The following is a 115,343-nucleotide window of genomic DNA, read 5'->3' as shown; positions in this document are numbered from 1 at the left end:
TATGTAACAATTTGTTATCATCTTTAATTAAGTCTAATTTTTTTGGTACAATTCAATAGGGTAAAAAGCACTAGAAATGGAAGTGGATGAATGAAGAAAAAATGGATGATCATCTTCCTATTCCTCATGTTATTAGGTACACAAGCATATGCAAAGGATGATGAACCAGAAATTGTCAGTGAAACGGCAATCGTTATGGAAACAGAAACGGGCGCTATATTGTATGAAAAAAATGCAAACACAAAAATGTATCCAGCAAGTTTAACTAAAATTGCAACCGCTATTTACGCAATTGAAAACGGAAACTTAAATGATGTGGTCACAATTTCTAAAGAAGCAGTAGATGTTGATGGGACAAAAGTATACTTAGAAGAGGGCGAGAAGGTAACTTTAAAAAAGCTCGTTCAAGGAATGCTCATTAACTCAGGTAATGATGCGGCAAAGGCAATTGCCATTCATTTGGAAGGTAATGAAGAGAATTTTTCGAAAAAATTGAATGCTTACATGCGAAATAAAATAAAAGTGACCGAGACTCATTTTACGAACCCCCACGGATTATTTTCCGAAAACCATTATACAACGGCAAAGGATATGGCAATCATCACAAATTATGCTATGAAAAACGAGACCTTCGCTGAAGTTTTCGGTACTGTAGAATTAAAATGGGATGGTGAATCTTGGGATACGACACTCATTAGCCATCATCAACTCCTAACTGGACAAAGACCGTACGAATGGATTACTGGTGGGAAGACTGGATTTGTCAGTGAATCTAAACAAACACTCGCATCTACTGCAGATAATGGGAAATTGGCATTAACAGCGATTGTTATGAAAGCAGATTTTAAACGTGATATTTATAAAGACACCAAAACCATCTTTGATTACAGTTTCTCTCATTATGAAAATAAAGAACTTGTCCCTGAACAAGAATATTTTGTTGGTGAAAAAGTGTTTCAACCGACAGAAAATAGCTACAAGGTATCTTTACCGATTGAAGGATTTACAGAACACTTAAATAATCAAGGTGTATTAGAAATCGTGGATAATAATGACAAAGTGATACAAGAAATAACTTTGGAAAGAGAACAGCCTAAACAAGAGGTAGCGAACCATCATACGATGAATGAAGCTAGTGATGATACTGAGAAGGAAAATCCGACTCTTATTATTTATATTGCTATAGGCTCGGTTGCCATCATTTTGATAGTGGTTTTCTTATTTATACGAAAAATGAGGAAACGTAACCGATATGATATCCATAATAGAAGATGGTAGGAAGGAAGCGCAGTAACTTTACTGTGCTTTTTTGCTTTTATATAGATGTGAGTAAATGTGAGAATATAACTTTAAAAAGAAAGAATTATGTTACTATTATCAATAGAAAAGATTGTTTGGGACTAACAAATGGCGGTGAAATCATGATAGTAGTAAGTGCATGTCTGGCAGGAATGAATGTAAGATATAATGGATCTAATAGTTTAGACGAAAGAATCCAGAAACTTTTATTAGAGAATCAAGCGATGACTGTTTGTCCGGAATTACTCGGAGGTTTTACGACGCCAAGAGAGCCAGCTGAAATCGTGGGCGGAGATGGTGAAGATGTATTAGACGGAAAAGCAAAAGTGATCGAAAAGTCAGGTAAGGATGTTACAAAACAATATATCAACGGTGCATATGCTACATTAAAAAAAGCTCAAGAGTTGGGAGCAGATACAATTATCCTTAAGGAAAATAGTCCATCATGTGGTAGTTCAGTTATTTACAATGGAGAATTCAAAGGGGAACAAATAGTAGGTAATGGTGTCACAACAGCCTTATTAAGAAAAAATGGTTTTAAAGTCATTTCGGAAAATAACTTTAATGAATATTCAATACTTGAAATTAACTAAGGATATATTTATGTATTTTTACGTAGGTGTTTGTTATAGATACAACTTTGAGTGTCCTCAGGTATTCGCGACTTTACATATCCATTTAAAGAAGCTGGTAGCCGTATATGGCTACCAGCTTTCTTACAATTATGCCTGATACATTTTGGCGATTTGCTTTTGTAGCTCCTCGTTTTCAAGGTATTCATCATACGTTACTTGTTTGTCTACGATACCATTTGGTGTGATTTCAATAATTCGGTTAGAAATCGTTTGGATAAATTGATGGTCATGTGATGCAAAAATCATCGAACCTTTAAAGGCAATTAAACCATTATTTAAAGCAGTAATGGATTCTAAGTCTAAATGGTTAGTAGGTTCGTCAAGTAAAAGAACGTTTGAACCACTTAGCATCATTTTTGAGAGCATACAGCGAACTTTTTCTCCACCTGAAAGCACGCTTGCTTTCTTCAATACTTCTTCACCTGAGAAGAGCATACGACCTAAAAAGCCACGAAGGAAGCTTTCACTTTCATCTTCAGGAGAATATTGACGGAGCCATTCGACTAAATTCAACTCACTATTTTCAAAGAAATTTGAGTTATCCTTTGGAAAGTAAGCTTGAGAAGTTGTTACCCCCCATTTAAATGAGCCTTCATCTGGATCCATTTCACCCATCAGAATTTTGAATAAAGTTGTTTTAGCAAGTTCATTCGTCCCAACAAGCGCAATTTTATCGTCTTTATTCATAATAAAGCTTATATTATCAAGCACTTTCACACCGTCAATTGTTTTTGATAGTCCATCTACTCTTAATAAGTCGTTCCCAATTTCACGGTCAGGTGAAAACCCTACATACGGATAACGTCTTGAGGACGGTCTAATGTCATCTAAAGAAATTTTATCAAGTAATTTTTTTCTAGATGTTGCTTGTTTAGATTTTGACGCGTTCGCACTAAAGCGAGCAATAAAGTTTTGTAATTCCTTAATTTTTTCTTCTTTTTTCTTATTTGCATCTTGGGCCATTCTTTGTGCTAATTGACTAGACTCATACCAGAAGTCATAGTTACCGACATAAATTTGAATTTTACCGAAATCTAAGTCAGCAATATGAGTGCAGACTTTATTTAGGAAATGACGGTCATGAGATACAACGATGACTGTGTTTTCGAAGTTAATTAAAAACTCCTCTAGCCATGCAATTGCTTTAATATCCAAGTGGTTCGTCGGTTCATCTAGTAATAAAACATCAGGCTTTCCAAACAATGCTTGAGCAAGCAATACTTTTACTTTGTCTCCACCTGATAAATCAGCCATTTTCTTCATATGCAATTCTTCTGGAATGCCGAGACCTTTAAGTAAAATAGCCGCTTCGGATTCTGCTTCCCAACCATTTAACTCAGCAAACTCACCTTCTAATTCAGCAGCTCTCATACCATCTTCATCTGAGAAATCTGCTTTCATGTAAATAGCATCCTTCTCTTGCATTACTTCATAAAGGCGTGCATGACCCATAATAACCACTTTTAATACTTCATATTCTTCATATTCAAAATGGTCTTGTTTTAAGACTGCAAGCCGTTCCCCTGGTCCTAAGCTAACATTCCCGGACTGTGATTCAATTTCGCCAGATAAAATTTTTAAAAAGGTGGATTTACCCGCACCATTTGCGCCGATTAAACCATAGCAATTGCCAGGTGTAAACTTAATATTAACATCTTCGAATAATTTGCGATCGCCATAGCGGAGACCTACGTTTGTAACAGTTAGCATTAATTATATTCCTCCATGCATCATAATCGATAAAATTATAACATTAACTCAAGTCACAGTGTTAATCTAGATCATATTTATTTGAAAAACATGAAAAAATAGAGGGATTTTACCCCTTTAAAGCGAATATAAATACATATGGTTTGAAATGAAATTGTTGAGGTTTTGTCATAATTCTAAAAGGGTAAGTAATGATAAAATAGACAATGCGATGCGTTGGACAATACATACAAGCAAGTTTCACTTTATCCAACAAAATCATAATCCTTTTATACTTTTTTCACAAAAAAGTTATAAAAGAAGGAAAAAAATAAAGGATTGTTCATAGTTTTTTCATAATTATCCTTTAATATATAAAGTATAAAGGCAGGAAAAAAGGAGTTTTATAAATGGAGAAAACACAGATCGTAGATTTAGTGAACCGTTTAAAAAAAGCTGGTATTAAAGTGAGCCTTACAAAACCAAGATCATTATTAACCATTCAGCCATGTAAAGCAATGCCATCTGCTTCTAACTAAGCATGGTAACTACATAGGATTATTTTAGAGAGGTGAATTTTTCACCTCTCTATTTTTTTAACATTCAATAAGTATATTCAATATCTTTTAATAGAGGATTGTTGTTTGAAAGGAACATCTACACATATAAGGGGTTTTATTATTGATTTGTATCCTGACTTATTAACAAGAGAAGTTCAAAGAAGACATGATTATGCGATTGTATAGAACATGCTACAGAAAACAGGATTTACTGATATACAGACTTTCAAGCTTTGGGAAACAAGAAACACATATACCCTAAAAGAAACATTGCTCGAGGATATCAAAGCAAGGAGCGGCAGAAGTATTCTTCATGAATTAGATGATGTACAATTAGAAAGATTAGTTGAGTATATAGATAAACAGTTAGGTGATAAGAAGATTGTGGAGAGTGATCGTTGGACCATGTGGCTAGCTAAAAAATAAAAAAGTTATTTTATTTTTCTATTGACCTTAACGCAACGTCAACATTTAGTGTAGTGATTAGGAGGTGAAGTGATGTTATATTCAATCAAACAGATGGCTCAAATGTCGGGTGTAAGTACGCGAACATTAAGATATTACGATGAAATAAATTTATTAAAACCAGCAAATGTCAACGAGGCAGGTTATCGCTTCTATTCAACAAGAGAAATCGATAGGCTGCAACAAATTTTATTCTATCGAGAATTAAATTTTAAGCTATCAGATATTCAAAAGATTTTGTCATCATCTGAGGATTCTTCTATTCAAAGTATATTACACACGCATTATGAGGCATTAGTAGAAAAAAGACATCATATTGACAGCCTAATAAAAGCAGTTGAAGATACAATTGCTTATCATAAAGGAGAGATAGAAATGAGTAACGAAGAAAAATTTGCCGCATTCAAAAAGAAGAGAATAGAGGAAAACGAAAACAAGTTCGGAGAGGAAATTCGAGAAAAATATGGAGAGGAAGCAGTAGAAGAGGCAAATCAATCATGGATGGGAATGTCAGAGGAAAGCTATAAAGAGATGCAAGAGATTGAGAGTGAATTGATTGAAAGACTAAAACAATTCAATCAACAAAAAAATCAACAAAAAGAAGATGCGAAGCAAATCGTGATGTTACACAAAAAATGGTTACAATATACATGGTCAACTTATTCTTCTGAGGCACATAAAGGTTTGGCAGACATGTATATCGCTGATGAGAGATTTACACAGTATTACGATGAGAAAGCAGGTGTGGGAGCTGCTCAACTCTTAAGAGACAGTATTTTAGCATATGCGTAAAAAAAGAGTAGCCATTTTTTGGCTACTCTTTTTTTATTCTATATTATTTCATTGAAATCCAGACACTTTTCACTTCAGTATAATTATCAAGAGCATAGGATCCCATTTCACGACCGATACCAGACTGTTTATAGCCACCAAATGGTGAAGCTGCATCAAACGCATTATAACAGTTAACCCAAACGGTACCTGCTCGAAGTTTATTTGCAATATAATGAGCATTTGCTACATCACGTGTCCATACTCCCGCAGCCAAACCATATTCTGAGCGATTAGCCCGATCAATAAGTTCATCCAAATCTTCATATGGCATTGCGGAAATAACTGGACCGAATATCTCTTCCTTAGCAATCGTCATGTCATCTTGCACATTAGCAAAGATTGTTGGTGAAACAAAATAGCCATCATCCTGTGGTTTCGTTCCTCCTACGACTAGTTCTGCACCTTCACTTACACCTTTTTCAATATAACCAAGGACTCGTTTTTGTTGTTCAGTTGACACCAGTGGTCCAATTTCTGTGTCAGCATGTATACCTGCTCCTTGTTTGATATTTTTAGCATGGCTTGCCATATCAGCCACTACATTATCAAATTGTTTCTTCTGAATAAACACACGAGAACCGGCACAGCACACTTGACCTTGGTTAAACATGACACCATTTAGGGCCCCTGGAATCGCTTTTGAAAGGTCAGCATCAGGTAAGATAATATTAGGTGATTTACCGCCAAGCTCTAGCGTTACTCTTTTTAATGTTTTAGAAGCACTTGACATAATCGATTTACCGACTTCAGTAGAGCCAGTAAAAGCAATTTTGTCGACCAATGGATGATCCACTAATGGACTACCTGCCGTTTCACCAAATCCAGGAACAATATTAATGACACCTTTAGGGAATCCAGCTTCCTCGACTAGTTCTGCTAAATAGAGAGCAGATAGAGGAGTTTGTTCAGCTGGCTTTAATACAACCGTACAACCGCTAGCTAGTGCTGCACCGATTTTCCACATAGCCATTAACAATGGGAAGTTCCATGGGATGATTTGTCCTACTACTCCCACAGGTTCATGTCTTGTATAATTAAAGAATGGACCACTTACCGGTATCGTCTGTCCTACGATTTTTGTTGACCAGCCAGCATAATAACGCATATGCTCTACAGCTAGTGGGATATCGGCATTTGTTGTTTCTCTAATAGGCTTTCCGTTATCTAAGGTTTCTAATTGTGCTAATTCTTCACTATTCTCTTCCATTAAGTCGGCAAGTTTATAGAGAAGTCGACTGCGTTGTGCAGCAGAGATCTTTGACCATTTACCATTATCAAATGCCTCGCGAGCTGCTTTGACCGCTAAATCAATGTCTTCCTTGTCAGCTTCATAAACATGGGCGAGTACTTCACCTGTCGCTGGGTTATATGATTCGAATGTTTTGCCTGATTTGCTTTCGACAAACTCCCCATTAATATACAGCTTTTTCTTTCCACTTAAAAATTTCTCCACCTTTTCTTTCACACTTACAGTTAACTGACTCATCGAATTCCTCCTTAAAAATAGTGTCTATGTACTCTCATGGCTGGAATTGTTAAGCATAGAAACCGTTTACATGAATATAGTACCATTTTTTAAAATTATAAATCAACTAAGAAGATTTATAATTTTCCGTCTATATTCGACATAACATTTAATGAATATAAGAAAGAAGCTATTTATCGGACAGCACTAATGTAAAGGTTTAACATCGGAATTGATATCTATATGTATGCGTGGATTAACAGGTATTATATTCATCCTAGAGCCGTGTGAAAATACATTTGTATTCCAACAAGAAATGACTTTTTCAACATACTCATGAGCATATAGGAAAAGGTCTTTAATTCTATTTTTAGATTTTATGTCGAATTTTTTTATTTATTTCTTGTACTTTTAATTAAAATGCGACAAAATTTTATCATTTATTTAATCTCAGTTTTTTCAAAGATCAATAAATGTGCCGTTCCACTTTTGTTCCAAATTTCATAAATTAATTAGAAAGTTAATTTAAATTAAATTCACTTGTATTCTCTATAAAAAGGAAGGTGACAACCTATGCCAGAATTCTTTGATGGAATAATATCTCAAAATGCTTCCTATGCCAATTCTATAAACATTCCAACTTCATCTGCTTACCAAATTTGGGGACAAGTTGGCCTTAATGTTAGTGAAGCAATCCCCACTTCAAACATTCGTGTTCAATTTGACGGTATTATTACTTTAAAATTAAGTCCCACAGCCAGTACTTATACAAATTTTGTAGAATTAAAAATTGTTCGAGGGACTAATCCTAATGCTAATACTATTTTTACAGGTATCAAGACTATTGTTCTTAATGGTTCTGAGGACGGTCCTCAAGAGTACGCATTTTCCGCTTCAGATTACAATGTCCCCAAAGGTTCTGGGTTTTTAATATATACTGCCTATGTTCGTAATATTACTGGTGCAGTTAATTCAGATGTAACACGTGTTGGCCCAGAGAGTTTTAATGCGACAGCTAGTGGAATTACAGGTTTGAGTGGAGTTACAGGAGCCACGGGGGCGACCGGAGTAACCGGTGCCACGGGATCCACAGGAGTTGCAGGTAATACAGGGGCGACCGGAGCAATAGGATTAACCGGAGCGACCGGAACAACAGGAGTAACAGGAATAACGGGTACAACAGGAACGACGGGAGTAACCGGTTCCGCGGGATCCACAGGAATCGCAGGTAACACAGGAATAACCGGATTAACTGGTCCAACAGGATCGACTGGAGTGACAGGATTAACCGGTGCTACGGGAGTCACCGGAATAACAGGTGCCACAGGGTTAACAGGAACAACAGGAATAACTGGAGCCACCGGATTGACCGGGGTCACAGGTAATACAGGTCCAACAGGATTAACTGGAACAGCAGGAGTAACTGGAGCTACAGGAATCGCAGGAGCTACGGGAATAACAGGAGCAACAGGAATCACAGGAGAAACCGGAATAACAGGAGCTACCGGGACGACCGGAGTAATCGGTCCAACAGGAGCAACGGGAACGACTGGAATAACCGGGGTCACAGGAGCAACCGGAGTAACAGGAGTAACAGGAGTAACAGGATCGACCGGATTAACTGGAACAACGGGAGCCACAGGAACGGCTGGAGTAACAGGAGCCACCGGAATAACAGGAATAACCGGAGCACCAGGAATCACAGGAACAACAGGAATCACAGGAGCCACCGGAGTAACGGGAGCCACCGGAATAACAGGAGTAACAGGAACGACTGGATTAACAGGAACAACAGGAATCACAGGAACAACAGGAACAACCGGAGCAACCGGATTAACTGGAACAACGGGAGCCACAGGAACGGCTGGAGTAACAGGAGCCACCGGAATAACAGGAATAACCGGAGCAACAGGAATCACAGGAACAACAGGAGCAACCGGAGTAACAGGAGTAACAGGATCGACCGGATTAACTGGAACAACGGGAGCAACAGGAACAACAGGAATCACAGGAGCCACCGGAGTAACGGGAGCCACCGGAATAACAGGAGTAACAGGAGTAACAGGAACGACTGGATTAACAGGAACAACAGGAATCACAGGAACAACAGGAATCACAGGAACAACAGGAATCACAGGAACAACGGAACAACCGGAGTAACACCGGATTAACAGGAGTAACAGGAGGAATAACCGGAACAACGGGAGCAACCAGGAACAACAGGAATCACAGGAACAACAGGAATCACAGGAGCACACAACAGGAACAACCGGAGCAACCGGAGTAACAGGAACCGGATTAACTGGAACAACGGGAGCAACAGGAACGGCTGGAGTAACAGGAGCCACCGGAATAACAGGAATAACCGGAGCAACAGGAATCACAGGAGCAACCGGAGTAACAGGATCGACTGGATTAACTGGAACAACGGGAGCAACAGGAACAACAGGAATCACAGGAGCAACCGGAGTAACGGGAGCCACCGGAGTAACGGGAGCCACCGGAATAACAGGAGTAACAGGAGTAACAGGAACGACTGGATTAACAGGAACAACAGGAACAACAGGAACAACTGGATTAACAGGAACAACAGGAACAACCGGAGCCACCGGAATAACAGGAGTAACAGGAGCCACCGGAATAACAGGAATAACCGGAGCAACAGGAATCACAGGAACAACAGGAGCAACCGGAGTAACAGGAGTAACAGGATCGACCGGAGTAACAGGAGTAACAGGATCGACCGGATTAACTGGAACAACGGGAGCAACAGGAACAACAGGAATCACAGGAGCCACCGGAGTAACGGGAGCCACCGGAATAACAGGAGTAACAGGAGTAACAGGAACGACTGGATTAACAGGAACAACAGGAATCACAGGAACAACAGGAATCACAGGAACAACAGGAATCACAGGAGCAACCGGAGTAACAGGATCGACCGGATTAACTGGAACAACGGGAGCAACAGGAACAACAGGAGCCACCGGAGTAACGGGAGCCACCGGAATAACAGGAATAACCGGAGCCACCGGAATAACAGGAGCAACAGGAATCACAGGAACAACCGGAGTAACGGGAGCCACCGGAATCACAGGAATAGCCGGAGCAACCGGAGTAACAGGATCGACCGGATTAACTGGAACAACGGGAGCAACAGGAACAACAGGAGCCACCGGAGTAACGGGAGCCACCGGAATAACAGGAATAACCGGAGCAACCGGATCGACCGGATTAACTGGAACAACAGGAGTAACAGGATCGACCGGATTAACTGGAACAACAGGAATAACAGGAACAACAGGAATCACAGGAGCCACCGGAGTAACGGGAGCCACCGGAATCGCAGGAATCACAGGAACAACCGGAGCAACCGGAGTAACAGGAATAACAGGAGCAACCGGAGTAACAGGATCGACCGGATTAACTGGAACAACGGGAGCAACAGGAACAACAGGAATCACAGGAGCCACCGGAATAACAGGAGTAACAGGAATCACAGGAACAACCGGAGTAACCGGAGTAACAGGATCGACCGGATTAACTGGAACAACGGGAGCAACAGGAATAACAGGAGTGTCCGGAATTACTGGAGCAACAGGAATAACGGGCGCAACCGGGACGACCGGAGTAACCGGTCCAACAGGAGCAACGGGAATAACAGGGTCCACCGGAATAACTGGCATAACAGGAACAACAGGAGCCACAGGAACGGCTGGATTAACCGGTCCAACAGGAATAACAGGAGCCACAGGAGTGACAGGAGTCACAAGTGCAACCGGTCCAACAGGAGCGACCGGAGTAACGGGAGCCACAGGAACTGGATCTCAATTATTTTTTACAGAAGTAGCTGGGCCAATTGCGCTAATAACTACTGGAACTGAAACGACAGTGGCTACATTAAATGTACCAACTACAGTTGCTCAAAACATTAAAATTGACTATGCGATATCAGTGGATGTAATTACTACGGCCAATGCTAATTTCACCTTCCCAATAAGGCTATATCTTAATGGGACTTTACTTGATACGCGTTCCGTTCAAAGAAGTGTTAGTTCGGCAGGTACATCAAGATTTCCTGTTGCATCAACCAATGTAAATACTGCTACTGTCACTGGAACTGCAACATATGAAATTAGAATAGCTTATACGGTAGCTTCAAATGTAACCTCTTCAAGTGCTTTAAATGTCGATATTAACGCAATACGCTTTCCGTAACAAAAGTAGATCAATAAAAGTTAAAAGCTATCCTTCAAATGAGGATGTCAACATGGGACTTACGGATAAATATAAGATAATAGAGGTTTGTTATAATGACGTTACAACTTCTTAATTTAAATCCTATGGTAAAAAGAATAGGAAGAAATAAGGTTATCCATATTTTTTACGATACTGTGTTTAATTATATGGGTTCAGGATACGAAACTGTCTTAAAATTGATCGATAAATAAAACGCGAAGCAGCCGTAATGGCTGCTTTATTATTTTTTAATACTTCTGTTTTTAATTTTTTTGAATTTTGTTATGCTACATTGTCAAATTTCCGCAACTTCAGGTTGGAACCATTTACTTTCAACTTGCAAAAAAGTATTCAATAAAGAATAATCTTCTGTATTATATTTTTGGAATTTTCCTCCGAGTTTATCTTTTTATTTCTTCCAGCCTTCAACCTACCTGTGTTCATGTTAATATTCATCAACCAGTCAAATTCTGCAAAAGTCTAATGAAAATGAAATAGAAGTTTTTTGTCATAGGCTTATCTTTTTTTAGCTAAGAAGGTATTCATATTAATCATGTGAACAGTTATTCCACTGCTATTTAAATCGATGACCATTGATTCCAAGTGTGATGGCTTCTATCTATGCAATCATGTTGGACAATAGTACATAAATGCTTGAGAAGTGTATGAAACAGTGAAATTTGAACACAATAGTATTACATGAAGGGAGGATAACAGATTTGAAAGAGTATGAGGATATGCCTTTAAGTGAATCCAAAAATCTTTATGAGAATCTATCCTTGCTAAATGGTGATTTAGAAAATTTAGATGAAAATTGGGATGTTGTTGAAGGTATTGACATCGCGATTCCAAGAAAAAAATCACAGAATTAAGTTAAAGAAGCTGCTTACTGGCAGCTTCTTTAGTTACGCTCATTTTTTGAATTTAAATATTTTGCAGCTAATAATGCTTTCACTTCATTAATATCAGTTCCTGCTACTGTATATCGTTTTTCTTTTGATGACATTTATATTCACCTCTTTTATAGTTTACGTTACTTACGAAAAAATACACAGAATTAAATTCATTAATCCAAGCAAAGTTGTCCATACTAATAGTAGAAGATAAAATTTAGAGGGGGATCACGATGTTTTTTAATAAAAAAGCACAAGAAGAAAAACCTGAAGTAGTGATTTTAAGTACGGATGTATATGCTTGTCTAGATAATACATGTAATGGCTGGATGAGAAAGGATTTTGTATCTGTAGATTTGAAATGCCCTTTATGTGGTAGTGACACAACTTTAGAAGTAAGAGATCTCCCAGAAATCTTAATGTAATTTGACTCCAGTTAAAAATAAAGCAATTAGCATAGTATTTTTGTGATAATCGCTTTATTTTTAGCAAGATTAATACAAAAACCGTGTAGCCTATAGCGACTACACGGTTTTTGTCGTTCTATTCACCTTTTTTTGAAAGACAACGATCACATTCCATTAAGTAGGATTCCGCTTGTTCTTCCATTATTTGACCGCATTCTGGGCATACCTTCTTAGGTAAAGTTTGAAAAAATTCTACTGGACTCATCATTTTCTACCATCTCCTTTTATATAACAATTATTTTATTATTCCTTCTGTTATGATACAGTATACACGATTAAAATAAAAATGTGTACCTATTTTTTTGAATTTTTTAATAAAAAGGAAGAAAAATTTTCATTTTAAGGAAGAAGAATTACTATTAATACATTTATTAAGCAACAACCCTCATTTTGTTAAACTTCTGTTATATAAGTCATTAGATTATTATTGTCCTGTTCTTTTCCTGTAACGAACTTTTGTTATGATTATCACCGTTAGCTAATACAAGCTATACAGGAGGTTATGCGAAATGAAAAAATCAGTATTATCATTTTTAGCTGTAGCAACTATTGCAGGAGGAGCTGCAGCAAGCGTGCAAGCCGAGGAAGTAACTGTCAAAAAAGGAGATACAATATGGAGCATCTCACAAAAATACAATACGACAGTTGAACAGGTTAAAGAGTGGAATAACTTATCTTCAAATACAATTTATATTGAAGATGTGTTAAACGTATATGAGGAAGAAAAATATAAAGTAAATAAAGGCGACACGCTTTGGGGCATTGCAAAAGAACTTGATGTGAAGGTTGATTCGTTAAAAAACTGGAACAATTTAAGTTCAGAAGTGATACACCCTGACCAAGAGCTTGTTGTATATCCCGGTGCACCGAGTAGTATCGTAAAAGAAAGCCCGGTACATACTCCGGTAGAAAATACCGAATCTACACCAACTAAAGAAGAAAAACCAGCGGTGAATGAAGAGACGAACAAAGAACAGGCAAAAGAAGAACCTGCAGAGGCTGTAGATGCACCTAAAGAAGAGAAAAATACAAACAATACCCCTTCAGAAGAAGGAGCAAAAGAAATTACAATGGAAGCAACCGCATATACAGCATCTTGTGAGGGTTGTTCTGGTGTAACTGCAACTGGTATTAACTTAAAAGAGAATCCAGATGCGAAGGTCATTTCAGTTGATCCAAATGTTATTCCACTTGGCACAAAAGTATATGTAGAAGGTTATGGTGAAGCAATCGCAGGAGATACTGGCGGTGCAATTAAAGGAAATAAAATTGATATCTTTATTCCAAATAAAGAGGATGCCATTAATTATGGTAGACAAACAGTAAAAGTGACAATCTTAGATTAATTGTTAAATAGAAAATGGTTAAACTAGTATGATAGTTAGCTGACAAGTCCGAACACAATTCAAACCTATAAAGGTTTATGTGTTCGGATTTTTTTTGCTCTATGGGTCTCTTAGACTGAAAGAAAGAGTTGTGAACTCTGCTATATCGTATTCAAGGTTTCATTATAATTTTTTCTTTGAACGTGACACAACCCATTTTTACCCATCCATCTTGAGCAATATACTTATGCCTTGTTACTTTTTGCTATGATTTTAGGAGTATATATCCTCTATTCATATTCACTACAATTCTATTACTTTAACTACCCCTAAAAATTTATTATAGACCCAGGTTCTGCTTATTGATCTTTGACATACCTGCCTTAAAGTCTGACATAAACAATATCGAGTTGAATGAACTTTTCATTATTAAAAGGGAAAATGAGAAAAAGAAAGGTGATGATTATTATACCGATTTAACTTAACAGTGGAGCTGAAAACAACATTCATCTCACTAGATTCGTTAATTAACTAAGAACACGAAGAAATCTATATCGTGAAATTTCTTGAAAATAAGGATGAGTGCAACGGGCAAATATATGCGCGACCAGGCAATTAAAATAAACCAAAACCGCGCAAGAAAAAATATAAAACCGGTCTTATTTATTTTTGTTTTTCTCCTCATGATGAACAAAAAAACTTTTTACTGGAGAAATGAGTGACTTAAAGTTTTCTGTAAGGTAAGCTGTTCTTTCAAAAATAATCGATTTTAAATGATCGATTTGTCTTGATAATTTCTCATTAAGTGCATCTTGAGATTCGAGTTTTTCCATTACAGATTGATGATAGATATCTTGTGTTTCTATTTTGTCTTTAATAGTAGCTTGATCATCGGTAATGACTGTTAATTCCTCTAGGATTTTTTCAGTCGGCTTCTCAAGGTTATCTAATTTTCGTGAAAGTTCTAAGATAGCTGTTTCTTGAATAGATGATTGTGCTAATAGAGCTTCATATGAAGACTGACTAGTTCTTAGTTGAATTAGTAATTCTTCGTTTTTATTTTCAATTTGTTGAAGATAACCATTCATTTCGAGTTGATTTTGCTCTTGAGCTTGGTAGGCTGATTGAAGAGCAGTCCAGTCCTCATTGTATTGCTGCATATTTTTTTCGTGGCGTATACTCTCATCTTTAGCATAGCTCATTAAATCTTCATACGTCTCCTCTAACTGATGTTGTAAATCGCGATGCTGTTTTGATACTTTATGATTAAGCTGTGATTGTTGTTCTAAAAGGTCAGATAGATAATTTTTTCTAAAAACATCTTGATTACTAGTGATTTTTTCTTTAAGAAACAATGATGGTGTTACTTGCTCTTGTTTAGACAGAATATAAACCTCCCTTCATATCTGTTTTTATAGCATATGAGTGTCGTTGTTAAACTGTGGCAATAATAGGCACTCACCTATTAAACGAAAAATTTTTGAAACTATTTATCAGGCGTTTACGTATGTACTATAGACAGGATGCAAAAGAAAATGAGAGTCAGAAATGAAAGAACTCCATTTTCCATAAGCATAAGAAACCATGCTAATTGAATAGTTTTTTTTCACTTGCTTTTTTAAGTAGAAAAGCGAGGGTATATCAGTTTACGTTTTTCTAATAAACGTTTAAACTAAATGTATACATATTTACAATTTTCAATGAAAAGGGAGAGATGAAAAGTGGCAATTTCATTATCAAAAGGACAAAAAATTGATTTAACCAAAACAAATCCAGGGCTATCTAAAGTCGTTATCGGTCTTGGTTGGGATACAAATAAGTATGATGGCGGCCAAGATTTTGACTTAGATACTAGTGTGTTTTTATTAGATGAATCTGGAAAATGTTCTTCGGATAAAGACTTTATTTTCTACAATCAATTAGAAGGTGGAAATGGGTCAGTTGTACATGCAGGGGATAATCGCACGGGTGTGGGTGATGGTGATGACGAAAGTGTAGAAGTTGACTTATCCAATGTACCTGCTACTATTGCAAAAATTTCGTTTGTAATTACGATTCATGATGCAGAGGGAAGAGGGCAAAATTTCGGACAAGTATCTAATTCTTATGTTCGTATCTTAAATGAAGAAAACAATGAAGAATTGATTCGTTATGATTTGGGAGAAGACTTCTCTATTGAAACAGCTGTAATTGTTGGGGAGTTATACCGTCATAATGGCGAATGGAAATTCTCTGCGATTGGTTCAGGCTATCAAGGTGGTTTGGCAAGAATTGCAACTGATTACGGCTTACAAGTAGGATAATCTTAACGCGATAAAAGGGGGAGTCTCTTTGGCTATTCAATTATCAAAAGGACAAAGAATCGATTTAACGAAAACAAACCCGGGGTTAACGAGGGCAGTGATCGGTCTCGGTTGGGATACAAATAAGTATAATGGCGGGGAATCCTTTGACCTAGATGCTTCTGCATTTTTAGCAGATCATCAAAACCGTTGCCAGCAAGATCAAGATTTTATTTTCTACAATCAGTTGGAACATCCATCAGGTTCGGTCATTCATACAGGAGACAATCGTACTGGTGAAGGAGATGGAGATGATGAACAATTAATTGTCGAATTTTCAAAAATCCCTTCAACTGTTGATCGTATCGGAATTGCTGTTACCATTCATGATGCAGAGTTAAGAAAGCAAAATTTCGGACAAGTTTCCAATGCGTTTGTCCGTTTAGTAAATGAAGAAACAAATGAAGAACTTCTACGTTATGATTTAGGAGAAGATTTTTCCATTGAAACAGCTGTTGTTGTATGTGAGCTTTATCGCCACAATAACGAATGGAAATTCAATGCCATTGGTAGTGGCTTCTCAGGTGGACTAGCAGCATTATGTAAAAACTATGGCTTAGAAGTATAAGGAAGAGAGGCTCAATCATTTTTAAAAATGATTGAGCCTCTTTCATTTATCTCTGGTTCATTCATGATTGGAGAGAGTCATTCTTTACGACAAGGACGTTCTAAAATAAGTAACTAAATATAAAAAATCCTAATATTGAAAGCCGATTAGAAAAGTATACATGAATCAGTCTTATTTTAAAGGAAGCTAGGTGAAATTAGTGGCTTTGATGTATACAGAATACGGTGATAAGGGTGCTTCTTTAATTGTATTTTTACATGGTGGCGGCGTAAGTGGTTGGATGTGGGATAAACAAATTCAACATTTTTCGATCGAACTATTATTGTATTGTTCCAGATTTACCTGAGCATGGTTTGCACAGTGATGATAATAAATTTACTATAAAAGGTAGTGCAGAATTAGTTATAAACTTACTCGAACAAAAAGCAAACGGTAAGAAAATAATATTAATCGGCTTTCCATTAGGTGCGCAAGTGATTATACAAATATTAAGCATGAAACCATATTTAATAGATTTCGCCATCATCAATCGTGCGTTGGTCAGGCCCTATCCATACACAGAAAAATTGATAAAAACCACAGTTAAATGGTCATTTCCTTTAATCAAACATAAATACTTCTCCAAGATCCAAGCTAAAATATTGTATGTGAACGAAGCCTACATTGACAAATATTATGAAGAAAGTGCTCGAATGAAGATTGAAACTCTCATGAGAATATTAAAAAAGACCATGTCGTTTCGAATACCTAAAGAATGTAAAATGGCAAAAACTAAAATATTGGTTACTGTCGGTGAGAAAGAAAAAGCAGTCATGAAAAAATCTGCAACAGACATTGTAGCTTCACATTTAAATGGCCAAGGCGTGACTTAACTAAAAATTGGCCATGGATTTCCTATGGCAAAACCTGACTTATTTACTTCTATCGTTGAAACGTGGTTACTAAAAGGTGATTTACCAAAGGAATGTAGCGAGATTAGATCATTTTGTACTGAGGATGGTGCTGAAGGCTAATTACCTTTTTTATTGCAAGCAAAGTCTACTTGTTTGTAAATATGGTATAGTAAATATTTATGAATGAAAACAAAGGAAGTATGAGCAAATGGTATCAACAAAAGTTTATATAAAAGAGTGGCAAAAAGCGATTGCAGCAGAAATCAGTCATTTAAAACAATATGGTAGTAAGAGTTTTCATATTTTTGCTGGAAGAAAATTAGATGCAAAAGAGGGCTATAGCTATTACTTTGAAGTCCATTTTCCTTTATCGATTCCAATTGGTTCAACCATTACCGTTCTTTGGGGAGAAAGAAGGTCAAAGGGCCGTATGGTATCTGTAGAAGGAAAAAATATTATTGTAACGATAGAAGATTATTTCGGTGAAGAGATTCATGAAGCCCATTTGCAGCATGACCCGTGGGAGTTATTAGATCAACTCTATCAAAGGCTAGCGGAAATAAAGGATCAAAAGAAAAAAAGAGTAAGAATAAAGCATCTAATGAATCCCTCAACTGAGGTAAAACATCCGCAAGATAAAATTAAATCATCATTACATGAGTTAGTACTACGATCGAAGTATAATCCAATGACTTATATTTGGGGACCTCCTGGAACCGGTAAAACCTATACGTTAGCAAGAGTAGCTGCAAATCAATATTTAAAAAAGAAGCGGATATTAATTGTCGCACATAGTAATCAAGCAGTGGATGTACTTATGGCAGAAGTTTATCAGTTTCTTTTGAAAAAGGATAAATATAATCTTGGTGATCTATTAAGGTATGGCAGACAGTCAGATGAATTCATGAAGCAGTTTGCTTCAATTACAGCGACTGGCTTATTGAACATGAGCGATGGTGATTTAATAGAAGAGAAAAATCAATTAATGGAGGAAAGAGCAGGATTAAAATTAGATCTATCCTCTTCCTTTAGCCAACGTGATAGTAGGCAATTAGTTGAAATAGAAAAAAAGCTTCATACATTACAGGAAAAACTAAAGAAAAAAGAAAATACACTAGTAAAGCAATCAAGAATCATTGGCACAACTTTGGCGAAAATGGCTACTGATACCCTAATCTATGAAGATGAATTCGACTATATCATTTTAGATGAAGCAAGTATGGCATACATCCCTCAAATTGCCCTGGCGACTTCTCTAGGAAAACGGACAATTATTTGTGGAGATTTTAAACAGCTACCGCCAATAGCTTCAGCAAAGCATCCTTTAGTAAAAAAATGGTTGCAAGAAGATATTTTCCATCATGCCGGTGTCGTAAGTCAAGAGAAGAAAGGGAAACTTCATCCGCAGTTGTTCTTATTAAATGAACAAAGAAGAATGCACCCAGATATATCGAAATTCACGAATGAATATATTTATCAATCCCTCGTTATCGATCATCCATCTGTCTATCAAACGAGAGAGAACATTGTAGAAAGTCATCCATTTCCTCAACGTGCTTCTATATTGTTAGATACATCAAGTACAGGTGCCTATTGCATAAAGGAAAAATCAACGCATTCACGCGTGAATCTCTGGCAATTATTGCTCTCTTTTCAACTCATTCATGAAGCTTATAAGGCGGGTAATCGCTCAATAGGCTATGTCACCCCTTATAGGGCACAAGCAATATTAATGACACAGTTCTTAGATGAAGTCTATGAGAAAGAGAAAATGGCTGCGCAAATTGTTTCAGCGACTGTCCATCGCTTTCAAGGGAGTGAGCAGGATATGATGATATTTGATACAGTCGATGGGGATCCGGAAACAAGACCAGGTATGTTATTAACCGGTCAAAATAGTGAACGATTATTGAATGTTGCTCTCACACGTACAAAAGGAAAGTTTATCCATATAGCAAATGGTACGTTTATAAGGCTGCATGTATCAAGTAAGAAAATATGGAAAAAATTATGGCAACATCAAACGAGCGAAGGACATGTGATTGGTCCCGCTGAAATAGGGCAATGGATGAATCATTCTCATCCGAAATTGTCTTGGCATTATGCTAAAAAGCGTGAACGCCTCCTATATGATCTACATCATGCTAAGAAGCAAGTAATCGTTGGATTGCCGAAAATATTTAGTGTTGGATCCCCTTATATAGAGGTATTTCAATCACTTATGAAAAGGAATTTACTTACGATTTGTAGTGAGTCTCATTTATCTGAGCTTCCTTCGGCTAATCATATGAAAGGTCATCCGTGCTTTGCTTTTATTTTGATTGATGATGATATTTTATGGCTTGGAGCTCCTTTTGAAGCAATGACTAATCTATTACCCCCTTATGTCAGTGCGAGAATCATATCAAATACATTAGTCAACTGGGTTAAATCTAATGGTTGGTAGAAGAATAATATAAAAGTGAAACTTATTTTCATTTATTACGTTCTATTTAATAGAGGAGAGGAAATAAAAACTTTTCACTATTGCATTTATATGAAGGAGTAAAACAATGAAAGCTCAACTAAAAGCCAGATTAAAAACTTTATGGCAATGGATAAAGAAGTTTTGGAAAAAATATCATTTAACGCAAATCGGATTATTATTAGGATTGACTTTTATTTTACTTGCGATTCTATTTTTTGCTTTTCTTGCCGTAAATGCCAATGTTTCTACATTACAAGAAGGATTAAAGCAATCTACTATCATATATGATAAGGATGGGGATGAAGCGTCAAGCTTTGCCACAAATCGTAGCGAAGGAGTAACATTTGAAGATCTACCGGAACATTTACCAAATGCGATTGTTGCCATAGAGGATGAACGCTTTTATCAACATAATGGCTTTGATTTAAAAGGAATGACAAGGGCGTTTGTAAGCAATCTATTTGCTGGTAGAATCACAGGTGGAGGTAGTACAGTCACACAGCAATTAGCTAAGAATGCATTACTAACATCCGAACAGACATACCGCCGAAAAATAGAAGAACTATTCCTTGCAGTTGAAATTGAAAAAGAATATGAAAAAGAAGATATACTGCAGATGTACTTAAATCAAGTTTACTTTGGTAGTGGTGCCTGGGGAATTGACAGTGCCGCCAACCAATATTTTAGTAAAAATGTTGGCGAGTTAACAATAAGTGAATCAGCCATGCTTGCAGGTTTATTGCAATCACCTTCTTATCTGGACCCTTATAAAAACTATGAAGGCGCAATGAAAAGAAGAAATATTGTATTAGCTAAAATGCAGGAACTGCACATGATTACTACTGCTGAGTACGAAAAAGCAGTTGCCGAAGAGATTGTCTTAAAAGAAGGGGAAAAAAATACATTCGAGAGACAATACCCTTACTATGTAGATGCGGTATTAGATGAAGCAATCAACCGTTATGGTTTAACTCAAGAGGAAATTTTTACAAGAGGATATAAAATATACACACAAATGGACCAAAACATCCAATCAAATTTAGAAGTGACTTATCATAATGACTCTCTATTCCCGAATGGTAATGGAAGTACTCTTGTTCAAAGTGGAGCTGTTCTACTCGATCCGCAAACTGGTGGCGTCCGTGCAGTGGTTGGTGGACGAGGCGAACATGTTTTTAGAGGATTTAACCGTGCCACACATATAAAGGCACAACCAGGGTCAACCTTAAAGCCACTTGCTGCCTACACCCCTGCGCTTGAAGAAGGTTATGAGCCAGATTCAATGTTACAAGATGAAAAAGTCACTTATGGGGACTACACACCAACAAATGTGAACGATCAATACCTTGGTGAAGTAGAGATGACAAAAGCTGTTGCTGAATCTATCAATGCACCCGCTGTCTGGTTACTAGATCAAATTGGATTAACAAAAGGCTTAGATTCCTTGCAGCGATTTGGCATTCCTTATGAAAAGGAAGATGAGTATTTAGGTATTGCTTTAGGTGGTATGCATAAAGGGATTTCTCCTTTAACACTAGCAGAAGCTTATTCTACTTTCCCAAATGAAGGGAAGCGGTATGATGCTCATTTTATTACGAAAATTGTTGGTCCAACAGGTAATGAGATTGTTGCCCATGATGATAAAGCTAAAAAGGTCACATCAAAATCAGTCGCAAAAAAAATGGATACAATGCTTGAAGACGTCATTGAAAATGGAACCGGTGCAGGTGCCAAAATAGAAGGTGTGTCACTTGCTGGGAAAACAGGTTCGACTCAATTGCCATATGCTGATTTAAATGGAACAAAAGATCAATGGTTTGTTGGTTATACAGATGAAATCGTTGGCGCAGTGTGGTTGGGGTATGATAAAACGGACCGAGAACATTACTTATCAGGAAGCACCTCGACAAATGTTGTACCGATTTTTAAAGCGGTAATGGAAGGCGCTATTGAACCTAAAGAAGTGAACAACAGCACGGGCGAAACTTTTAACAAAGCAAAAGAGAAAATGGAAACAACCATTAAAGAACAATCTGACAAACTAGGGGAAAAACTAAAAGAAGAACTACCCGTTTGGAAAGAATTTATGAAAGAAAGCATTGAAGACGGAAAAGATTTCGCGAGATACTTGCTCGATAAATGGAATGAATATGTAAATTAAGAAGGAAGTAGCTGGGACATATGTATTCAAGCTAAGGATTGATCCGAGTGATTAGGAATATACACAACTATGATATGCTCCCCTATAGGTAGACAGATAAAAAAATAAAATCTGGCTACTAAAAGGGGAGTATATTTATGTCTAAAAGAGCTCATCCACTCGAAGTTAGGATAGAAGTAATAAATACATTAAAAGATGGTATTTTATCTGTAGCGGAGATAATGAGAAAGTATAAAGTTAGTAGAAGTGCCATTCGAATTTGGAAGTATAAATTTGATATGTATGGATTTGAAGGTCTTAAAGAATCGACCTCCTGGAAAACGTACCCGAAGCATTTAAAAATATTAGCCATGAAGGACTATCTGTCCGGCCACTATTCTTTAGAGGAAATTGCCAAAAGATATAAAATATCAGATGAGTCTGTCCTCAGGTTATGGTTGAAGAAGTATAATAGTCATAGTGAAATAAAGGATACGTCAAAAGAAAGGACGAGCTCTATGACTAAAGGAAGAAAAACAACTTGGAAGGAACGAATTCAAGTGGTACTTGATTGCTTGGGGAACGGAAAAGATTATCAGAAGACAGCTGACACTTTTGAAGTGTCTTACCAACAAGTTTATACATGGGTTAAAAAATATGAAGAGAGTGGAGAGGAAGGTCTTCAAGACAAACGAGGGAGGAATAAAACAGAAATAGAGTTAACACCAGAAGATAAAATAAAACTCGAAATGAAAAAACTAGCACAAGAAAATGAACGATTACGTGCAGAGAACTTATTCTTAAAAAAGTTGGAGGAACTCGAAAGGAGGCGGAAATAAGCAGGATTCGATTTAAAGATAAGTATGTCGCCATACAGGAACTACATGAGAAAGAGAATCTAAGCATAGTTCTTCTGTGTGATATCGCGGGCGTCACTCGGAGCGCTTATTATAAATGGCTAAGACGTCAACCGACTTCCCAAGAGATTCTGAATGAAGCTATTATGAAAGAGATGAAAATCCTACATATTCAAATGAAGGGGATCTTCGGCTATCGCCAAATGACTCTTCATTTGAATAGAAAATTTAATGAGGCACTGAATCATAAGAGAATCTATCGATTAATGAAAGTGGCTCAATTACGCTCGGTGATTCGAGTGAAGAAAAAACGATATAAACGTTCTATCCCCCAATATGTCACGGAAAACATATTAAATCGTGAGTTTACAGCTAAAAAGCCAAATGAAAAATGGGTCACGGATGTCACAGAATTTAAATATGGTTCCTCCCAAAAAGCTTATTTAAGTGCCATTCGTGATCTCTATGATGGTTCTATTATTAGTTATGTTCTCGGGCATTCTAATAACAACGAACTGGTGTTTGATACACTTGACCAGGCGACAAAGCATTTAAAGGGAAAGAAGCCTCTCATTCATAGCGACCGTGGTTATCAATACACCTCCTATGGATTTAAATGTAGGATGAAAAAGTTAAAAATGGCTCATAGTATGTCTCGCGTTGGGCGATGTATCGATAATGGACCTATGGAATCCTTTTGGGGAACACTGAAATGTGAGAAATATTATTTACATAAATTTATGACCTATGAGGAACTTTCCAATGCCATAACGGAGTATATTCACTTCTATAATCATAATCGATACCAAAAACGACTAAACGGCTATAGCCCTATGGAATATAGAGCTATAGCCGCTTAGGTAACTTTTTATTATTTCCACTGTCTACTTGACAGGGGGCTGTTCACTAATCATTCGGTTTTTTTGTGTGTTTTTATCCTTATATAAAAAGAATAGTGCAATGGAACAGGTTTTTTTGCAACTGATTTTTATAGATCATCATTGGTGATTGTTCGTTTTTAAGGTTAGGTCATTTAGTTTTGTCTCAGTCTCTTTCTTACGATTAGTCAAGGATGTTTTATTTATGAGGTGGTAGAGACATTGCTCACAAACATTTTTGTTAGATAATCAAACAAAACACTAGCAATTTTAAGAGAAAATAAGTAAAATGTATAGTTAAAATATCAATTTCCACATAATATGCCCTAACACTTTCGACAATAATAATGTATATGATAACTTTATAAGCCAACGTTTGTTTAGAGGGGCATAAATATGGTAAAGGATAAAAAGAGGAGGTTATTTTTTATGAGAGATGTTACATTAACAAATATTTTTGATCATCATATTGCCAAAAAATATGTCACAAGATCAGGTCTTGCCCATGCTGTAGCGGTTGCTTATCACGCAGTGAAATTATCAAAGATCGAAAATGTGGATGTCGACTTAGCTGCAAAAGCAGGGTTTTTACACGATATCGGTCATTACACTTGGTATAATCAAAATGGTAAATGGGACTATGAATTATATCGTAAAAACGATATTCATGCGATCAAAGGAGCGGAAAGAGCCCATAAATTACTGATTCGCTTAGGTGAAAATCCGATTAGAGCCAAACAAGTCTCACTTGCAATATTATTTCATACTGATTCTTTTTTACCAGGTGGAGAAGTGGATCGTACGGCCTTACAATCCATTGTTAAAAGAGCAGATGAAAAGGATGAAGAACCAGGAGGAGCCCATCATTATCGGACCATTACTGCTGACAGAGCAAGGCAAAGTCTACAAAAGTTAGACAGTATCATTGATCGTCATTTAACTCAACAACTTCAGCAAAGACAAGCTGAATAAATGGCACTTCATACAAACGAAGGGCTATTTATTTTGCTTAAAGTTGGAGGATTTTGTCATATGAATAACGAATATTATTAACATCTACATAAGGATGGTGATGATATGCAAAAACGGACGAAAAGACAAACCTTTAACACTGAAGAAATAAAATTCAACCTCACTACTTTTTTTCTCCATGTCTCATTTTATGCATCGATCATATTTCTTTTATTACTATTCTTAAGCTTATTTGGTACATAATAAATGCTTCATTTAAATTAACTAACCTTCAGATTTTATTCTTACATAAAAAAATGTTATGATAGAAAAGATTTTGAAATATAAAGGAGTGTTATACATGTCTGAAAAAGGATACATACAGCTACAAAATGGAGAAAAACTTGAATTTGAATTATACCCAAATGAAGCACCAGGTACAGTAGAAAACTTCAAAAAGTTGATTAACGAGGGCTTTTATAACGGGTTAACTTTCCACCGTGTGATTCCTGGATTCGTTTCTCAAGGTGGGTGCCCTTCAGGAACAGGTACAGGCGGCCCCGGTTATACAATTAAGTGTGAAACAGAAGGCAATCCTCACAAACACGAAGAAGGATCACTTTCTATGGCGCATGCTGGTAAAGACACTGGTGGAAGTCAGTTCTTCATCGTACACGAGCCACAACCTCACCTAAATGGTGTACACACTGTTTTCGGAAAAGTAACATCTGGCATGCCAGCTGTGAAAGCAATGAAAAATGGTGACGTAATGGAAAAAGTTGTCGTTGAAGACTAATTCCACTTTCATCAACTAGAGCAAGGTGGTTTGTTTTAGGTGAAATGTAACCCGGACATGAGTCCGGGTTTTTTGTCGTGTGTGAATCGTTCTATCCATATATGTGATTATGCCTGTGTTATTAATAATCAAGAGTGTGTAGAAGGTTATTTACATACAATCAGAACGATATGAGTGAGATTACAGAATGTTGTGGATTGGTAAGGTTTTTGAGTTGAAGGAAATGGAATAATTGCTTCGCAAAGAGGCTTATCAAGTGACTCAGGAGGAAAAATAGAAATGAGCGCTTCGCAGAGTGGCTTATCAAGTGACTCAGGAGGAAAAATAGAAATGAGCGCTTCGCAAAGTGGATTAGCAAGTCACTCAGGAGGAAAAGAAGAAAAGAGCGCTTCGCAAAGTGGATTAGCAAGTCACTCAGGAGGAAAAAAAGAAAAGAGCGCTTCGCAAAACGGATTAGCAAGTCACTCAGGAGGAAAAAAAGAAAAGAGCGCTTCGCAAAACGGATTAGCAAGTCACTCAAGAGGAAAAATAGAAATAAGCGCTTCGCAAAGTGGATTAGCAAGTCACTCAGGAGGAAAAATAGAAAAGAGCGCTTCGCAAAACGGATTAGCAAGTCACTCAGGAGGAAAAGAAGAAAAGAGCGCTTCGCAAAGTGGATTAGCAAGTGACTCAGGAGGAAAAGAAGAAAAGAGCGCTTCGCAAAGTGGCTTAGCAAGTGACTCAGGAGGGAAAATAGAAAAGAGCGCTTCGCAAAGTGGCTTAGCAAGTGACTCAGGAGGAAAAGAAGAAAAGAGCGCTTCGCAAAGTGGCTTAGCAAGTCACTCAGAAAGAATAGAAGAAATGAATCCTTCGCAAAATGGATAGCCAATCACTCACAAGGAAAAATCGAAAGGATGCTTAGTAAAAGTATTTCACTTCCATCAAAAGGGAAACCGCTCATAAAGACTAGCAAAAATCGTTTTCTCACAAACCCATTACGTATGAATAGCTAGAACAAAAATACATCACTCACTCATAATCTTTGCATAAAGAATAAGAAAACCCTCGTATTTTAACGTAAAAGTTATCTTCCAAAAAAAGAGACATAACCCTCAAATCATTACAATATTGGTTAAAAACATATAAACGTGGTGAAAATTGATAAAAATAGGGGTAGTAAAGGCGATGGGTGGGCATCTGCTAACCGATAATTGTCTATCGAAATTTTTGAGTGGCATTTAGAATCGTCCAAATCTACATTAAATGAGAGAAAGTAGAAAGGCGCTTTATATGAAAACGCCTTTAATTATTTACTATTTGTTTCTCTTTCCAATAATTCGATAATACGATCTAATTTTTGTTCTACATCAGGATTTGTTTTAACAACCCTCTTTTTTAACAAGCTTTTTACAGCGGTAGAAATTATTAATAAGACGGCTAAAAGGAAGAGGAACATAATAATTTGAAACACCATATCCCCAGTCATTTCTTATATCACCTCATTTGAGACGGTTTTACCTTAGTATACATGATATAGAAATATTAGGGTGCCGTTTTACTGTTTTTCAGCATCCTCAATAATATCTTCGCCAATAATTTCCTTCCATTTATCATACACTGGCTGTAAATGCTCTTTAAAAGCTTCTATCTCTTCATCAGTCAGTTCATTTATTTCTATATCGCTCTCATTTTGTATTTTTACATAAGCTTCATCATTGAGCTTTTCAGCAGAATCTCTAGCAATCTCTGTACCTGCGTCGATTCCAGCTTGCACAATACGCTTGCTCTCATCATTTAATCCATCCCAAAAAGTTGTGTTTGTTAGTAATGCATAGTCAACACGGTTCATACCGATAATGGTTAAGTACTCTTGTACTTCAGCAAACTTTTTCGATTCGATGTTGCTATACGGGTTATCTTGACCATCGACCGTTCCTTGTTGCAAGGCAGTATATAGCTCTCCGAAAGGGATCGAACTTGAGCCGGCCCCTAATGATTTATATAGTTCTTCTAATAGTTGCCCTCCAGTTGTCCGCACTTTCAATCCAGCAAAATCACTTGGAGAGGATATAGTACGGTTATTATTTGTCACATGCTTGGCTCCGTTTGGCCACATGGTTAACCCTAATACTTTATCTTTCTGTAAACGCGCTAATACTTCTTTCCCCTTTGGTCCATCCCAAAAATTTTCAGCAGCTTCATCATTTTCAAATAGAAAAGGCATACCTGGAATATTAAAACCGACTTCAGAACCAACTAATTTTGTCATTTCCGGCATGATGAATTGAACATTATTGGCAATTAAGTTTTGATACTCATCTTTATCACCGAACAAGGAGCTATTAGGAAAAATCTCAACTCGGATCTTCCCATTGGATTGTTCTTCAATCACTTCTTTCATTTTTAATGCCCCTTTATGCTTGGGGGTATTTTCTGCAACTACGTGGGATATCTTAATAGTCATTGCTTGAACGCCGTTTACTTGGGTAGCATCTGCATGTGTAGGGTGACTTTGACAACCAGACAGAAGTGTTCCAACGATAATCAAAAGGCAAAGGACAAAAATCGATTTTACTCTTAACATGGAAAAACCCCCCTAAGTTACAAAAGAAATCGCTTACAAAATAGTATATTGGATACAATATCTAGAATTATAACAAAATAAATGAAAATTGTGAATAAATAAAAATAAATAAATATTCTGTTTATTATTCATTTGTTTTATAGTAAAGTATAAATATTGGATACAATCTACAAAAGGGAGTTGATAATCGTCATGCTTAAGAAACTATCAAGCTTAGAAGAGGGAATGGCTGGTTTGTTATTTATTGCTGGTGTGTTTGTAAGTCTGTATGGGGTATTTACACGGTATATCCTCAATATGCCGCAAGCTTGGGTGACAGAGATTTTTGAATTTTTGATTGTTTGGTCCATCTTTTTGGGTTTTGGTATCGCTTTAAAAGAAAATCGTCATATCAGTGTAGAAATCCTATTTGATCGTTTATCTTACAAAGCAAAAATGATTATTAACTGTATTAGCAATTGTATCGGTGCGGGTTTTGCCTTTTTTTTAATGTTTACAAGCATTAAATTGGTAACGCTTACAAGAGTGCAAGGTACTGAAACTGTTGACGTAGGTATTCCGATTTGGATTACTTTACTTGTATTACCTATCAGTATGGGACTACTAGGGCTTTACTTCATTAGAAAAGCTTATAGATCTGCTAAAGGAGACAAGAAAGAGTTAACAGGTGAAGTAGAAGAATTATATGAAGAAATTGAACAACAAAATAGAGAAAATCATAACAAGGGGGTTAGTTTATGAGTGCGATTATTGTCCTCTTTGTTGTATTTACGATTCTTTGTTTATTAAGAGTTCCAATCGCAGTCAGCCTTGGCCTATCTAGTATCGTTGCTTTATTTATGGTAGATTTTACGCTTTATACGGTTGGTTTGAAGATGTTTAATGCTTTAAACTCAGCAACTTTAATGGCGATTCCCGGATTCGTTTTTGCAGGGGTGATTATGTCCAAAGGTGGCATATCCTTTCACTTAATTGAAGCACTAAAATCATGGGTCGGTCATTTTCGCGGTGGATTAGCTGTTGTCACTATCCTTGCCTGCATGATTTTTGCTGCCATCTCAGGCTCAAGCCCAGCCACAGCTGCAGCAATTGGTGGGATTATGATTCCTGCGATGGTAAAGGCAGGTTACAGTAAAAGATATTCGATGGGTTTAGTGGCAGCTGCTGGAACGCTAGGTATATTAATCCCACCGTCCATTCCGTTAATTATTTATGCAACAGTTGCAGAAGCCTCAGTAGGTAAATTATTTGCTGCAGGAATAATCCCTGGTTTGCTACTAACAAGTTTACTTTTGTGTTCAGCTATATTTCATGCAAGGAGACATAATTATGGTAGATTAGAAAAAGTTCCCTTTCAATTGAGATGGAAAAAGACATATAAGGCAATCTGGGGCTTTTTACTACCCGTTTTTATTTTAGGTGGCATTTATAGTGGGGCTGTCACGCCAACTGAAGCAGCTTTTGTTTCTTGTTTATACGGTTTAATTGTGTCGATATTTATTTACAAAGAGATGACTTTTAATAAATTTCGAGAAGTATTAAAAGAGTCTATTAATATAACTGCGATGATTTTCTTAGTAATTGCTTCAGCCATGGTTTTTGGGATGTTCTTAACAACGGAACAAGTACCACAGATTTTTGCTCAATGGATTGAAGCTAGTGCAGCAAATAAGTGGATATTTATAATTGGTGTCAACTTGATGTTTTTCTTATTGGGGATGTTTCTGGAGGCAACAGCGATTATTTTAATCACTTTGCCAATCTTACTACCTGTATTAGTATTGTTTGATATCAATATCATACATTTTGCCATTATTATGACGATTAATATGGAGTTAGCGATGATTACTCCTCCGGTAGGGCTAAATCTATTCGTAGTTAGTGGAATTACAAAAGAAAAAATTGGTGAAGTGATTAGAGGTGTGGTTCCCTTTTATTTGCTTATGGTGGTTGCACTGATTCTTGTTATCATATTCCCTGAAATCTCTTTGCTGTTAGCAGAGTAAATCATTGAGTAATAGAGCCGTCCAAAGCAATGTCTTTGGCGGTCTTTTTGTGTTGTTATAAATCAACAAATATAAGAAATATGTAAAACCCTTTAAGCGGTTGTAAATGATATTTAAGGTTTTGTAAATGTTTGTGAGATTCTCTGACAGGATGATATACATGTGATATTCTTGCTTATATAATAAAAAACAACATAAAACAAAATAAAACAAAGTAAAACAACAAAAGAATTTTGATTAAGGGAGCAAACATGGATGTCTCTACTAGCCGAAGAAAGAAAGAAGAAGATTATGAGTTTAATCCAAGAGTTTGGACAAGTGAAGGTTAATCAATTGGCGAAAGAATTTCATGTATCAACGGAAACCATTCGTAGATACTTAGAAGAATTATCAAATGAATATAAAATAAAAAAAGTTCATGGTGGTGCAGTCAAAGTTGAGCCTGTAAATAATGAATTGTCGATGTTTGAAAGAGAAATTCTTCATATCGACGAAAAGAAATTGATTGGTAAGAAAGCAGCTTCACTTGTTGAAGATGGTGATGTACTTTTCATTGATGAAGGAAGTACAACGATGCAGATGGCTGATGGTTTATTAATGAAAGAAGGCATTACAGTGATAACGAATTCCTTTCCCATCGCGATTAAATTAATGGAAAGAGAGGAGTTAAGAAGTTTCACAGGTGAACTTATCTTCTTAGGTGGACATGTTCGTAATGATCACTTCCGTACAACCGGATCTTTGGCAGAAAAAATGGCAAAAGAATTTTATGTCGATAAAGCATTTATTGCCATCGACGGTGTGGCTAATCAAGCTGGATTTACAAGTTATGACTTAGATAAATGTCTTCTGTCACAAGTTTTTATCTCGCAATCAAAAAAATCTTATGTGCTAAGTGATGATTCTAAGGTGGATAAGGTAGCCAATTATAAAATCGCCTCATTAGAAGAAGTGAATTACTTTATTACGAATATCGATTATTCGGACACAGTTGACCTTACTAAAGAACAATGGATACAGAGCTAAAAGGAGAGGGATGCAGTTTAGGTAGCTGATTGCTGCCCTCCTTAGTTCAGAGGGGAATGGAAAAATGATTATTCCAATGCCGGTTGCCGCACTATTGTATCGTGGTTAGGATTTCTAGATGCTGATTTAATTATGAAAAACGGTTTTTAAAGTAAAGAGACTTACTTCAGCAGCGATAATATTTTTTGTAGGCGGTAAAAGGGTCTATAACATGGTTAATTTTTATCATTGTGACACTTTTTATCATTCCTCTTGGTAAATATTTGGAGATTAAAAGAGGGGAATGCTCAGTTTTAAATACTGAATTTTCTAACTATTGGAGGATTTAAATATGCTCAAACTTGAGAATGTATCTAAAAAATATCATAACAAATCAGTATTAGAAAATATTGATTTAGAAATACAACCAGGAGAAATCGTGTCACTTCTTGGTCAAAGTGGAAGTGGAAAAACAACGTTATTAAACATCATTTTAGGATTGACAAAAATGGATAGTGGAAAAATTTATTATGAGAATGAAGATTTAACGAATGTAAAGATGAAGGATAGGGGCTTTAATATTGTTTTTCAAGATTATGCATTATTTCCCCATCTAAACGCCTATGAAAATATTGTATATGGCTTGAAGAATAATCTATGGACTCAAAGAATGAATTACACGAATATATTGATTTCCTTGAGCTCGGTCCACATTTGGACAAGAAAATCAGTCAACTATCTGGCGGGCAAAAACAAAGAGTCGCGCTTGCGAGAACGTTAGTGATGAAACCAAGAATTCTTCTATTAGATGAACCGTTAAGTGCATTAGATGGGGTGATAAAAGAGTCCATTAAAGAAAGAATCAAGTCGATTGCTAAGCAATTTCAATTGACAACCATTATTGTTACGCATGATCCGGAAGAGGCGTTAACTTTGTCAGATAAAATTTTAATTATTAATCAAGGTCATGTGTCACAATTTGGTACCCCACATGAAATCATTCATGAACCGAATAATGAATTTGTGAAAGATTTTATACTCAAACAACTCCACATTAAAAGGCAAAATATTTTTCATTTGTTTGGTGAGCAATATGCCTAATATCAAGTTGGAAATGAAAGTCATCTATATGGCTATCATCCTATTATTCTCGGTATTTCTAGTATCGCCAATGCTGGCATTATTCTACCGCTCCTTCCAAACAACCAATGGCCTTGAATTAACTAATTATATAAATGTACTAGCGAATGGCGAACTAATAACAGCGTTCATGAACAGTATAAAAGTTTCAGGATTAACAGCCGTAATTTCAACTGTGTTAGCGTTTATGATTGCTTACGCATTACATTGTACGAATATTGAAAAACGTTATAAAAGTATCATTAAAGTTGGGATACTTATTCCTATGTTGTTACCTACGATTACATACGGTTTTGCGATTATGTATTCTTTTGGTAATCAAGGATTAATCACGCAGCTCATGGGACAACCCTTATTTAATATCTATGGATTTAATGGCTTGTTGTTAGGCTATACAATTTACACTTTACCGGCTGCCTTTCTTATTATAAATAACTCATTTATGTATATAGATAAGAGATTCATGGTTGTTTCAAAGTTGATGTTAGACGGTACTTGGAGAAGTTTTTTTCATACGATCTTACGTCCATTAACTGGAGCTATAGGTGGAGCCTTTGTACTCTCATTTATTCTAAGTTTTACTGATTATGGGATACCAGCTTCAATTGGCGGAACATACTCGGTTGTTTCTACTCAGCTTTATCAAGTGATGCTTGGTTCAATCCCGAATTTCAGCCATGGGGCAGTCATCGCTATATTAATGCTCTTACCAGCCTTATTCGGTGTTTTTTTACTGCAATATTTAGAACGATTCAATTTCCATTATGACAAATTCACTGAGATTGAAATGGTTGAACATAAAGGCAGAGATATGAGTTTTGCGTTATTATCTTCCATTGTCATCATTGGTATGTTATCTGTCTTTCTGGTGATGTTCATTGCACCGTTTTTAACAAGTTTTCCTTACGATTCAACTTTTACATGGAATCATCTCATCAATGTATTTCAATCAAATGACCTCATTGGTGTGTATAAGAATTCTCTAATCGTTGCTCTTTTTACGACATTCTTTGGGATATTGATAGCCTACAGTTCAGCGATTATTAATGCGAGAACAAAGATAAAAGGAAAAGGCGCGTTTGATATTGTTTCAATGATTACAAATACCTTGCCTGGTATGGTACTTGGTCTATCGTATCTATTACTTTTCAATAATAGTAGTCTAAAAGGCACGTTTATCATTATTATTGTATGCAATATTGTCCACTACTACACAACGCCTTACTTAATGGCGAAAAATTCTCTATCTAAGATGAACCCGACATGGGAAACAACGGGAGGATTACTCGGAGATAGTTGGTTTAAAACGATTTACCGAGTGATTCTGCCAAACTCTTGGGGCACAGTGATAGAAATGTTTAGTTATTATTTTATCAATGCGATGGTCACGATTAGCGGAATTATTTTTCTCGTATCTGCTCAAACATCGCTTGTTTCAAGTAAGATCAAAGAACTACAGCACTTTGCTAAATTTAATGACATTTTTGTACTATCTTTACTGATCTTCTTCACTAATCTCATTATCAAACTACTCTGTGATTATTTACAAAAAAGAAGATCATTAAAAAATATATAAAAGTGAGGGATGTAATATGAGAAAAAATAAAAAATGGTTCACACTCTTGTCAGTTGCTATCGTCATGATTCTAGCTGGATGTGGAGGGGAGGCAGCAAGTGGTGACAGTAATCAAGTCGTGATCTTATCAAATGGTGATGAAGAAGCAGTAAACGTGATGGAAGAAACATTAAACGATGCTGGCTTTGAAGGAGACTATTTAATTCAATCATTAGGAACATCAGAATTAGGAGGAAAATTATTAGCAGAAGGGAAAATTATTGAAGCAGATATCGTCACAATGAGCTCTTACTTTTTAGAAAGTGCTGAAAAGCAACATGACATGTTTAAAGATTTAAGTTTCGATACAAGTAGTTTAGTAGAATATCCTAACTTTTATACTCCTTTATTAGCTAATACTGGTTCGTTATTTTATAACACTTCTCTTTTAGAGCAAAAAGGGCTAGAAGTCCCGACCTCAATAAAAGAGTTGGCAGAACCACAATACGAAGGCTTAGTGTCAATTCCTAATATTATGGATTCTTCCACAGGATGGATGCTTATTCAGGCAATTATTAGTGAGTATGGAGAAGAAACTGGTAAGAAGGTTATGGCTGGGATTATAAAAAATGCAGGGCCCCATTTAGAAAGTTCAGGTTCTGGTTCTATTAAAAAGGTGCAAGCAGGGGAAGTCGCGGTTGGATTTGGATTGCGTCATCAAGCGGTTGCTGCAAAAACGGGAGGCGCACCAATTGATTTTATCGATCCAACAGAAGGGAACTTCTCAACTACAGAATCGATTGCCGTCATTGATAAAGGTGAAGGGCAAAAAGAATTAGCGGAAGAAATGGCTGAAGTTCTGGTAAAAGAAGCGAGAGAAGGTTTAATCGACTATTATCCAGTTGCTTTGTACGATGGCGAGACGGTTGCAGATGAAAACATTGCTAGCAATCAAAAAATATTCTCAGAACCAATGACAGTAGAGTTATTAGAGAAACATCAAGCATTCTTTAATTCAGCTAAATAAAGGAGAGTTTACGAATGAAACAATATAAATTATTAACACCAGGTCCATTAACAACGACAGAGGCGGTTAAAAGAGAAATGTTGTTTGATCGTTGTACTTGGGATGATGATTATAAGCAAATTACGCAAAAAATCCGCACAGATTTATTAAAACTTGCTCATGCAGAAAATGATGACTATACCGTTGTCTTGATGCAAGGAAGCGGCACTTTTACAGTGGAATCAGTTATGACTTCTGCTTTTAGTAAAGAGGATAAAGCATTGATTATTACGAACGGTGCCTATGGTGAGAGGATGGTCAAAATCGCTAACTATATTGGTATCAAGCATACGCATTACGCTGTTGCCTATAATGAATATCCGAAAGAAGCAGAGATTAGAAATTTATTGTCTTTAGATAACGAAATTACACATATCGTCATGGTCCATTGTGAAACAACGACAGGTATTCTTAATCCAATTGAGATGATCGCCAACGTTGCTAAAGAAACAAATAAAACATTAATTATTGATGCAATGTCAAGCTTTGGCGGAATGGAAATTGATATACCTGCACTTGGGATTGACTTCTTAATAAGCAGTGCGAACAAATGTATTCAAGGAGTGCCAGGGTTCGGATTTGTGATTGCTAAAAGAGAGAAAATCATCTCTTGTAAAGGTAATGCACGAAGCCTTTCACTCGATTTATATGATCAATGGGTAGTGATGGACAAAGATGGCAAATGGCGCTATACTTCACCAACTCATGTCGTTGCTGCTTTCGGGAAGAGCTTGGATGAACTGGATACAGAAGGAGGGGTTCCTGCTCGTGAACAACGATACCGAAATAATAATCAGTTATTAAGGAAGAGAATGAAAGCCATTGGATTTGATACATATATTAGTGAGGACAAACAATCACCAATTATTACTTCCTTTATTTATCCGAACGATCAATTTAGTTTTCAAGCTTTCTATGATTATATGAAAGAACATGGGTTTGTTATTTATCCAGGAAAACTAACTGATGAAGATACTTTTAGAATGGGCAATATTGGCGAAATTTACGAAGAAGATATTAACCGTTTATGTGATATTATCGAAAACTATTTGGGAGTGAAAGCATAATGAAAAAAATAGAAGCAGTGATATTTGATTGGGCGGGTACGACAGTAGATTTTGGTTGTTTTGCACCTGTAAACGTCTTTATTGATATTTTTAAAGATGCGGGTATTGAGGTGACGATGGCAGAGGCGAGAGAACCAATGGGCATGCTAAAGATCGATCATATTCGCGCCATCCTGTCGATGCCCCGGATTGCATGTCTTTGGGAAGAAGAAAATGGCAAGCCATTCACTGAAACAGATGTAGAAAGGTTGTATAGCAAATTCGAACCGGCTTTATTGCAGTCATTAGCTCATTTTACTGATCCGATAGCTGGTGTGGTCGAAACGGTTACAGAGTTAAGAGCAAATGGTTTGAAAATAGGGTCAACGACAGGCTATACGAGCACAATGATGGATATTGTTGTACCCTTAGCAAAGGAAAAAGGCTATACACCTGATTGTTACTTTACGGCTGATGATACCGATTCGTACGGTCGACCGTATCCGTTTATGATCTTTAAAAACTTGCAGGCATTAAAAGTATCGAGTGTGAAAAACGTCGTGAAGGTTGGAGACACGATTTCAGATATTAAAGAAGGTGCGCAAGCCGGCGTATGGACGGTTGGGGTGATAGTTGGTAGTTCTGAAATGGGCTTATCAGCCAATGAATTTAACAAATTATCTGGAGAGGAACAACAGAGAGAAATGGCACGAACAAAAGAAGCCTTTATAAGCGCAGGGGCTGATTTTACAATTGAGACAATGACAGAATTACCTTCACTGATAGAAACAATTAATCTTCAAGGATCCGGGAAGGAAAGGGAAGCTATTGAAGAATAAAGAAGCACTTCACCGTGAAGGAGACGTGAATAATAGCCCTTCACGGATGAGGTGGAATCATTCACTTGATCAGGTAAGTCGAGAAACACTTTGGCGCGACGAAGCGGTCTTTATAAGGCAATCGATGTCGACTCCTTGTCTACAAACCATTGTTGACGCAGACGGTTGCTACTTAATCGATCGAGAGGGAAAACGTTATTTAGACTTCCATGGCAATAGCTTGCATCAAGTCGGCTATAAAAATCCGTATGTGATTGAAGCTATCACGAAACAAATGAGTACTTTGCCTTTTATTCCGCGGAGATTTACTGCTGACATTGCGATGGAGGCAGGAGAAAGGTTAGTAGAGAAGACGATCTCAAAAGATTTCAAAGTATTATTCGTTCCATCAGGCAGTGCAGCAGTGGGACTTGCTATGAAAATTGCTAGAAAAGTGACTGGCAATCATAAAGTGATTTCCATGTGGGAGTCATTTCATGGGGCTGGCTTAGATGCAATCTCTGCGGGAGGAGAGTCTGTATTTAAAAACGGTATTGGTCCGATGTTACCTGGGATGATTAAAGTAATGTCCTACCAGTCCTACCGGAATGTCTTTGGTGCAAGCTCACCAGAAGATATCGCTGAAAAGTCGTTAAATTATCTGGAGTATGTCATTTTGAATGAAGGCGATATTAGTTGCATCTTACTAGAGCCAATTAGAGCAACAGATACGCATATTCCTCCACGCTCTTATTTTAAAAGGTTAAGAAAAATATGTGATGAACATGGGATCCTACTCATTTTTGATGAGATTCCAACCGCCTTTTACCGAAGCGGTGAATGTTATGTGCATCAATTATATGATATTGAGCCAGATATCCTTGTATTGGGAAAAGGATTAGGCGGAGGCATCGTGCCACAAGCTGCTGTTTTAGTGAAAAAAGTGCTTGATACGGCGGCAGAAGTTTCACTCGGTCATTATACACATGAAAAGCCAGCAATAGGCAGTGCGGCTATCGTTGCCATGCTTAACTATATTGACGATTACAGGTTAAAAGAAAATAGTTTGAGCCAATCTCAATTCATGGCGGCTAAGTTAAAGAAACTAGCGGAGCAGTATACTTGCATTGGGGATTTACGAATCTGCGGATTGTTAATAACGATCGAGCTTGTTAAAAGCCGAGACACAAAAGAAAAAGATGAGCAGTTGACCGAGTTTCTTCTCTACTACTGTTTGCAGCATGGTCTATCGTTTAAAGTAGCAGCTGGCAATTGCATCACATGGCATCCACCCCTCATCATCAAAGAAAAAGAAGCAAGCTTAGCTATTGAGTTACTGGAGAATGGCTTGAGAGCATATCATGCATAAAAACCTCTCATTTTTAGAGAGGTTTTTTTGTCTTCTGCATGCATAGTGCAACATCATAAAAATTAGGAATCGTCTAAACAGCACTTAAAATGATGAAAATGATTGTCGGGATAATCACTGTCCATTTTTAAGATTGTAAACGTCTTTTTTTCTAGAACATTCATACAAGCAATTGATCATTTTTTCCTTCTACTATAAATAAATTGTAGATTGTATCAATGCAAAAATATTCATTTACATGCTATGGTTATTGTATGAAAAAATAAAGGAGTAAAGATAAATGAAACCGATAGATGATCATCTCAAAAAGGATTTAAAAGTCATATTTATTGGGTTTAACCCGAGTGTAAAGTCTGCAGAAACTGGATTTCATTATGCCAACCGTCATAACCGGTTTTGGAAAATCCTCTATCAATCTGGGCTGACTGAACGGGTTTACTTACCAGAAGAAAATCATCAATTACTTCAATTAGGATATGGTTTAACAAATATTGTCTCAAGACCAACTAAAGCGGCTAGCGATATTACGAAGGAAGAATATCAAGCAGGTAGATTAGAACTATTAGAAAAATTAAAAAAATATCAACCTGAAGTGGCCTGTTATGTAGGGAAAGGTGTATATCAAGAATTTAGTGAGAAAAAGAAGGTATCTTGGGGATTTCAGAGCGAATCGGTTGTACCAGGTGTAATTGATTTTGTTGCACCTTCATCAAGCGGGCTTGTAAGAATGAAAATAGATGAAATTGTCGATATCTATAAACAATTGAGGGAAAAGTTACGGAAGTAAAAAACAGGAAAAAAGACCGAGAGAAAAAAAGGTCTAATTTCTTTCAGAATATTTAATCTTTTGTTATAATAATGATACAACTTGTATCGCTTCAAAATTCTCTTGTCTATGCGTTGAAGGGACCAAATGGTTTTCACGATTATGTTAGGGAGGGATAAAGGATGAAGCAATTAGTTAGAGTAATGCCTTACACAGTCAATGATCAAGTGACAGATGTCAATGAAACGCCGCAAGGAATACAATTGATTCAGGCACCTGAGATTTGGAAAGAGACGAAAGGAAAAGGCATGAAGGTGGCAATATTAGATACAGGTTGTGACATAGACCACCCAGATTTAAAAGCGAGAATTATAGGTGGTAGAAACTTTACAGACGATGATGGGAGTTCACCAGATATCTTAGATGACCATAATGGTCACGGCACACATGTTGCTGGTACAATTGCTGCTACTGCTAATGAATCAGGAGTAATTGGTGTAGCCCCGGAAGCAGATTTGTTAATTGTAAAAGTATTGAACAAAGATGGATCTGGTCAATATGATTGGATTATAAATGGAATATTGTATGCGGTTGAACAGAAAGTAGATATTATATCGATGTCACTAGGTGGCCCTGAAGATGTTCCAGAACTACATGAAGCGATACAAAAAGCCGTCGGAGAAAATATTCTCGTTGTTTGTGCAGCTGGAAATGAAGGTGACGGGGATGATAATACCGATGAGCTTGCTTATCCAGGTTCATATAATGAAGTCATTAGTGTTGGTGCTGTTAATTTAAACCGCGAATCATCACCTTTCAGCAATTCTCATACCGAAATTGATTTGGTCGCTCCTGGTGAAGAAATATTATCTACTTTTTTAAATGGTAAATATGCAAAACTAAGCGGTACATCAATGGCCGCACCACACGTCGCAGGGGCTTTGGCGTTAATAAAAGATTTTTCTCAAGTTACATTTGAAAGAGATTTCTCAGAGCCTGAGTCATATGCGCAATTGATTAGAAGAACTGTTCCGCTGGGCTATTCGCCAAAATTAGAAGGAAACGGTCTCCTTTATTTAACTGTACCAGAGCATTTAAACCGTGTATTAACTGAAGTAGTAAAAAATAGATTAGTAAAAAGTTAATATATTGATTGGATTAAAAACAAGAACAAATTCTGTTTCATTGAATTTGTTCTTGTTATTTTTTGTCTAATAAGTTTCTCTAGGCATGGTTTTTTTATTTTATTGATTACATGTATTTTATGATGAATGAATTGAGACTATGTTATGATCCTTTAGTTTATTATACTAGTAACAAAACGAGCGCGTTTGGAGGAAAGGATATGCAGCCATTTACAGCAACAGTGATTAAAATAATTAAAGAAATCCCTAAAGGAAGAGTAATGAGCTATGGACAAATCGCAACATATGCTGGTAGCCCCCGTGGTGCAAGGCAAGTTGTTCGCATTCTCCATTCAATGAGTCATAAATATGGTTTGCCCTGGCATAGAGTGGTCAATAAAGTAGGTGAAATTAGACTAAATGATAGCCACCAAGCCGATATGCAAAAAGAGTTACTTGAACAAGAAGGTGTTTTCTTTATACAGGCTCATCAAGTGGATATGAGTCGCTCACAGTATGACCGCGCCAAGTGAAGCACTAACACACAGTCAAGGTTTGTTCTCTATCTTTCCTCTTTTTTTCCCCTAAGTATGCCTAGTTTTGCTGAAAGAAATGATTGACTAGTCATTGCTACCTATTTAGGACAGAAGGAAAAACACATCCATTCACTTAAAGGAGAAAAATGAAGAAAAAGCGAAGTTCAATACATATAGATGTAGTTTTTTGTCAATCTATGTAGGAGAAATGTAGACAGGAAGAATATAGGAGGGGATGAGGGAAAATGAAAAAAGCTTTAGTGAGTTTGTTGACGGTTGTACTACTATTTTCAATTGCCTATACACCGTTTCAATCAGCAGTGGAACCTAAAGTTTCGGCTAATGAAGAAGGTGATGAGTTAGTTCAGAAGCTTAATCAACTTATTAACAATGATCCACTGTTAGCGGGAGCTCTTGCTGGTGTTAGCGTGAGGAGCGCAGAAGAAGGGAAGATTGTTTATGAACATATAGCTGATACTAGATTACGACCAGCTTCTAATATGAAACTATTAACAGCAGCAGCAGCACTGTCAGTATTAGGTGAAGATTATCGCTTTAAAACAGAATTATTATCGATAGGCCAGCAACGGGGCTCTGTCCACCATGGGGATATTTATTTAAAGGGGTATGGCGACCAAACTTTATTGAAAGAAGATTTTACTAACATGGCTAAAGCATTAAAAAAACAAGGTATTAAAATGATTAAGGGTCAACTTATTGCAGATGATAGTTGGTATGATGATGAACGTTTGTCAGAAGATATCATCTGGAAAGATGAGAGTTATTATTATGGTGCGCAAATATCAGCATTGACTGTAAGTCCGAATGAAGATTATGATGCTGGAAGTGTAATTGTCGAGGTAAAACCAGGTAAACAAGAGGGGAAAAAGCCAGAAATAACTCTGCAGCCGAACAATAGATATGTCAAAATCAACAATAACGCTAAAACCGTTGGTGCATCAGATAAGAAAGAAATTGATATTGTAAGAGAACATGGTACAAATGAGATAACCATCACTGGGACGATTCCTATAGAAGCTACATCTAGTAGAGAGTGGATTGCCGTATGGGAGCCAACACAGTATGCTTTAGAGTTATTAAAGGATTCTTTAGCAGATGAGGGTATTAAAATCCATGGTGGCGTTAAGGTAGGAGTCGCACCTAATCAAACAGAAGTGTTGTATGAACAACAATCCATGCCGTTAGAGGAATTGCTCATTCCCTTTATGAAGTTGAGTAATAATACACATGCCGAAATTTTAATCAAAGAAATGGGGAAAGTAGTTAAAAATGAAGGCAGTTGGGATGCAGGATTAGAAGTTTTAGCAGATGAATTGAATGCTTGGGGAATCAATCAAGATACCATGCTTTTAAGAGACGGATCAGGCATCTCTCATGTCACTTTATTACCAGCTAATGAGCTTTCCAAACTCTTATACGAAGTACAGAAGGAATCTTGGTTTGATGTGTATTTTCATTCATTACCAGTAGCTGGTCATGCGGACAGAATGGTAGGGGGTACATTAAGAAATCGACTGAAAAACTCTCCAGCTGAGGGTCATGTTTATGCAAAAACAGGATCGATTTCAACTGTTAGCTCGCTTTCAGGCTATGTGGATAACAAGTCAGGAGAAAGATATGTATTTTCTATTATATTGAATAATATGGTAGATGGGTCAAAGGGGAAAATCATTGAAGATAAAATTGCTACCATTTTAGCTGAACAATAAACTATGCTCTATCATTACAAAAACGCTTGGATGCTGGACACCAAGCGTTTTTGTAATCGTCTTTATTTCTAAATAAGATTCAGATAAAAATTACTCACCCTTGCTAGCCTGAACATCTAAACTAATTTTGATTTTGTCTCCGACAAGAACGCCACCCGTTTCTAATGTAGAGTTCCATGTTAATCCATAATCATTTCTGCTGATTGATCCAGTTACGTTAAATCCAGCTTTTGTATTTCCCCATGGATCAATTCCCGTTCCTTCAAATTCGACTGCAAGCGTTTCTTGTTTTGTTGTATCTTTAATCGTCAGATCACCTGTCACGCTATATTCATCTTCCCCATTTTTTACAATATTCGTTGCTTTAAAATTAATTTTTGGATAGGTTTCAACATCGAAGAAATCTTGTGATTTTAAATGATTATCACGATCTTCGTTTTTGGTATCAATACTAGCTGAGTCGATTGTTAATGAAATATCCGCTGTTGTTAAATCTTTAGGATCAGCTTCAATAACAGCATCAAACGCTGTAAATGATCCCTTTACATTAGCAATCATCATATGTTTAACAGAAAAATCAACACTACTATGTGCTGGGTCTAACGTCCACTTTGTTTTAGCCATTTTATTTTCCTCCTATATATCTTTGATTAATAAATCTCAAATTAAAAATAATTGATTTCGAAATAATTATAATCTCGTCATCCGTGTTTGTCAATTTTATTTTTAAATTTTCTAATAATTTTTTCGCGGAAGTGCGATATGTTATGGTAGTGAAGTGACAAGAGTTCGTATACAATAGGAATAATATGTATTTGTTAGAGGAGTTAAAGGAATGAAGCAATTAGAGGATATCCATCGTCAAGCGATTGAATATACAAAAATGAAAATTTATGAAGATATAGATTATTATTTAGGTGCAAATGAACAAATGTTAAGTTTTTCACAATATATCAAAGATCGAGCTCCGTTTTTAGCACAAGTTTGGCAAAATGTGTGGAGTAATAAAGCGACAAACAAACTCTCTCGTTTTCATAAGAAGGAATATTTAAAGAAAAAAAACTATGTTATTGAAGATATGAATAAGAAAACGTTAAATCAAGCATTTAGGAAAGAAGTCATTGAGTTCCGTCCATTAAATGTAAATAGTTTGCTACATTCGATTTTTGCAGATCAACCTGAAAAGTGGGCCAAACGTTATGTTTATGCAAGAGAAAGATATCTTCAAGAAGAAAAAGAACGCCAGATCAAACAAGAAAGATACGCCTATCAAGAATTTCTATGTGAAGAAGCAGAACAATGGTTGTCAAAAAACAGTGAAAATCTCTTTTTAGCTTTAAGACATAAATTGGCTTTAAAGCTTGAAACGGATTTAGCAAATAGAGTGAAGTATCATGAGACGGAATCACGTTACTTAGAAGAACCTTTAGTGGAAGTGGGGCCATTTAACGTTGATGATTACCCCCGTGTAGAAGATTTCTTTGAAGAGTTTACAGGTAATCTCCACAAAGTGATGATAAAAAATAAATGGTATTTTGAGTATGAAACATACTATTTTGAATACGAACAAATGGTAGGAGAAACTTTACATACGCTTATACAACAAGCGCTTCTATTACATCTTGGTCAAGGTCATATTGATAAGTATCAATCTTTGTTCCAGCATAGTTTGACTGGAGAGAAGTTGTTAGATCTAATTGATTGGGAAGATTTAATTCCAAATGCACTAGGCCGAATCATGGAAGATTATGTGAAAGATTTATTGAAGATAGCAAATGAGAATTTTGATTTAGAAGAGCAGCGAAGCTTATATGAAATACAAGTGAAAGAAAGAAAAATGAAGCGCAAACAAGAAGAACTGGAACGGAGACAAAAAGAAGAACAACAACAAAAAATGTTGAATGATATTTTTGGCTCTGCTTATGAGAGCCGAAAGAATATTTATCAGAAATTTGTTCTTCATATTGGTGAAACAAATACAGGGAAAACGTTCCAAGCACTAGAGAAAATGAAAGCAGCCCCATCCGGGTTATATTTAGCCCCATTACGTTTGTTGGCGCTTGAAGTCTATGAAAAGCTAAACAATGAAGGAACACCCTGTTCTTTAAAAACTGGAGAAGAAGAACGAGAAACCTCAGGTGCGACACATTTAGCTTGTACGGTTGAAATGTTTTATGAGAAAGATGATTATGATGTCATTGTTATAGATGAATCACAAATGATTAGTGATAAGGACCGTGGCTATGCTTGGTTTAAGGCAATCACAAAGGCAAATGCGAGAGAAGTGCATATTATTGCGAGTAAAAATGCCGAAGCTATGCTGTTGCAATTAATTGGAGATAGCAATGTTGAAATACATAGATATAAACGAGAAGCCCCTTTGGAAGTAGACAGTGAAGAGTTCACTCTAAAAAACGTAAAAGAGGGTGACGCGCTGATTTGTTTCTCACGTAAAAGGGTACTCGAAACAGCGTCTATGTTACAAAGAAAAGGTCATCAAGTGAGTATGATATATGGCAGTATGCCACCTGAAACGAGGAAGAAACAGGTTAATCGCTTTACAGCTGGTCAATCTGATGTCATTGTCTCAACAGACGCAATCGGAATGGGATTAAATTTACCGATACGACGGATTGTTTTTTTGGAAACGGAGAAATTTGATGGTACGAAACGTCGCACACTGACATCTCAAGAAGTGAAACAGATTGCTGGGAGAGCGGGGAGAAAAGGTATTTACCCTGTAGGTAGAGTGGCCTTTTTTGACCGGATTAAGTTAATGAGCAGTTTATTATCACAAGTAGATGCTCCGATTGAAAGTTTTGCTATTGCACCTACTTCAGCCATTTTTGATCGCTTTCTTTCGTATTATCGTGATTTAGGGAAGTTTTTTGAACTCTGGGATTTATTTGAGAGTCCAAAGGGAACTAAGAAAGCAACATTAAGTGAAGAAAGGGAGCTTTATGAACTGGTTAGAGGGACAGAGATTGAGGCGAGAATGCCTTTAAAAGATTTGTACAGTTTCTTACATCTACCTTTTTCAAAAAAAGAAGCGGACTTGATTCGGCAATGGGAGCAGGCGATGTACAGTATCATTGATCATGAAGAGCTGCCTGAACCAAGGTTAAGAAACCGTAATCTTGAAGACCTTGAGTATTCATATAAAGCAATAGGTCTTCATTTACTATTTCTCTATAAATTAGGTCAACATACTGAAGCCATCTATTGGGAAAGAGTGAGGGACGATATATCTAATCATGTGTTTGAACGATTAGATGATGATATTGCAAATATGAAAAAAACATGTAAGCGTTGTGGAAAATCTTTAGCTTGGGATCATGCCTTTAACATTTGTGATGATTGCCATAAGAATCAACCGAGTAGAAGAAGACGTTACTATAAGAGGTAAACAGGAGGGGTAATGTGAAGCTGAGTATTTTAGATCAATCACCAATTGCAAAAGGCAAGACAGCAAAAGAAGCACTTGAGGCATCACTGCAGTTAGCAAAAACAGCGGATGAATTAGGCTATTACCGCTATTGGATTGCAGAGCATCATGACTTGCCTGGGCTCGCTAGTTCCTCTCCTGAAATTATGATGACTTATATTGCATCACAAACGTCAACTATAAGGATTGGCTCGGGTGCGTTGTTACTACCGAATTATAAACCTTTTAAAGTGGCAGAGAACTTTCATTTGTTAAGCACACTTTTTCCAGGACGTATAGACCTCGGCATAGGAAGAGCACCAGGTGCATCTGCTGAAGCAAGTATTGCACTAGCAGGGAATTATTTGCAAGCTGTCAAAGAGTGGCCCCAGTCTATTGATACACTACTTGCTTTTTTAAATGACCATCATCCAGAAGACCATCTTTTTCGTAAAGTAAAGGCAAGTCCCATCCCCCCAATTAAGCCTGAAGTGTGGATGTTAGGAACAAGCCATAAAAGTGCTAGTTTAGCAGCTGAAAAGGGGTTACATTACTGTTTTGGACAATTTATGAGTGATGCTAATGGAAAAGAAGCGATTGATCTTTTTAAAGAGAAGCGCAAGAGCGAACAACAAAATATGATGTTAACCGTCTCTGTTATTTGTGCTGAAACAGATGAAAAGGCTGAAGAAATAGCTACCTCAGTATTATTATGGCATCTCCAATCAGATGATGGAGAGAAGCAAGAAGTACCTTCAGTAGAGGAAGCAATTAAGCATCCCTATTTCATTGCAAAACAAGAAAAAGTCGCTAAGATGAAAGAAAGAATGATTATTGGTAATCCGGAAAAGGTCAAGAGAGACTTGTTAAGTCTTACAAACCAATACGGCATAGATGAAGTCATGATCGTGACAATAACACATGATTATGAAGATCGTCTAAAGTCATATAAATTATTGGCTGATATGATTAACAAACCAGTTTTTTAGAGATATAAAGGGAATGTGAAGCAACCTACTCATTATTTCTTCAATATTTATAGGGGGAAGCTCTTATCTTTTTTTGTCATGGTCAAACGAAAGCTGGTTGCTATTCCTCTATAAATAAATATTTATTGCTCATGTCTAGAAGAATTTATTCTCTTTTTTTCCGCTCTTTAAAAGGGCAAACATGAGAGGTATATGGGTTGTATTAAATTGAAGCAATGTCAATTTTAAGCAAGCAGCTTTTACCTCTAAAGTTTCTAATTTGTTTTCGTTTACGATGCGTTAATCATAAATTCGATAGCATGTTTCCCTTACTGCTTGAATAGAAATAAGGCAGTAGCATCTAAGACGAGAATGAAGGAGAGAGGTATAATGGCAAGCTTTCATCATGAGAAAAAGGTAAATGTATCAATTGACCACCTATGGCAGTTTGTTAGTGATATGAATCATTGGGCACCACTTGTTCCTGGATATATAAGGCATGAAATATTAAATGAAAAAAGCTCCATCTGGGTGTTTAAAGTAGATGTCGGTTTAATGAAAAAAAAGATAGAGCTACAGGTCGATATCACTAGATGGCAGGCGCCTAATAAAGTGACATTTAACTTAACAGGTATCAATGAGAAATTTAAGGGCAATGGTTTTTTCTCGAGTGTAAATTCTTCTAAAAAAGAAGTAGTGATGACGGGCTTTTTAGAGATTGTAGCTGAGGGAATGATGGCAAAAATGGCGAATGCTATTTTAGAAACCTCTCTTCCCGAAATTACAACTGAGTTAACGAATGCAGTCGCAGAGAAAGCAGAACAGCAGTATTCACTGCATCAGTAATTTATTTTGTGAATTTATTTGCATAACTAGAGGCGACATATGCCTCTGGTTTTATTTTGGCTTCCACACCAATGGATTCCATTCTTGCGACCATTTCAGCTACATATTCCTTCGTTTTATTACGAGAGCCGGCACCAATATCTAAATGGCCTTCCATCGTAAAACTTGCACCTTGGTAAATAAATGGTAAGACAATATCAATCATCTTGTTTTTCTTCTCTTCATCAAATAATGCAACAATCTCTTCAGTTAAAGAAGTTTCAAAAGAAATTCTTTCATGTAGATGAAGCATCTTTCGTGGGACGGAACATTTTCTAATACAAGCCCACGCTCCTTTTCCTGCATTTTGAATCACTATACCAGTGATAAATAAAGTATGGGCAGGATGTACTTGAGAGTCTGTTCCAACAATCAGTTTATAATTTCCTCTCGGTTGGATGTACATGAAGTGAAGAATGCGCTCAAAGACATCTTCAAATGTTAAGTTTTTCTCTTTTAAATTTTGAAAAGGAAGTATTTGCAAAGTCATCACCACATTTTTAATTTATAGTTTATGCATTCACGAACCTTCATGAATCAATTGCAGCCTATTTTATACATATGAAAGAAGTAAAGATTTTAAGATAAATTTTATGACCATCCTGCAAGCTAAACGGATTGAAAGGCTAAGATGGCCTTTATTGGGTCCATTGATAGTGGATGTTCGTCTATATTGATTTTCCATTGTTGAAAGCATGATAGAGAGTTGTGTAGAATGTAAAGGAGAAAAACTTGCAATGAAAGACAAAGAGGTGCGAATAATGTTTAAAGAACAGTTAGTCGAAAGAATCAAACAAGCAAAAGATAATGGGGAATTACTATTTATTGAAGAATTAAACTACGCTAAAAAGCAGGAGATAATAGATGAAAAAGAGGTAAATGTCCTCGACCCTAAAAAGCGCTTTTTTGATAGTTATATTGAAAGAGGCGATAAAGAAACAGAAAACTTTCTTGGGACAGAATCGGCCAGTGAATTTTTTGAGCAGCCGATCACTTATTTTAAGCAACATATCAATGAATTCGTCTATATTGAATCCGTATGGTTCGATCAACTAAATGTTGAATCACTTTCTTTTGAAGTAGATGATTTATTCCGTACTTATGATTGCTTGATTGGTTTAAAGCAGCCTAAGAAAAAGGAAAAAGAAATTAAAGCCTATTTTATGTCAATCTTCACAAGTGATGAAGCACGACTGAGCCCTATGTTTAATCAAAAAGATGGCTTATGGGAAATTAACTTTACGTTAGATTATATTGAAGGATTTTCCGAAGATATGAAGATAGGCGAAGCTTTTTCACTTATATATAAAGTTTTATTTGACCTAATAATTGAGCTTGAAGGCTGATATTAGTAGTTGGTCTTAATGGATACATGACATTTATCATGGTTGCGTGATGACACCTATGTCTTCACAGTATTTTCAGACGTCTTTATTATTAAATTATATTGAAGGAAAGGAACTTACAATATGACTAAAGAACGTTTGAAAACATTGAGAAAACAAATGCTGCCATTTGAAAAGGCGAATCGTAACAAAAGTATATATCAATTAATCAATACGCTTGTACCATTTTTTGGTTTATGGACACTTGCTTATTTTTCACTTTCCATTCATTATTTATTGACATTAGCTTTATCTGTTTTAGCGGCGGGCTTTTTAATACGTATATTTATCATCTTTCATGATTGCTGTCACAATTCATTCTTTAAAAGCCGCAAAGCGAATAAAATTGTGGGAACGATTGCTGGGATTATTACGATTTTTCCATATAGCGCTTGGGCACATGATCATTCCGTTCATCATGCAACAAGCAGTAACTTGGACAAGCGTGGGACAGGAGATATATGGTTATTGACTGTTAAAGAATATATGGATGCCTCTTTTTTAACGAAGGTTGGTTATCGACTTTACCGTAATCCAATCATTATGTTTGGATTAGGTCCGATTTACACATTTTTATTTAAAAATCGTTTTAATCGAAAGGGTGCTCGTTTACCGGAGAGATTAAATACGTATTTAACCAATGTAGGAATTGTTGCTTTATATGCTTTCATGTGTTATCTCATCGGCTGGGAAGCATTCCTACTTGTGCAAACCCCGATTTTCCTGATTTCTGGTGCAGCTGGTATTTGGTTATTCTATGTCCAGCATACATTTGAAGATTCTTATTTTGAGCCAGATAAAGAGTGGGAATATGTGAGTGCAGCAATTGAAGGCAGTTCATTTTACAAATTGCCAAAACCACTGCAATGGATGACAGGAAATATTGGTTACCATCATGTACACCACCTAGCTCCAAGAGTCCCAAATTACGAATTAGAGAAAGCACATACTAACAGTGAGCAATTACAAAATGTACCGACCATTTCACTAGCAACAAGCCTAGAATCTCTTCGCTTTAAGCTTTGGGATGAAGAGAAGAAAATATTTGTCGGCTACCGTGCAGTAAAACAATACCGAAAAGTACCGGTATCTTAATAATAATCTGCTATAATACTGTTAAGAAACTCCTTTGTATGAAAGAAACAAAGGAGTTTTCTATTTCTACATTGAAGCGGAGGTTTATAATGTCATATCCACTTTTATATAAATTAAAAAGCTCTGGGATGACACCATACATATGGATTATCCTGACGATTCTCCCTTTTTATTTTATCTTTCAATCTTCAACGACTTGGGAGATTATTGTTGGTATCATATTAACGGTCGTCTTTTTTATCACTTTTCGTTTTGCCTTCATATCTAATAAATGGCCAGTTTATATATGGTCTCTTTTATTGATTGCAGTTTCAATGACCATGTTAATTATTTATCAGTATGTGTATTTTGCTTTTTTCATCGCTTATTATAATGGATATATAAGAAATAGAGTGGCGTTTTTTATTGTTTATATCATTCACATTGTTTCAACGACTGTAGCCATTAATTACAATATCGTTGTTAAAAGTGACATGTTTTTAAGTCAAATTCCATTTGTGATTATTATTTTAGTGAGTATGATATTGTTGCCTTTTAATATCTATAATAAAAGAAAACAAGAGAGGCTAGAGAAACAATTAGAATACGCGAACCAAAGAATTGCCGACCTTGTTAAACAAGAAGAACGTCAAAGAATTGCGCGTGACTTACATGATACACTTGGTCAAAAACTCTCACTAATAGGATTAAAGAGTGACCTGGCGAGAAAGTTAATTCAAAAAGATCCAGAACAAGCAAAAGTTGAATTAAAAGATGTTCAGCAAACAGCCCGTACAGCATTGAATGAAGTACGGAAAATGGTATCGCAAATGAGAGGAATACGATTGCAGGAAGAAGTCGTTCGTATAAAGGAAATTTTACAAGCAGCGCAAATGGATATGGAAATCAATGAACCATTAAAAGAAGCTTACACTTCCATTTTTATAGAAAATATTATTAGTATGTGCTTAAAAGAAGCGGTTACAAATGTAGTCAAACATAGTCGAGCGACAAAATGTTCGGTAGCAATAGAAGAACGAAATAAAGAATTAGTCGTTACAGTAAAGGATAATGGAATAGGCATTACGAATAGTGAGAAAAAAAGCTATGGTAATGGGATTAATGGCATGAAAGAAAGATTAGAATTTGTAAATGGCCATTTGGACATCAGTTGTGACGAGGGTACGACAATTTCAATTATTGTTCCACTTGTCGTTAAACAAGTTGAAGGAGGAGATTTGGCATGATTCGAATTGTCATTGCAGAAGACCAAAGAATGATGTTAGGCGCACTCGGTTCGTTACTGAACCTTGAGGATGATATGCAAGTCGTTGGTCAAGCCTCCAATGGAGAAGAGGCCGTTACATTAGTGCAAGAACTAAGTCCCGATATTTGTATTATGGACATTGAAATGCCTTTAAAAACAGGGTTAGAAGCAGCTGAAGCAATTAAAAACAGTGGCATAAAGGTCATTATTTTAACCACTTTTGCAAGATCTGGATATTTTCAACGAGCGATAAAAGCAGGGGTACGGGGCTATTTATTAAAAGATAGCCCGAGTGAAGAGTTAGCTGATTCGATTCGTAATGTCATGGCAGGCAAAAGAATTTTTGCCCCGGAACTGATGGATGATGTCTACCGAGAAGAAAATCCCTTAACAGAACGTGAGAAAGCGGTACTTGAATTAATGGCAGAGGGAAAAAGCACTAAAGAAATTGCCTCTATATTAACGATTAAAGTTGGTACAGTTCGTAATTATATATCAGCTATATTGGAGAAGTTAGAAGTAACAAACAGAATCGAAGCCATCACAGAGTCAAAAAACAAAGGCTGGTTTCATTAATGAATACTCGTGACGAGCAGGAAGTCACGAGTATTTTTTGTATTTCTTGACTAATTATCTAAAAAACCAAACCTTTTTTTGCATAATATTTCATGCAAATCATTTCAATAAAAAGCTAGTAAAATCCTGTATTTATAGGGAAATTATAAATTTGTAAGAATAATAGAAAAGTTTCAGAAACTGTGTTGACAATACCAAAAATAGGGTTCATAATATTTTAAACAATCAATGTACTTTATTAAGGAAATGTTATATTGATTTTATGTATTAAAGTAATAAATTCTTAATATCGTATAAATTGCGAAGGAGTAGTTTAATCATCAAAGTATTTCGTTTACAATGGTGCATAATACCACAAGAAAAAGAGTAAAGATGTTTAACGGCACTTTAAATTGATCTTAGACAGGGAGTAGAGTAGAAATGAATGATTATCAGTTTGAAATCCAAAGACGTGCAACCAAAAAAGAAAAACCGGCATTTGATCAGTTGATTTTCGGTAGGAATTTTACAGATCATATGTTTGTAATGGACTATCATGCAGACAAGGGGTGGCATGATGGACGTATTGTCCCTTATGAGCCATTACAAATTGACCCGTCTGCAATGGTATTTCATTATGGCCAAAGTGTTTTCGAAGGATTAAAGGCATATTTATCTGAAGATCAGGAAGTGCTCATGTTCAGACCATATAAAAATATGGAGAGACTGAACAAATCGAACAACAGACTCTGTATTCCGCCAATTGACGAAGAACTTGCTGTTCAAGCATTAAGACAATTAATTGCAGTTGATCGTGATTGGGTTCCAAATGTAGAAGGAACATCGCTATATATTCGTCCATTTATTATTTCTACAGAACCTTATTTAGGCGTTGCTCCATCACATCAATACAAATTTATTATTATCATGTCACCAGTCGGTGCCTATTATAAAGAAGGAATTAACCCAGTGAAAATCGCTGTCCAAAGCGAATATGTTCGTGCAGTCAAAGGTGGAACGGGTAATGCCAAAACAGGAGGAAACTATGCTGCTAGCCTAAAAGCACAAGAAGTAGCAGAACAGGAAGGATATTCACAAGTACTTTGGTTAGATGGCAAGGAAAATAAATATGTTGAAGAAGTAGGAAGCATGAATATTTTCTTTAAAATTAACGGTGAAGTCGTTACACCTGAATTGAACGGAAGCATTTTAGAAGGCGTTACAAGAAACTCTGTTATTGAACTCATTAAAGACTGGGGTATTCCTTTATCTGAGCGTCGTATCTCAATCGATGAGATCTATGAAGCGCAAAAAAATGGCACGCTAGAAGAAGCATTCGGAACGGGTACTGCAGCGGTCATTTCACCAGTCGGAGAACTATTCTGGAATAACGAAAAACTTACCATTGGTGGCGGACAAACAGGTGAAATCGCCGGCAAACTTTACGAAACGCTAACAGGAATCCAAAAAGGAAAAGTAGAAGATAAATTTGGTTGGATTGTGAAAGTAGACGAAGAAAAAGCTGTTACGACAGCAATTTAATAGAAGAAAAAAACCACTTGCCATTGATGGTAAGTGGTTTTTTAAAGGGTTAGGCTAGAAATGTGGTTCTGTAAAATGGACAAAAACTAAAAAGAATAAAACCGAAGTGATGGATTTAGTGAGAAAATGGAATGACTGTATATATTATTATCGTTTGATTTTGCTACTTCAGCCCTACAATCACAAAAGGATTTTACGCTTTTTAACAAGCAAGGTTGTCCTTTCCGAGAGAAGTTAAATAAATTGGTATTTTTTTCATGCGGAAAATTCGTTATAATAGAGTAAAAAGAAAGGATGAAGTAATTTGCCAGACCTAAAACCGCTCAATCCCTCTTACCAACTCCGATTATTACGCGTGCTCCATCTTAGATCAAAATTGTCCCCTGAGAATGAAAAATATCTCAAAATGTTAGAAAAAGGATATGAAGGAGAAAGTAAATGGCGAGATGATTTGCAACAACTTTCACCAAAATTCCCCATCCTCTATGATATATTGCTAGAAATAAATCATACATCCTTTCAAATTGATGCACTCTGTGTAACTCCCCACAAACTCATTGCTTTCGAAGTGAAAAATTATAGTGGTGATTTTATGGTTCAGGAAACTAAATGGTATTCACCAACAAATAAGGAAATTAAAAATCCCCTCCTACAAATCGAAAGAAATGAAACCCTCCTACACCAATTCCTTACTAAGCACGAATTAAACATTGCATTTGATTATCTACTTGTTTTTGTTCATCCCGAGTTTATGTTATATGATCGTACAAAGAAACAAAATGTTATTCTTCCACCGCAAATTCCACGATTATTAAGAGAACTAAATCAAATAGACATTCAACACTCTCCATTTTATACAAAAATTGTTCATGCTTTTTTGAGTCATCATAAAGAAGAAAAGAATTACGCTAGAAAAATCGAATATTGTACGGAGGATTTGGTAAAAGGAGTGGTTTGTCGTGAGTGCGGTGGGCAGATGAAGCGAGCGAGTTTGCGCAAATTTCATTGCTCAAAATGTAGGAGGAACATTTCATCTTGTGATGCATTAAGTGAAGCAATCAATGACTTTATTATTCTTTTTCCATCAGAAAAAGTAACAAAGACGGCGATTTATGATTGGTGTGGTGGAGCAATAAGTAGTTCCGCAATACAACGATTCTTACAAGAGAAATATACACTTAATGGTGGTGGAAATTATTTTTATTATCATTAATGGGTTTTAAAACCGAAGAAACAGTTGAATTATTTAGTAATGAAGAGAAGTGACAGTATCTTATAGATTGAAATGTATTCTGATGGGTTCAATCTACTAGTAAGCAGTTATAAGTTGAACAAAGGACTTTGTGCACAAAAAATCTATATGACATCACAAAAAAAGGGGATAGTAAGTCACTCAGTAGGAGAATCAGAGATGAGCGCCTCGCAAAAGGGATTAGCAAGTCACTCGGAAGGGGAATCAGAGAAGAGCGCCCCGCAAAAGGGGTTAGCAAGTCACTCGGAAGGGGAATCAGAGAAGAGCGCCCCACAAAAGGGGTTAGCAAGTCACTCGGAAGGGGAATCAGAGAAGAGCGCCCCGCAAAAGGGTTTAGCAAGTCACTCGGAAGGGGAATCAGAGAAGAGCGCCCCGCAAAAGGGATTAGCGTGTCCCTCAGAAAGAAAACCAGAGATGAGCGCCTCGCAAAAGGGATAAGTAAGTCACTCGGAAGGGGAATCAGAGAAGAGCGCCCCGCAAAAGGGGTTAGCAAGTCCCTCAGAAAGAAAACCAGAGATGAGCGCCTCGCAAAAGGGATTAGCAAGTCCCTCGGAGAGAAACTAGAGATGAGCGCCTCGCAAAAGGGGTTAGCAAGTCACTCGGAAGGGGAATTAGAGATGAGCGCCCCGCAAAAGGGTTTAGCGAGTCACTCAGAAAGAAAACCAGAGATGAGCGCCCCGCAAAAGGGATTAGCAAGTCACTCAGAAAGAAAACCAGAGATGAGTGCCCCGCAAAAGGGTTCAGCGAGTCACTCAGAAAGAAAACCAGAGATGAGCGCCCCGCAAAAGGGATTAGCAAGTCCCTCAAAAGGAGATTCAGAGATGAGTCCCCTGCAAAAAAGTTTAGCAAATCCCTCAGAAAGAAAACCAGAAATGAGCGCCCCGCAAAAGGGTTTAGCAAGTCACTCAGAAAGAAAACCAGAGATAACCGCCTCACAAAAAGGGAGTTATTCAGCAATTTATTTAGAACCAAACACAAATGAAAGCCGAGCAAGGGAGTGCCCGGCTTTCATAAATTCGTTTAGGATAATGCGAATTACTTAGATAGTAAAAGAAATATTCTAATGAACTATATCCATAATCATCACAAGCTTTATCCTATCCCACTAACAATCAATTCAGCAGCTTCTTCAGCTGTTTTCCCGTCAACATTGATTTTTAGATGATATGGTTGATAATGAGCTTGTCTTTCTTTGTAGAGATGATACATTTCGTCAGTAGAAAGACCATTCAATTTCGGTCTTGTATCTTTAATCAATGGGTATCGATCGAGCCAATTTTCCCATGAGAGCTCGATAAGGACAACGGTACTGTTTTGTAAACAAATTTCGCGGTTCTTACTGTTTAAAAAGGCGCCGCCGCCTAATGAAAGAATCTGTTTTTCTTCGGCAGATAGTTGTTCAATCAATTCGCTTTCAGCTTTTCGAAAAACTTCTTCACCATGATCAAGGAAAATTTTTGAAGTTGACATCCCAAACTGTTGTTCAATGCGTTCATCCGTGTCGATTAAACCCCACTGTAATTTCTTAGCTAATTCCGTGCCTATGGATGTCTTTCCGACCCCCATAAACCCAATAAGTACAATACTCTTATCTTCCATAGACTGTCCTCCCGAATGTTATATAAAATATCATATCATAACGTTTTATGTCGCAACATCGTTTCTATCCAATGTTTTTTATTTTCATTTCTATCATTTCATGTTATATTGACATCATATATTATAAGTTTTCACTGGGGGTGCCTTCACATAGAGGCTGAGATTGAATGCCGTTCAAAACCCTTTGAACCTGATCTGGTTTGTACCAGTGGAGGGAAGTGTGTCGATGTAGTCGTCCTCGCTTCCTTTTGGAAGTAGAGGATTTTTTTTATATATGAATAAATGCTAGGGGTGCCAAATACTTGGCTGAGATGAACCCTTTGAACCTGATCTAGTTAATACTAGCGTAGGGAAGCGAGTGACGTCATACATATCATGATGACCAAAGCCGCTTATTCAAAATAGCGGCTTTTTTATTTTTATCGAAAGGAGGAAAGGTCTATGAATAAAATCCAAAAAATGACGATGACGGCAACGATTGCAGCCATCACTACTGTGTCGAGTAGTCTCATTTTTATTCCGATTGGAATAGCGAAAATTTTTCCGATTCAGCACTTGGCGAATGTATTATCTGCTGTACTTCTTGGACCATGGTATGCCGTTAGTCAAGCGTTTCTTTCATCTACATTGAGAAATATGATGGGGACTGGAAGTGTTTTTGCCTACCCCGGGAGTATGATTGGCGCATTACTTGCAGGGTTCCTTTATCAAAAAACGAAAAAAATTGGCTTCTCAGCACTAGGTGAAGTCGTTGGAACAGGAATGATAGGGGCAGTAGCGACTTATCCGATTAGTACATTACTTTTAGGACAAGAAGCAACCCTTTTCGGATTCCTACCAGCATTTATGGTGAGCTCGTTTACTGGAGCAATTTTAGGATATGGTTTATTAAGAGTATTAATTAAGAATAAAGCTATTGGAGGTTACATCAATGAAAACAGCATTAACGATCGCAGGTTCTGATTCAGGAGGAGGAGCTGGGATTCAAGCAGATCTTAAAACTTTTTCCGCCAATGGTGTGTTTGGCATGTCCGTCATTACGGCGATTACCGCTCAAAATACAGTAGAGGTACGTTCGGTACAGGATATAGAAATCAATATTATAAAAGACCAAATAGAAGCTGTGTTTGATGATATCCAAGTTGATGCTGTCAAAATCGGGATGTTGTCATCTAGTGAGACTGTAAAAATCGTCGCAGACCGTTTAAATCATTATAGTCCAAAAGTGATTGTGTTAGATCCTGTTATGGTTTCAAAAGGTGGACATCATCTTTTAAAGGAACAAGCTATTGAAGCATTAAAAGCGAAAATGTTACCACTTGCGACTGTAATTACGCCAAACATTCCTGAAGCTGAAGTACTTTCGGGTATGACAATTCGCACGGTTGATGATATGGAGCAAGCTTGTAAAAAATTATATGAATTAGGGCCAAAAGCCGTCTTATTAAAAGGTGGACATTTAGAAGGAGAACCGAATGACTTATTATGGGATGGACAAAGTTTCAACTGGTTTAATGGTCGAAGAGTAGAGACAAAAAACACCCATGGTACAGGTTGTACTCTATCATCTGCCATTGCTGCTGGGTTAGCAAAAGGGGAAGAACTTATTGAGGCCATACAGTCTGCGAAAAATTATATTTCCATAGCGATTGAGCATAGCCTAGCACTCGGTAATGGGCATGGTCCGACAAATCATTTTTATGAGTTATACAACAAAGCAAAGATGGAGGAAAGATAATGGCGATTTCAAGTGAAGCAGTTGAGAGAGTCTTTCAGCAGTTACAAGAACATACCCCACTCATTCATCATTTAACAAATACAGTAACTATTAATGATTGTGCAAATGTGACCCTAGCAATGGGCGGTTCACCTGTTATGGCCACCCAACTCTTAGAAGTAGAAGAAATGGCTATGATGGCAGATGGGCTCGTAATTAATTTTGGTACTATTAATGATGCGATGTTTGCGGCAATGATTAAAGCTGGACAAACTGCCAATCAAAAAGGGGCCCCAGTAATATTTGATCCAGTTGGTGTTGGTGCAACCACTTATCGCACAAATAAGGCAAAAGAGCTAATTAGCACAATAAAAGTGTCCATTATTCGCGGCAATGCTTCTGAAGTTTCTGCTCTTATTGGTAAGAATACAAAAACGCGTGGTGTTGATGCAGGGGCAATTGAAATAGCACCTGAAGCACTTGCAAAGGAGGCAGCTGAAGTCCTAAACTGTCTCATTGTTATTAGTGGAAAAGAAGATGTCATTACAGATGGGAAGCAATTAGTTGTGATTGATAATGGAGATTATCTTTTGACGAAGGTAACAGGAACTGGCTGCATGACAGCTTCATTAGTAGCAACTGCTGCTGCTGTTTCAGAAAATTGGTTTGACGGGGCTGTTATTGGTATGGCTACTATGAGTCTAGCAGGGGAAATCGCAGCTAAGAGCTTACATGCCGGTGAAGGGTTAGGTTCATTTCGAGTGAAGCTAATGGATACGATTAGTACAATGAATGCAGCCATATGGCTAGATGGAGTGAGGCAAAACTAATGGATTACCGTTTATATTTAGTCACAGATGATAAAATAGCAAACAATGAATTATATGATATTGTTCGAAGTGGTGTAAAAGGTGGTGTGACCATCGTTCAATTAAGAGAGAAGACAGCGGATGGTCAACTCTTTTATGAAAAGGCGAAAATATTACAATCTATATTAAAACCATTGGATATTCCACTGATTATTAATGATAGAGTAGACATCGCTTTAGCGGTAGGTGCAGCAGGTGTGCATGTTGGACAAGATGATCTGCCATGTGCCGTCGTTAGAAAGATTGTTCCTGATGATATGGTAGTTGGTATCTCTGTATCCAATGTGGAAGAAGCGAAACTTGCTCAAGAACAAGGAGCAAATTATGTTGGAATAGGTTCGGTGTTTCCGACAATTTCTAAATCAGATGCTGATTTATTAGCACCAGGTATGCTCGAGGAAATCATTGCAGCGATTGATATTCCTGCTGTCGCTATTGGTGGTATTCAACTAGAAAACATAAAAATGCTTAAAAATCGAGGGTTAGCAGGTGTTTCTGTTGTCTCAGCAATTAGTAAATCTAAAAATCCAGAAAAGTCAGCTCGAGATTTACTTCAATTATTCCTTTAGACCTAAAAAATATCATAAGTGTAGTTAAAGAGAACTTATTCCATTGACAAGATACTATTAATATACTAAAATTACTTTTGGTTCGAGATATTTCATTTTAGTGTATTTCGAATAAATTATTACGACATTCGGAGGTCTTCACATAATGGCAAAAGTTCTATTTGTAAACGCAAGTGATCGTCCAGTTGAAGCTGGAATTTCTGTAAAAATGTATCATGCATTTTTACAATCATATAAAGAATCAAATCCATCAGATGATATTACGGAATTGAATCTTTTTGAAGAAAACATGCCTTACTATGGTAATGATGCAATCAATGGTACTTTTAAAAAGAACCAAGGGTTGGAATTAACTGCTGCAGAAGAAAAGGGTGCGGCGCTAGTTGAGAAGTATTTAAATCAGTTCTTTGATGCTGATAAAATCGTTTTCGCATTCCCACTTTGGAATTCAACTGTACCAGCTCCATTGATCAGCTATGTTTCTTACTTAGCTCAAGCAGGTAAAATGTTTAAATATACTGCTGAAGGTCCAGTAGGATTTGCTGGCGACAAGAAAGTGATGCTTTTAAATGCTAGAGGTTCTGATTATTCACTAGAAGGTATGGCTGCTGGCGAAATGGCAGTTAACTTAGTAAAAACAATTATCAGCCTTTGGGGCATTACTTCTCCGTCAGAAGTAGTGATTGAAGGACATAACCAATACCCAGATCGTACACAAGATATTATTGAAGAAGGATTACAAAACGTAGCTAAAGCTGCTGCTCAATTCTAATTCGATACGAAAGCATCTCTATATTTTTGTAGAGGTGCTTTTTTTGTCTAAAGGACGTCCTAAAACTTGTATATAGGAAATCACGGTCGCTCATTCTTTGTGTAAACCTTGAATAAACTTGACCAGTATCACACAACTCGATGATGTGTAAAGAGATTAGGGTTCAAAAAAGGAAGACATTTTAAACAAGCTAGTAAGATAAAAACGTATACGCAATTAAATATGTTTTTTAACTACAAGCATGAATGATTGCTGAGGAACTATTTGTCGAATCAGTACCCAAACTGTTACGAGATTACTTGCTTATCTTAAAGTAGAACAAAACAGAGTGAGGAATGGCCTCACTCTGTTTGCTATTGTTTTTCAATTTTTGAAGGATTGTTTATTTTATAAGGTACTGTTTCTTCTACTTTATGCTCTTCATCGACATCGTCTTGGGTTTTTGGTAATTTCTTTTTGACGATTTTGCCATTAAAGGAAAGTTTGTCTCCGATAGCTAATTCTTGTTTTTTTAATGTTTTAGAGTGACTGCACCAAGCTAGTCCAATTGGTAAAGGGTCGTCTTGATGAATGACAACCTCATCGAGCACAATGACTTCATCATGGTCCTCAGTGAAATGGTTATAGCTTAGCGCAAATTGCTTCACAATTGCTGAAAAAGCCACCTTATCTTCAGGAAGTTGGATTTTTTTAGCTGCTTCTTTTTTCTTTGTTTTCGTTTTTGTAGCTGTGATTTTCGGCGGTGTTGGCGCTTGCTCTTTTGTTTTTTCGTCGGCCTGTTTTTCTTCTATTTGTGCGGTGTTTGGTTGTCCAGCAGTATCAAAAGCTTCTTTACCAAAGTTGCCTGCTTGCATTTCTTTTAAATAAGCCGGATGAATGCAACTTAGTTTTCCATCTTGGAACTTGATTACAATGGTGTAATGATCATCTTCTTCACCGTATGCTTGATAGCCGACAATTTCTACTTTGCGTTGATGGGTTTTTTGTTTAAACCAAAACGTTTTCCTGGCAGGCAGCTTCCATTCTTTTAACTTAGTTTCGTATTCTTCTTCAGATTCAAACGGTTGAATCTCACCTTGAGGTGGGAGATAATTAGTTTGATTCGCATCCTCGATATGAGGTAATGTAATAGCCATGATTGGATCTCCTTTCCTTTTTCCATTATTAATTACTATAAAAAGGTTTAAGAATGGCGAAATAGAATATATTTAGTTAATATAACGCATATGAGCAAAAAAATGAACTATTTAAGGAGTGTTAAAAATTATGACGACCTATTCTAGTCGAAAAGAGATTCCCGTAGAAGAAACTTGGAATATCACTGATATTTATAGTGAGGAGTCTGAGTGGCAAAAGGATTATGAATCCATTCAGTCGTTAGCGCAGGAGTTAGCTGGGTTCGAGGGGGAAATAAGCGATGGGCAAAGTTTATTTCAATTTCTGAAGAAGCAGGAAGATTTATCTTATTTGTTTGGTAAAGTATATGCTTATGCGATGTTACAATCTGATGTTGATACAAGGGATAGTCGTGCTCAAAGTTTATTAGATCAATCGAAACAACTAAGTGTAAAAGTAAGTAGTGCAACTTCTTTCTTTATGCCGTTTTTACTTAGCTTAGATGAAGCGACATTAAAAGCTTATATTAAAGAAGAAGAAGGGCTGCAATATTTTGAAGAAGACTTACTCGAATCGTTTCGTTATAAAGCGCATGTGCTTTCAACTGAGCAAGAAAGTTTATTATCACAACTCGGTGAATCACTTTCTGCACCATCAAATACATATAATATGATTAATAATGCTGATATTGAGTTTGGTCTCGTAACAAATGATAATGGTGAAAAAGTAGAACTTACACGAGGAATGTATGCGAAATTAATTGAAAGTGATGATCGACAAAAGCGGAAAGAAGCGTATAAAGCGTATTATAAGCCTTATGTACAACTTAAAAATACAATCGGCTCGACTTTATCAGCAGCGATCAAGAATAATGTTACAACCACAAGAATAAGGCAGTATCCTTCTGCATTAGAAAAAGCATTATTTGGTGATAATGTTCCGAAAGAGGTTTATCATAATCTTATTCAGTCCACAAGAGACCATTTGCAAACGATGCACAAATATACAGCATTAAGAAAAGAGTTATTGCAGTTAGATGAATTAAGACAATACGATTTAAGTGCCCAGCTTGTGAAAGATGTCGATATGCAGATTCCATATGAAGAGGCATTTGCCACGATGTGTAAAGCGTTAGCGCCACTAGGGGAAGAGTATATTTCTACATTGCAATCGTTTAAAGAACATCGTTATATTGATGTAAGAGAAACGAAAGGAAAGCGCTCTGGTGCTTATAATATGGGGGTATATGGTGTACACCCTTATATACTTTTAAATCATCGTGATGATCTTGATAGTATGTTTACACTTGCGCATGAATGTGGCCACGGTGTTCATAGTAAATGGAGTGCCCAGCATCAGCCGCAAATTACGGCAGGCTACAGTATTTTTGTCGCTGAAGTTGCATCAACTGTAAATGAGGTACTTTTAATAAAATATTTACTTGATCACGAAAACAATGAAGACATTAAACGACATTTACTTAATCATTTTATTGATCAGTTTAAAGGCACATTCTTTACACAAGTCATGTTCAGTGAATTTGAATGGAAAACGCATCAATTAGCAGAAGAAGGTAAAACGTTAAATACAGAAGTGTTTAATGGTATTTATGAACAACTATTTAAAGATTATCATGGGGAAAGCCTTGTATTAGATGAAGAGGTAAAATATGGTTGGTCAAGAATTCCGCATTTTTATCGACCATTTTACGTATATAAATATGCGACAGGTTATGCTTCAGCCATTCAATTAGCAACGAAGATTTATAATGGCGATGAGGAAACATTAAAGACTTATCTTGAGTTTCTAAAAAGCGGAAGTTCAGAATTTCCATTAGACTTATTAAAAAATACGGGCGTGGATTTAACGACGTCAAAACCGATTGACGAAGCGTTACAAACGTTTGAAGAGCTTGTGGAAGAGTTCGCAAGATTAAGCTAGAAAGAAAAAAGACGGAAAGCATATTGCCTTTCGTCTTTTATCCATGATGGAGGAAAAAAATATGCAACAAATGATAGTGATTGGAGCAGGCATACTAGGTGCATCTACGGCTTACCATTTAGCGAAAGCTGGTTTTAAGGTGACAGTAATCGATCGGCAAGATGCAGGGCAAGCGACAGAAGCAGCTGCGGGTATCGTCTGCCCATGGTTGTCACAACGTCGAAACAAAGCGTGGTATCAGCTTGCTAAAGGGGGAGCGAAGTATTATCAACAATTAATTCCAGCACTTGAAGCGGAAACTGATCAAGACACCGGTTATAAAAAAGTAGGTGCGATTAGTTTACATCACGACGAAACAAAACTTGAAAAGATGATAGATAGGGCGATAAAAAGGCGAGAAGATGCACCAGAAATCGGTGAAATCAAAAATTATAATCAAGAAGAAACGAGAGACGCCTTTCCACCACTGTCGCAAGATTTTCAATCAGTATATGTGAGTGGAGCGGCTAGAGTAGATGGGCGTAAACTTAGGAAGGCACTGCTAAAAGCCGCCGAACTATATGGCGCAGATATCATTCATGGTGAAGCTTTTTTAGTAAGTGAAAATGGTCAACTAGAAGGGGTAAAGGTGAATGGAGAGCCTTTTACTGCAGATAAAATCATCGTAACCGCCGGCGTTTGGGCAAGGGAATTATTAGAGCCAATAGGGCTCAACTTTCAAGTTAGCGCTCAAAAAGCACAAATTGCCCATCTTCACGTACCTGATGCAGACACATCTGAATGGTCTGTGGTTCAGCCTCCAACAAATCATTATTTACTCTCTTTTGAAGATGGTAAAGTCGTTGTTGGTGCGACACATGAGGATGAACATCCGTTTAATACGAATGTGACAGCGGGGGGCGTGCTTGAAGTATTATCTAAAGCGTTGACTGTGGCACCTGGTTTACAAGCAGCAACTCTTGTTGAGACAAAAGTGGGATTTAGACCGTATACACCTGGTTTTTTACCCGTTATAGGTCAAGTTCCTGGGTACGAGAAACTATATGCTGCCAATGGTTTAGGAGCATCTGGATTAACATCTGGTCCGTATTTAGGTGCGCAATTAGCAAAGCTTGTAAGTGGCGAGGAATTAGATATTGATATAGCCCTATATAATATTAAAGACGCCTTTAGATAATAAAAAAAGAGGGAGGTGCAAATATAAGAATATTATAGCACTTACCTCTTTATCCTATTGATGAAAGAATATTAGCGAACATTCATATCCGATGGATCTGGTCCTTTTCTTTCATTGCGATTAAGTTTATTAATGGTTTCCATTTGTGCTTGCGAAAGCTCAAAATCAAAGACATCGAAGTTTTCTTTAATTCTAGAAGGAGTAACTGACTTAGGAATAACAATTGTATCGTTCTGCAAATGCCAACGCAGAACTACTTGGGCAGGTGTTTTTCCTACTGAGTTGGCTATTTCTTTAATTGAATCAAGTTGTAATACTTCCCCGCCTTGTTGTAAGGGGCTCCATGCCTCAACATAGATATCATGTTTCTTACAAAATTCCTTTAATTCGTTTTGTGATAAATAGGGGTGACATTCTACTTGATTTAAGACAGGTTTGACTGAACACTCATTTAATATACGTTCTAAATGTTCAATATGAAAGTTGCAGACGCCGATCGCTTTTACACGACCATCTTTATATAATTTCTCTAGTGCTTTATATGTATCTACATAAGTATCGAATTGTGGTGTTGGCCAATGAACCAAGTACAAATCAACATAATCTAATCCTAACTTTTCTAGACTTTCGTCAAACGCTTTTAGTGTCTGTTCATATCCTTGATCAGTATTCCAAACTTTTGTCGTAATGAATAGATCTTCTCTAGCAATACCAGCATTTTTAATGGCTTTGCCGACACCTTCTTCATTTTGATAAATCATCGCTGTATCAATGGAACGATACCCAACTTCAATGGCTGTTTGCACAGCAGCGGTTGCTTCCTCATTTTGCACTTGCCAAACACCAAAGCCAAGTTGGGGCATTTCTACTCCATTGTTTAAAGTAATTGTATTCATGTAGTACCTCCTTTAATGTTATGGTCATATTATGGCATATGATGTAATTTTTGCAAAAAGAAAAGCTTCGTGACTAGAAAAAAACAATAAATGCACAATAATTCAAACTTTTTGTTTTTATCTGTACCCGTTTCCATGTATCATAGAATGAAAGGAAAAAATATAGAAGGATGGTTTAAAGATGGGAAAGACTGCGCTGATAGCAGGTGCAACAGGCCTAGTTGGGCAAGAATTATTAAAATTATTACTACAAGATTCGTATGAGAAAGTGATTGCTATTGTTAGAACACCGCTTCATATGAAACATGAAAAATTGATTGAATTAGTCATTGACTTTGATTATTTAGAAGAATATGCCGAACATTTTTGTGTTGATCACGTTTATTGCTGTTTAGGAACGACCATTAAAAAAGCAAAAACAAAAGAGAAAATGATTAAAGTAGATGTAGATTATCCTTATACGATGGCAAAATTAGCGAAAAGTCATGAGGTTGAACATTTTGTCATTATAAGTTCTATCAATGCAAATGCTCGTTCTAAATTGTTCTATCCAAGGATTAAGGGCTTACTAGAAGATAAACTAAAAACATTGTCATTACCTGCATTATCGATTGTAAGGCCTTCATTGTTAATGGGAGAACGATTAGAAAAGCGTAGAGGGGAACTTGCGGGTAAAAAGCTGTATCAACTTTTGTCGCCATTATTGAATGACGAGAAAAAAATGAAATATGCCATTGAAGCCAAGCATGTTGCTCAAGCAATGAAATGTATCACTGATATGGAGAAACAAGGGGTTTGTATTTATTCTTCAGAGCAACTAATGAAGATTGTTCAGTCTCAACAAAACATATTGTCAAAATAGGGGAGGAGTTGACGTCTGTTTTGGAAAAAATGAAAACTATTTCAAATGAACTACAAGATTGGATTATTGATACATTAAAACAAGGAGTAAGTCCATTAGCTATTACGAATGGTCTGATTAAAAAAGGATTTGATGCCAGGTTTGCCTATGAGACAATGTTTGAAATTGCGTTTGCCAGTTCAGATATTAAAGGTGCCTCAACTTATCAATATGAACCTGTCTATTTAAATGAACAACCTCATTCCATTGTGGTAGATAATCAAATGGTGTTTGTTCGCTCTAACTTTATAAAACCAACGATTATCCAATTAGACCATGTATTATCAGATGAGGAATGTGATTTTCTCATTGAACGGGCGAAAAGCCGCCTTCAGCCTTCTAAAGTCATAGATGCGAATTCTGGAGCAGAAAAAGCCGCTGCTGGTAGAACGAGCAAAGGGATGTATTTTAAGCTTCAAGAAGATGATTTTATTGCTCGAATTGAAAAACGAATCAGTTTGTTGACCTCTTATCCAATTGAAAATGGGGAAGGTTTGCAAGTATTGCATTATGAAGTCGGTGATGAATATAAGTCTCACTTTGATTTTTTTCCGGAAAACCGTGTAGACAATCGTAAAGGCGGCCAAAGAATAGCGACGATGCTAATCTATTTGAATGATGTCGAATCAGGCGGTGAAACGATATTTCCGAAGATTAATGCTTCATTTACCCCTAAGAAAGGATCTGCTGTCTTTTTTCACTATAGTAATTCTCTAGGTGAAGTCGATCGCAAATCATTACATTCAAGTTTACCGGTACAAAGAGGAGAAAAGTGGGTGGCAACCAAATGGATTAGACAAAAAGCGATTGATTAAAAGCGTGGTGATGATAAAAATATGGGTGCTGTTTTTTATCATTGTTTTTTTATTTAGTATAGCTTTTTGGATTGATAGAAAAAGGAGGCATCATCCATATTCGCCTCCTACTAATGTAAATATGAGAGAAGATAAAATGATGATGATGGGTGATAACAAGTATTTAAATGGTGGAGAATGACGATGAAACTATGTTGCGGGTGCAACAATTTCGACCTTCATCCGGTCTGGATCTTCAAAATAAACAGCGTAATGCCCTGTACCACCAGCGAAGGGGTGCTTATCTTCATAGAGAATTGTGACATGATTTTCTCTTAATTTTTCTGTGATCACATCAACCTGCTCTCGTGACTGTGCATGAAAAGCTAAATGATTAAGGCCAACGCGACAACGATGATAGGGGATGTCTAAATATTTTTCTTCTGCTTGTACAATGACTAAATAACTGTTCTCTATTTTCCAACTTTGTCCGTACTTCCATGTTTGAAAACGACTGTAACCCAGCTCTGTTAGTAATATATCCCAAAAAGCTACACTACGTGAAAGTTCTGACACATACAATTCTATATGATGAATCATTCCTTTAGACATTGGTAATGCCTCCTTAGCTTGCCTCATTAATCACTTGATTCCACAGAGAATGCTCATCTTCATCCACCTTTTTAGTTAACTTATACGGTATCAATAGCAACATCATCTTGTAGAAAAGTTACGGTGTTACTGCATAATAACCGATTATACCGTTATGTATTTGAACTTCTTCTAATTGCGAGCTTTCTATATCCGTTATAAGGGTAACTAAATTTAATGAGCAGGTTTCGATTAATACCCCTATTTTTTGTCTTTGTTAGAAATCCAATCGGAAGGGCAACAAGTGGTTTTTTTCTACTATCCTTTATACAACCACAAAGTTTCTCTTTATAAGATTGCTGTCACAGATATCAAATCAGCGTTCTGTTGACACTCTGTTAAATAGAATGTGAAGGGGAAAATGTGAAAATAAGATTATTTTTTAGTGCAAGTCATGTGTTCATCAACTCAGGAAACATCCCCCAAATTAATTGGGGGAAGCCTTCATTATCACTTAATGGACCCGGCTGCAAATCAACAGGCCGTTTCTCACCTATAGTCAACGTATTATTTCTCAAGCTCAGCTTTTAAACGATTAAGCCTTTGTAGTTCTTCTTCAATTTCTTTCATTCGTAATTCTTGTTTCTCAACTGAACGTCCAAATGACTCTAACTTTTCGATATCATCTTGTAAGCGCATATAGTCCATTTTTAACTCTGCTAATTGGTTTTCAATTTCCTTTAATGTCATTTATTCTCCCCACCTATGTATATAATCCTTTTTAGTTTAACGTATATCTTCACTGGTTACTAGTATATGGAGACATAATGAAGACGCTTCTGCATATAGATGGAGTAAGGGAAACGTAAGTCTTTACTTCTTAGAAGAAACGGAGGAATGAACTTCACCATTTATGGAGGAGGATGATTCCGATCGAAGCCGATGTCTTGATTCAATTACTCGTGTTAATTGTCATGATAATCGATCTCGCCAAAGAAGAGAAGTAAAGCAGTGAATAATAAAAAGCGAGACGCTATAGTCTCGCTTTTTATTATTGCTCATCTTCTTCGTTCTCTACATATGGTTCTTCTTCATAAGCTTTTAAATCACCGAAAGTGGTCATAATGCCTTCTTCATCAAGTGCTTCTTCATAAGCACGTAACTGTTTAGTGTCAAAAATTTGAATGTTTTTGCCATCGATATCCGTTCCCACACTATTTTCGAACTCTTCTGTATAGCCAACATTTTCACCGGAATTAAGATACATTTTTTCATAATCTGTAGGGGCATCGTATAAATCTGACGGTCCATCTGAATTCCCCCATTTTGCAACAGATTGCCAGCTATCTTCTTCATCAAAACCGTTATTATCATCATGTGGTACCTCGACATCGGCATTAATGACTTCTTCTTCTATTGGTCTGTACTCATTTAAGTTCTGCTGTTGACTATGTTCAATGCAAGTTGTTGCTGTTGGCAATGCCTCAAGGCGGCTTAAGGGAATCTCTTTTTGACAAACTTGACACACTCCATAAGTTCCTTTTTCTATAGCAGTAAGAGCTGTGCGAATTTCATCAACTTCATCTCTATAATGATCGTCTATGGCTAGGTCCTTTTCTCTTTCATATAATTCAGTCGCAGAATCAGCTGGATGATTATCGTAATTAGATAATTCTCCTGAAAAACCAACATTATTTTGATCTTCATGTAGTCCGAAATGATGATTTTGCTCTATTTGTTGTTCATTTTCCTTCAAAGATTGTGTTAACAATTTTTTAAAATGATGTAGTTGTTCAGCAGATAACATAATGAAGTCCTCCTATCTTTGTTGCTTATATTGTCAGCGGTTTGTCTCTTTATTATGTAAGGTTTATTCAAAGTGATTTGTGTTTGCATGTGTTTGTTTTTTTAGGAATAAAATAGTAGGCAATCTGTGATAGGAGGAATGATTATTTTGTCTTTTTAAATAATTCTCAGTAATTAAAAGAAACAGAAATATACCTTGAGCTCGCCAAACTTATGCAGATTCATTTATGAGATAGCCGAAGAGTGTTATAGTAGAGTGAAGTTATACCAAAGGATGATGAACAATGACAGACTTGACTATGAAGTTTAAAGAGAAAATTCATTTTCAAGAGAAGATTACATTTAATAATTTGGACGAAGTTCTAAGAAAAACAACAAATATCTTCCCGTTTGAAAACACGAGTATTATGGCGAGAAGTACAACACCTATTACGAAAGAATTAATTGAAGAAACTTGTTTAAACAATGGATTTGGTGGTGTTTGCTATCATTTGAACCCTTTGCTTTTTTATGTATTAAAAGATGAAGGATTAGATGTAAAATTAGTAAAAGGGAATGTCTATGATCACACTAATCAAACATGGTCAAGTACTGGGGACACGCATGTATTTATCATTCTCACTAAAGAAAATAAACCTTTCTTAGTAGATACAGGTTTTGGCAATAATTTACCTTTAAAAGCTGTACCGTTAGACGGTGAAGAAGTCAAATCAGCGAACGGTTTTTTTAGAATCACATACAATAACGATGAATATATTTTAAATATGAAAAAAAACGGTGTACATGATTGGAAAACAGGGTATAAATTCTCTTTGGCAAACACTATACAATCAGAAGATGAATTAACGACCATACAAGACACCATTATTCATAGTGAATCATCACCTTTTAATAAGGGTTATCTATTCACATCTATTAGAGAATATGAAACGGTTACGTTGACAGAAAGTTCCTATACCCTAAATGTAGGGGGAAATATAACGAAAAGAAAAGTAGCAACAGCTGAATTTTTACAATTAGCTAAAGATCTATTTGGGATTACATTAAAAAATAAATAAAAAACTGGAGCCTTTATTAGGCTCCAGTGTGAATGAATTATGCGAACAATGCCAGTTCCTCTTCTATTTTAATGCGTATATTTTCAATGCATTCCGGCAAGTCTTTTCCAAATATCCTTTGTCCGTTTACAAGCGCATATGGTCTCATTTTGCAAAGACCACATAAGTTTTGACAATCATAGCTCATAACAGCTACTTCGGGATATTTTTCTAATAGTGCTTGCAACGCTTCTTCTGACAAGAGGTTCATGTCGCAAATTTCTAGTAATATTAAACCCATGGTTATCACACTTTCTTTCGTCTCACAAAGTACTAGATAAATACATGATTTCATGTTATTTTATTTTTATACCTTTCAGTATAAAAATGCATTGACTTTTTGTAAAGCATAACAGATTGGAGTAAAAAAATGAACATCAAAGAAACATTACGTCAGCTATTAACGAATAGTGATATCTATCATCAAGAGCCGATGTCAAAACATACATATATACAGGTTGGTGGCGAGGCGGAAATTTACGTACAGCCAAGAAATACTGAAGACGCACAAAAGGTCGTAAAATTTGCCTTCGATAAAAAGATTCCTCTAACTTTACTTGGAAAAGGAGCAAATGTCATTATTAGTGATCATGGTTTACCTGGAATTGTGTTAAACCTGAATCATTTTAATGATATTTCTGTTAATGAAAAACAAATATCAGCAGGTAGTGGCGCTGAAATTATTCATGTTTCTCGTACTGCATATGAACACGGGCTAGATGGGTTAGCGTTCGCATGCGGGATACCAGGAAGTGTAGGCGGTGCGGTATTTATGAATGCAGGGGCATACGGTGGTGAAATCTCGAATGTATTAACAAAGGTCATTGCTTTAAATACGGAAGGTGAGTTATTAACGCTAACACCAGAAGACTTCGATTTTGCTTACCGTACAAGTGCATTTGCTAAGAAAAAGCTAATTGTACTAGAAGCGACATTCACGCTACAAAAAGGAAATAAAGCAGACATAAAAGCAAAGATGGATGAATTTACCTTTGCGAGAGAATCGAAACAACCACTAGAGTATCCTTCTTGTGGTAGTGTCTTTAAACGACCTCCTGGATACTTCGCTGGGAAGTTGATTCAAGATAGCGGCTTACAGGGCTTAACGGTTGGGGGCGCGCAAGTGTCGACGAAACATGCAGGTTTTATGGTGAATATGAATGAAGCGACTGCTAGTGATTATATTCAGCTCATTCATCTTGTACAAGAAAAGGTCTTTGCCAATTTTGGTGTGAAGCTAGAAAGAGAAGTACAAATTTTAGGGGATTATGAGGAGAATGAAAGGGGAAAGAATCATGAGTAAAACAGATTTATTTAAAGAAGTCATGGGTAATTACCCTACAGGTGTCACTGTTGTCACAATGATGGACGAAGAAGGCACACCTATCGGTTTAACGGTGAATTCATTCGCTTCTGTTTCATTAGATCCAATGTTATTATTGTGGTCAATAGATAAAAGAGTATCTTCTTATGAGAAGTTCACGCAAACGAAAAAATTCGCTGTCCATGTATTAGCTCATGATCAAGCAGAAGTTTGTTCATTATTTGCTTCAAAAGGTCTTGATCGTTTTAAAAATACTGATTGGTCTGAATCAGCCAATGGATTGCCAATTATTGCTGATTGTGCTGGTGTATTTCAATGTGAGATGCATGACACAATTGAAGCTGGCGACCACAGTATTTTAGTGGGAAAAGTAATTGATATAGAAAACAATAAAAAAGAACCTTTATTATATCATAAGCGTAAATTCGCAGGTATCCCTGACAGTTTTTATGAGTGAAATGAATAATTTACATAAACAGGACGGACAAAAGCCAAAAGCACCGTTCTGTTTTTTTATTATATAGTTTAGTTTTTAGGGAGGGTAAAGATGGATACAGTGCTTCAAATAGAAAATGTCTACTGGTCAAGAAATCAGGAGCTCATCCTACAAAATATGAATTGGCATGTAAATAATGGGGATCATTGGGCAGTGCTTTGTTTAAATGGATCACCACATTATTAAATATGGTTATGGGCTATATTTGGCCAACTAGTGGACAAATATCAGTATTGGGACATACATACGGAAAAGTAGATTTACAGCAAGTAAGGCAATCCATTGGATGGGTATCCTCTTCTTTTCAAGAGAAGATTCGTCCATATGAGCGAGTACAAGATATTATAGTAAGTGGGAAATACGCATCTATCGGACTTTATGAAGAACCTTCAACGGATGATATTGAAGAAGCAAATGAATGGTTAGAGCAATTCCATTTAACCCAATTACAGAATGAAACTTATCAAACTTGCTCTCAAGGTGAGAAACAAAAAATATTAATCGCTCGTGCCCTAATGGCCCATCCAAAATTGCTCATTCTTGATGAACCAACAACGGGACTAGATTTTGTTGCTCGTGAACAGCTGCTGGATTCAATTGCTCGTATCTCAAAACAAAAAGAAGCGCCGACCATTATTTTCGTTACCCATCATATTGAAGAAATCATTCCTATTTTCAATAAATCTCTATTAATCAAAGACGGTACGGTATTTAAAAGTGGAAATACATCTGAGTTACTTACGAGTGAAACATTAACTGATTTTTTTGGCATAACAGTTGAAGTAGACAGGTATTCAAAAAGAATGTCTTTGAAAAAAACATATTGACACAAATATGAAAATAGTGGTAATATTCAAAAGACGCTATTTACAAATGAGAGGAGGTAAGGACGATGAAAGCAAGAGTGAAGGCATTCATGAATACAAATTCATATTCGTCCCTACCTTTTTTTCGATAATGCTTTATTCTTTTAATGAATAGAGGTATGGCAACACGTTCATACCTTAGAAGAGAAATGCGGCCTCTTTATGGGGGCCGCATTTTCTTTTTTTTGGAGAAGTAAATAGGGGAGATAAACAGAGACTTGCCATGTAAATTTCGGTGCAAGTCGAGTTTTTCTAATAGATAGTTGAATAAAGATAAGGGGATGTTAAAGATGAACAGAAAACAAAGAATATTACTATTAAAAAAGCAGCGTATAGGTTGTGGGTAGAGGAATCAGACAGCAAGAGAGGAAAGGTTGTGAAATAAATGTTTGATGTGTTAAAGAAACTCGGTTGGTTTTTCAAAAAATACAAAAAGCAATACGGTATCGCCGTTCTATTATTGATGTTAGCTACTGTATTAGAAATTATTCCACCGTACTTAATTGGGGTCATTATTGATTACATTACAGAAGGTGAAATGACGCGTGATTTACTCATTCAGTATGTAGCGGTCTTCTTAGGTATTATTATTTTTAGCTATATGTTAAATTTCTTTTGGCAATACGGTCTATTCGAAGGATCCGTCAACTTGCAACGATTAATGCGGCGAAAATTAATGAGCCAATTCTTGCGTATGACACCGACTTTTTATGAAAAAAATCGCACCGGAGATCTTATGGCCAGGGCGACCAATGATTTGAATGCTGTCTCGTTAACCGCAGGATTTGGGATTATGACGTTGATTGACTCTACTTTCTTTCTCGGTGGTATTATCTTAGCGATGGGCTTCATGATCTCGTGGGAACTTACTTTTTTCGCCATGTTACCTGTCCCAGTTATGGCCATATTAATTCAATATTATGGCAAACTTGTCCATGAAAGGTATATGAGAGCACAAGATGCTTTTGGCGAGATGAATGATAGTGTTTTAGAATCCGTCTCTGGTGTTAGAGTTATTCGCGCCTATGTGCAAGAGAAGGCAGATGAACAACGTTTTGCTGATATGAGTGAAGATGTTTTTGAGAAAAATATGCATACCGCCAAGATAAATGCTTTATTCAATCCAATCACAACAATTGGAACCGGCATTAGTTATATTGTCGCACTAGGTTATGGATCAGTATTAGTGGCTAATGGAGACTTATCTGTTGGGCAATTAGTTACCTTTAATGTTTATTTAGGATTAGCGGTTTGGCCAATCTTTGCTATTGGTGAGTTAATCAATGTGATGCAACAAGGGAACGCTTCTTTAGACAGGGTGCAAGAGACATTAAATTATGAAGCGGATATCATGCCGCCAACAAAACCTTTAGCAGTCGATAAGCCCCATACTTTACAATTCCAAGAGTTAACCTTTCAATACCCTACGAGTAAAGTCGTTAACCTCTCAAATATTAATTTAAGCTTAAGAAGTGGTGAAACGTTAGGAATTGTGGGTAAAACAGGCGCAGGGAAAACGACCTTTATTCGCCAATTGTTGAGGGAGTATCCTTTAGGAGAAGGAGGAATATCTATTGATGATATCGACCTTTCCCAACAGACGAAAGAACAAGTATTAGATTGGATTGGTTATGTACCGCAAAGTCACGTGCTTTTTTCTCGAACAATTAAAGAAAATATATTATTCGGTAAAGAAGATGCCACAGACGAAGAAATAGAAAAAGCGATTGATTTGGCTGCTTTTACAAAAGATTTAGCTTATCTTCCGCTCGGGTTAAATACGTTAGTAGGTGAAAAAGGTGTTTCCTTATCAGGGGGACAAAAGCAGCGGGTATCGATTGCTCGCGCATTAATTAAAGATCCTGATATTTTAATATTAGATGATTCCTTATCTGCTGTAGATGCAAAAACAGAGTCTGCAATTATCAGCAATATTCAACGCGAAAGAGCGGGAAAAACGACAATTATTACAACACATCGTTTATCAGGTATTCAACACGCAGATCAAATTATTGTTTTAGATAATGGTGTGATTACACAAGTAGGTACACATGATGATTTAATTAATGAAGACGGTTGGTATAAAGAACAGTATGTACGCCAACAGCTAGAGGGGGCCAATTCATGAGCACAGGCAAACAATTATTATCGTATGCGCTAAGGTTTAAAGGCACCATTTTACTCGGGTTGTTATTTCTATCCATTGCAGTGTTCACTGACCTAGCGGGCCCCTTTATTGCTAAACACATCATTGATAATCATATGACAGTCGGCCAATTTGACTTTACACCAATTCTATACTTACTCATTCTATATTTCTCGTTATCAATTTGTACGGCTATTTTCCGTTATTTTATGTATTTACAATTACAAAAGGGTTCAAATAGAATTATTCAAGCATTAAGAAAAGATGTATTCAAGCATATTCAAACATTACCAATTGGTTTTTTTGATCAATTACCATCTGGTAAAATTGTTGCAAGAGTGACAAATGATACAGAGGCAATAAGAAACTTATTTGTGCAAGTACTTTCGAGTTTTGCTACGAGTGCCATTTCTATAACTGGTGTCTATATTGCCCTATTCATTTTGAACTGGAAAATGGCTTTAATCGCACTCGTTATGATACCAATCGTTTATATTTGGATGATTCTATATAGAAAGTATGCTTCACAGTATAATGACGTGATCCGAACAAAAATTGCTGATATTAATGCAATGATCAATGAATCCATTCAAGGGATGACTATTATTCAAGCTTTCCGTCGAGAAAAACAAATGACGAAAGAGTTTGATGAAATGAATGAAGAACATTATCAATATGAGAGAAAGCTAATTATTCTTGATTCTGCGACTTCTCATAACCTTGTAAATACGTTAAGGCTACTGTTATTTACATGTTTTATCATTTATTTTGGGACACAATCATTTAGTGGTACACAAATAGTGACAGCTGGAACACTATATGCTTTTGTTGACTATTTAACAAGACTTTTTAATCCGATTACAAATATTGTGAATCAATTTTCGCAAATGGAGCGTTCACTCGTAGCCGGTAATCGTGTATTTGAAGTCTTAGCACTAAAAGGTGAGAAGGTATCTAATGAAAAGATACCAAAATATAAAGGGCATGTGGTGTTTGATCAAGTATCCTTCGCATATAAAGAACCTGATTTTGTTTTAAAGGATATTTCATTCCAAGCAAAAAAGGGAGAAACGATTGCGCTCGTGGGTCATACAGGTTCAGGAAAAAGCTCGATTATGAACTTATTATTTCGCTTTTATGATCCAACAATCGGTAAAATTTATATTGATGGAGTGGATATTACGACGATACCACGACAAACGATTCGTGAACATATGGGGATAGTTTTACAAGACCCGTATCTTTTTACCGGGACTATTGCTTCGAATGTAAGTTTAAATCAACCTAATATTACAAGAGAAAGAGTGGAGCATGCGATTCAGTCAGTTGGTGCTGATCGAGTGCTATCACATTTAGAAAAAGGGATAGATGAACCGGTAATTGAAAAAGGAAGTACTTTGTCTTCCGGTCAAAGACAATTAATCTCGTTTGCACGGGCGCTCGCTTTCGATCCAGCGATCCTAATCCTCGATGAAGCAACATCAAATATCGATACAGAAACGGAAGAGATTATTCAAAACGCAATGAATGTTCTAAAACAAGGAAGAACCACTTTTATCATCGCTCATAGACTGTCTACAATTAAAAATGCTGACCGCATTTTGGTGCTTGATAAAGGTGAAATCAAAGAACAAGGCAGTCATGAAGAGCTCATTGCAGCAGGTGGTATATACGAACAAATGTACGAGATGCAAGCGAAATCTTTACAAGCATAAGAAAAAAACCAATCTGAGTATAAATCTTAGATTGGTTTTTTTATTTAACTAATAAATTAAACGAACTATGTTCCAAATATTCAATAGGAAGAAAATTAATAAATACACAATTAAGAGTAAAAAAAATCTTGAGGGAAAAGTTAATAATAGAGGTGATTAAGATGAAAAAAATGTTGATCTTACTTTTTTTCGCACTATTATTATCATTTGTTTCAACAGTTTCAGCACAAGGACTTCCGCAAGTGGAATTGTTTGATGTGGAAGTCAACGACGTTGTAAAAAAACGCCCCCCTAATGAACAAATACAACAAGAAGCAACATCCATTCTTCAATCAATCAATGGGATATATGTGAAGATTAATCCTATGCCTAAAGACGGCTATATGGTTCGTATTCCGTTGGCACCATCATTGACCGTAAAAAACAAATGGTTTAATGATTTTATCAACGAAATGGTATTAATTATTCCTGAAGAAGAAGAACCTTATATTATGTTATTAGATGACGAAAATCATCCCCACTTCCTCATAGCACAACGAGATTTCTACCAAATAGTGACACTTATAATTGGCGAATCAAACAGCTTAAGATGAAGATGACAAGATTAAAAGCTACCAAAGAAGAAGCAATTGTGAACATTATCGTGGATTGCTTCTTCATATCGTTGTTGTATACTCGGAAAAATGTTGGTTTTTTAATATAGGAACGGTTTGGTAAATATTTAAACGGCTACAATGCTTCACATCTTTTTCAAACCCTCTTTCTCTTAATTCTACTCCACTCGTACATTCCCATATTAATCTACTAAGTGTTGATTTTGAATACTGAAAAGCGCCAATACACACTTGCACCTCAGCTGATCGCTTTCCTTCTATCCTAGAAAGGATGGCCCCAGCCCCCAAGTAGTCTTCCATTGCAGGACGAAGGGAGTCTTCAAATTCTTTCAGGCCATTCCATAATTCTCCACAAGGAACAACAGTAATATTAGCGTTTAATGAAGCGGATAATTGATTTGCAGCTGATGCTACTGCAGAAGCGTTTAATAAAGAGCCAATGAATAAAGCTGGTATATGGGAGGCAATCCAAGTACAAAAGGCACCATTTAAGGAACTCAAAACATATTTTTGCCTATCATGTGAGTGGTTAAATGTAACAGGTGATAAAGTGGGTGCACCTAATCTCGCTGCCTCAGCTCTCCCAAGAATATATTGCGCTCCCAATGATTGCGCGTATGCTTTGCCATTTAAATGAGGGGGATAAGGATATATGATTGCTCCATAATTTAAACCCGTTACAACTGTAGAAGAAAAACTGAGGACATCAACAATAATCACAATATCTCCTCGATTTGCTGCTTCTCTCACACCACGTTTTCCCCATTCTATCTGACATTCAGGTAAGTATGAAATGATTATTCTCCTCTTTTCTAAATGACTTTATTTTGCTGCATTCGCGGTTAAATAGTTTAAGATAACATTTTTCATTGTTACTAGTTGATGCTGCGCAGGTAATTCCGGTTCGATTATATTAGTTTTGCTTTGTACAGCAAGTTTAAATGTGAAAACAGTGAAATTGTTAATAATGGTTGGAATTACTTCTCTGGCATTAATATCTGAGCGAATTGTTCCATCATTAGCGCCAGCATCAATCATGTCGAAAAAAAGGCTAAACAATTGATCTCGGACATTTAAATAACATCGATTTTCTTCAAAGGAAAAATTGTTGACAGCAATGTAATTGACGATATAGTCTAAAATTTTCGGTAATGCGCCTGATTCTTTGTTTGAATGAAAAATGAAGAAATCCAAAAGGTAGGTGATTTTTTCAAGGTACGAGATATCTTCTTTTTTACTCAATTCTTCCATAAAAGAAAGCAATATTTTCAATTTCTCAGCAGCAACCTCATCGACAATCATATCTTTTTTTGGAAAATGTCTAAATATCGTTGCAACACCCATTTCTGCTTTGACTGCTATGTCATTCATTGTTGTTTTTTCAATACCATTTTCAACAAATAGAATTTCTGCACTTTGTAAAATCTTTTCTCTCTTTTTCTTTTTCGTATTCTCTCTCATAATACCGGCTTAACTCCTCATATTTTTTGCGAATGCATAAGCATAACTATATTTCATTTATATTATCATAACTATTTCATGAATTTCTCTTTTCTAAGGGTACGAACAGAAAAATAAAATAAATGATAGCATTAAAAAATAATTTACAATTGTAAAAAAACTTATTTACTAACAAACGGCCGCATGATAAAATACCCATGATAGTTAAACTATTATTTTTAAAAAATTCAATTTAATCGTTGGGATAAGGGGGAAAAGAGATGTCTGCAAAGAAACCAGAGAAATGGGATTATGAAACCGATGTCGTTGTCATGGGAACAGGGGGAGCAGCATTAGTTGCAGCCATTACGGCACACGACCAAGGAGCTAAAGTTGTTGTTTTAGAAAAGACTCATCAAATCGGTGGAACAACAGCTTTTTCAGGTGGTGTACCATGGATACCGTTAAACAGATATATGAAAGAAGTAGGATTAGAGGATACAAGAGAAGATGCACTTGCCTATATTAATCGTGTAACTGGTGGCAAAGTACCAGATCCGAAATTGCTTGAGGTATACGTTGATAACGCTTACAAAGCGATTGATTATTTATATGAGCATACTCCGGTAAGATTCGCTGTACCGGGAAGTTATCCAGAATATTATAGTTATTTTGAGGGTTCTAGAAAGGGACGTTCATTAGATCCCCTTCCATACGATTTAAATGAAATTGGTGAATGGGGAGCACTCATTCGTCACAATCCAACTTTCCCACCTTTAACACTTGAAGAAGGTGGAGCAATTGGTGGAATTGACTTCGTAAAGGTCGCAGAGCGAATGGAAAATAATATTGTGACAATGGGACGATCACTAATCGCTGGATTGGTTAAAGGTTGTTTAGATCGAGGTATCGATATTGTGATGGAAACATCAGGTAAAGAGCTTGTGTTAAATGACGAAGGTGAAGTCATTGGCCTCATTGCTGAAAATAAAGACAATCAAATTTATTACCGTACCGAAAAAGGAGTGATGTTAGGTTCAGGTGGTTTTGAATGGAACAAGGAATTAATTAAAACCTTTTTAAAAGGTGAGATTACTCATCCACTTACACCTTGGGGGAATGAAGGCGATGGCTTAATTATGGCCATGGAAGCTGGAGCAGCATTAGGGAATATGAGTGAGGCTTGGTGGTATCCGACAATGCAAGATCCCACGTTTGAATATGAGGATCGTGTGATGAACCAATTAGCTTCAGGCGGTCGTACGGGTCCTAATAGTATTATTGTAAATGGTAAAGGGAAACGTTTCGTCCATGAAGGAACGACCTACAATGATTTACCAAAGTCATTTTATGAATTTGATCCAGTGAATGTAGAATGGCCAAACGAAAAAAATAACTGGATGATTTTTGATCAACAAGTAAAAGACGCTTCCATGATTGTTACTGTTATGCCAGGTGAAGATGCACCAGAATGGATGACGAGAGCAGATAGCATAAAAGAATTGGCTAGTAAGATTGATATCAATCCAGATGCCCTAGAAGAAACTGTCAATCGTTGGAACAGCCAAGTTGAAGCAGGGGAAGATAAAGATTTCCACCGTGGAACAACTTTCTTTGAAGGTTTAGCACTTGGCGGAGGTAATAAGGAACTAAACCTTGGAAAGATTGAAAAAGGTCCTTTCTACGCTGTACAAGTTCACTTTGGGAGCTTAGGCACAAATGGGGGACCAAAAATAGATGAAAACGGACAAGTAATCAGTTTACGTGGTAATAAGATTAAAGGTTTATATGCAGCAGGAAATGCAGCGATGGGCATCTTCGGCCAAGGATATGTTAGCGCTGGTGGAACAATTGGGCCTGCACTTACATTTGGTTACTTAGCAGGATTGGCTATAAGTCAAGAAAATGAATGATGAAGTTAAATACAAAAAGTGAGGGAGTGCATATATATGCCAGCAGGAACACATACCATTACGTTACCAGTGGGAATTGAAGAAATCTGGTCTTTTGTAAGCGATATGAACAAATGGGCCCCATTAGTCCCTGGTTACATCGAACATGAAATTCTCAATGAAAATGAATCGACTTGGGCTTTTAAAGGTGATTTAGGGTTTATGAAAAAAACAGTTAAGCTAAAAATAAATATTATAGAATGGAAAGAACCAACAACAGTTACCTTCGATTTAAAGGGGATTTCGGATAACTTTAAAGGAGGCGGTTATTTTAATGCTGTTGTTGTTAATGATCGAACCACGGAAATGACGGGTAATCTGGACATCACGGCCGGTGGTGCTATGGGTCCAATGATTAATCAAATCCTAAAATCATTTGTACCAAAAACAACTGAAGAATTAACTGAAGCTGTTGGTGGGAAGATTTATGAAGTTGTAAATGCATAAACAATCATGATAAAACATTCGCTTATTTCTTGGCGAATGTTTTTGTTTCCTATTATCAACGAATGTAAAAACAAAGTAAATTTTTTATTAGCACATGTTTTTATCTTGTCAAAGGTAGATGAGCATTATATAATTTAAAGAACTATAACGTTGCACTTTATCTTTTGGTTAATTACCTAAAGAAATGTTAGACAATTGTAACGTTTCACTTTCAAAAAGGGAGTAATGGAAATGATTAATTGTTTAGTAAAATGCGTTACTGATTGAAAGCTTATAATTTTAAGGTTAAAAGAAGGATAAATAATTTTAAAAAATAATTATGTAAAAACATTTTTTACCATTATTTCTATCATATACTATTATAGGTTAGTACGATCACAAACATAGTTATTAAACAATATATAAGAAGGTATAGGTGACATAGCTAGAATGCTTAAAAAATATGCTCTAAAAATGGGTATAGGAATGAAGAAAATTCATTTATCTACTAATGAAAAAGAATATAAAGAAGGCCATATTATTGAAGGTGGCATAAAATTTTTTGGTGGTCTTATCCCACAGAAGATTAGAAGATATGATATTGATTTGATTGCTTGCAACCAAAAAAATGATAAAGAAGAAATTGTGAGATCTCACTCTGTATTTTGTTCGATTCCTGTCCAACCGAATGAGCAAAAAGAAACAGTATTTACATTGGAAATTCCATCAGCAAATGAGATGAATGCTCAAGATAATGATTATTATATTCAAGCGAACTTTATGCTCGATCATAAATTAGAGCAATCAGTAAGAGTTGCAGTGAAAATTAGCCCCTTAGCAACTATGTAAATTAAATAATCAAAGGATAGAGCGATCATACAAAATGATGGCTCTTTTTTATAAAGGAGTAAAAAACACTTGCAAATCGTAATGATTACGTTTTATACTATGAGTTGAAAGTATCTGATTGTTTTTAGTTTTTATGAATAGGAAACGGAAAGGAGATAAAAAATTGAGAGTTAAAATCACACTAGCCTGCACAGAGACGGGTGATAGAAATTACATTACTTCAAAGAATAAAAGAAATCATCCAGATAGAATTGAACTGATGAAATATTGTCCACGGTTAAAGAGAAAAACTTTGCATAGAGAAACAAAGTAGAGAATTTAGAATATAGAAAAGGAATGGTGAAAGTTGGCTAAGAAATCTAAAATAGCAAAAGAAAAGAAACGGCAAGAATTAGTGAAAAAATATGCAGAAATTCGGAAGGAGCTGAAAGAAAAAGGTGACATCCAAGGTATTAGAAAACTACCGAGAGATTCGTCCCCGACAAGGTTAAAAAACAGATGCGAATTAACCGGAAGACCTAGAGGTTATCTTAGAAAATTTAAGATGTCTCGTATAGCTTTTCGCGAATATGCACATAAAGGTCAAATACCAGGCGTTAAAAAATCGAGTTGGTAATCCACAATCCTTATTAGATGGGAGTATATAAACGAAGATAAGAAGAGTATATTTTTAATTATTAAATCGTAATCATTTTGATTTATAGGGGTGTTTAACAATGAAAAAAATTCCAGTGACCGTTCTTAGTGGTTATCTAGGTTCCGGTAAGACAACATTATTAAATCATATATTAAATAATAGAAACGGTTTAAAAGTAGCAGTCATTGTAAATGACATGAGTGAAGTAAACATCGATAGTGAACTTGTTCGAAAACAAGGAAACTTTTCTCGAACGGAGGAAAAATTGGTGGAGATTTCAAATGGATGTATATGCTGCACTCTTCGAGAAGACTTACTTATAGAAGTTGAACGATTAGCTAAACAAGGTGAAGTAGATTACATACTGATTGAATCTTCAGGTATTAGCGAACCTGTCCCTGTAGCACAAACCTTTTCTTATATCGATGAAGAAATGAATATAGATTTAACTCGGTTTTGTAAATTAGATACGATGGTAACGGTTGTTGATGCGAATCGATTTTGGCATGATTTTGAATCAGGAGACACATTATTAGAACGTAGGGAGGCAGTTGGGGAAGAAGATGATAGAAATATCGCTGATTTACTCATTGACCAGATTGAATTTTGCGATGTGCTTATATTAAATAAGTGTGATTTAGTAAATGATATAGCCCTTGATAAATTAGAAAAAGTGATTAGAACACTGCAGCCACAAGCGAAGATTATTCGTACGGTAAATAGTGAAGTAAATCCGAATGAAATATTAAATACTGGGCTTTTCGATTTTGATGAAGCCAGTCAATCTGCAGGTTGGTTACAAGAGCTCTCGATCGGTCCTTCTGATCATACGCCTGAAACAGAAGAGTATGGCATTTCATCTTTTGTCTATTACCGAAAATACCCTTTCCATACTGAACGTTTTAATACTTGGTGTCAAAAAATGCCATCACAAATAGTTAGATCAAAAGGGATTGTTTGGTGCGCGAGCAGAAATAACTTAGCTATATTAATGTCACAAGCTGGTCCTTCTGTAATGATGCAGCCCATATCCTATTGGGTAGCATCACTACCAGAGAAGGAAAAAGATGAGACCTTAAAGGAAAACCCTAGTTTGTTAGATGATTGGGATGTGGAATTTGGTGATCGTCATACTAAACTTGTGTTTATTGGAATGGATATTGATGTAGATTTAATAACAAAAGAATTAGATGACTGCTTGTTATCACCAAGTGAGTATGATGCCAAGTGGGATGAACTGCTAGATCCATTTAGCTGGACAATCAATAGTTAGATAAATCGGTCCAGTTATAAAACATGTTGATGTTGTCGAGGAAAGAAAAATTATTTTCTTTCCTCGTTTTTATTTTTAATAGGAGTTTTCATAAGATACTGTTATGCATTTTAGCCTTTGATATTAGAAGTTAACTAATCATTACAAATGCATGAGTACATGATATAAGAATGGACACATTAATAAAATACAATTTCAATACTGGTGGTGTCTTATGGATCTGATTACAATATTAAATTTACTACTACTGGCCTTCTTGATCTTTGCGACCGGTTTTTTTGTGGCAGCTGAATTTGCTGTTGTCAAACTAAGAATGTCACGGATTGATCAGCTTATTGATGAGGGGAATAAAAAAGCAATTACTGTCAAGAGGGTAGCAGATAACTTAGATTATAATTTATCAGCTTGCCAACTGGGGATTACCGTAACAGCTTTAGGACTTGGTTCCCTTGGTAAGCCAACCGTTGAGAAGATATTATATCCTGTTTTTGATTGGTTAAATATTTCACAATCATTATCATCAGTTCTTTCATATGCCATTGCCTTTATTTTAGTAACCATTCTACATGTAGTTGTCGGTGAAATGGCACCTAAGACCTTAGCGATTCAATTTGCCGAAAGAATGAGCTTATTATTAGCGCCCCCTCTTTACTGGTTCGGAAAAATCACGTTTCCTTTCATTTGGTTACTTAATGGAACATCAAGAGTAATATTACGTATGTTTGGCGTGCCGGCAAAAGCAAAAGAAGATTCCTATACGGAAGAAGAATTGAAAATTGTCATGACGCAAAGTTATCAAGGCGGTGAAATTAACCAAACCGAACTCGAGTATATGGAAAATGTTTTCTCCTTTGATGAAAGGGTGGCCAAAGATATCATGGTTCCGAGAATTAATATGGCTGTGTTCGAGCAAAACATGGCGAAGGAAGAAATTGAGCAAACCATGATAGAACATAATTTTACAAGATATCCTGTTATAGATGAAACTAAGGATCGAGTGATCGGCATCGTTAATGTTAAAAAAATGTTGGCAAAGATGGCAGGCAAAAGGGATTATCACTTGTCTGATTTTATTCAATCTATTCCGTTTATTTTAGAAACAACAAAAATATACGACGCATTCATCAAAATGCAAAAAACCGGTGTTCACATGGTGATAGTTGTGGATGAATACGGTGGTACCTCTGGTTTACTGACGATAGAAGATATTTTAGAAGAAATTGTTGGTGAAATTCGCGATGAATTTGACGAAGAGGAAGTCGAAGAAATTGAGTATCGTGCACCTAACAAATACTGTATCTCTGGACGCGTTTTATTGGATGATTTAGAAGAAAAATTCGGGATGACATTCGCAAATAGTGATCAAATTGATACATTAGGCGGTTGGATTCATCAAAAATTAGCGGGCATGGCAAAAAAGGGAGATGTCATAGAAGAAAACGGTCTCACTTGGACAGTAATGAAAGTAAAACAACTACAAATCCAAAGAGTACAATTAGAAGGACTTCATATTGGAGGTGAACCCAAAGGGGATTGAGAATGGACGGTATGATTATTTTAAATCTATTTCTTGTTGTTGTGTTTATTATTTTAACCGCATTTTTTGTTGGTGCAGAGTTCGCTATTCTTAAGGTGCGAATGTCACGAATTGACCAACTGATTGAAGAAGGAAATAAAAAGGCTAAAATATCGAAAAAAGTGGTTGTGGGGCTCGATTATCATTTATCGGCATGCCAATTAGGAATTACTGTTACCGCCCTCGTACTCGGTGCATTGGGTGAGCCAACAGTAGAAAAAATTTTACATCCTGTTTTTGAACGATTCGAAGTATCTAAAGCAACAGCCACTTTATTGTCGTATTTCATTGCTTTAGCGATTGTCACGTTTTTCCACGTTGTCTTTGGAGAATTAGCTCCAAAAACATTGGCGATCCAATATTCAGAGAAGATGACATTGTTACTTGCTCCACCATTATATTGGTTTGGGAAAATAACAAAACCGTTTATCAAATTCTTAAATGGAGCTTCGCAAAGTCTTCTAAGCTTGTTTGGTGTCGAACCGTCGAAACATGAAACAGCGCATACAGAAGAAGAAATAAAGTTGATTGCCACACAAAGCTTTGAAAGTGGTGAGATTAACCAAGCAGAACTTACTTATTTAGAAAATATTTTTAGTTTTGATGAACGAAAACTAAAAGATATCATGATTCCTAAATCAAGTATCATTACACTTGAAAAAAACATGAGCCTTGCCGTATTATTAGATATTTTAGAAAAACACGCTTTTACTCGTTATCCTGTTAAAGACAAGATAGATGGAAGGATTAAAGGTTATATAAATGCAAAGGAATTATTAACGAAAAGTCTAGTGGATCAAGATGTATCTATCAGTGATCTTATTCATGAAATTCCAAACTTTCTAGAGACTTCTCCAATTAAGGAAGCTTTACTAACGATGCAAAAAACAAGAAAGCATATGGCACTTATTCATAATGAAGAAAATCAAGCCGTTGGTATTGTCACAATGGAGGATGTTCTAGAGGAAATTGTTGGTGAAATTGGTGAAGAAGGCTATAGCGTAACCTAACAACTATATGATTTACCTAATGCGTGAGAGTTTAAGACCGACCGTAGGCCTCGTATGGTATCGTAATTAGGATTATCATCTTTCATATTTTTGATATGAATGATACTAAACAATAGAAGTGGTATGATCTTGTGCAAAATATATGCAATATCATAGCAGAAAAATCCCTCGCTCAACTATAAGGTAGTAGGTGAGGTGAGCGAGATGTATCAATCAATTCTACGAAACAACCGGGCATTCAGATTTTATTTACTAAGTAAGAGTTTCACAAGTTTAGGTAATATGATGATAAATATGGCTTTATTGTTTTTTGCTTTCTCATTAACTGGTTCATCTAGCTATGTAACTGCTATGGTGGCCGCACAGGTGTTGCCATATTTGCTATTTGGATTAATAGGAGGCGTATTAGCGGATTGGATTCCTATTAAGAAATGGCTTATTCGGATGGAAATCATTAAAATACCGATAATCATGATAGTGATTGTTCTATTTTATACTCAGCAATTACAATATTGGCAACTTATTTTTCTCTGTTTATCTATACATACAATAGGTTGCTTATATGATCCTGCGAGTAGAGCGTTATTGATGAAAGTGACGGTTGAAGAAGAGAGAACAACGGCCAACAGTTTAGTTGACTCTATTACAAGAGGTGTTGTTATAGTAGGCCCAGTTGGAAACCTCATCATTTTAGCTACGATCGGTAAAATACATTTATTTACAGTTTCGATAGTTAGCTATCTTGTTAGTGCCATATTCCTTTCATTTGTGAAGGTATACATTCATAGTGACATCAAAACGAAAAAATTAAAAATTTACAGGTCCTTAAAGGAATTTTTTCACTGGTTAATACAGCACCATATTCTTAGGAATGTCATTTTCATCACTGTTGTGATTGTATTTTTCCATACTTGGGTCTGGCAAGTAGGATTATTTTTGTTAGTAGGGCAAATGGTTACAAAGGGAGAAGAATGGTACAGTATTTTAACCAGTTGGTACGGCCTATTTGTCATTGTTGTTAATGTAATCATTCCTTTATTTATCAAAAGATTCACTATGATGCAATATGTAATTGGTTCATTTATATGGGGAGCTGGCATTAGTATCGTCGGTTTAGTTAATGGGCTCCCATTTTTGTTTATTGGTGTGTCCCTCGCAGCGATTGGTCTACCGATTTCAGGGTTAGCTAGAGTTTATTTGTTACAAAAACACCTACCAGATGAGATGTTAGGCCGAGGATTTAGTTTTAGCGCATTTACTTTATATTGTGCGAACGCCTTTTCCTTATTATTATTTGGTTTATTCTCACATATTGTACCAATAAGATTCCTCTTTGCACTATGTGGCCTTTTTATATGTATCTTCACTCTTTATTACTTTGTGAAGTTGTTACGAAATGTTCGAGGTGAAATGCCATATACTCTTTTAAAAAGGCGATTATAGACAGCAATGGATGAAAAACCTGCGTTCAGAGCCGTATCGAGAATAGTCGTATCATTCTGTTTCAATGAAAACAAACTTCTTTGCAGACGATAGATTTGTAACCACGAATAGGGCGAAACCCCGACGATTTCCTTAAAATAATGAGAGAAATAATAGACATCCCAATCAATAATTGTTGCCATGTCCTTGAGGGTCCATGGTGATTGATAGGCTTCTTTTAATGAGGACGTAACTTTGTAAATAGCAGGTGCTACGGTTTGATAATGCTCTGTTGGTAGCTGATGGTTATTCGCATGTATCGTGTGTTTTAATAGAAGGATCGCTAGCTGTGTGTAGCTGTTCTCAAGGAATAAGCGAAACATCGGCTGTTGATCGTCTTCTTCTAGTGTCATCATTTCAATTACCAGCTCAATCCATTTCGTGATCATTGGATTGAGCTGAATAACCGCTGCAAATGCAATATCAATAGGTTCAACACCAAAAGATTCATTCACATCTTTTAAAAAAGAAGGGTTGATTTCAATAAGAAATTTTTGCTTTTCAACAAATAATTGCTGATGAGGTGTAAATGGATCAACCATAATAAATTGATTAACCTTAAGTTTTTCCACCCTTTGTGATAGATGGTAATGAATGGGTCCGTTTAAAGCATATATCAATTTATACGAAGCATCTGAACGTAATAAGCTTTCTTGTTGAAAGGTGTTTTTATAGAGAAACAGTCCCTTTTTTGAAGGAATTAATACATTTCCATGTTGCATAAGAGCTCTCCTATCTTAATCATAGTTTTCCTCATGATTACCTTCTTTGAAAATAGTGGCAGCGTCTTGTTTTGTCCATTCCGGAATACTCATTTTCGGATTTTTCTCAATGTAATTTTTCACCATACGGTAGCCCTCAGAATAGCCATACAATGGTGGCAGTGGATCAAATCCGCCATAAAGAATCTCATTAGAGTGCTCGAGTGTTCCTTTTTCGAAATGAGGTGAAGCATAATCCCATGCCTCTTGATCATAAATCTCATTTGTATTGATCATTTGTTGATTAGGGTAAATGATCTCTTGAAACATCACTGCCTTTCCTTCAAAAACCATATTATCTAGGACAGTCCATTTCTCAGATGGCCCTCTATATGCAGCTTGCCAGGCACTATGATGATATTCATGAGCGAGTGTAACCTTAAAACGATCGATGGAAAGGTACTCGTCAAACAAAATGAGAATCTTATCTGATCCTACTGCCATTCCAAAACCAGGGTAGGAAACAGGAAGTAAGCATACATTGATTTCCTTTTCTATCGGTAAGGCAGCAGCAGAAAGCTCTAATGCTTCTGACAAGTTATCTTTTACCTCCTTACTATTCATCCGTTCGATGGCTCTTTGTAGTTTGTCGAAATTCTCCGGGTTATGTGACAATACATCTTCAGCGATATGAAGAAATTCGCCGTCAAGAAAGCAATCATTATAAATAGGATCAATGACCGCTTCTTTATAATCTGCGAATATAGCATCTTCTTCATCATGATCTTTTATGTACTTTTCCATTAAATGTTGGATTTCTACAATATTAAATGATTGTCCGGTTTCAGTTTGGAAAGACCAGTTCGTTTCTAATTTTTCATTCCTACTCATTTCAGAACACCCGCATAATAAAAACAACACTGTTAAGCTAAGACAAAAATAAGTAAGACGACGCATAGATACCTCCGATTAAAATTTCCGCCCAATGTAGCTAGCAGAGACAGGGTGTAAATTCATTTCTCTCGCCCAAATAGACAACTGGCCGATATGATGAATTTCATGGGCAATTATATGATGAAGAATCGCAGTCACATTTTGGTGACTAGAGTCCCAAGGAATAAATACTTGTTTATCTATAGGTACATCATGAGGAAAGGTAGCGCTTATTTCAGTTCTTAGTTGATTTGATAGATAATGAATACGATCAAGTGTCTGATAGTCACTATAATCAAATAGTACATCTTCTTTTCCATTGATACATCGTAGCCAGCTATACTCCACATCAATGATATGGAAGAAGGTATAAAGAATACTCTTGACACCACCGACCCTCTCCTTTAATAGTTCATCAGGAGGGATGTCTTTCAACAGTGTCAACCATTCATCTCTCACTTGCCAATTATATTGAAAGAACTGGAACAAAATCACTTCACTCCTCTTACAAAATTACATTTTTTCCAAAATATGATACTATTAATTATAGCAAAAAAAGTAATAGGAAGTTGAATAATTGCAAGAAAAAATAGGAAATACAGAAAATAAAATAGGCTACAATATATAAATTGACCAGATAATCATCTGTATCAAATTTCCACCTGTTTTTTATTGTAATCGAAATGTAAAGTAAAGCATGGAGAAAAAGAACGTGCTCTTTTTATTTTCAAATGGATAACTGAAATCTCGAGAGAAAGACATTCATGCCAAGCAATATCAAAATAATAGTAATCGGCTATTTCGTTTTACAAAAAAGGCATTGTTTCTTGCCAATCTTGTTCTATAGAATGGGATGTGAGGCCGTTTAGCAAAGTGTGTTGGTTCTATATCCATAGAAACTGGACTTCTCGTTTGTTTATTTAATGCCTTTTATCTTTAATCATTAAGACTTTCATATTGAAAGGAGTGATTGCCATGTTCACAATGAATCTAACAATAATTGCATGTAGGTGTTTAGGGGATTCTTTTACTTAAGGAGAGAGTAAATGGAAATAAGAGCTTATAGACCAGAGGATGAAATAGGTTGGGTGAGATGTAGAGTACTTGCCTTTTTGGATTCAGCTTATTATGACAATGTTTTAACTGCAAAAGAGCATTACGAAAATCAAGCGATTGAACTCACAGCTATCATGGACAAAACAGTTGTCGGCTTGATCGATGTAGAATATGAAAATGAAGAAAGAAGTATTTGTTACCATGGGAGTGGACTCGGTGGCATGATTTGGCATATCGCTGTCCATCCCGATTACCGAAGACAAGGGATTGCCCGGGCATTACTGACAGAAGCTGAGCGAATAGCTCGTAAAAAAAACATCAATCGGTTAGAAGCGTGGACGAGAGACGATAATGGAGTCAACAGTTGGTACCAGCAAAACGGATTTACTAGTGATTACTCCTATCTTCATCTTTATATCAATGAAGAAGAGGGTAGTGATGTCATTTATAGCAAAGAAAAAAATATCCTACCAATGACAATCTTCGCGCATTATGTCGGTGATAACAAAGAAGAAGTGAAGTCACAGTATAAGCGAGCATATGAATGTTTTTGTTATGAGAAGTTTCTGTAAAACCAAATCTATTATAAGTATGATAAAGATTAAATAGAATAAAGAAAAGGCATGTTGGATGTTTCACACCATGCCTTTCGCAAATTTATAGTTCCCCATTTTTAACCTTCTCAACTCAACTACTGTAAATAAAGAGGTATAGATATCTCGTACTTCATTTTTTTGGTCCTTCTTATCCTCAATTGGATAAGTAAAATAGCAAAGCAGGGTTAATCGCACTTACTTATGAGGTGTTGCTTCCATATGGTGCTCGATTATTTGCAGGCTTTTCTTTTCCCTAGGTCAAGATAAACATGAGGGTGGAGCAGAATAAAGAATGTCATTTTGCTCGATTCTTAGCGTAAAAAGAAGAGTAAAGATTGTATAAAGAATTTTATATATTTGGATTTACGTTAACTATAAGACTCGAAATTATCGGAATTTTTTTTCGAGTCTTATAGAGAATGATAGGGGGAAATCTATGGTAACGACAATATATATGGTTAGACATGCAGAATCGCCGTTTATATTTGGTGAGGAGAAAACGAGAGGTTTATCGCCAAGGGGAAGAGAAGCAGCAATTAAGGTCACTGAGATTTTAAAGGATAAAAAGATTGATAGAGTCATCTCTAGTCCATATACACGCGCAATCGAGACTGTTCGAGAGGTTGCAGAAAATAGGCAACTACAAATCAAAACATATGAAAATCTAAGAGAAAGACCAATTAAGGGGCTCGATTACCATGCAGAAGAAAAGGAATTATTATCCGCCATTGAGCAGTCATTTAAAGACGAAAATTACTGTTTAGTTGGAGGAGAATCCACAGTTGCCGCACAAGAACGTTCTATTCCAGTCATAAAAGAGATTTTAAACAATTATAAGGGAGAATCTATTGTTATTGGGACACATGGAAATATCATGACGATTATAATGAATTACTTTCAAAAACAGTTTGATTTTCAATTTTTTCAACAAACAACAAAACCTGATATTTATGAGATGGCTTTTGCTGAAGAAAAACTGTTAACGGTTAATCGCCTATGGGGGAACAGTCATCATGAAGAAAAACAATAAAATACAAGCCGTTTTCTTAGATAGAGATGGCACAATTGGTGGCGATGACACCATCCATTATCCTGGGGAATTTAGACTCTTTCCCGGTGTAAAAGAAAATATAAGCAAGTTACAGGAAAAGGGAATAAAGGTTTTTGCTTTCACGAACCAACCTGGAATTGCGAAAGGATTAACGACAAAAACGGCATTTATTCACGAATTACTTTCTTTCGGATTCGATCAAGTGTATATTTGCCCTCATGCCCCTGAAGCGGAATGTAAATGTCGCAAACCAAATACTGAAATGCTCCAGCAAGCAGCAGAAGATTATAAGCTTTCCCTAGCTCGAACCGTCGTAATTGGCGACCGCTGGAGTGATATGGTTGCCGCTTCAAAAGTAGGTGCAATGAAAATCTTAGTCAAAACTGGGGCAGGAGAGCAAACATTAAAAGAGCACCAGGAGAGACTCAAAGACATTGAGTTGGATAAGGTTGTTGAAGGGATAGACGAGGCCATGAACGTTATTCATCGAGAGTATATATAAATGTTCGATATGTACGGAACGCTATTTCAAACAGATAAGATATTATGATACTTGAAAAATATCTTAAATGAATGTTGAAATTTATCTAGAGGTAAAGGTAAATAGAACAAAGTTTAAGTGGAGAGTTAAAAAACTACTTAACCTCTGAATATAAATACTCTAAATAAAAGTATCTATAAGATAAATTAAGGGTGGAGATAGTATCCCCACCCTAACAAGACATAGAACCAGAACCTTATGAAGCTTGGTTTTATGATGTTGTACCATTTACTGCTGTTCTTTCAAAGTGATTTTTTCTTTTTGGTTTTGTTTCATCACTTTTTTTACTATGATTGCTATCACAAATAGGGCCAATAAGATTAAAGTGATAGTGGCACCCGGAGGCGTACCATACTCATAAGATGTAAATAAACCACTTAACATACCAGTCAACGCAATAGGTATCCCTAATAGAATTGTGCTTGCAAAGCTACGGCTCAATCGCATAGAAATGGCTGCAGGAAGAATTAAAATGGCGGATACGAGCAGGGAGCCAACTATAGGCATAATAATAGCAATCGTTACTCCGGTTAATACATTAAAGGCAATCGACATCGTTTTGATTGGTAATCCAGCAGTAAACGCTGTTTCTTCATCAAATATTAAAACGTACATCGCCTTACGGAAAATGATATATAGTATGACGATGATTCCCGCTAAGAGATAGAGCATCCATACTTGTTGTGTGCTAATTGTTACGATAGAACCGAATAAAAACTGATTGATATTAAGTGTAGTTCCACCTTGGTTCAAACTCATTAAAAACAATGCTAAGGCCATCCCGCCAGACATTAAAATAGCAATTGAAACTTCTGAATAGGTGCGATATAACATACGTAAGTATTCCAGTAAGATCGCAATGATCACCACCATGATAATGTTCGTACAAGTCGGATTGATACTAACTAATAATCCGAGTGCTACACCAGCTAAAGAAACATGAGCTAGAGTATCTGCCATCAGAGACTGTCTCCGTAGTATGAGAAACAAGCCTAGCATAGGGGCAATTAAAGAGATGAGAATCGAGGCTTGGAAAGCTCTCTGCATGAATTCATAGAGAAACATCTCCAAGGCAATTCCTCCTTTCGAACAAGTTCAATATGTTTATTACAATAATTTCGTAATTCGTCGTGGTCGTGCGACACCATCAGAATTGCTTTTTCGTGTATTTCACTTTGATGTCGCAATAATTGGTAGAATTCCTCCCGTGATTTTTTATCCATTCCTGTAGTAGGTTCATCTAGAACAAATAAGTCCGGATCTGTAGCAAATACACGTGCGATCGATATTCGTTGTTTTTGGCCTCCTGATAATTCACCAATTTTTTTATGACGCATCTCCCATAATCCTACAGATTCAAGGGATCGTTTCACTTGATCTTTATCCGCTTCAGTCAACTTTTTAAACCACTTGCCCCTTTGATAGAGTCCTGATTGAACTAATTCTAAGACTGTACTAGGAAAACCAATATTAAATGAAGATACTTGTTGGGGAACATATCCAACCACTAACTTCTCACCATATCGATTCGTAGGAGACTGCGTAACTTCCCCCATAGTAGGCTTAAGCAATCCTAAGATATTACGTAACAAAGTTGTTTTTGCGGCGCCATTTTCACCGGTTAACATGACAAAATCACCCGGGTTTAGCTCAAATGAAATATTTGTTAAGACGGGTTCTTTTTCGTAGTGGAAAGAGAGATCATCTACTTTTATATAGAACACTTTTTCATCTACCTTTCTTCATTTTCCAAAAATAAGGTGGAAGGATTGCAGGATCGTCTATCTGATTCTTTATCTAATAGATAGAAGTTAAATTAACCAGATGGGCTAACTAGAATGATGCAAACCCAAACCTTGGTTAGTTAGCCTTTTTTAAATAACCGCCTTCACCAATTGATTCTAATGTACACTAAGTTGCAATGCTTTAAGGTTATGACGCATAGCTTCAATATAACCTAAGTCATTTTCTAATAATTCTTCAGAAAGTACCTCTAAATCATACAATACAGCTGTGTCTGTTCCTGTCTCTGATGCAACGGTTTGAGCAATGGAGGAGCTCGCTCCTTGTTGATAATAAATCACAGGTACGTTATTCTCTTCGACTAAATGACCGATTTCAGCAATACGTGAAGGACTGGGCTCAACTTCTGTAGATAATCCCCCAATCGCAATTTGTTCTAGGTTGTAACGTTTCGCTAGATGGCCAAATGCCTGGTGTTGCACGACAAAAACACGATTTTTCGCATCTTTTAAAGTAGTTTGATATTCCTCATCTAGATCCTTAAGTTCATTCATAAAGGATTCAGCATTCTTCTCATATATTTCTTCTCCACCTGGATCTGCCTCAATTAAGGCATCACGAATCGCTTTGATTTGATTTTGTGCTAAAACTGGATCAAGCCATATGTGAGGATCTTGTTCTTCGTGATCATCAATTAACACAGATACAGGGTTAGATTCTGCCTGAATATGATGTTTATCATCATAAAGAACAGCTTTCAATTCAAAGCTTTTTCCTGTGGTTTTGTACTCAAAATGATCGGTTACTTGTTTTGGTACTGCTTTCCATTCTTGGTTAGCATCTTCTCTCATCATCCAATGCCAATGATTATGATTGAATGAATCAGTCGGCACAGCTTCTAATGTAACAACATCACCTGTATGATAATGATCTGCTAACCCTTTAATGTTTATTTCCGCTTCCTTCTTGGAATGGTTATGTTCAGTGTCTACCTGGTTATCATGGTTATCAATATTAATTTCTACTGGCTCTGATTCTGCATATTTATTATGATTATCATCATAAATAACAGCACGAATATTTAAACTTTTATCTGGAGCAACCATTGTCAACTTTTTAGTACTTTGCTCAGAAATAGCTTCCCATTCTTCACTCGCATCTAACTGCTGATACCAATGCCAGTGATCATAATCGGCATTTCCTATTAATTCAGCTGAAAGTTGAATTTCATCACCCGTATGGTAATGATCTGCTACCCCATTGATCTTCACTTGTTCTGTTCCAGTTGAGTCGTGTTCATCATGCACATTTTCATGGTTTGATTCATCGAGACCGTCTGCAGCACGTGCTATAACGAGATTGTTGTTCTCTACCGTATTAAGTAGGCTCTTTACCCAATACTCCATTTCTTCACTACTGTAGACAAACACATCTGCTTGACTGACAGCAGCTACATCTTGGGCACTAGGCTCGTAGTGATGGGTATCTTGACCTTCTGAAACCATAAGTTGAACATTTGCTCGATCACCAGCTACTTGTTTGGTGAATTCATACATCGGTAAGAAGGAAGCGACAACAGTTATTTCAGATTCATTCTTATTTCCAGCTTCTTTTGAATTTTGAGACTGACAACCAAAAAGAAATGCTATCACGGTAAAACATATGAATATAGTTTGGTGTTTTTTCATTTTATCTATGAATCTCCTTGTTAGAATGTGTTGCAAAAGTAGAGAGAAGAGAGGACCAATCCATCTCTTCTCCAAAGTATTAATGGGCTAATTGATCACGGACAATATCATCGCCGTCTAAGTTAGATGGATAATAAGTCGGCCAGTGAGTTACTTCTTCCAATAATTTCTCGCGATCATCTCCCCAATAAAGATGAAAATGACTAGATTTCTGAGGGGATATAATATGGTCACTAAATTGAATGTATTGAGGCATCTCATTAGATTTTTCTGCAAGTTTATAGATAAAACGAACACCGCGATTTCCTTTTTCATAAGTCAGAATTTCATAGCCATCATATTCGTAGTCTCCAGAAAACTCTTCTCCGTCCTTGTAAAACGTTACATTACCATGATCAATAACAATACGCTCGACGTCTGTTACATAACCTTCTGTATAATAGTCTTTGTATTCTTCCGCAGTCATGTCACCTTCTTCAGCTTTATGTGCAAAGACTTCATCTAAATCACCATTTAAAAGGTAAGGGTAGACAGACTGCCAATCGCCTTCCCAGTCTGTTAATTCACGATCTGCTACTTGATCATCATCAAAATACCCTTGATAAATTTGTTTGCTTTCTTCATCATGCCCATGATGATCATCAATAACAATAGTTACCGGTTCTGATTCAGCAAATACCTCATGATTATCGTTGTAAAGAGCTGCTTTAATTTCTAAACCATCGACGCTTGCTTCGCCTGAGAAGGTGTCACCTTCTTGACCAGATGCAACCTCCCATTCTGATTGGCCACTTTCTCTTGTATACCAATGCCAGTGATCATAATCAGCATCTTCACTTAATACAGCAGCCAATTCAATGGTATCCCCAGTGTGATAATGATCACCTAAGCCATCGATCGCAATATCTGCTGTTTCAGCTGAAGTTGCATTATCATTTGTAGATTCCCCTTCTTCTGCAGAAGTACTGTTAGTAGTTGCTGTTTTTTCTGAATCTTGACAAGCTACTAATGCTAAACTTAAAGCCAATACACTTAAATATAAATACGGTCTTTTCAAAATAAACATCCTTTCGCGTTGGATTTAATCGTAACGATTACGTTTTAAAGAATATACTTTTAGAAGGCTGATCAATATGTATAGAGTATGATTTCCTCAGATGCATGTCTTTTTTGTTTAATCGTAACGATTACGTTTTAAAGAGTATAATGTTTTTAGTGGTTTGTCAATATGAATATATAATTTTTAAAAGAAGATTGATATTTCATTAGCTGAAAAGAGAGCAAAATAATTTGTTTGGTTCACTTTCAAAAAAGAAAGCTATTAATAAATGAGGAAAATTAGTTTATGAAAAATGCGATCAGATTTAATAGCAAGAAGAGTAGTGCTGAATAAGTAAAAATGACTAAGAATTATTCCTCTAGAAGATAAATCTGAAGATGCAGAGTCACAGTTCGTTTTAGGTAGGTGAGGATAATAAGAGAGTAAGATTTTAGTAATAAAATCAGAGTACTATTTTGTGTGTTTGCTATTTATTAAGTGTACAAAAAATAGCATACCTGATAAAAACGTTAGGTATGCTGATTTTTGTAAATTAATTGGGGCTTTGTTTAAATACATTTTTTTTAGTTGTATTTTTGTGATTCTTTGCTTTTTGAGTAGGCATAAAACATGCTAAAATTAGTGCCGCAAAAGATAAAACTAACATAAATATATAGGCACTACTTGAGCCAAAGATAGATGCCAATTTAGCAAGTTGAACGGCAGAAATATGCCCATTTTCAAGGGATAATTCTTGAGCATAAGATGTTGATTGAATGGTGTAAATCGTGATAACTACTGCAGTACCAATCGCACCTGCTAATTGACGAATAGTATTGTTTACTGCCGAACCATGGGAACCTAACTCTCTTGGTAACGCGTTTAAACCCGCTGTATTTATAGGCATCGTAATAAAGCTTAAGCCAATTCGTAAAATACATGTTCGTAACAATAAATAAAAATAGGTAGTTGATGCTGATAAATCAATCATCACGCCCCAAATCGCAATAATAATAAACACTAGACCTGTTATAAAAAGTGGCTTGGCGCCGTATTTATCATACATCCTACCTGTGACCGGTGATAAGAAAGCATTAATTATCGCACCAGGTAATAAAAGTAAACCTGCTTCAAAAGCTGTAAAACTTCGACCATCCTGTAAGTAGATGGGTAGTAGGATTAAATCAGCATACATAATCATAGTAATTAGTACATTGATTAGTGATGTGAGTGTAAATATTTTATACTTAAATATAGATAGATTTAACAATGGATCTTTGGAAGTCAATTGACGTGAACAAAATAAAGTCGTAACAATTAATCCAGTAATAATGGTCGTAATAACAACAGGGTCATCCCAGCCTTTGCTTCCTGCACTACTAAATCCAAATAAAATAGAACCAAAACCAAATGTTGATAAAATGACACTTAGAATATCTAACTTTGCTTTTGATGTTTCTGCCACATTCATTAAATATTTAAAGGCAAGTATAATAACGATTAATATAAAAGGAGTTATTCCAATAAATAGCCATCTCCATGATGAAAATTCCATAATAAAACCGGATAATGTAGGAGCAATAGCTGGTGCAAAAATCATCGCAAAGCCAATAGTACCCATAAAACTTCCACGCTTTTCAATCGGATATAAATACAAAACAACTGTCATTAATAAAGGTATGATAATGCCAGCACCAATGGCTTGAATCATTCTTCCTGTTAATAACATGCCGAAATTGATTGAACAAGCACATAGGACTGAACCAAACAATAAAAAGAACATCGAGCTAATAAACAGCTGTCTAGTTGTAAATCGTTTCATTAAAAATGCTGTTATCGGTACTAAAACCCCGTTTACTAACATAAATCCCGTTGATAACCATTGTACAGTTGCAGCGGATACTTCAAAAATGTCCATAAAACCACTCAAAGCCACATTTAATAAAGTCTGATTCAATGTTGATAAAAAGCAGCCAGCAATTAATACAACCATTAAAATATTTTTACTTCTTTTGGTTATTTCCTTTTCCATATATATACTCCTTACTCCAATTTGCATTATCAACATGACGTCGATAAAATTTATAGTAACAAATATATAATTTGGTGACCATGAACAGTTTTATTTGCGAGTGTATACTAATCGACATATTGATCAGTAGTTGTCGTTGAAGTCAAATGAAAATATACGAAGGAGTTATAAATGTCTAATTCTAAAAAAGAGGATCCACGTACCATACGTACAAAAGAAATGTTTAAAAAATCTGTACTCTCTCTCATAGGAGAGGAAGGCTACACCATTTCGAATTTGACAGTTCAGAAAGTAGCTGGAAAAGCAGGCTTAAATCGAACCACATTTTACTTGCATTATTTAGATATAGAAGACTTATTAACGCAAGTGACACAAGAGCTAGTAAATGATCTTTCTTCTAGAATCTTTTCATTAATTCAAGTAAAAGATTTAACAGAGAAGCAGCAACTAACACAGTTATTAGATTTCTTGTATATCCATAGAAACTATTTACAAACTTTATTCAATTTAAATCAGTTTGAGGATCAATTATTTCTACAGATAAGAAAATTAATAGAAGTACGAAGAGAGAATACAGAGAAAGATTTACCTGATGATTATGTTTCCATTGAAATTAAAACTGCCTCTTTAGTAGGCATCATTATGTGGTGGATACGAAAGGGGATTCACTATAGTTCAGAGTATATTTCAGATCAGATATATTTAATGTACAAAGTGTAGTGTTGCTAAATGACTCTAACTTGTATATGGTATCTGTTTACCAAACGGTGTTGATATGAGTTCAACTATCCATATCTATAATTTAAGGTAATGTATGTTAAAAATGTTAAAAATGTCGCAATGGTTAGATAAACATATGAAACATAAATCACATAAGTGTAACTTAGTTGTACTAACAGTTTTTATAGTTCATTCTTTTATTTAAAGCTTTAACAAATAGAAGTGTGAATAGTGAAAGTCATTTACAAATCCTAATAGTTTAAAATAATGTATAATTATTACATCTTGTATTTTTGACTACTGCTATTATGCTTATTTAGTATGATTTTATAATTGGTTACCAAGTTTATATAGGGAATTCTAGGGTTAGATCTAACCCTAGAATTCCCTGGTTTGTGCTTAGAAAATCAATATCTTAGCGAGCATTTTATCATTTTATCCTTTCCAAACGACGTTTTCCTGTTCTTTTTCATTGACAGTTAGTTGAAAGATATCAGGTCTTGCATAATGGCCAACTACATCAAAGTCAAATTTGCTTTCTGCTATTTGGTCGAGATTAATATCGGCATAAATAATCTTTTCTTCTCCGTATACAGGCTCGGCTATAAATTCTCCAAGTGGATTGACAATGCAGCTACCACCACTCGTTAGTTCATTATCTAATGATTGAAATTCAGGTCTAGATGATATTTCTTCAGGGTACATTTCTTTGGTTGAATATTGATTACAAGAGAGAACAAAACATCTACCCTCAACGGCAATATGTCTCATCGTAGATATCCAAGTATCTCTCGCATCGGCTGTTGGAGCAATATATATTTGAATTCCTTTTGCGTACATAGAAGCTCTTGCAAGTGGCATATAATTTTCCCAACAAATAAGGGAGCCGATTTTTCCAAAGGGTGTGTCAAAAACAGGCATTGTACTCCCATCACCTTCACCCCAAATCAGTCTTTCTGAGCCAGTTGGCTTCAATTTACGGTGTTTGCCGAGCAGTTGCCCATCAGGACCAAAGAATAACGCTGTGCAATAAAGTGTTCCTTTACTTGTTGTATCTTTCTCGATGACGCCAATAATGACATATGCTGAAATTTCCTTAATCACTTTACTTAACGTTTCAATCTCGGGTCCTGGGACTTCTATCGATTGATTTAAGTAATTTCTAAAATCTTCCCTTCCTTGTGCAGAGCGGCTGCCCACGACTGTACCAAATGACATGCCTCTAGGGTATGCCGGAATAAACGCTTCAGGAAAAACAATGATTTTAGCTTGTTTTTCCTTAGCTTCTCTTAATAATCGAATGACTTTTTCAATACCTTGCTCTTTATTCATCACGACTGAACCAGCTTGTACTACAGCAACTTTAAAATCTTTTATTTGATCCATAAATAAATTAATCCCTCACTATTATATAATTTGTTCTTTCTTTGAAGTTTCTTTTGCTAGATCTGGATAATATACTTTTTCGATTTCTTTATGAAAAGTTACTTTAATTTCTTCATCATTATCGCATGTAAATAAACTTACAATAATGAATGTGAAGCTTGCTAAGATGAGACCGCTTGTACCAGGACCCATTGGGAGTGGTGATCCGAATAAATAAACAAGCGTTAATGTCAATTCACCAACAATGATGGAAGAGATTGCTCCAGCTAATGTTCCTTTTCTCCAGAAAAGGGGTCCTAACGCACTTGGCACTAGTTGCATAACAATACTGTAGCCTAAAGCGGCGACAGGAACTAGAAAGCCTTGAGCAGTAGGCAAAAATGATAAAATAACAATAAAGAGGGTCATTAACAAAATTGTCCATTTCCCTATGGAAGTAATTTCAGCAGAAGAAGCGTTCTTTTTTATAAATCGGGCATAAATATCATTAACTAATAAACTAGCAGATGATAATAACGCACTATTAATAGTCGAGATTCCCGCTGCAATTACAGCTGCTACTACAATCGCCCCAAATATCGGTGCATAAGAAGAGAAAAATAACGGAATAATCCGATCACTTGTTTCAACTGTTAAGCCTGGTACTAAACCGGGGGTATGAGCGAACATCCCGATAAATAATGCACCTAACGCCATCAACCAGGAGTTCCAAAATGGTGTGATAATAGATGTCTTTGCTAAAATGAGTGGAGATTTAGCTGAGTAAAATTTCTGCCACATATGAGGCATGATCCAATAACCAAGTCCCAATCCAAGCGCGGTTTCAAAAATTCCCCAGAAGTCTCCTTTGTTAACTAGAATTTCAGGTGCCACCATTTGCAACGCATTGAATGCATTAAAGCCACCAGATTTTATAACAAAGATGACGGTAATAAAAATTAAGACACATCCAAAAAAGAAGCCCATAAATGTATCCGACCAAGCTGCCCCTCTTCCTCCACTTAACGTTACGATTATGCCAACGAATACGCCCATAATAAGGACACCGACCCAATATGGTATCGCTTCATTTGTCAAACTACTAAGAGCAAAAGCTCCACCGGTAATCTGAATGAGCATATAAGGAACAAGACCTATGATGCCAACGATTGAAAAAAATAACCTTAATTTACTGCTTTTAAAATATTTCTCCATCATATCTCCGGGCGTAACAAAATTATGCTTCCTCCCTGTATACCATATGCGTGAGCCAAACAACCATATGAATAATGCATGCACAACCGCCCAAGCGGCAAATGCTGAGAACCATACACCGTCACGATAGTGATTCCCAATTGCGCCGAGTAATGTCCAAGTACTGAAGTAACTAGCGCCTGTTGTCATTGTCATAACAATTGTCCCTAAACCTCGGTTAGCTAAAAAGAAATCATTCGGTGTGGCTACATTCGATTTTGATGCCTTGTTACTAATAAAAAGAAGGATTGCCAAGAATAAAATCAAAACAATAATTGTTATTGTTGTTTGGTTCATATTGTTATTCCTCCTTATCTATTTCATCCATTACTCTTTTAGCAAAAGGCTTGAAAAAGTAGAAGTAAATGATGAAAATGATTCCAGTATTAATTGCATTTAGAAATAGGACCCAAGCAAGAGGCTGGGGCAAAAATAGAACAAAATCTAGTTCGTTGAAAAATCCAAAATTAGGTAAGAACGTAGCAAAATAAACTAGAAAAAAGATAGTGATAAGCAATCCGTGAATTTTCCTCAATACATTTAACCTCCCGTTCCATGTGAGAAATAGTATCATAAATAAATATTAAATCTTCTGAACTTTAATGTAAAATATATAATTAGGATATAAACTATGCCTAATTAGAATAAAAGGAGGAGCCGTTATGAATATACAGCCAAAGGATATCGAGATTTTTATCCATATTGCAGATGATAAGAGCTTTACTAGAGTTTCTGAAAAGCTATATATTGCTCAACCCGCTCTAAGTAAAACCATTCAAAAGATGGAAAAAGAGTTAAATATGCAACTACTCGATCGCTCTAGAAGAGACATTCGCTTAACTGATGCCGGAAAGGTAGTGTATGAGAAGGGAAAAGAGATTATTGCAAAATATAGTAGTATGCAAAATGAATTAAACCATTTATCTGACTTAGTAACCGGTGAAATCAAAGTCGGTTTACCACAAATAATAGGAACTTGTTTTTTTCCTAAAATTATTAAAGCATTCAAAAAGATCTACCCAGGGGTAACATTTGAAATGATTGAAGAAGGAGGAGTAATTGTAGAACGTTTAGTTGAGAGAGGAGACTTAGATATAGGTTTTGTTGTATTACCTGTCCAAAGTAAAGGTGTAGCTTTTACTGAGATTTATAGGGATCAATTCGTGTTGTGTGTAGATAAAGATCATCCTCTTTCGAGAAGGAAACAAGTGTCCTTAAACGATGTAAAAAACGAGTCATTCATTATGTTCGCAAAGTCATTTACCTTACATAATTTAATTTTGGATACCTGCAGACAAAGTGGATTTGATCCTTTGGTGGCATATGAGAGTTCTCAATGGGATTTAATGATTGAGCTTGTATCAGAGCAACAAGGAGTTGCGTTAATACCAAGGTTATTAGCAAACAAACTTAACGGTGTCAATATCCTTTCTTTATCAGTGAAGGATATCAACACAGCCTGGCGTATAGGGATGATAACAGGAAAAGGGGGCTACCAATCCTTGGCATTAAAGGAATTTGTTAAGGTGGTAGAAGACTTATACCTATAGGAGTGTCTCTATTGGGAACAACTTAAAAATTTCATCCACTGTAATTTGGTAAGAGATCACATGCTCTTTGTCGCTCATTCTAAAATTTCTAATATAGAAATATTGAGTTCAATAGACAAGCCGAAAAGGTTGATTATATGATTATATTTATATATTTAGTTTCTAAAATTGATAATTATCGAAAATTAGGAAGGCAAGCAATATTCATTTTAGAAGTTAGCTAAGTGTTTAAGGCTTTACAATGCAATCTTGGAAGATTTTATGAGTTTAATTCAAGTGATTTAAAGAACTATCCGATTTTGATTCCGTTAAGACGAAATATTATACTAGAAAACAAATATTAGATTATAATGATATGCTCCCTTTTAGATAGAATAAAAGTATGAAAATTCCATCTTTTATAGAGGGGTATTTCTTTTATCCAAAACCTTATTCTACATTATATAAAAGGATACTTTTATGAGCTGTATTTTTTCACAAGAACGTAAAGAGATTCTAACAAAATCCCATCTTATTTAAGAATATTTTTTTGAATTAAAAACGCTACAGCATGTGTTCGATTTAATGTATTGGTTTTTGCCATGACACTTTTGATATATTGTTTAATCGTCGTTTCACTAATCTCTAATATATGGGCAATTTGTTTCGTACTATAACCGCTTGCAGTACATTTCATTACTTCGTATTCACGTTTCGATAGTTTTATTTCTGCCTCCTCGATAAAATTAAATTGATTGAATAAAATTTCTCCAATGTCCTTGCTAAATAAAGTTGCTTCTATTAATAGTTTAAGGTCAAAGGGCTTCTTAAATTGGGATCCTAGAAAATAGCCAATGACAACTTGGTTAAATATGATAGGAACAACCAATAGAGCATCTTGGTTATCTGCGATAATATATTTTTTTGATATATTTAAATGGAAGTTATTTCCTTCGTAATATTGTGGTGTTCTCGTTTTAATAGCTTTGAATATGGCCGGAATAGAAGTGATATCATCCCTTATAGAGGAAATATGTTTGAACTCTGACTTAGTAGCAGAAAGTATCCCCTCCGCTAAGTGGTCTATCGGAGAATATCGAAATAACATCGCTTCATTTAATGAAAAATCAGTAAGAAAGCTTTCCAATATTATTTTAATTTTATGCTCTTGATTGATAGCTGCCTTTATTTTATCTACGTTACTTTCCCATTTATCTAATTTAACCAATAAATACACTCTCCTTTTTTAATTTAGTCTTATATATTCATTACCTTATGGCATAGTTTATTTGTAATTTGACTTAAAGTATGTACTGTTTTATCAAAAAGTAAGAATAGTTGTTAGAATATTTAGATTATACAATATCATTGTAAGCGATTACAATTTTCTGAGTAAAAAGGAGGAAATCATTTGGCAAGTTTATCTGAAAGAGCAAAATTGTATTTGGAGAGCTTTTATTCTGGTCCGAAAATCGAATCATTTGATCCAATTGAATTAAAGGAAATTCAGAAAAATGCCCCAATACCTGAACAAAATATTCTACCTCATATTCATCGCAGAGAAGAGCGCTTAATTAAAGTAAATGATGGAGCAGAAATACGATTATGTATTTATTCACCGGAAGGAGAAGGGCCTTTTCCAGCACTAGTTTATTATCATGGAGGCGGTTGGGTCATTGGTTCTGTTGAAATGTTTGAAGCGGCCAATCGATTAGTAGCGACAGAGGCTAAAACGGTAGTTATCTCTGTGGATTATCGTCTTGCTCCGGAAAATCAATTTCCCATTCCAATGAATGATTGCTATACAGCACTAGAATGGGTAGCTAATCATGCAGAAGAGCTTAATGTAGATTTAACTAAAGTTTCTGTTGGTGGAGATAGTGCTGGTGGGAACTTATCCACGGTTATTGCCAAGAGAGCTTTAAACAATGGGCCATCCATTCAATCACAAGTTCTTATATACCCAGTCACAAACTTGGCATTCAATACCAATTCTTATAATGAATTTGCTGAGGGATATGGTCTCGATCGAGATCTTATGAAATGGTTTGGTTTCCATTATGTAGGTGATGAAAAAATGTATAGTCATCCCGATGTATCACCATTAAAATACGATACTGTTCAAGGGCTACCCCCAACTATTATTATCGCAGCGGAAAATGATGTTCTAAAAGATGAGGGAATTGCTTATGCAGAAAAGTTAAGACGAGACGGTGTACCTGTTCAATATGAAGTGATATCAGGGGCAGTCCATGGTTATTACAGTAATATGGATTTCTTTGAAGAAGAAACAAAAGAGTCTGTTCAACATATTGTGAAATTTTTAAATAATGTCCACCAAGGGGGAGAGAAAGCAGTAAATAAGTAGCTAAGCATCATATGTTCTAAAAATCATCTATTACACTACAAAGGGGGATAAGGAATGACTCAATATGTTGACGCTGTAGTGATTGGTGCTGGCTTTTCTGGAATCTATATGACGTATAAATTACACGAAAACGGTTTTTCCGTAAAGACATTTGAAAAGGCAGCTGGAGTTGGTGGCGTGTGGAATGTCGCTAGGTATCCTGGTGCCCGATGTGATTCAGATAGTTTTTATTATAATTTTATGTTCTCAGAGGATTTATATAAAAAGTGGTCTTGGTCTAAAAGGTTTGCTGGTCAAGATGAAATTTTAAGCAATTTGAATTTCGTAGCTGATGAATTAGATGTTAGGCAATATATGCAATTTAATACGGAAGTCAAATCGGCCGTTTGGAATGAAGAACATTCAATGTGGCACATTACAACGGGAAAAGGTGATGAGTTTGCAGCAACTTACTTAATTTCAGGCGTCGGCTGCCTATCCACCTCAAGTATTCCCAACTTTAAAGGGATTGCAGATTTTCAAGGTCAAAGCTACCATACCGGTGAATGGCCACATACTGACGTTAATTTTAAAGGCAAGCGTGTGGGAGTGATTGGCACAGGCTCTAGTGGTGTACAATCGATTCCTGTTATTGCAGAAACTGCGAAAGAAGTCTATGTATTTCAACGAACACCGCAATATTCTGTACCAACTAGAAATCGTTCATTTACGCACGAGGAAGTTGAACAATTTAAAGATGAGTTTCATTCAGCACGAAGAATCATGTTAACCTCACCTTCAGGATTACCCATTCCTAAAGCAACCAAATCCATAGTAGAAACGCCAGAAGAGGAACGTAATACAATCTTAGAAAATGCTTGGGACAAAGGGGGGATGATTTTAAACAATGCATTTAATGATATAACGATTAATGAGAAATCAAATGAGTTAGTATCAGAATTTCTTAGAAATAAAATTCGTGCAAAAATTAACAATCCTGAAGTTGCTGAAGATCTCCTTCCATATTATTACTACGCAACAAAACGCCCAATCTTAGATACAAACTATCATGATACGTATAACCAAGAACATGTCACATTAGTAAATTTACAACAGCAACCAATTGAGTGTATAACAAAAAACGGAATTAAAACAACGGAAAAAGAATATCCACTAGATCTGATTGTTTTTGCAACTGGTTATGATGCCATGACAGGGACGCTATTGAAACTAGATATAAAAGGACGTAAAGGGCTATCCCTTAGAGACAAGTGGCAAAATGGGAAAAAAGTTGAGACGTATTTAGGACTTGGCTTAGCAGGATTCCCAAATTTTTTTACGATTACTGGGCCACAAAGTCCTTCTGTTTTAACCAATGTACCGTCAGCCATTGAACAACATGTTGAATGGATATCAGATTGCCTAAAGTACATGCGTCAACATCATCTGAAAACGATTGAGCCAACTGAGGATGCACAAAGGCAATGGAGTAAGGATTGTACAGAGCTTGCCCATAATACGCTATTTACAAAAACAGCGTCCTGGTATACAGGATCTAATATTGATGGAAAGTCACCAGATTTCTTAATTTATTTAGGCGGTTTAGACAATTATCGCCAAATATGTAACGAGGTCTCTCAACAGGGTTACAAAGGATATGTTTTAGGAGTTAATAAAATTCAAGTCTGATTAGGAGGAATGAACATGGCCAATACTACGTTAGAAATTAATCCGATCGTTCAAGCGTTTTTAAGTGGAACAAAGGAAATGTTCTTAAATGGCAAATGGGTTCCGGCAATTAAGGGGAAAGTGTATGAATCTATTAACCCAACAACGAATGAAATTCTGGCGAAAATCTATGAAGGGGATGAGGAAGATCTCGATGTAGCAGTAAAGGCTGCCAGACGAGCTTTTGAAGGTAGCTGGAAAAATACAGCTCCAAGAGAGAGAGCTAGATTATTAAATAAGCTAGCGGATTTATTAGAAGAAAATTTAGAAGTTATTACGCAACTGGATGCCCTTGATTATGGTGGAACACTTGCAGTTGCAGGTGGCTTTGCAGAGAATGCAGTACATCATGTTCGTTACTATGCTGGTTGGGCAACAAAGCTTTATGGCAATACTCTCGAACTAACTAGTGGTGGAAATATCCATGCATTTACTAAACGTGAACCCCTTGGTGTTTGTGGTCAGATCACCTCATGGAACTTCCCAGCTTTAGTTGCATGTTGGAAGATTGCTGCTCCAATAGCAGCCGGGAATACTGTTGTGATAAAACCTTCACAACAAACATCTTTATCTACTTTATATATTGGTAAATTAATAGAAGAAGCTGGTTTTCCCCCTGGGGTGGTTAATATTGTTACAGGTGCAGGAGGTAAGCTCGGGGAAGCGATTACATCACACCCTGATATCGATAAAATCGGTTTCACAGGCTCAACTAGTGTGGGAAGACGGATTATGGAAAAAGCCTCGAAATCTTTAAAGAAAATCACGCTCGAACTAGGGGGCAAATCGCCAAACATAATCTTTGCAGATGCGGATTTAAACAAAGCGATTCCTGGCGCTATAAAAGCGATCCTCATGAATACAGGGCAAGTGTGTGCGGCAGGCTCACGACTATATATTGAACGTTCTGTTTACGATACGGTCAAGGAGAAGCTTGTTGAAATAGCAGAAAGCTTTGTTTTAGGTGATCCTCTTGATCCAAATGCTCAAATGGGGCCACTCATTTCGAAAAACCAAATAACCACTGTAGAAAAATATGTTGAACTTGCCAAAAAAGATGAAGCTACCATTCTCACCGGGGGGAAACGACCTGATAGTCCAGATCTTCAACAAGGAAACTTCTATTTACCAACAATTATCGAAGGACTTGATGAAAAATGTCAGTCTGTCTATGAGGAGATTTTTGGTCCTGTCCTTTGCATTATGCCTTTTGATTCAATCGAGGAAGTCGTTGAGAGAGCGAATGCTACAGAATATGGACTAGCTTCAGGTGTGTGGACGACAAATATAGAGACAACCCATAAAATGGTTGATTCATTAAATGCTGGTTCTGTTTGGGTCAACGAATATTATTTAACTGATGACAATATCCCATTAACTGGATTTAAGCAAAGTGGAATAGGGTCGGAATTAGGATTAGCAGGTATAGAAGCTTATACAAAAGTAAAAAGTGTTGCCATTAACCATGGATAGGGAGCTGATGTTATGAAGGCATTAGTAATTGAAGGAATAAAAAATGCAATTGTTCAAGAGGTCGCTGACCCTACAATTGATGAGAATGGGGTGATTGTAAAGGTAAAGGCAAATGGCGTTTGCCGTAGTGATTGGCATTACTGGGCAGGAGATATACCGATTACCCAAAAAATATTAGGTCATGAATTTACTGGTGTTGTCGAAGAAGTAGGTAAAAATGTGAAAAACTATAAAAAAGGAGACCGCGTTATCGTTCCTTTCTCTGGTAGTGATGGTACATGTCCTTATTGCCTACAAGGCCACTCTAACCTCTGTCACTCTTCCTTTATTCCGGGTTCGACTTACAATGGGGGGTATGCGGAGTATGTAGGAGTTCCATTGGGTGACCGCAATATTATTCCTTTAGCAGATGAAATTAGTTTTCTAGATGGTGCTGCATTAGGTTGTCGTTTAATGACAGCTTTTCATGGAGTAGTCGATCGAGCAAAAGTGGAACCAGGTGAGTGGGTAGTGGTCTATGGATGTGGAGGAGTTGGCTTAAATGCCATTAATATTGCTGCTTCCATTGGTGCAACCGTCATTGGTGTCGATATTAATCCAAAGAATCTAGAGTTGGCTAAGCAAATGGGAGCACATGTAGTGATTAATAGTAAAGAAGTAGATCCGGTTCATGCAGTGAAGGAAATCACTGGTGGTGGGGCGAATGTATCTATTGATGCCCTTGGTATTGCAGATACATGTTTAAATGGGATTAATAGTTTAGCTAAACGTGGTCGTCACTTGCAAGTTGGCGTGACAACAAAAGTTGAAGGCGGAAAGATTGCCTTACCTATTGATCAAATGGTTATGCAAGAAATCCAATTTATCGGAACTTTAGGGATGCCGAATCACCGTTTTGATTCATTACTTCCTTTAGTATTGCAAGGGAAAATAACACCAGGTAAGATGGTAACAGCAGAAATCAGTTTATCAGAAGTAACAAAAATCTTTGAAGAAATGAGCAATTTTAATACATCAGGAACTTACATTGTAACAGAATTCGATAAAAGCACTGTAACAGCATAAAGTAATGGAGCGTCCTAATTTTTAGGATGCTCTTTCCAATTTTTTTAGAAAAATTTTAAATCTTGCAACATGCTAGAATAGTTAATTATAAATGCACATCGAGTGAATGTGGCTATTGCTAGGTGGAAAGAACTGAAAGGAAAGGACTAAAAGAATAATACACAATGGTATGTATATATCGCTTTTTTTAAAATACGAAAATAATTTGCAGGGTTTCACTACTCAATAGTCGAATGTATGTTCTTAAGAGGTGAAAGTATGAATAATGAAACGTTAGTACAAAACAAAAAAAGTTGGGATAAAGCCGCAGAGCGTTTTTTTGCTAGAAACCCGCTACCTGAATATGGTCCGTTCGCACCTACAGAAGCAGATTTACAGTTATTCGGTGAGGTGAAAGGAAAGAGGATATTGGAATTAGGATGTGGGAGTGGTCATTCAATCAAATATTTAGATGGAAAATCTCCTAGTGAGTTATGGGGGCTTGATTTATCTCATGTGCAAATTCAAACAGCTAAGCACTTATTAGCAGAAAGTAATACATCGATTCAATTATTTGAGTCTCCAATGGAAGAGAATCCTGGTATTCCAAGTGCGTATTTTGATATTGTCTTTTCAATATACGCGATCGGATGGTCGACGGATTTAAGAAAGACATTGGCCAATGTCTTTCAATATTTAAATGATGGTGGTTTATTTATCTTTAGTTGGGAGCACCCACTATATAATAGAATGAGCCACGAAAATGGACAACTCGTTATGACTAAAAGCTATCATGAGGAAGGTGCTTATGATCATCATGCATGGCAGGAACCAGCAACAATGCAACAATATAAATTAAGTACATATATCAATTTACTTACTGCTTCTGGCTTTCATATTGAGCAAATGATCGAAGAGGTCTGTATAACAGAAGAAGATAAAGATAGACATAGTAATGGCTGGTATTCACCTGATAAAGCCAGTCTATTACCGACTAGCTTTATTATTAAATGTCGTAAGCCAAACATATAGGGCAAACAAACAAAAAAAGACTTTCAAACTAGAAATGGAAGTCTTTTTTTATCATGCACATTCAATTATTTTATAGCATTTTTTAATTACGAATAATAATATAAACCAAATAAATAATGTACGCGACAGCGAGAATGAACCCTTCTCTTTTACCGATTTTAAAACTGGTCCGCGAGAATATAAATAGAACAATCGTTAAGATTATCATAAGAATGACATCAATAAAGACTTTATCATTTACGGCTAATGGTGAGATGGTTGCCGAGGCACCAAGTACAAATAAAATATTAAAAATATTACTACCTACAATATTACCCAAAGCGATTTCGCTCTCTTTTTTTAACGCTGCAGTAATTGAAGTTACTAGCTCCGGTAGAGAGGTCCCTATTGCAACAATTGTTAACCCTACTAATGTTTCACTCATACCGAGGGAGTACGCAATTTCTGTCCCATTGTTAACGACCAAATTCCCACCAAAAATAATGGCCGCCAGACCTAAAATCGAAATGAATATATTTTTACCCCACGTAATGTCTTTAGGAGTAGTTATATTTTCTTTATTCTGCCTACTTTTTAGACCAATTTCAATGACATAGTACAGAAATATAGATAAAAATAATAAAAAGACAAGACCATCACTACGAGTAAGTAAATTACTATCAAAACCCTGTAATGCCACATCACTCATAAGAATGAGCAAAGTAACACTTGCAAGTAATGTGAAAGGGATTTCTTTTTTTATGGTTTCACTTTGTACTTTCAATGGATATAAAAAGGCTGTAACACCGACCACAAGTGTGATATTAAAGATATTGCTTCCAAGTACATTCCCTAGTGAAACATCTGCACTTCCTTCAAGTGCCGCAATAATACTAACAGTAGCCTCAGGTGAACTTGTACCAAATGCCACAATCGTTAACCCAATTAAAATGGGCGGGACTCTTAACAACCTAGCAATGTTGGAAGAACCGTCAACAAAAAGATCAGCCCCTTTAATCAATAATGCGAATCCAACAAGTAATAAAATATAAGTCATCATAAGTACTCCTTCATTTTCTTTTATGTATAGTTTATTTCTTATTCTTTTCTCCCCACTCCTATTCATACCCTCTTTCGGAGGGGATTAAAATATAGCATTGGGTAATTAATATAAAAAATATCCTTCTGATGAAAAAAATAATCAAATTGGGCACGTCAAAAAATTGTATAATATCTTTAAAAATATGATCTCTGTTTGCTTTTGTAATTGCATTTGCTACCCTGTAGAAGGAGGAAAACATGATTATGCCCATTTTAAAATCCGAGCGCCAAGAGTATAATGCAATTGTTTTCTTGAGCAAGACGAATGCAAAAATTTGTCTATTACGCTAGCTTGAGGCTTTTTATAATTGAAACATAATGTTCTTTTAAAGACTAAAATAACCATCAAAAAACCCCATCCAAATGAAGTTTGGATGGGGAGGAACATTAAATCTTAATATCAACTTTCCCTTTTTCTTTCAAGTCATCAACATGTTGAGCAAGTACTTCTTGTTGTTTTTGCTGTTGGATAGATGCTTTAATTTGTTCTTCTACATCTTCAAGTTTTGGCACTTCTTGATCGGCACCTTCACTTTGTGTTTTTACTTCTTCATACGCTTTTTTGATTTCATCTTCTGATACTTCGCCAGTAGGTACTTCTTTTTCAACGTATTGGTTGAATTGAATGCTATCAGCGATTTGTGCTTTTAATTCTTTTTCATCTAATTTAGATTGTTCTAGAGCAGCTGCAAAGGCTTTTTCATCTTCAAACTGACCTTTTGTCTGCTCAAATTGTTCATTGATATCTTCTTCAGAAGCTTTAATCCCTTTTTTATCTGCTTCTTGAAGGATAAGTGCTTGTCCAACAAGGCTATCAATTACTTGAGTCTTCATTTGTTCAGATGTTTCTTTAGTGGTTGGGTCTTGACCCATTTGTTGCATTTGCCCTTGTAGTGTAGTAAGTGTCAAATTATAATCAACACCTAAGATTTTTTCATCATTCACTACAGCAACAGTTGAATCATCCTCAACCATTTGTTCGTCTAATTTCTTCTGCATTTCTTCTTGTTTTTTCTTATCTTCAGCAGATAGTTCAGTGTTTTGCCCTTCGTCCTTCTTCTCAGCATCTTTTGCTTCTTCGTCTCCTCCACAAGCGGCTAAGAAAAGCACCATCAAACTTGTCATTAATAAAACTTTCCATTTCTTCATAATCAATCTCCTTCCTGCAAGCAGAATGATTTTTTGATTAAAATCATCTAGTGCGCATTATATAGTATGTTTGGCTAAAAAGAAACCAATAGACCCTCCAATTATGCGATGTAATCAAATTGAAAAATCAATAAAAATTTTAACTATTTACATATGATACCAGCAAAACAAGAGATTAGCCATTCTTTTCATATTAAAAAGGAAAAAATGCCTGTTCTTTTATTACAAAAGTAACAAAAATTATAAGAATTTTCAGAGGGAATATCACATACTTAAACCTAGATAAGATATGATAGAAAGTAGAAGGATAGAGGATATGCAAATTGCTTTCTTTGCGCGACTTGCACATTTCAACCAACCCCATCTTTTTCTATCCCTATCAAAGTAAAAATAATCAACAGCAATAATTAATAAGAGAAAAGTAATAATACCTAACAAATTCATTGCTAATAGACCTCCTAAGTTAGAATGTATTCTTCTATAATTATATGGAAGGGTTCTACTATCTATGAAGCTTAAGCAAAAGAATGAATGATAAGGCGCAAAATGATATCGAATATTAGTGATGCTTTCATTATTCACGATATATTGCTGACGCGTTTAGTGAATATAATGATTCTTCATCTAGTTCCTTAGATGAAACAATGGCAGAAGGAAAAGAGGCAATAGAAAACGGTGAACAAAGTTTAAACAGCTCTCATCAAGATATGCCAGTAGCCGTGGTCAGTTTTCTAATCTTGACTAACGAGCTC

Annotated in this window: 106 protein-coding genes, 4 pseudogenes and 2 riboswitches; of the genes and pseudogenes, 78 read left to right on the top strand and 32 right to left on the bottom strand. The window is 36.2% G+C overall.

Annotation, left to right across the window (positions count from 1 at the left end):
- The first annotated feature begins 90 nt into the window (after positions 1-90).
- Positions 91-1,278 carry a D-alanyl-D-alanine carboxypeptidase family protein gene (locus MKX78_RS12980; RefSeq protein WP_341051246.1) on the top strand — a complete coding sequence of 396 codons (1,188 nt, stop codon included), beginning with the start codon at positions 91-93 and terminating at the stop codon, positions 1,276-1,278.
- Between the two features lie 143 nt (positions 1,279-1,421).
- The gene (locus MKX78_RS12975) at positions 1,422-1,892 is read left to right on the top strand and encodes a DUF523 domain-containing protein (RefSeq protein ID WP_095373682.1); all 471 of its coding nucleotides are present in this window, start codon (positions 1,422-1,424) and stop codon (positions 1,890-1,892) included.
- Between the two features lie 129 nt (positions 1,893-2,021).
- Here MKX78_RS12975 and MKX78_RS12970 read toward each other — a convergent pair whose 3' ends face one another.
- The gene (locus MKX78_RS12970) at positions 2,022-3,644 is read right to left on the bottom strand and encodes an ABC-F family ATP-binding cassette domain-containing protein (RefSeq protein WP_341051243.1); all 1,623 of its coding nucleotides are present in this window, start codon (positions 3,642-3,644) and stop codon (positions 2,022-2,024) included.
- 389 nt (positions 3,645-4,033) lie between these two features.
- Here MKX78_RS12970 and MKX78_RS12965 point away from each other — a divergent pair, with 389 nt between their 5' ends.
- The 3 genes from MKX78_RS12965 (at position 4,034) to MKX78_RS12955 (ending at position 5,440) form a co-directional block, all read left to right on the top strand.
- Entirely contained in the window at positions 4,034-4,162 is a 129-nt protein-coding gene (locus tag MKX78_RS12965) for a hypothetical protein (protein ID WP_263624167.1), read from the top strand.
- A gap of 210 nt (positions 4,163-4,372) precedes the next feature.
- Positions 4,373-4,609 carry a hypothetical protein gene (locus tag MKX78_RS12960; RefSeq protein ID WP_095373156.1) on the top strand — a complete coding sequence of 79 codons (237 nt, stop codon included), beginning with the start codon at positions 4,373-4,375 and terminating at the stop codon, positions 4,607-4,609.
- Between the two features lie 72 nt (positions 4,610-4,681).
- Entirely contained in the window at positions 4,682-5,440 is a 759-nt protein-coding gene (locus MKX78_RS12955; RefSeq protein WP_341051241.1) for a MerR family transcriptional regulator, read from the top strand.
- A 43-nt stretch (positions 5,441-5,483) separates the two neighbouring features.
- On the opposite strand, the gene MKX78_RS12950 is transcribed toward MKX78_RS12955, so the two are convergent.
- Entirely contained in the window at positions 5,484-6,968 is a 1,485-nt protein-coding gene (locus tag MKX78_RS12950) for an aldehyde dehydrogenase family protein (protein WP_224936585.1), read from the bottom strand.
- A 996-nt stretch (positions 6,969-7,964) separates the two neighbouring features.
- Here MKX78_RS12950 and MKX78_RS12945 point away from each other — a divergent pair.
- The 3 genes and pseudogenes from MKX78_RS12945 to MKX78_RS12935 all read left to right on the top strand — a co-directional run.
- Positions 7,965-11,165 (top strand): annotated as a pseudogene (locus MKX78_RS12945) (collagen-like protein); the annotation flags it as partial.
- A 740-nt stretch (positions 11,166-11,905) separates the two neighbouring features.
- Positions 11,906-12,058 (top strand): hypothetical protein, encoded by a 153-nt coding sequence (locus tag MKX78_RS12940; RefSeq protein WP_157733977.1) that lies wholly within the window; start codon positions 11,906-11,908, stop codon positions 12,056-12,058.
- 254 nt (positions 12,059-12,312) lie between these two features.
- Complete coding sequence (locus MKX78_RS12935; RefSeq protein WP_095373161.1) at positions 12,313-12,504, top strand: cold-inducible protein YdjO-related protein; 192 nt, start codon at positions 12,313-12,315, stop codon at positions 12,502-12,504.
- A 118-nt stretch (positions 12,505-12,622) separates the two neighbouring features.
- On the opposite strand, the gene yhfH is transcribed toward MKX78_RS12935, so the two are convergent.
- Positions 12,623-12,754: a protein YhfH gene (yhfH, locus tag MKX78_RS12930; protein ID WP_224936580.1), complete on the bottom strand. Its 132-nt coding sequence runs from the start codon at positions 12,752-12,754 to the stop codon at positions 12,623-12,625.
- A gap of 301 nt (positions 12,755-13,055) precedes the next feature.
- Here yhfH and MKX78_RS12925 point away from each other — a divergent pair, with 301 nt between their 5' ends.
- Positions 13,056-13,892: a LysM peptidoglycan-binding and 3D domain-containing protein gene (locus MKX78_RS12925; RefSeq protein ID WP_341051238.1), complete on the top strand. Its 837-nt coding sequence runs from the start codon at positions 13,056-13,058 to the stop codon at positions 13,890-13,892.
- A gap of 638 nt (positions 13,893-14,530) precedes the next feature.
- Here the strand turns inward: MKX78_RS12925 and MKX78_RS12920 are convergent.
- Positions 14,531-15,226, bottom strand: coding sequence for a hypothetical protein (locus tag MKX78_RS12920; protein ID WP_341051236.1), 696 nt, complete (start codon positions 15,224-15,226; stop codon positions 14,531-14,533).
- Positions 15,227-15,592: 366 nt separating this feature from the next.
- On the opposite strand from MKX78_RS12920, the gene MKX78_RS12915 reads away from it, so the two are divergent.
- From MKX78_RS12915 to MKX78_RS12875, 9 genes and pseudogenes are all read left to right on the top strand, one after another.
- Positions 15,593-16,174, top strand: coding sequence for a TerD family protein (locus MKX78_RS12915; RefSeq protein WP_224936577.1), 582 nt, complete (start codon positions 15,593-15,595; stop codon positions 16,172-16,174).
- Positions 16,175-16,202: 28 nt separating this feature from the next.
- A complete protein-coding gene (locus MKX78_RS12910) occupies positions 16,203-16,781 on the top strand; it encodes a TerD family protein (protein WP_224936576.1) in 579 nt (192 codons plus the stop codon).
- Positions 16,782-16,980: 199 nt separating this feature from the next.
- Positions 16,981-17,794: pseudogene (locus MKX78_RS12905) on the top strand (alpha/beta fold hydrolase).
- An 88-nt stretch (positions 17,795-17,882) separates the two neighbouring features.
- Positions 17,883-20,120, top strand: coding sequence for an AAA domain-containing protein (locus MKX78_RS12900; RefSeq protein ID WP_341051235.1), 2,238 nt, complete (start codon positions 17,883-17,885; stop codon positions 20,118-20,120).
- Between the two features lie 106 nt (positions 20,121-20,226).
- The gene (locus MKX78_RS12895) at positions 20,227-22,302 is read left to right on the top strand and encodes a transglycosylase domain-containing protein (protein WP_341051233.1); all 2,076 of its coding nucleotides are present in this window, start codon (positions 20,227-20,229) and stop codon (positions 22,300-22,302) included.
- Positions 22,303-22,439: 137 nt separating this feature from the next.
- A protein-coding gene (locus tag MKX78_RS12890) for an IS3 family transposase (protein WP_341051231.1) occupies positions 22,440-23,998 on the top strand; the annotation gives its coding sequence in 2 pieces (ribosomal slippage) (positions 22,440-23,094 and positions 23,094-23,998; 1,560 coding nt in all).
- Positions 23,999-24,445: 447 nt separating this feature from the next.
- A complete protein-coding gene (locus MKX78_RS12885; protein WP_341051229.1) occupies positions 24,446-24,988 on the top strand; it encodes an HD domain-containing protein in 543 nt (180 codons plus the stop codon).
- Positions 24,989-25,328: 340 nt separating this feature from the next.
- Complete coding sequence (locus MKX78_RS12880; protein WP_224936572.1) at positions 25,329-25,763, top strand: peptidylprolyl isomerase; 435 nt, start codon at positions 25,329-25,331, stop codon at positions 25,761-25,763.
- 279 nt (positions 25,764-26,042) lie between these two features.
- Positions 26,043-26,627 (top strand): hypothetical protein, encoded by a 585-nt coding sequence (locus tag MKX78_RS12875; RefSeq protein WP_341051227.1) that lies wholly within the window; start codon positions 26,043-26,045, stop codon positions 26,625-26,627.
- 421 nt (positions 26,628-27,048) lie between these two features.
- Here MKX78_RS12875 and MKX78_RS12870 read toward each other — a convergent pair whose 3' ends face one another.
- A complete protein-coding gene (locus tag MKX78_RS12870) occupies positions 27,049-27,228 on the bottom strand; it encodes a DUF4083 family protein (RefSeq protein WP_307318437.1) in 180 nt (59 codons plus the stop codon).
- Positions 27,229-27,297: 69 nt separating this feature from the next.
- Positions 27,298-28,326 (bottom strand): DctP family TRAP transporter solute-binding subunit, encoded by a 1,029-nt coding sequence (locus tag MKX78_RS12865; RefSeq protein ID WP_307318440.1) that lies wholly within the window; start codon positions 28,324-28,326, stop codon positions 27,298-27,300.
- Positions 28,327-28,518: 192 nt separating this feature from the next.
- Here MKX78_RS12865 and MKX78_RS12860 point away from each other — a divergent pair, with 192 nt between their 5' ends.
- The 14 genes and pseudogenes from MKX78_RS12860 (at position 28,519) to dacB (ending at position 42,487) form a co-directional block, all read left to right on the top strand.
- A complete protein-coding gene (locus MKX78_RS12860; protein WP_095373173.1) occupies positions 28,519-29,067 on the top strand; it encodes a TRAP transporter small permease in 549 nt (182 codons plus the stop codon).
- On the top strand, positions 29,064-30,332 hold the full coding sequence (locus MKX78_RS12855) for a TRAP transporter large permease (RefSeq protein WP_095373174.1): 1,269 nt from the start codon (positions 29,064-29,066) through the stop codon (positions 30,330-30,332). Before MKX78_RS12860 ends, MKX78_RS12855 begins: the two co-directional genes overlap by 4 nt.
- A 255-nt stretch (positions 30,333-30,587) precedes the next feature.
- Complete coding sequence (locus tag MKX78_RS12850) at positions 30,588-31,358, top strand: DeoR/GlpR family DNA-binding transcription regulator (protein ID WP_095373175.1); 771 nt, start codon at positions 30,588-30,590, stop codon at positions 31,356-31,358.
- Positions 31,359-31,689: 331 nt separating this feature from the next.
- Positions 31,690-32,096 (top strand): annotated as a pseudogene (locus MKX78_RS12845) (ATP-binding cassette domain-containing protein); the annotation flags it as partial.
- Positions 32,097-32,120: 24 nt separating this feature from the next.
- Positions 32,121-32,438, top strand: a complete 318-nt coding sequence (locus MKX78_RS12840; RefSeq protein WP_445662678.1) for a hypothetical protein — start codon at positions 32,121-32,123, stop codon at positions 32,436-32,438.
- Positions 32,431-34,053, top strand: coding sequence for an ABC transporter permease subunit (locus tag MKX78_RS12835; protein ID WP_307318447.1), 1,623 nt, complete (start codon positions 32,431-32,433; stop codon positions 34,051-34,053). The genes MKX78_RS12840 and MKX78_RS12835 overlap by 8 nt, the downstream gene beginning before the upstream one ends.
- 16 nt (positions 34,054-34,069) lie before the next feature.
- A complete protein-coding gene (locus MKX78_RS12830) occupies positions 34,070-35,059 on the top strand; it encodes an extracellular solute-binding protein (protein ID WP_341051218.1) in 990 nt (329 codons plus the stop codon).
- Positions 35,060-35,073: 14 nt separating this feature from the next.
- Complete coding sequence (gene phnW, locus MKX78_RS12825; RefSeq protein ID WP_341051216.1) at positions 35,074-36,165, top strand: 2-aminoethylphosphonate--pyruvate transaminase; 1,092 nt, start codon at positions 35,074-35,076, stop codon at positions 36,163-36,165.
- A complete protein-coding gene (gene phnX / locus MKX78_RS12820) occupies positions 36,165-36,983 on the top strand; it encodes a phosphonoacetaldehyde hydrolase (protein WP_341051214.1) in 819 nt (272 codons plus the stop codon). Before phnW ends, phnX begins: the two co-directional genes overlap by 1 nt.
- Positions 36,973-38,331 carry a (R)-1-hydroxy-2-aminoethylphosphonate ammonia-lyase gene (gene pbfA / locus MKX78_RS12815; protein ID WP_341051213.1) on the top strand — a complete coding sequence of 453 codons (1,359 nt, stop codon included), beginning with the start codon at positions 36,973-36,975 and terminating at the stop codon, positions 38,329-38,331. Before phnX ends, pbfA begins: the two co-directional genes overlap by 11 nt.
- 280 nt (positions 38,332-38,611) lie before the next feature.
- Positions 38,612-39,118 (top strand): G/U mismatch-specific DNA glycosylase, encoded by a 507-nt coding sequence (gene mug / locus MKX78_RS12810; RefSeq protein WP_341051211.1) that lies wholly within the window; start codon positions 38,612-38,614, stop codon positions 39,116-39,118.
- A 161-nt stretch (positions 39,119-39,279) separates the two neighbouring features.
- Positions 39,280-40,242: a S8 family peptidase gene (locus tag MKX78_RS12805; RefSeq protein WP_307318464.1), complete on the top strand. Its 963-nt coding sequence runs from the start codon at positions 39,280-39,282 to the stop codon at positions 40,240-40,242.
- Positions 40,243-40,442: 200 nt separating this feature from the next.
- Positions 40,443-40,754: an MGMT family protein gene (locus tag MKX78_RS12800; protein WP_095373183.1), complete on the top strand. Its 312-nt coding sequence runs from the start codon at positions 40,443-40,445 to the stop codon at positions 40,752-40,754.
- A gap of 248 nt (positions 40,755-41,002) precedes the next feature.
- Complete coding sequence (gene dacB / locus MKX78_RS12795; RefSeq protein WP_341051209.1) at positions 41,003-42,487, top strand: D-alanyl-D-alanine carboxypeptidase/D-alanyl-D-alanine endopeptidase; 1,485 nt, start codon at positions 41,003-41,005, stop codon at positions 42,485-42,487.
- A 90-nt stretch (positions 42,488-42,577) separates the two neighbouring features.
- Here the strand turns inward: dacB and MKX78_RS12790 are convergent, their stop codons facing one another.
- Positions 42,578-43,111, bottom strand: a complete 534-nt coding sequence (locus MKX78_RS12790; RefSeq protein WP_341051206.1) for a YceI family protein — start codon at positions 43,109-43,111, stop codon at positions 42,578-42,580.
- Between the two features lie 211 nt (positions 43,112-43,322).
- On the opposite strand from MKX78_RS12790, the gene MKX78_RS12785 reads away from it, so the two are divergent.
- From MKX78_RS12785 to MKX78_RS12775, 3 genes are all read left to right on the top strand, one after another.
- Positions 43,323-45,893 (top strand): DEAD/DEAH box helicase, encoded by a 2,571-nt coding sequence (locus MKX78_RS12785; RefSeq protein ID WP_341051204.1) that lies wholly within the window; start codon positions 43,323-43,325, stop codon positions 45,891-45,893.
- Between the two features lie 14 nt (positions 45,894-45,907).
- The gene (locus MKX78_RS12780; RefSeq protein WP_322909402.1) at positions 45,908-46,900 is read left to right on the top strand and encodes an LLM class flavin-dependent oxidoreductase; all 993 of its coding nucleotides are present in this window, start codon (positions 45,908-45,910) and stop codon (positions 46,898-46,900) included.
- A gap of 369 nt (positions 46,901-47,269) precedes the next feature.
- Complete coding sequence (locus tag MKX78_RS12775) at positions 47,270-47,725, top strand: CoxG family protein (protein ID WP_307318471.1); 456 nt, start codon at positions 47,270-47,272, stop codon at positions 47,723-47,725.
- Between the two features lies 1 nt (position 47,726).
- Here the strand turns inward: MKX78_RS12775 and MKX78_RS12770 are convergent, their stop codons facing one another.
- A complete protein-coding gene (locus tag MKX78_RS12770; RefSeq protein WP_289433836.1) occupies positions 47,727-48,254 on the bottom strand; it encodes a ribonuclease H-like YkuK family protein in 528 nt (175 codons plus the stop codon).
- A gap of 247 nt (positions 48,255-48,501) precedes the next feature.
- Here MKX78_RS12770 and MKX78_RS12765 point away from each other — a divergent pair, with 247 nt between their 5' ends.
- The 8 genes from MKX78_RS12765 (at position 48,502) to MKX78_RS12730 (ending at position 55,882) form a co-directional block, all read left to right on the top strand.
- Positions 48,502-49,110 (top strand): branched-chain amino acid aminotransferase, encoded by a 609-nt coding sequence (locus MKX78_RS12765; RefSeq protein WP_341051201.1) that lies wholly within the window; start codon positions 48,502-48,504, stop codon positions 49,108-49,110.
- A gap of 123 nt (positions 49,111-49,233) precedes the next feature.
- The gene (locus MKX78_RS12760) at positions 49,234-50,244 is read left to right on the top strand and encodes a fatty acid desaturase (protein ID WP_251161654.1); all 1,011 of its coding nucleotides are present in this window, start codon (positions 49,234-49,236) and stop codon (positions 50,242-50,244) included.
- A gap of 89 nt (positions 50,245-50,333) precedes the next feature.
- A complete protein-coding gene (locus MKX78_RS12755; RefSeq protein ID WP_307318477.1) occupies positions 50,334-51,470 on the top strand; it encodes a sensor histidine kinase in 1,137 nt (378 codons plus the stop codon).
- Entirely contained in the window at positions 51,467-52,066 is a 600-nt protein-coding gene (locus MKX78_RS12750; protein WP_307318480.1) for a response regulator transcription factor, read from the top strand. Before MKX78_RS12755 ends, MKX78_RS12750 begins: the two co-directional genes overlap by 4 nt.
- A 420-nt stretch (positions 52,067-52,486) precedes the next feature.
- Complete coding sequence (locus MKX78_RS12745; protein WP_095373191.1) at positions 52,487-53,587, top strand: branched-chain amino acid aminotransferase; 1,101 nt, start codon at positions 52,487-52,489, stop codon at positions 53,585-53,587.
- A 304-nt stretch (positions 53,588-53,891) separates the two neighbouring features.
- Positions 53,892-54,800: a nuclease-related domain-containing protein gene (locus MKX78_RS12740; RefSeq protein WP_341051198.1), complete on the top strand. Its 909-nt coding sequence runs from the start codon at positions 53,892-53,894 to the stop codon at positions 54,798-54,800.
- Between the two features lie 198 nt (positions 54,801-54,998).
- Positions 54,999-55,277 carry a hypothetical protein gene (locus MKX78_RS12735; RefSeq protein ID WP_341051196.1) on the top strand — a complete coding sequence of 93 codons (279 nt, stop codon included), beginning with the start codon at positions 54,999-55,001 and terminating at the stop codon, positions 55,275-55,277.
- A 128-nt stretch (positions 55,278-55,405) separates the two neighbouring features.
- Entirely contained in the window at positions 55,406-55,882 is a 477-nt protein-coding gene (locus MKX78_RS12730) for a hypothetical protein (RefSeq protein WP_341051194.1), read from the top strand.
- Between the two features lie 49 nt (positions 55,883-55,931).
- On the opposite strand, the gene MKX78_RS12725 is transcribed toward MKX78_RS12730, so the two are convergent.
- Positions 55,932-56,438 carry a shikimate kinase gene (locus MKX78_RS12725; protein ID WP_307318488.1) on the bottom strand — a complete coding sequence of 169 codons (507 nt, stop codon included), beginning with the start codon at positions 56,436-56,438 and terminating at the stop codon, positions 55,932-55,934.
- Between the two features lie 126 nt (positions 56,439-56,564).
- Positions 56,565-56,672, top strand: a riboswitch (TPP riboswitch).
- Positions 56,673-56,715: 43 nt separating this feature from the next.
- A riboswitch (TPP riboswitch) is annotated at positions 56,716-56,808 on the top strand.
- Positions 56,809-56,879: 71 nt separating this feature from the next.
- Between MKX78_RS12725 and thiW the strand changes: the two genes are divergently transcribed.
- From thiW to MKX78_RS12700, 5 genes are all read left to right on the top strand, one after another.
- A complete protein-coding gene (thiW, locus tag MKX78_RS12720) occupies positions 56,880-57,401 on the top strand; it encodes an energy coupling factor transporter S component ThiW (RefSeq protein WP_095373195.1) in 522 nt (173 codons plus the stop codon).
- Positions 57,370-58,176 carry a bifunctional hydroxymethylpyrimidine kinase/phosphomethylpyrimidine kinase gene (thiD, locus tag MKX78_RS12715; protein ID WP_307318492.1) on the top strand — a complete coding sequence of 269 codons (807 nt, stop codon included), beginning with the start codon at positions 57,370-57,372 and terminating at the stop codon, positions 58,174-58,176. Before thiW ends, thiD begins: the two co-directional genes overlap by 32 nt.
- The gene (gene thiM, locus MKX78_RS12710; RefSeq protein ID WP_340975092.1) at positions 58,176-58,985 is read left to right on the top strand and encodes a hydroxyethylthiazole kinase; all 810 of its coding nucleotides are present in this window, start codon (positions 58,176-58,178) and stop codon (positions 58,983-58,985) included. Before thiD ends, thiM begins: the two co-directional genes overlap by 1 nt.
- Complete coding sequence (thiE, locus tag MKX78_RS12705) at positions 58,985-59,593, top strand: thiamine phosphate synthase (RefSeq protein ID WP_341051192.1); 609 nt, start codon at positions 58,985-58,987, stop codon at positions 59,591-59,593. Before thiM ends, thiE begins: the two co-directional genes overlap by 1 nt.
- A gap of 145 nt (positions 59,594-59,738) precedes the next feature.
- Positions 59,739-60,365, top strand: a complete 627-nt coding sequence (locus MKX78_RS12700) for an FMN-dependent NADH-azoreductase (RefSeq protein WP_095373199.1) — start codon at positions 59,739-59,741, stop codon at positions 60,363-60,365.
- Between the two features lie 353 nt (positions 60,366-60,718).
- On the opposite strand, the gene MKX78_RS12695 is transcribed toward MKX78_RS12700, so the two are convergent.
- Positions 60,719-61,501 carry a hypothetical protein gene (locus MKX78_RS12695; protein WP_341051190.1) on the bottom strand — a complete coding sequence of 261 codons (783 nt, stop codon included), beginning with the start codon at positions 61,499-61,501 and terminating at the stop codon, positions 60,719-60,721.
- Positions 61,502-61,631: 130 nt separating this feature from the next.
- Between MKX78_RS12695 and pepF the strand changes: the two genes are divergently transcribed.
- Both pepF and MKX78_RS12685 read left to right on the top strand, forming a co-directional pair.
- Positions 61,632-63,422 (top strand): oligoendopeptidase F, encoded by a 1,791-nt coding sequence (pepF, locus tag MKX78_RS12690; RefSeq protein WP_307318503.1) that lies wholly within the window; start codon positions 61,632-61,634, stop codon positions 63,420-63,422.
- A gap of 61 nt (positions 63,423-63,483) precedes the next feature.
- The gene (locus tag MKX78_RS12685) at positions 63,484-64,599 is read left to right on the top strand and encodes an NAD(P)/FAD-dependent oxidoreductase (protein ID WP_307318506.1); all 1,116 of its coding nucleotides are present in this window, start codon (positions 63,484-63,486) and stop codon (positions 64,597-64,599) included.
- A 71-nt stretch (positions 64,600-64,670) separates the two neighbouring features.
- Here the strand turns inward: MKX78_RS12685 and MKX78_RS12680 are convergent, their stop codons facing one another.
- Positions 64,671-65,495, bottom strand: a complete 825-nt coding sequence (locus tag MKX78_RS12680; RefSeq protein WP_095373203.1) for an aldo/keto reductase — start codon at positions 65,493-65,495, stop codon at positions 64,671-64,673.
- Between the two features lie 181 nt (positions 65,496-65,676).
- Here MKX78_RS12680 and MKX78_RS12675 point away from each other — a divergent pair, with 181 nt between their 5' ends.
- Both MKX78_RS12675 and MKX78_RS12670 read left to right on the top strand, forming a co-directional pair.
- Positions 65,677-66,357 (top strand): NAD-dependent epimerase/dehydratase family protein, encoded by a 681-nt coding sequence (locus MKX78_RS12675; protein ID WP_095373204.1) that lies wholly within the window; start codon positions 65,677-65,679, stop codon positions 66,355-66,357.
- Positions 66,358-66,386: 29 nt separating this feature from the next.
- On the top strand, positions 66,387-67,211 hold the full coding sequence (locus tag MKX78_RS12670) for a 2OG-Fe(II) oxygenase (RefSeq protein ID WP_307318569.1): 825 nt from the start codon (positions 66,387-66,389) through the stop codon (positions 67,209-67,211).
- A gap of 189 nt (positions 67,212-67,400) precedes the next feature.
- Here the strand turns inward: MKX78_RS12670 and MKX78_RS12665 are convergent, their stop codons facing one another.
- The 3 genes from MKX78_RS12665 to MKX78_RS12655 all read right to left on the bottom strand — a co-directional run bounded on the left by MKX78_RS12665 (position 67,401) and on the right by MKX78_RS12655 (position 69,588).
- The gene (locus MKX78_RS12665) at positions 67,401-67,802 is read right to left on the bottom strand and encodes a VOC family protein (RefSeq protein ID WP_307318512.1); all 402 of its coding nucleotides are present in this window, start codon (positions 67,800-67,802) and stop codon (positions 67,401-67,403) included.
- Positions 67,803-68,348: 546 nt separating this feature from the next.
- Positions 68,349-68,531 (bottom strand): SE1832 family protein, encoded by a 183-nt coding sequence (locus tag MKX78_RS12660; protein ID WP_095373208.1) that lies wholly within the window; start codon positions 68,529-68,531, stop codon positions 68,349-68,351.
- Positions 68,532-68,832: 301 nt separating this feature from the next.
- Positions 68,833-69,588 (bottom strand): TraR/DksA C4-type zinc finger protein, encoded by a 756-nt coding sequence (locus tag MKX78_RS12655; protein WP_307318515.1) that lies wholly within the window; start codon positions 69,586-69,588, stop codon positions 68,833-68,835.
- 283 nt (positions 69,589-69,871) lie between these two features.
- Between MKX78_RS12655 and MKX78_RS12650 the strand changes: the two genes are divergently transcribed.
- Positions 69,872-70,645 carry an arylamine N-acetyltransferase family protein gene (locus tag MKX78_RS12650; protein ID WP_095373210.1) on the top strand — a complete coding sequence of 258 codons (774 nt, stop codon included), beginning with the start codon at positions 69,872-69,874 and terminating at the stop codon, positions 70,643-70,645.
- A 37-nt stretch (positions 70,646-70,682) separates the two neighbouring features.
- Here MKX78_RS12650 and MKX78_RS12645 read toward each other — a convergent pair whose 3' ends face one another.
- Positions 70,683-70,925, bottom strand: a complete 243-nt coding sequence (locus MKX78_RS12645; RefSeq protein ID WP_095373211.1) for a DUF1450 domain-containing protein — start codon at positions 70,923-70,925, stop codon at positions 70,683-70,685.
- A 129-nt stretch (positions 70,926-71,054) separates the two neighbouring features.
- On the opposite strand from MKX78_RS12645, the gene murB reads away from it, so the two are divergent.
- The 6 genes and pseudogenes from murB to MKX78_RS12615 all read left to right on the top strand — a co-directional run bounded on the left by murB (position 71,055) and on the right by MKX78_RS12615 (position 77,824).
- Positions 71,055-71,987: a UDP-N-acetylmuramate dehydrogenase gene (murB, locus tag MKX78_RS12640; protein ID WP_307318521.1), complete on the top strand. Its 933-nt coding sequence runs from the start codon at positions 71,055-71,057 to the stop codon at positions 71,985-71,987.
- Positions 71,980-72,465, top strand: coding sequence for a flavin reductase family protein (locus MKX78_RS12635; RefSeq protein ID WP_307318525.1), 486 nt, complete (start codon positions 71,980-71,982; stop codon positions 72,463-72,465). Before murB ends, MKX78_RS12635 begins: the two co-directional genes overlap by 8 nt.
- A 90-nt stretch (positions 72,466-72,555) precedes the next feature.
- Positions 72,556-73,331: pseudogene (locus tag MKX78_RS12630) on the top strand (ABC transporter ATP-binding protein).
- 424 nt (positions 73,332-73,755) lie between these two features.
- Positions 73,756-75,498, top strand: coding sequence for an ABC transporter ATP-binding protein (locus MKX78_RS12625; RefSeq protein ID WP_095373214.1), 1,743 nt, complete (start codon positions 73,756-73,758; stop codon positions 75,496-75,498).
- Positions 75,495-77,231, top strand: coding sequence for an ABC transporter ATP-binding protein (locus MKX78_RS12620; protein ID WP_095373215.1), 1,737 nt, complete (start codon positions 75,495-75,497; stop codon positions 77,229-77,231). The genes MKX78_RS12625 and MKX78_RS12620 overlap by 4 nt, the downstream gene beginning before the upstream one ends.
- A 161-nt stretch (positions 77,232-77,392) precedes the next feature.
- On the top strand, positions 77,393-77,824 hold the full coding sequence (locus tag MKX78_RS12615) for a hypothetical protein (RefSeq protein ID WP_095373216.1): 432 nt from the start codon (positions 77,393-77,395) through the stop codon (positions 77,822-77,824).
- A 63-nt stretch (positions 77,825-77,887) separates the two neighbouring features.
- Here MKX78_RS12615 and MKX78_RS12610 read toward each other — a convergent pair whose 3' ends face one another.
- Both MKX78_RS12610 and MKX78_RS12605 read right to left on the bottom strand, forming a co-directional pair.
- Entirely contained in the window at positions 77,888-78,595 is a 708-nt protein-coding gene (locus MKX78_RS12610; protein ID WP_307318531.1) for a 2-phosphosulfolactate phosphatase, read from the bottom strand.
- Positions 78,596-78,667: 72 nt separating this feature from the next.
- Positions 78,668-79,306, bottom strand: coding sequence for a TetR/AcrR family transcriptional regulator (locus MKX78_RS12605; RefSeq protein WP_307318534.1), 639 nt, complete (start codon positions 79,304-79,306; stop codon positions 78,668-78,670).
- Between the two features lie 260 nt (positions 79,307-79,566).
- On the opposite strand from MKX78_RS12605, the gene MKX78_RS12600 reads away from it, so the two are divergent.
- From MKX78_RS12600 to MKX78_RS12560, 9 genes are all read left to right on the top strand, one after another.
- Positions 79,567-81,198: an FAD-binding protein gene (locus MKX78_RS12600; protein WP_307318536.1), complete on the top strand. Its 1,632-nt coding sequence runs from the start codon at positions 79,567-79,569 to the stop codon at positions 81,196-81,198.
- A gap of 36 nt (positions 81,199-81,234) precedes the next feature.
- Complete coding sequence (locus MKX78_RS12595; RefSeq protein WP_307318538.1) at positions 81,235-81,684, top strand: CoxG family protein; 450 nt, start codon at positions 81,235-81,237, stop codon at positions 81,682-81,684.
- Positions 81,685-82,113: 429 nt separating this feature from the next.
- Complete coding sequence (locus MKX78_RS12590) at positions 82,114-82,512, top strand: sporulation protein (protein WP_307318540.1); 399 nt, start codon at positions 82,114-82,116, stop codon at positions 82,510-82,512.
- A gap of 163 nt (positions 82,513-82,675) precedes the next feature.
- Positions 82,676-82,825 (top strand): 50S ribosomal protein L33, encoded by a 150-nt coding sequence (rpmG, locus tag MKX78_RS12585; RefSeq protein ID WP_095373222.1) that lies wholly within the window; start codon positions 82,676-82,678, stop codon positions 82,823-82,825.
- Positions 82,826-82,858: 33 nt separating this feature from the next.
- Positions 82,859-83,128, top strand: coding sequence for a 30S ribosomal protein S14 (gene rpsN / locus MKX78_RS12580; protein WP_307318543.1), 270 nt, complete (start codon positions 82,859-82,861; stop codon positions 83,126-83,128).
- Between the two features lie 100 nt (positions 83,129-83,228).
- Positions 83,229-84,422, top strand: a complete 1,194-nt coding sequence (locus MKX78_RS12575; RefSeq protein ID WP_307318546.1) for a GTP-binding protein — start codon at positions 83,229-83,231, stop codon at positions 84,420-84,422.
- Between the two features lie 214 nt (positions 84,423-84,636).
- Positions 84,637-85,959, top strand: coding sequence for a hemolysin family protein (locus MKX78_RS12570; protein WP_307318549.1), 1,323 nt, complete (start codon positions 84,637-84,639; stop codon positions 85,957-85,959).
- Positions 85,960-85,961: 2 nt separating this feature from the next.
- On the top strand, positions 85,962-87,008 hold the full coding sequence (locus MKX78_RS12565) for a hemolysin family protein (protein ID WP_307318551.1): 1,047 nt from the start codon (positions 85,962-85,964) through the stop codon (positions 87,006-87,008).
- A gap of 204 nt (positions 87,009-87,212) precedes the next feature.
- On the top strand, positions 87,213-88,451 hold the full coding sequence (locus tag MKX78_RS12560) for an MFS transporter (RefSeq protein ID WP_307318552.1): 1,239 nt from the start codon (positions 87,213-87,215) through the stop codon (positions 88,449-88,451).
- Here MKX78_RS12560 and MKX78_RS12555 read toward each other — a convergent pair.
- The 3 genes from MKX78_RS12555 to MKX78_RS12545 form a co-directional block, all read right to left on the bottom strand.
- Complete coding sequence (locus tag MKX78_RS12555) at positions 88,382-89,212, bottom strand: helix-turn-helix transcriptional regulator (RefSeq protein WP_307318555.1); 831 nt, start codon at positions 89,210-89,212, stop codon at positions 88,382-88,384. The two genes, MKX78_RS12560 and MKX78_RS12555, sit on opposite strands and share 70 nt — an antisense overlap.
- 15 nt (positions 89,213-89,227) lie before the next feature.
- A complete protein-coding gene (locus MKX78_RS12550) occupies positions 89,228-90,082 on the bottom strand; it encodes a DUF2268 domain-containing putative Zn-dependent protease (RefSeq protein WP_307318557.1) in 855 nt (284 codons plus the stop codon).
- A gap of 78 nt (positions 90,083-90,160) precedes the next feature.
- Positions 90,161-90,613, bottom strand: a complete 453-nt coding sequence (locus MKX78_RS12545) for a DinB family protein (RefSeq protein ID WP_307318572.1) — start codon at positions 90,611-90,613, stop codon at positions 90,161-90,163.
- Positions 90,614-91,170: 557 nt separating this feature from the next.
- On the opposite strand from MKX78_RS12545, the gene MKX78_RS12540 reads away from it, so the two are divergent.
- From MKX78_RS12540 to MKX78_RS12530, 3 genes are all read left to right on the top strand, one after another.
- Positions 91,171-91,752, top strand: coding sequence for a GNAT family N-acetyltransferase (locus tag MKX78_RS12540; RefSeq protein ID WP_307318560.1), 582 nt, complete (start codon positions 91,171-91,173; stop codon positions 91,750-91,752).
- A 460-nt stretch (positions 91,753-92,212) separates the two neighbouring features.
- A complete protein-coding gene (locus MKX78_RS12535) occupies positions 92,213-92,806 on the top strand; it encodes a histidine phosphatase family protein (RefSeq protein WP_307318563.1) in 594 nt (197 codons plus the stop codon).
- Positions 92,790-93,329, top strand: coding sequence for an HAD-IIIA family hydrolase (locus tag MKX78_RS12530; RefSeq protein WP_322909381.1), 540 nt, complete (start codon positions 92,790-92,792; stop codon positions 93,327-93,329). The genes MKX78_RS12535 and MKX78_RS12530 overlap by 17 nt, the downstream gene beginning before the upstream one ends.
- A gap of 267 nt (positions 93,330-93,596) precedes the next feature.
- On the opposite strand, the gene MKX78_RS12525 is transcribed toward MKX78_RS12530, so the two are convergent.
- From MKX78_RS12525 to MKX78_RS12505, 5 genes are all read right to left on the bottom strand, one after another.
- Positions 93,597-94,439, bottom strand: coding sequence for a metal ABC transporter permease (locus MKX78_RS12525; RefSeq protein WP_307313768.1), 843 nt, complete (start codon positions 94,437-94,439; stop codon positions 93,597-93,599).
- Positions 94,376-95,092 (bottom strand): metal ABC transporter ATP-binding protein, encoded by a 717-nt coding sequence (locus tag MKX78_RS12520; protein ID WP_281203043.1) that lies wholly within the window; start codon positions 95,090-95,092, stop codon positions 94,376-94,378. Before MKX78_RS12520 ends, MKX78_RS12525 begins: the two co-directional genes overlap by 64 nt.
- 177 nt (positions 95,093-95,269) lie before the next feature.
- The gene (locus MKX78_RS12515; RefSeq protein WP_341051177.1) at positions 95,270-96,799 is read right to left on the bottom strand and encodes a metal ABC transporter solute-binding protein, Zn/Mn family; all 1,530 of its coding nucleotides are present in this window, start codon (positions 96,797-96,799) and stop codon (positions 95,270-95,272) included.
- A gap of 79 nt (positions 96,800-96,878) precedes the next feature.
- Positions 96,879-97,865, bottom strand: a complete 987-nt coding sequence (locus MKX78_RS12510; protein WP_341051176.1) for a ZinT family metal-binding protein — start codon at positions 97,863-97,865, stop codon at positions 96,879-96,881.
- Between the two features lie 526 nt (positions 97,866-98,391).
- On the bottom strand, positions 98,392-99,870 hold the full coding sequence (locus tag MKX78_RS12505; protein WP_341051174.1) for a DHA2 family efflux MFS transporter permease subunit: 1,479 nt from the start codon (positions 99,868-99,870) through the stop codon (positions 98,392-98,394).
- A 171-nt stretch (positions 99,871-100,041) separates the two neighbouring features.
- Here MKX78_RS12505 and MKX78_RS12500 point away from each other — a divergent pair, with 171 nt between their 5' ends.
- Positions 100,042-100,590 carry a TetR/AcrR family transcriptional regulator gene (locus MKX78_RS12500; protein ID WP_341051172.1) on the top strand — a complete coding sequence of 183 codons (549 nt, stop codon included), beginning with the start codon at positions 100,042-100,044 and terminating at the stop codon, positions 100,588-100,590.
- A 435-nt stretch (positions 100,591-101,025) separates the two neighbouring features.
- Here MKX78_RS12500 and MKX78_RS12495 read toward each other — a convergent pair whose 3' ends face one another.
- Genes MKX78_RS12495 through MKX78_RS12485 form a run of 3 tightly spaced genes read right to left on the bottom strand, consistent with a single transcriptional unit; the run spans position 101,026 to position 103,744 of the window.
- Complete coding sequence (locus MKX78_RS12495) at positions 101,026-101,976, bottom strand: carbon-nitrogen hydrolase family protein (protein WP_341051170.1); 951 nt, start codon at positions 101,974-101,976, stop codon at positions 101,026-101,028.
- Positions 101,977-101,997: 21 nt separating this feature from the next.
- Positions 101,998-103,506 carry a sodium:solute symporter family protein gene (locus MKX78_RS12490; protein WP_341051168.1) on the bottom strand — a complete coding sequence of 503 codons (1,509 nt, stop codon included), beginning with the start codon at positions 103,504-103,506 and terminating at the stop codon, positions 101,998-102,000.
- A gap of 4 nt (positions 103,507-103,510) precedes the next feature.
- Entirely contained in the window at positions 103,511-103,744 is a 234-nt protein-coding gene (locus MKX78_RS12485; protein WP_307313783.1) for a hypothetical protein, read from the bottom strand.
- A gap of 127 nt (positions 103,745-103,871) precedes the next feature.
- On the opposite strand from MKX78_RS12485, the gene MKX78_RS12480 reads away from it, so the two are divergent.
- Complete coding sequence (locus tag MKX78_RS12480; RefSeq protein ID WP_307313784.1) at positions 103,872-104,759, top strand: LysR family transcriptional regulator; 888 nt, start codon at positions 103,872-103,874, stop codon at positions 104,757-104,759.
- Positions 104,760-105,270: 511 nt separating this feature from the next.
- Here the strand turns inward: MKX78_RS12480 and MKX78_RS12475 are convergent.
- Positions 105,271-105,975 carry a helix-turn-helix transcriptional regulator gene (locus MKX78_RS12475; RefSeq protein ID WP_307313787.1) on the bottom strand — a complete coding sequence of 235 codons (705 nt, stop codon included), beginning with the start codon at positions 105,973-105,975 and terminating at the stop codon, positions 105,271-105,273.
- A gap of 174 nt (positions 105,976-106,149) precedes the next feature.
- On the opposite strand from MKX78_RS12475, the gene MKX78_RS12470 reads away from it, so the two are divergent.
- The 5 genes from MKX78_RS12470 (at position 106,150) to MKX78_RS12450 (ending at position 112,362) form a co-directional block, all read left to right on the top strand.
- Positions 106,150-107,106: an alpha/beta hydrolase gene (locus MKX78_RS12470; RefSeq protein ID WP_341051163.1), complete on the top strand. Its 957-nt coding sequence runs from the start codon at positions 106,150-106,152 to the stop codon at positions 107,104-107,106.
- A gap of 54 nt (positions 107,107-107,160) precedes the next feature.
- Positions 107,161-108,774, top strand: coding sequence for a flavin-containing monooxygenase (locus tag MKX78_RS12465; RefSeq protein WP_307313788.1), 1,614 nt, complete (start codon positions 107,161-107,163; stop codon positions 108,772-108,774).
- Between the two features lie 15 nt (positions 108,775-108,789).
- Positions 108,790-110,286, top strand: coding sequence for an aldehyde dehydrogenase family protein (locus tag MKX78_RS12460; RefSeq protein WP_307313790.1), 1,497 nt, complete (start codon positions 108,790-108,792; stop codon positions 110,284-110,286).
- Between the two features lie 12 nt (positions 110,287-110,298).
- Positions 110,299-111,351, top strand: coding sequence for a zinc-binding dehydrogenase (locus tag MKX78_RS12455; protein ID WP_307313792.1), 1,053 nt, complete (start codon positions 110,299-110,301; stop codon positions 111,349-111,351).
- A 258-nt stretch (positions 111,352-111,609) separates the two neighbouring features.
- On the top strand, positions 111,610-112,362 hold the full coding sequence (locus MKX78_RS12450; protein WP_307313794.1) for a class I SAM-dependent methyltransferase: 753 nt from the start codon (positions 111,610-111,612) through the stop codon (positions 112,360-112,362).
- A gap of 82 nt (positions 112,363-112,444) precedes the next feature.
- On the opposite strand, the gene MKX78_RS12445 is transcribed toward MKX78_RS12450, so the two are convergent.
- The 3 genes from MKX78_RS12445 to MKX78_RS12435 all read right to left on the bottom strand — a co-directional run bounded on the left by MKX78_RS12445 (position 112,445) and on the right by MKX78_RS12435 (position 115,035).
- On the bottom strand, positions 112,445-113,398 hold the full coding sequence (locus MKX78_RS12445) for a calcium/sodium antiporter (RefSeq protein WP_095373243.1): 954 nt from the start codon (positions 113,396-113,398) through the stop codon (positions 112,445-112,447).
- 431 nt (positions 113,399-113,829) lie between these two features.
- Positions 113,830-114,591, bottom strand: coding sequence for a SurA N-terminal domain-containing protein (locus MKX78_RS12440; RefSeq protein WP_307313796.1), 762 nt, complete (start codon positions 114,589-114,591; stop codon positions 113,830-113,832).
- Between the two features lie 264 nt (positions 114,592-114,855).
- Complete coding sequence (locus MKX78_RS12435; protein ID WP_307313798.1) at positions 114,856-115,035, bottom strand: hypothetical protein; 180 nt, start codon at positions 115,033-115,035, stop codon at positions 114,856-114,858.
- Positions 115,036-115,343: the final 308 nt, after the last annotated feature.

Source organism: Cytobacillus sp. FSL R5-0569, from assembly GCF_038007265.1.
GTDB classification, from domain to species: Bacteria; Bacillota; Bacilli; order Bacillales; family Cytobacillaceae; genus Cytobacillus; species Cytobacillus kochii.
This window is presented reverse-complemented; position numbering and strand designations above follow the sequence as displayed.

What these genes read in the sequence shown, in the direction of transcription:
- MKX78_RS12450 (WP_307313794.1), top strand. Translation starts at nt 111,610, where the DNA reads ATGAATAATGAAACGTTAGTACAAAACAAAAAAAGTTGGGATAAAGCC.
- MKX78_RS12435 (WP_307313798.1), bottom strand. Translation starts at nt 115,035, where the DNA reads ATGAATTTGTTAGGTATTATTACTTTTCTCTTATTAATTATTGCTGTT.
- MKX78_RS12735 (WP_341051196.1), top strand. Translation starts at nt 54,999, where the DNA reads ATGAGCGCCTCGCAAAAGGGATTAGCAAGTCACTCGGAAGGGGAATCA.
- MKX78_RS12650 (WP_095373210.1), top strand. Translation starts at nt 69,872, where the DNA reads ATGACAGACTTGACTATGAAGTTTAAAGAGAAAATTCATTTTCAAGAG.
- MKX78_RS12840 (WP_445662678.1), top strand. Translation starts at nt 32,121, where the DNA reads ATGAAACCAAGAATTCTTCTATTAGATGAACCGTTAAGTGCATTAGAT.
- MKX78_RS12535 (WP_307318563.1), top strand. Translation starts at nt 92,213, where the DNA reads ATGGTAACGACAATATATATGGTTAGACATGCAGAATCGCCGTTTATA.
- MKX78_RS12765 (WP_341051201.1), top strand. Translation starts at nt 48,502, where the DNA reads ATGAAAGACAAAGAGGTGCGAATAATGTTTAAAGAACAGTTAGTCGAA.
- MKX78_RS12970 (WP_341051243.1), bottom strand. Translation starts at nt 3,644, where the DNA reads ATGCTAACTGTTACAAACGTAGGTCTCCGCTATGGCGATCGCAAATTA.
- MKX78_RS12695 (WP_341051190.1), bottom strand. Translation starts at nt 61,501, where the DNA reads ATGGCTATTACATTACCTCATATCGAGGATGCGAATCAAACTAATTAT.
- MKX78_RS12855 (WP_095373174.1), top strand. Translation starts at nt 29,064, where the DNA reads ATGAGTGCGATTATTGTCCTCTTTGTTGTATTTACGATTCTTTGTTTA.
- MKX78_RS12755 (WP_307318477.1), top strand. Translation starts at nt 50,334, where the DNA reads ATGTCATATCCACTTTTATATAAATTAAAAAGCTCTGGGATGACACCA.
- thiM (WP_340975092.1), top strand. Translation starts at nt 58,176, where the DNA reads ATGGCGATTTCAAGTGAAGCAGTTGAGAGAGTCTTTCAGCAGTTACAA.
- mug (WP_341051211.1), top strand. Translation starts at nt 38,612, where the DNA reads ATGAAACCGATAGATGATCATCTCAAAAAGGATTTAAAAGTCATATTT.
- MKX78_RS12800 (WP_095373183.1), top strand. Translation starts at nt 40,443, where the DNA reads ATGCAGCCATTTACAGCAACAGTGATTAAAATAATTAAAGAAATCCCT.
- MKX78_RS12530 (WP_322909381.1), top strand. Translation starts at nt 92,790, where the DNA reads ATGAAGAAAAACAATAAAATACAAGCCGTTTTCTTAGATAGAGATGGC.
- MKX78_RS12870 (WP_307318437.1), bottom strand. Translation starts at nt 27,228, where the DNA reads ATGACTGGGGATATGGTGTTTCAAATTATTATGTTCCTCTTCCTTTTA.
- MKX78_RS12895 (WP_341051233.1), top strand. Translation starts at nt 20,227, where the DNA reads ATGAAAGCTCAACTAAAAGCCAGATTAAAAACTTTATGGCAATGGATA.
- MKX78_RS12835 (WP_307318447.1), top strand. Translation starts at nt 32,431, where the DNA reads ATGCCTAATATCAAGTTGGAAATGAAAGTCATCTATATGGCTATCATC.
- MKX78_RS12490 (WP_341051168.1), bottom strand. Translation starts at nt 103,506, where the DNA reads ATGAACCAAACAACAATAACAATTATTGTTTTGATTTTATTCTTGGCA.
- MKX78_RS12760 (WP_251161654.1), top strand. Translation starts at nt 49,234, where the DNA reads ATGACTAAAGAACGTTTGAAAACATTGAGAAAACAAATGCTGCCATTT.
- MKX78_RS12495 (WP_341051170.1), bottom strand. Translation starts at nt 101,976, where the DNA reads ATGGATCAAATAAAAGATTTTAAAGTTGCTGTAGTACAAGCTGGTTCA.
- MKX78_RS12885 (WP_341051229.1), top strand. Translation starts at nt 24,446, where the DNA reads ATGAGAGATGTTACATTAACAAATATTTTTGATCATCATATTGCCAAA.
- phnW (WP_341051216.1), top strand. Translation starts at nt 35,074, where the DNA reads ATGAAACAATATAAATTATTAACACCAGGTCCATTAACAACGACAGAG.
- MKX78_RS12575 (WP_307318546.1), top strand. Translation starts at nt 83,229, where the DNA reads ATGAAAAAAATTCCAGTGACCGTTCTTAGTGGTTATCTAGGTTCCGGT.
- MKX78_RS12550 (WP_307318557.1), bottom strand. Translation starts at nt 90,082, where the DNA reads ATGAGTAGGAATGAAAAATTAGAAACGAACTGGTCTTTCCAAACTGAA.
- MKX78_RS12460 (WP_307313790.1), top strand. Translation starts at nt 108,790, where the DNA reads ATGGCCAATACTACGTTAGAAATTAATCCGATCGTTCAAGCGTTTTTA.
- MKX78_RS12465 (WP_307313788.1), top strand. Translation starts at nt 107,161, where the DNA reads ATGACTCAATATGTTGACGCTGTAGTGATTGGTGCTGGCTTTTCTGGA.
- MKX78_RS12500 (WP_341051172.1), top strand. Translation starts at nt 100,042, where the DNA reads ATGTCTAATTCTAAAAAAGAGGATCCACGTACCATACGTACAAAAGAA.
- MKX78_RS12570 (WP_307318549.1), top strand. Translation starts at nt 84,637, where the DNA reads ATGGATCTGATTACAATATTAAATTTACTACTACTGGCCTTCTTGATC.
- MKX78_RS12510 (WP_341051176.1), bottom strand. Translation starts at nt 97,865, where the DNA reads ATGTTTATTTTGAAAAGACCGTATTTATATTTAAGTGTATTGGCTTTA.
- MKX78_RS12560 (WP_307318552.1), top strand. Translation starts at nt 87,213, where the DNA reads ATGTATCAATCAATTCTACGAAACAACCGGGCATTCAGATTTTATTTA.
- thiW (WP_095373195.1), top strand. Translation starts at nt 56,880, where the DNA reads ATGAATAAAATCCAAAAAATGACGATGACGGCAACGATTGCAGCCATC.
- MKX78_RS12620 (WP_095373215.1), top strand. Translation starts at nt 75,495, where the DNA reads ATGAGCACAGGCAAACAATTATTATCGTATGCGCTAAGGTTTAAAGGC.
- MKX78_RS12615 (WP_095373216.1), top strand. Translation starts at nt 77,393, where the DNA reads ATGAAAAAAATGTTGATCTTACTTTTTTTCGCACTATTATTATCATTT.
- MKX78_RS12515 (WP_341051177.1), bottom strand. Translation starts at nt 96,799, where the DNA reads ATGAAAAAACACCAAACTATATTCATATGTTTTACCGTGATAGCATTT.
- MKX78_RS12965 (WP_263624167.1), top strand. Translation starts at nt 4,034, where the DNA reads ATGGAGAAAACACAGATCGTAGATTTAGTGAACCGTTTAAAAAAAGCT.
- phnX (WP_341051214.1), top strand. Translation starts at nt 36,165, where the DNA reads ATGAAAAAAATAGAAGCAGTGATATTTGATTGGGCGGGTACGACAGTA.
- MKX78_RS12600 (WP_307318536.1), top strand. Translation starts at nt 79,567, where the DNA reads ATGTCTGCAAAGAAACCAGAGAAATGGGATTATGAAACCGATGTCGTT.
- MKX78_RS12750 (WP_307318480.1), top strand. Translation starts at nt 51,467, where the DNA reads ATGATTCGAATTGTCATTGCAGAAGACCAAAGAATGATGTTAGGCGCA.
- MKX78_RS12950 (WP_224936585.1), bottom strand. Translation starts at nt 6,968, where the DNA reads ATGAGTCAGTTAACTGTAAGTGTGAAAGAAAAGGTGGAGAAATTTTTA.
- MKX78_RS12775 (WP_307318471.1), top strand. Translation starts at nt 47,270, where the DNA reads ATGGCAAGCTTTCATCATGAGAAAAAGGTAAATGTATCAATTGACCAC.
- MKX78_RS12685 (WP_307318506.1), top strand. Translation starts at nt 63,484, where the DNA reads ATGCAACAAATGATAGTGATTGGAGCAGGCATACTAGGTGCATCTACG.
- MKX78_RS12730 (WP_341051194.1), top strand. Translation starts at nt 55,406, where the DNA reads ATGAGCGCCTCGCAAAAGGGGTTAGCAAGTCACTCGGAAGGGGAATTA.
- MKX78_RS12975 (WP_095373682.1), top strand. Translation starts at nt 1,422, where the DNA reads ATGATAGTAGTAAGTGCATGTCTGGCAGGAATGAATGTAAGATATAAT.
- MKX78_RS12590 (WP_307318540.1), top strand. Translation starts at nt 82,114, where the DNA reads ATGCTTAAAAAATATGCTCTAAAAATGGGTATAGGAATGAAGAAAATT.
- murB (WP_307318521.1), top strand. Translation starts at nt 71,055, where the DNA reads ATGAACATCAAAGAAACATTACGTCAGCTATTAACGAATAGTGATATC.
- MKX78_RS12860 (WP_095373173.1), top strand. Translation starts at nt 28,519, where the DNA reads ATGCTTAAGAAACTATCAAGCTTAGAAGAGGGAATGGCTGGTTTGTTA.
- MKX78_RS12865 (WP_307318440.1), bottom strand. Translation starts at nt 28,326, where the DNA reads ATGTTAAGAGTAAAATCGATTTTTGTCCTTTGCCTTTTGATTATCGTT.
- thiD (WP_307318492.1), top strand. Translation starts at nt 57,370, where the DNA reads ATGAAAACAGCATTAACGATCGCAGGTTCTGATTCAGGAGGAGGAGCT.
- MKX78_RS12480 (WP_307313784.1), top strand. Translation starts at nt 103,872, where the DNA reads ATGAATATACAGCCAAAGGATATCGAGATTTTTATCCATATTGCAGAT.
- MKX78_RS12900 (WP_341051235.1), top strand. Translation starts at nt 17,883, where the DNA reads ATGGTATCAACAAAAGTTTATATAAAAGAGTGGCAAAAAGCGATTGCA.
- MKX78_RS12805 (WP_307318464.1), top strand. Translation starts at nt 39,280, where the DNA reads ATGAAGCAATTAGTTAGAGTAATGCCTTACACAGTCAATGATCAAGTG.
- MKX78_RS12665 (WP_307318512.1), bottom strand. Translation starts at nt 67,802, where the DNA reads ATGTCTAAAGGAATGATTCATCATATAGAATTGTATGTGTCAGAACTT.
- MKX78_RS12850 (WP_095373175.1), top strand. Translation starts at nt 30,588, where the DNA reads ATGTCTCTACTAGCCGAAGAAAGAAAGAAGAAGATTATGAGTTTAATC.
- MKX78_RS12880 (WP_224936572.1), top strand. Translation starts at nt 25,329, where the DNA reads ATGTCTGAAAAAGGATACATACAGCTACAAAATGGAGAAAAACTTGAA.
- MKX78_RS12830 (WP_341051218.1), top strand. Translation starts at nt 34,070, where the DNA reads ATGAGAAAAAATAAAAAATGGTTCACACTCTTGTCAGTTGCTATCGTC.
- MKX78_RS12555 (WP_307318555.1), bottom strand. Translation starts at nt 89,212, where the DNA reads ATGCAACATGGAAATGTATTAATTCCTTCAAAAAAGGGACTGTTTCTC.
- MKX78_RS12725 (WP_307318488.1), bottom strand. Translation starts at nt 56,438, where the DNA reads ATGGAAGATAAGAGTATTGTACTTATTGGGTTTATGGGGGTCGGAAAG.
- MKX78_RS12955 (WP_341051241.1), top strand. Translation starts at nt 4,682, where the DNA reads ATGTTATATTCAATCAAACAGATGGCTCAAATGTCGGGTGTAAGTACG.
- MKX78_RS12635 (WP_307318525.1), top strand. Translation starts at nt 71,980, where the DNA reads ATGAGTAAAACAGATTTATTTAAAGAAGTCATGGGTAATTACCCTACA.
- MKX78_RS12980 (WP_341051246.1), top strand. Translation starts at nt 91, where the DNA reads ATGAAGAAAAAATGGATGATCATCTTCCTATTCCTCATGTTATTAGGT.
- MKX78_RS12540 (WP_307318560.1), top strand. Translation starts at nt 91,171, where the DNA reads ATGGAAATAAGAGCTTATAGACCAGAGGATGAAATAGGTTGGGTGAGA.
- MKX78_RS12935 (WP_095373161.1), top strand. Translation starts at nt 12,313, where the DNA reads ATGTTTTTTAATAAAAAAGCACAAGAAGAAAAACCTGAAGTAGTGATT.
- thiE (WP_341051192.1), top strand. Translation starts at nt 58,985, where the DNA reads ATGGATTACCGTTTATATTTAGTCACAGATGATAAAATAGCAAACAAT.
- MKX78_RS12440 (WP_307313796.1), bottom strand. Translation starts at nt 114,591, where the DNA reads ATGAAGAAATGGAAAGTTTTATTAATGACAAGTTTGATGGTGCTTTTC.
- MKX78_RS12455 (WP_307313792.1), top strand. Translation starts at nt 110,299, where the DNA reads ATGAAGGCATTAGTAATTGAAGGAATAAAAAATGCAATTGTTCAAGAG.
- MKX78_RS12675 (WP_095373204.1), top strand. Translation starts at nt 65,677, where the DNA reads ATGGGAAAGACTGCGCTGATAGCAGGTGCAACAGGCCTAGTTGGGCAA.
- MKX78_RS12655 (WP_307318515.1), bottom strand. Translation starts at nt 69,588, where the DNA reads ATGTTATCTGCTGAACAACTACATCATTTTAAAAAATTGTTAACACAA.
- MKX78_RS12505 (WP_341051174.1), bottom strand. Translation starts at nt 99,870, where the DNA reads ATGGAAAAGGAAATAACCAAAAGAAGTAAAAATATTTTAATGGTTGTA.
- MKX78_RS12660 (WP_095373208.1), bottom strand. Translation starts at nt 68,531, where the DNA reads ATGACATTAAAGGAAATTGAAAACCAATTAGCAGAGTTAAAAATGGAC.
- MKX78_RS12595 (WP_307318538.1), top strand. Translation starts at nt 81,235, where the DNA reads ATGCCAGCAGGAACACATACCATTACGTTACCAGTGGGAATTGAAGAA.
- MKX78_RS12605 (WP_307318534.1), bottom strand. Translation starts at nt 79,306, where the DNA reads ATGAGAGAGAATACGAAAAAGAAAAAGAGAGAAAAGATTTTACAAAGT.
- MKX78_RS12770 (WP_289433836.1), bottom strand. Translation starts at nt 48,254, where the DNA reads ATGACTTTGCAAATACTTCCTTTTCAAAATTTAAAAGAGAAAAACTTA.
- MKX78_RS12745 (WP_095373191.1), top strand. Translation starts at nt 52,487, where the DNA reads ATGAATGATTATCAGTTTGAAATCCAAAGACGTGCAACCAAAAAAGAA.
- MKX78_RS12925 (WP_341051238.1), top strand. Translation starts at nt 13,056, where the DNA reads ATGAAAAAATCAGTATTATCATTTTTAGCTGTAGCAACTATTGCAGGA.
- MKX78_RS12565 (WP_307318551.1), top strand. Translation starts at nt 85,962, where the DNA reads ATGGACGGTATGATTATTTTAAATCTATTTCTTGTTGTTGTGTTTATT.
- MKX78_RS12445 (WP_095373243.1), bottom strand. Translation starts at nt 113,398, where the DNA reads ATGACTTATATTTTATTACTTGTTGGATTCGCATTATTGATTAAAGGG.
- MKX78_RS12645 (WP_095373211.1), bottom strand. Translation starts at nt 70,925, where the DNA reads ATGGGTTTAATATTACTAGAAATTTGCGACATGAACCTCTTGTCAGAA.
- MKX78_RS12670 (WP_307318569.1), top strand. Translation starts at nt 66,387, where the DNA reads ATGAAAACTATTTCAAATGAACTACAAGATTGGATTATTGATACATTA.
- MKX78_RS12875 (WP_341051227.1), top strand. Translation starts at nt 26,043, where the DNA reads ATGAGCGCTTCGCAGAGTGGCTTATCAAGTGACTCAGGAGGAAAAATA.
- MKX78_RS12960 (WP_095373156.1), top strand. Translation starts at nt 4,373, where the DNA reads ATGCTACAGAAAACAGGATTTACTGATATACAGACTTTCAAGCTTTGG.
- MKX78_RS12680 (WP_095373203.1), bottom strand. Translation starts at nt 65,495, where the DNA reads ATGAATACAATTACTTTAAACAATGGAGTAGAAATGCCCCAACTTGGC.
- pepF (WP_307318503.1), top strand. Translation starts at nt 61,632, where the DNA reads ATGACGACCTATTCTAGTCGAAAAGAGATTCCCGTAGAAGAAACTTGG.
- MKX78_RS12625 (WP_095373214.1), top strand. Translation starts at nt 73,756, where the DNA reads ATGTTTGATGTGTTAAAGAAACTCGGTTGGTTTTTCAAAAAATACAAA.
- MKX78_RS12785 (WP_341051204.1), top strand. Translation starts at nt 43,323, where the DNA reads ATGAAGCAATTAGAGGATATCCATCGTCAAGCGATTGAATATACAAAA.
- MKX78_RS12700 (WP_095373199.1), top strand. Translation starts at nt 59,739, where the DNA reads ATGGCAAAAGTTCTATTTGTAAACGCAAGTGATCGTCCAGTTGAAGCT.
- MKX78_RS12790 (WP_341051206.1), bottom strand. Translation starts at nt 43,111, where the DNA reads ATGGCTAAAACAAAGTGGACGTTAGACCCAGCACATAGTAGTGTTGAT.
- dacB (WP_341051209.1), top strand. Translation starts at nt 41,003, where the DNA reads ATGAAAAAAGCTTTAGTGAGTTTGTTGACGGTTGTACTACTATTTTCA.
- yhfH (WP_224936580.1), bottom strand. Translation starts at nt 12,754, where the DNA reads ATGATGAGTCCAGTAGAATTTTTTCAAACTTTACCTAAGAAGGTATGC.